This window comes from Bradyrhizobium sp. 137, assembly GCF_023074095.1.
GTDB lineage: Bacteria > Pseudomonadota > Alphaproteobacteria > Rhizobiales > Xanthobacteraceae > Bradyrhizobium.
This window is the reverse complement of record NZ_JADPKU010000044.1, coordinates 276,529-390,423: the sequence shown is the minus strand read 5'-3', so window position 1 is coordinate 390,423 and position 113,895 is coordinate 276,529. Positions and strand designations below refer to the sequence as shown.

Annotated in this window: 99 protein-coding genes, 3 tRNA genes and 3 pseudogenes (2 of these 105 cut by a window edge); 53 read left to right on the top strand and 52 right to left on the bottom strand. The window is 64.8% G+C overall.

Annotated elements, in window-relative coordinates; all coding sequences use genetic code 11:
* A protein-coding gene (locus tag IVA78_RS11075) for a MaoC family dehydratase N-terminal domain-containing protein (protein WP_247277408.1) crosses the window boundary here: on the top strand, positions 1 to 717 show its 3' portion. It extends 129 nt beyond the left edge of the window; only the last 717 of its 846 coding nucleotides appear in the window; the start codon falls outside the window, past its left edge; the stop codon is at positions 715 to 717.
* 175 nt (positions 718 to 892) lie between these two features.
* The gene (gene mdlC, locus IVA78_RS11070) at positions 893 to 2,515 is read left to right on the top strand and encodes a benzoylformate decarboxylase (protein WP_247465215.1); all 1,623 of its coding nucleotides are present in this window, start codon (positions 893 to 895) and stop codon (positions 2,513 to 2,515) included.
* Positions 2,516 to 2,595: 80 nt separating this feature from the next.
* Here mdlC and IVA78_RS11065 read toward each other — a convergent pair whose 3' ends face one another.
* Both IVA78_RS11065 and IVA78_RS11060 read right to left on the bottom strand, forming a co-directional pair.
* Positions 2,596 to 3,390 carry an SDR family oxidoreductase gene (locus tag IVA78_RS11065; protein WP_247277410.1) on the bottom strand — a complete coding sequence of 265 codons (795 nt, stop codon included), beginning with the start codon at positions 3,388 to 3,390 and terminating at the stop codon, positions 2,596 to 2,598.
* A 53-nt stretch (positions 3,391 to 3,443) separates the two neighbouring features.
* Positions 3,444 to 4,139, bottom strand: coding sequence for a hemolysin III family protein (locus IVA78_RS11060; RefSeq protein ID WP_247277411.1), 696 nt, complete (start codon positions 4,137 to 4,139; stop codon positions 3,444 to 3,446).
* 178 nt (positions 4,140 to 4,317) lie between these two features.
* Between IVA78_RS11060 and IVA78_RS11055 the strand changes: the two genes are divergently transcribed.
* Both IVA78_RS11055 and IVA78_RS11050 read left to right on the top strand, forming a co-directional pair.
* Positions 4,318 to 5,787, top strand: coding sequence for a YcjX family protein (locus tag IVA78_RS11055; protein ID WP_247277412.1), 1,470 nt, complete (start codon positions 4,318 to 4,320; stop codon positions 5,785 to 5,787).
* Positions 5,784 to 6,812, top strand: a complete 1,029-nt coding sequence (locus IVA78_RS11050) for a TIGR01620 family protein (protein WP_247277413.1) — start codon at positions 5,784 to 5,786, stop codon at positions 6,810 to 6,812. Before IVA78_RS11055 ends, IVA78_RS11050 begins: the two co-directional genes overlap by 4 nt.
* Positions 6,813 to 6,988: 176 nt before the next feature.
* Here the strand turns inward: IVA78_RS11050 and IVA78_RS11045 are convergent, their stop codons facing one another.
* Positions 6,989 to 8,518, bottom strand: coding sequence for a glycosyltransferase family 39 protein (locus IVA78_RS11045; RefSeq protein WP_247277746.1), 1,530 nt, complete (start codon positions 8,516 to 8,518; stop codon positions 6,989 to 6,991).
* 260 nt (positions 8,519 to 8,778) lie between these two features.
* On the opposite strand from IVA78_RS11045, the pseudogene IVA78_RS11040 reads away from it, so the two are divergent.
* The 4 genes and pseudogenes from IVA78_RS11040 (at position 8,779) to IVA78_RS11025 (ending at position 12,987) form a co-directional block, all read left to right on the top strand.
* Positions 8,779 to 10,508: pseudogene (locus IVA78_RS11040) on the top strand (adenylate/guanylate cyclase domain-containing protein).
* A 331-nt stretch (positions 10,509 to 10,839) separates the two neighbouring features.
* On the top strand, positions 10,840 to 12,039 hold the full coding sequence (locus tag IVA78_RS11035; protein WP_247465212.1) for a molybdopterin-dependent oxidoreductase: 1,200 nt from the start codon (positions 10,840 to 10,842) through the stop codon (positions 12,037 to 12,039).
* Between the two features lie 12 nt (positions 12,040 to 12,051).
* Positions 12,052 to 12,360, top strand: a complete 309-nt coding sequence (locus IVA78_RS11030) for a cytochrome c (protein WP_247277416.1) — start codon at positions 12,052 to 12,054, stop codon at positions 12,358 to 12,360.
* 426 nt (positions 12,361 to 12,786) lie between these two features.
* Positions 12,787 to 12,987, top strand: a complete 201-nt coding sequence (locus IVA78_RS11025; protein ID WP_008563500.1) for a cold-shock protein — start codon at positions 12,787 to 12,789, stop codon at positions 12,985 to 12,987.
* Between the two features lie 173 nt (positions 12,988 to 13,160).
* Here the strand turns inward: IVA78_RS11025 and IVA78_RS11020 are convergent, their stop codons facing one another.
* Entirely contained in the window at positions 13,161 to 13,622 is a 462-nt protein-coding gene (locus IVA78_RS11020) for an Lrp/AsnC ligand binding domain-containing protein (RefSeq protein ID WP_247277417.1), read from the bottom strand.
* Positions 13,623 to 13,736: 114 nt separating this feature from the next.
* Between IVA78_RS11020 and putA the strand changes: the two genes are divergently transcribed.
* The 3 genes from putA to IVA78_RS11005 all read left to right on the top strand — a co-directional run bounded on the left by putA (position 13,737) and on the right by IVA78_RS11005 (position 18,864).
* Positions 13,737 to 16,736, top strand: coding sequence for a bifunctional proline dehydrogenase/L-glutamate gamma-semialdehyde dehydrogenase PutA (putA, locus tag IVA78_RS11015; protein WP_247465210.1), 3,000 nt, complete (start codon positions 13,737 to 13,739; stop codon positions 16,734 to 16,736).
* A gap of 115 nt (positions 16,737 to 16,851) precedes the next feature.
* On the top strand, positions 16,852 to 18,057 hold the full coding sequence (locus tag IVA78_RS11010) for a CoA transferase (RefSeq protein ID WP_247277419.1): 1,206 nt from the start codon (positions 16,852 to 16,854) through the stop codon (positions 18,055 to 18,057).
* A gap of 159 nt (positions 18,058 to 18,216) precedes the next feature.
* Positions 18,217 to 18,864: a glutathione S-transferase family protein gene (locus IVA78_RS11005; protein ID WP_247277420.1), complete on the top strand. Its 648-nt coding sequence runs from the start codon at positions 18,217 to 18,219 to the stop codon at positions 18,862 to 18,864.
* 9 nt (positions 18,865 to 18,873) lie between these two features.
* On the opposite strand, the gene IVA78_RS11000 is transcribed toward IVA78_RS11005, so the two are convergent.
* The 6 genes from IVA78_RS11000 to IVA78_RS10975 all read right to left on the bottom strand — a co-directional run bounded on the left by IVA78_RS11000 (position 18,874) and on the right by IVA78_RS10975 (position 24,198).
* On the bottom strand, positions 18,874 to 19,038 hold the full coding sequence (locus IVA78_RS11000; RefSeq protein ID WP_247277421.1) for a hypothetical protein: 165 nt from the start codon (positions 19,036 to 19,038) through the stop codon (positions 18,874 to 18,876).
* Between the two features lie 17 nt (positions 19,039 to 19,055).
* Complete coding sequence (locus tag IVA78_RS10995; protein ID WP_247277422.1) at positions 19,056 to 20,603, bottom strand: hypothetical protein; 1,548 nt, start codon at positions 20,601 to 20,603, stop codon at positions 19,056 to 19,058.
* Positions 20,604 to 20,695: 92 nt separating this feature from the next.
* Positions 20,696 to 21,703, bottom strand: a complete 1,008-nt coding sequence (locus IVA78_RS10990) for a hypothetical protein (protein ID WP_247277747.1) — start codon at positions 21,701 to 21,703, stop codon at positions 20,696 to 20,698.
* 265 nt (positions 21,704 to 21,968) lie between these two features.
* Positions 21,969 to 22,466 (bottom strand): TPM domain-containing protein, encoded by a 498-nt coding sequence (locus IVA78_RS10985; protein WP_247277423.1) that lies wholly within the window; start codon positions 22,464 to 22,466, stop codon positions 21,969 to 21,971.
* Between the two features lie 3 nt (positions 22,467 to 22,469).
* Positions 22,470 to 23,390: a YgcG family protein gene (locus tag IVA78_RS10980; RefSeq protein ID WP_247277424.1), complete on the bottom strand. Its 921-nt coding sequence runs from the start codon at positions 23,388 to 23,390 to the stop codon at positions 22,470 to 22,472.
* Positions 23,391 to 23,589: 199 nt separating this feature from the next.
* Positions 23,590 to 24,198, bottom strand: a complete 609-nt coding sequence (locus IVA78_RS10975) for a LemA family protein (RefSeq protein ID WP_247277425.1) — start codon at positions 24,196 to 24,198, stop codon at positions 23,590 to 23,592.
* 143 nt (positions 24,199 to 24,341) lie between these two features.
* Between IVA78_RS10975 and IVA78_RS10970 the strand changes: the two genes are divergently transcribed.
* The 3 genes from IVA78_RS10970 to IVA78_RS10960 are packed head-to-tail and all read left to right on the top strand — an operon-like array spanning position 24,342 to position 27,558.
* The gene (locus IVA78_RS10970; RefSeq protein ID WP_247277426.1) at positions 24,342 to 25,193 is read left to right on the top strand and encodes an enoyl-CoA hydratase; all 852 of its coding nucleotides are present in this window, start codon (positions 24,342 to 24,344) and stop codon (positions 25,191 to 25,193) included.
* A 4-nt stretch (positions 25,194 to 25,197) separates the two neighbouring features.
* Positions 25,198 to 26,346 carry an acyl-CoA dehydrogenase gene (locus tag IVA78_RS10965; protein WP_247277427.1) on the top strand — a complete coding sequence of 383 codons (1,149 nt, stop codon included), beginning with the start codon at positions 25,198 to 25,200 and terminating at the stop codon, positions 26,344 to 26,346.
* 15 nt (positions 26,347 to 26,361) lie between these two features.
* Entirely contained in the window at positions 26,362 to 27,558 is a 1,197-nt protein-coding gene (locus IVA78_RS10960) for an acyl-CoA dehydrogenase family protein (protein WP_247277428.1), read from the top strand.
* Between the two features lie 152 nt (positions 27,559 to 27,710).
* Here IVA78_RS10960 and IVA78_RS10955 read toward each other — a convergent pair whose 3' ends face one another.
* The 4 genes from IVA78_RS10955 to IVA78_RS10940 all read right to left on the bottom strand — a co-directional run bounded on the left by IVA78_RS10955 (position 27,711) and on the right by IVA78_RS10940 (position 33,325).
* Positions 27,711 to 30,035, bottom strand: coding sequence for a xanthine dehydrogenase family protein molybdopterin-binding subunit (locus IVA78_RS10955; RefSeq protein WP_247277429.1), 2,325 nt, complete (start codon positions 30,033 to 30,035; stop codon positions 27,711 to 27,713).
* 126 nt (positions 30,036 to 30,161) lie between these two features.
* Complete coding sequence (locus IVA78_RS10950) at positions 30,162 to 31,247, bottom strand: trypsin-like peptidase domain-containing protein (RefSeq protein ID WP_247459108.1); 1,086 nt, start codon at positions 31,245 to 31,247, stop codon at positions 30,162 to 30,164.
* 171 nt (positions 31,248 to 31,418) lie between these two features.
* The gene (locus tag IVA78_RS10945) at positions 31,419 to 32,294 is read right to left on the bottom strand and encodes a dihydrodipicolinate synthase family protein (RefSeq protein WP_247277431.1); all 876 of its coding nucleotides are present in this window, start codon (positions 32,292 to 32,294) and stop codon (positions 31,419 to 31,421) included.
* A 65-nt stretch (positions 32,295 to 32,359) separates the two neighbouring features.
* Positions 32,360 to 33,325, bottom strand: a complete 966-nt coding sequence (locus tag IVA78_RS10940) for a VOC family protein (RefSeq protein WP_247465207.1) — start codon at positions 33,323 to 33,325, stop codon at positions 32,360 to 32,362.
* Positions 33,326 to 33,509: 184 nt separating this feature from the next.
* Here IVA78_RS10940 and IVA78_RS10935 point away from each other — a divergent pair, with 184 nt between their 5' ends.
* Together IVA78_RS10935 and IVA78_RS10930 are read left to right on the top strand one after the other, a co-directional pair.
* Positions 33,510 to 34,376, top strand: coding sequence for a S1C family serine protease (locus IVA78_RS10935; protein ID WP_247277433.1), 867 nt, complete (start codon positions 33,510 to 33,512; stop codon positions 34,374 to 34,376).
* Entirely contained in the window at positions 34,373 to 34,744 is a 372-nt protein-coding gene (locus IVA78_RS10930; RefSeq protein ID WP_247277434.1) for a helix-turn-helix transcriptional regulator, read from the top strand. Before IVA78_RS10935 ends, IVA78_RS10930 begins: the two co-directional genes overlap by 4 nt.
* Before the next feature lie 10 nt (positions 34,745 to 34,754).
* Here the strand turns inward: IVA78_RS10930 and IVA78_RS10925 are convergent, their stop codons facing one another.
* From IVA78_RS10925 to IVA78_RS10910, 4 genes are all read right to left on the bottom strand, one after another.
* Positions 34,755 to 35,831, bottom strand: a complete 1,077-nt coding sequence (locus IVA78_RS10925; protein WP_247465204.1) for a HAMP domain-containing sensor histidine kinase — start codon at positions 35,829 to 35,831, stop codon at positions 34,755 to 34,757.
* On the bottom strand, positions 35,818 to 36,510 hold the full coding sequence (locus IVA78_RS10920) for a response regulator transcription factor (protein WP_247277436.1): 693 nt from the start codon (positions 36,508 to 36,510) through the stop codon (positions 35,818 to 35,820). The genes IVA78_RS10925 and IVA78_RS10920 overlap by 14 nt, the downstream gene beginning before the upstream one ends.
* Before the next feature lie 97 nt (positions 36,511 to 36,607).
* Complete coding sequence (locus tag IVA78_RS10915) at positions 36,608 to 37,114, bottom strand: hypothetical protein (protein ID WP_247277437.1); 507 nt, start codon at positions 37,112 to 37,114, stop codon at positions 36,608 to 36,610.
* A 287-nt stretch (positions 37,115 to 37,401) separates the two neighbouring features.
* On the bottom strand, positions 37,402 to 39,738 hold the full coding sequence (locus tag IVA78_RS10910) for a Tex family protein (protein ID WP_247277438.1): 2,337 nt from the start codon (positions 39,736 to 39,738) through the stop codon (positions 37,402 to 37,404).
* 380 nt (positions 39,739 to 40,118) lie between these two features.
* Between IVA78_RS10910 and IVA78_RS10905 the strand changes: the two genes are divergently transcribed.
* Together IVA78_RS10905 and IVA78_RS10900 are read left to right on the top strand one after the other, a co-directional pair.
* Positions 40,119 to 41,231 carry a ring-opening amidohydrolase gene (locus IVA78_RS10905; RefSeq protein WP_247277439.1) on the top strand — a complete coding sequence of 371 codons (1,113 nt, stop codon included), beginning with the start codon at positions 40,119 to 40,121 and terminating at the stop codon, positions 41,229 to 41,231.
* 127 nt (positions 41,232 to 41,358) lie between these two features.
* Positions 41,359 to 42,828 (top strand): amidase, encoded by a 1,470-nt coding sequence (locus IVA78_RS10900; RefSeq protein WP_247277440.1) that lies wholly within the window; start codon positions 41,359 to 41,361, stop codon positions 42,826 to 42,828.
* A gap of 190 nt (positions 42,829 to 43,018) precedes the next feature.
* Here IVA78_RS10900 and IVA78_RS10895 read toward each other — a convergent pair whose 3' ends face one another.
* The gene (locus IVA78_RS10895) at positions 43,019 to 43,336 is read right to left on the bottom strand and encodes a hypothetical protein (protein ID WP_247277441.1); all 318 of its coding nucleotides are present in this window, start codon (positions 43,334 to 43,336) and stop codon (positions 43,019 to 43,021) included.
* Positions 43,337 to 43,485: 149 nt separating this feature from the next.
* On the opposite strand from IVA78_RS10895, the gene IVA78_RS10890 reads away from it, so the two are divergent.
* Both IVA78_RS10890 and IVA78_RS10885 read left to right on the top strand, forming a co-directional pair.
* Positions 43,486 to 44,394, top strand: a complete 909-nt coding sequence (locus IVA78_RS10890) for a PaaI family thioesterase (RefSeq protein ID WP_247465203.1) — start codon at positions 43,486 to 43,488, stop codon at positions 44,392 to 44,394.
* Positions 44,395 to 44,460: 66 nt separating this feature from the next.
* The gene (locus tag IVA78_RS10885) at positions 44,461 to 44,826 is read left to right on the top strand and encodes a hypothetical protein (protein WP_247277443.1); all 366 of its coding nucleotides are present in this window, start codon (positions 44,461 to 44,463) and stop codon (positions 44,824 to 44,826) included.
* Here IVA78_RS10885 and poxB read toward each other — a convergent pair.
* The 3 genes from poxB to IVA78_RS10870 form a co-directional block, all read right to left on the bottom strand.
* Entirely contained in the window at positions 44,823 to 46,559 is a 1,737-nt protein-coding gene (gene poxB / locus IVA78_RS10880) for a ubiquinone-dependent pyruvate dehydrogenase (RefSeq protein ID WP_247277444.1), read from the bottom strand. The genes IVA78_RS10885 and poxB overlap by 4 nt on opposite strands.
* 80 nt (positions 46,560 to 46,639) lie before the next feature.
* Positions 46,640 to 47,272, bottom strand: coding sequence for a 2-dehydro-3-deoxy-6-phosphogalactonate aldolase (locus IVA78_RS10875; protein WP_247277445.1), 633 nt, complete (start codon positions 47,270 to 47,272; stop codon positions 46,640 to 46,642).
* 13 nt (positions 47,273 to 47,285) lie between these two features.
* Positions 47,286 to 48,200: a 2-dehydro-3-deoxygalactonokinase gene (locus tag IVA78_RS10870; RefSeq protein ID WP_247277446.1), complete on the bottom strand. Its 915-nt coding sequence runs from the start codon at positions 48,198 to 48,200 to the stop codon at positions 47,286 to 47,288.
* A 214-nt stretch (positions 48,201 to 48,414) separates the two neighbouring features.
* Here IVA78_RS10870 and IVA78_RS10865 point away from each other — a divergent pair, with 214 nt between their 5' ends.
* The gene (locus IVA78_RS10865; protein ID WP_247414941.1) at positions 48,415 to 49,512 is read left to right on the top strand and encodes an LLM class flavin-dependent oxidoreductase; all 1,098 of its coding nucleotides are present in this window, start codon (positions 48,415 to 48,417) and stop codon (positions 49,510 to 49,512) included.
* 56 nt (positions 49,513 to 49,568) lie between these two features.
* On the top strand, positions 49,569 to 50,123 hold the full coding sequence (locus IVA78_RS10860; protein WP_247414943.1) for a flavin reductase family protein: 555 nt from the start codon (positions 49,569 to 49,571) through the stop codon (positions 50,121 to 50,123).
* 60 nt (positions 50,124 to 50,183) lie between these two features.
* On the opposite strand, the gene IVA78_RS10855 is transcribed toward IVA78_RS10860, so the two are convergent.
* The 3 genes from IVA78_RS10855 to IVA78_RS10845 form a co-directional block, all read right to left on the bottom strand.
* The gene (locus IVA78_RS10855) at positions 50,184 to 52,040 is read right to left on the bottom strand and encodes a sigma-54-dependent Fis family transcriptional regulator (RefSeq protein ID WP_247414945.1); all 1,857 of its coding nucleotides are present in this window, start codon (positions 52,038 to 52,040) and stop codon (positions 50,184 to 50,186) included.
* Positions 52,041 to 52,148: 108 nt separating this feature from the next.
* The gene (locus IVA78_RS10850; protein ID WP_247277450.1) at positions 52,149 to 55,454 is read right to left on the bottom strand and encodes a carboxyl transferase domain-containing protein; all 3,306 of its coding nucleotides are present in this window, start codon (positions 55,452 to 55,454) and stop codon (positions 52,149 to 52,151) included.
* A 194-nt stretch (positions 55,455 to 55,648) separates the two neighbouring features.
* Positions 55,649 to 57,331: a cache domain-containing protein gene (locus IVA78_RS10845; RefSeq protein WP_247277451.1), complete on the bottom strand. Its 1,683-nt coding sequence runs from the start codon at positions 57,329 to 57,331 to the stop codon at positions 55,649 to 55,651.
* A 297-nt stretch (positions 57,332 to 57,628) separates the two neighbouring features.
* Between IVA78_RS10845 and IVA78_RS10840 the strand changes: the two genes are divergently transcribed.
* A complete protein-coding gene (locus IVA78_RS10840; protein WP_247277452.1) occupies positions 57,629 to 58,129 on the top strand; it encodes a hypothetical protein in 501 nt (166 codons plus the stop codon).
* Positions 58,130 to 58,283: 154 nt separating this feature from the next.
* On the opposite strand, the gene IVA78_RS10835 is transcribed toward IVA78_RS10840, so the two are convergent.
* Positions 58,284 to 58,883 (bottom strand): TetR/AcrR family transcriptional regulator, encoded by a 600-nt coding sequence (locus IVA78_RS10835; protein WP_247277453.1) that lies wholly within the window; start codon positions 58,881 to 58,883, stop codon positions 58,284 to 58,286.
* 166 nt (positions 58,884 to 59,049) lie between these two features.
* On the opposite strand from IVA78_RS10835, the gene IVA78_RS10830 reads away from it, so the two are divergent.
* Positions 59,050 to 59,427 (top strand): tautomerase family protein, encoded by a 378-nt coding sequence (locus tag IVA78_RS10830; RefSeq protein ID WP_247277454.1) that lies wholly within the window; start codon positions 59,050 to 59,052, stop codon positions 59,425 to 59,427.
* An 18-nt stretch (positions 59,428 to 59,445) separates the two neighbouring features.
* Here the strand turns inward: IVA78_RS10830 and IVA78_RS10825 are convergent, their stop codons facing one another.
* Together IVA78_RS10825 and IVA78_RS10820 are read right to left on the bottom strand one after the other, a co-directional pair.
* On the bottom strand, positions 59,446 to 60,372 hold the full coding sequence (locus IVA78_RS10825; RefSeq protein WP_247465198.1) for a GTP-binding protein: 927 nt from the start codon (positions 60,370 to 60,372) through the stop codon (positions 59,446 to 59,448).
* A gap of 3 nt (positions 60,373 to 60,375) precedes the next feature.
* Positions 60,376 to 61,866, bottom strand: a complete 1,491-nt coding sequence (locus IVA78_RS10820) for an amidohydrolase family protein (protein ID WP_247277456.1) — start codon at positions 61,864 to 61,866, stop codon at positions 60,376 to 60,378.
* Positions 61,867 to 62,890: 1,024 nt separating this feature from the next.
* Between IVA78_RS10820 and IVA78_RS10815 the strand changes: the two genes are divergently transcribed.
* Positions 62,891 to 63,916 carry an alpha/beta fold hydrolase gene (locus IVA78_RS10815; protein WP_247277457.1) on the top strand — a complete coding sequence of 342 codons (1,026 nt, stop codon included), beginning with the start codon at positions 62,891 to 62,893 and terminating at the stop codon, positions 63,914 to 63,916.
* A gap of 100 nt (positions 63,917 to 64,016) precedes the next feature.
* Here the strand turns inward: IVA78_RS10815 and IVA78_RS10810 are convergent.
* Together IVA78_RS10810 and IVA78_RS10805 are read right to left on the bottom strand one after the other, a co-directional pair.
* Positions 64,017 to 64,091, bottom strand: a tRNA-Glu gene (locus IVA78_RS10810).
* Positions 64,092 to 64,147: 56 nt separating this feature from the next.
* On the bottom strand, positions 64,148 to 64,489 hold the full coding sequence (locus tag IVA78_RS10805; RefSeq protein WP_247277458.1) for a hypothetical protein: 342 nt from the start codon (positions 64,487 to 64,489) through the stop codon (positions 64,148 to 64,150).
* Here IVA78_RS10805 and IVA78_RS10800 point away from each other — a divergent pair.
* From IVA78_RS10800 to IVA78_RS10785, 4 genes are all read left to right on the top strand, one after another.
* The gene (locus IVA78_RS10800; protein ID WP_247277459.1) at positions 64,488 to 65,495 is read left to right on the top strand and encodes an RluA family pseudouridine synthase; all 1,008 of its coding nucleotides are present in this window, start codon (positions 64,488 to 64,490) and stop codon (positions 65,493 to 65,495) included. The two genes, IVA78_RS10805 and IVA78_RS10800, sit on opposite strands and share 2 nt — an antisense overlap.
* 218 nt (positions 65,496 to 65,713) lie before the next feature.
* Entirely contained in the window at positions 65,714 to 66,613 is a 900-nt protein-coding gene (gene rpoH / locus IVA78_RS10795) for an RNA polymerase sigma factor RpoH (RefSeq protein WP_157328162.1), read from the top strand.
* A gap of 21 nt (positions 66,614 to 66,634) precedes the next feature.
* The gene (locus IVA78_RS10790; protein WP_247277460.1) at positions 66,635 to 66,985 is read left to right on the top strand and encodes a hypothetical protein; all 351 of its coding nucleotides are present in this window, start codon (positions 66,635 to 66,637) and stop codon (positions 66,983 to 66,985) included.
* Between the two features lie 127 nt (positions 66,986 to 67,112).
* Entirely contained in the window at positions 67,113 to 67,454 is a 342-nt protein-coding gene (locus IVA78_RS10785) for a hypothetical protein (RefSeq protein WP_247277461.1), read from the top strand.
* Between the two features lie 55 nt (positions 67,455 to 67,509).
* On the opposite strand, the gene IVA78_RS10780 is transcribed toward IVA78_RS10785, so the two are convergent.
* From IVA78_RS10780 to IVA78_RS10765, 4 genes are all read right to left on the bottom strand, one after another.
* Entirely contained in the window at positions 67,510 to 68,136 is a 627-nt protein-coding gene (locus tag IVA78_RS10780) for a peptidoglycan recognition family protein (RefSeq protein WP_247277748.1), read from the bottom strand.
* A gap of 34 nt (positions 68,137 to 68,170) precedes the next feature.
* Positions 68,171 to 69,379, bottom strand: a complete 1,209-nt coding sequence (locus IVA78_RS10775; protein WP_247465321.1) for a GGDEF domain-containing protein — start codon at positions 69,377 to 69,379, stop codon at positions 68,171 to 68,173.
* A gap of 589 nt (positions 69,380 to 69,968) precedes the next feature.
* The gene (locus tag IVA78_RS10770) at positions 69,969 to 70,580 is read right to left on the bottom strand and encodes a LysE family translocator (protein ID WP_247277462.1); all 612 of its coding nucleotides are present in this window, start codon (positions 70,578 to 70,580) and stop codon (positions 69,969 to 69,971) included.
* A 55-nt stretch (positions 70,581 to 70,635) separates the two neighbouring features.
* A complete protein-coding gene (locus IVA78_RS10765; protein ID WP_247277463.1) occupies positions 70,636 to 71,010 on the bottom strand; it encodes a response regulator in 375 nt (124 codons plus the stop codon).
* Positions 71,011 to 71,164: 154 nt separating this feature from the next.
* Between IVA78_RS10765 and IVA78_RS10760 the strand changes: the two are divergent.
* Positions 71,165 to 71,290 (top strand): annotated as a pseudogene (locus tag IVA78_RS10760) (acetoin dehydrogenase); the annotation flags it as partial.
* Positions 71,291 to 71,354: 64 nt separating this feature from the next.
* Here IVA78_RS10760 and IVA78_RS10755 read toward each other — a convergent pair.
* Entirely contained in the window at positions 71,355 to 72,161 is an 807-nt protein-coding gene (locus tag IVA78_RS10755) for a lytic murein transglycosylase (RefSeq protein ID WP_247465195.1), read from the bottom strand.
* 740 nt (positions 72,162 to 72,901) lie between these two features.
* Here IVA78_RS10755 and IVA78_RS10750 point away from each other — a divergent pair.
* Positions 72,902 to 73,138, top strand: a complete 237-nt coding sequence (locus IVA78_RS10750) for a hypothetical protein (RefSeq protein WP_247277465.1) — start codon at positions 72,902 to 72,904, stop codon at positions 73,136 to 73,138.
* A gap of 177 nt (positions 73,139 to 73,315) precedes the next feature.
* Here IVA78_RS10750 and rpoD read toward each other — a convergent pair whose 3' ends face one another.
* Together rpoD and dnaG are read right to left on the bottom strand one after the other, a co-directional pair.
* A complete protein-coding gene (rpoD, locus tag IVA78_RS10745) occupies positions 73,316 to 75,448 on the bottom strand; it encodes an RNA polymerase sigma factor RpoD (protein ID WP_247277466.1) in 2,133 nt (710 codons plus the stop codon).
* Positions 75,449 to 75,824: 376 nt separating this feature from the next.
* Positions 75,825 to 77,837, bottom strand: coding sequence for a DNA primase (dnaG, locus tag IVA78_RS10740; protein ID WP_247277467.1), 2,013 nt, complete (start codon positions 77,835 to 77,837; stop codon positions 75,825 to 75,827).
* Between the two features lie 263 nt (positions 77,838 to 78,100).
* Between dnaG and IVA78_RS10735 the strand changes: the two genes are divergently transcribed.
* The gene (locus IVA78_RS10735) at positions 78,101 to 78,664 is read left to right on the top strand and encodes a chlorite dismutase family protein (RefSeq protein ID WP_247277468.1); all 564 of its coding nucleotides are present in this window, start codon (positions 78,101 to 78,103) and stop codon (positions 78,662 to 78,664) included.
* On the opposite strand, the gene IVA78_RS10730 is transcribed toward IVA78_RS10735, so the two are convergent.
* On the bottom strand, positions 78,661 to 79,059 hold the full coding sequence (locus tag IVA78_RS10730) for a gamma-glutamylcyclotransferase family protein (RefSeq protein ID WP_247277750.1): 399 nt from the start codon (positions 79,057 to 79,059) through the stop codon (positions 78,661 to 78,663). The two genes, IVA78_RS10735 and IVA78_RS10730, sit on opposite strands and share 4 nt — an antisense overlap.
* Before the next feature lie 197 nt (positions 79,060 to 79,256).
* Here IVA78_RS10730 and IVA78_RS10725 point away from each other — a divergent pair, with 197 nt between their 5' ends.
* On the top strand, positions 79,257 to 80,060 hold the full coding sequence (locus IVA78_RS10725) for an N-formylglutamate amidohydrolase (RefSeq protein WP_247414967.1): 804 nt from the start codon (positions 79,257 to 79,259) through the stop codon (positions 80,058 to 80,060).
* Between the two features lie 3 nt (positions 80,061 to 80,063).
* On the opposite strand, the gene IVA78_RS10720 is transcribed toward IVA78_RS10725, so the two are convergent.
* Positions 80,064 to 80,684 (bottom strand): LysE family translocator, encoded by a 621-nt coding sequence (locus IVA78_RS10720; RefSeq protein WP_247277469.1) that lies wholly within the window; start codon positions 80,682 to 80,684, stop codon positions 80,064 to 80,066.
* Positions 80,685 to 80,875: 191 nt separating this feature from the next.
* On the opposite strand from IVA78_RS10720, the gene IVA78_RS10715 reads away from it, so the two are divergent.
* Genes IVA78_RS10715 through IVA78_RS10705 form a run of 3 tightly spaced genes read left to right on the top strand, consistent with a single transcriptional unit; the run spans position 80,876 to position 82,162 of the window.
* Positions 80,876 to 81,190 (top strand): helix-turn-helix domain-containing protein, encoded by a 315-nt coding sequence (locus IVA78_RS10715; protein WP_247277470.1) that lies wholly within the window; start codon positions 80,876 to 80,878, stop codon positions 81,188 to 81,190.
* Entirely contained in the window at positions 81,183 to 81,653 is a 471-nt protein-coding gene (locus IVA78_RS10710; protein WP_247277471.1) for an SRPBCC family protein, read from the top strand. Before IVA78_RS10715 ends, IVA78_RS10710 begins: the two co-directional genes overlap by 8 nt.
* A complete protein-coding gene (locus tag IVA78_RS10705) occupies positions 81,650 to 82,162 on the top strand; it encodes an SRPBCC family protein (RefSeq protein ID WP_247277472.1) in 513 nt (170 codons plus the stop codon). Before IVA78_RS10710 ends, IVA78_RS10705 begins: the two co-directional genes overlap by 4 nt.
* Before the next feature lie 176 nt (positions 82,163 to 82,338).
* Here IVA78_RS10705 and IVA78_RS10700 read toward each other — a convergent pair whose 3' ends face one another.
* From IVA78_RS10700 to IVA78_RS10690, 3 genes are all read right to left on the bottom strand, one after another.
* The gene (locus IVA78_RS10700; protein WP_247277473.1) at positions 82,339 to 83,949 is read right to left on the bottom strand and encodes an acyl-CoA synthetase; all 1,611 of its coding nucleotides are present in this window, start codon (positions 83,947 to 83,949) and stop codon (positions 82,339 to 82,341) included.
* A gap of 214 nt (positions 83,950 to 84,163) precedes the next feature.
* Positions 84,164 to 85,303, bottom strand: a complete 1,140-nt coding sequence (locus IVA78_RS10695; RefSeq protein WP_247277751.1) for an epoxide hydrolase family protein — start codon at positions 85,301 to 85,303, stop codon at positions 84,164 to 84,166.
* 93 nt (positions 85,304 to 85,396) lie between these two features.
* Positions 85,397 to 85,852, bottom strand: coding sequence for a GatB/YqeY domain-containing protein (locus IVA78_RS10690; RefSeq protein ID WP_247277474.1), 456 nt, complete (start codon positions 85,850 to 85,852; stop codon positions 85,397 to 85,399).
* A 227-nt stretch (positions 85,853 to 86,079) separates the two neighbouring features.
* Here IVA78_RS10690 and carA point away from each other — a divergent pair, with 227 nt between their 5' ends.
* A complete protein-coding gene (gene carA / locus IVA78_RS10685) occupies positions 86,080 to 87,270 on the top strand; it encodes a glutamine-hydrolyzing carbamoyl-phosphate synthase small subunit (RefSeq protein WP_247277475.1) in 1,191 nt (396 codons plus the stop codon).
* A gap of 184 nt (positions 87,271 to 87,454) precedes the next feature.
* Complete coding sequence (locus IVA78_RS10680; RefSeq protein ID WP_247448708.1) at positions 87,455 to 87,979, top strand: cupin domain-containing protein; 525 nt, start codon at positions 87,455 to 87,457, stop codon at positions 87,977 to 87,979.
* Positions 87,980 to 88,168: 189 nt separating this feature from the next.
* On the opposite strand, the gene IVA78_RS10675 is transcribed toward IVA78_RS10680, so the two are convergent.
* Entirely contained in the window at positions 88,169 to 88,693 is a 525-nt protein-coding gene (locus IVA78_RS10675) for a DNA starvation/stationary phase protection protein (protein WP_247277477.1), read from the bottom strand.
* Positions 88,694 to 88,807: 114 nt separating this feature from the next.
* Here IVA78_RS10675 and IVA78_RS10670 point away from each other — a divergent pair, with 114 nt between their 5' ends.
* Complete coding sequence (locus tag IVA78_RS10670) at positions 88,808 to 89,509, top strand: class I SAM-dependent methyltransferase (protein ID WP_247277478.1); 702 nt, start codon at positions 88,808 to 88,810, stop codon at positions 89,507 to 89,509.
* Between the two features lie 55 nt (positions 89,510 to 89,564).
* Positions 89,565 to 89,640: transfer RNA gene (locus IVA78_RS10665), tRNA-OTHER, on the top strand.
* 118 nt (positions 89,641 to 89,758) lie between these two features.
* On the opposite strand, the gene IVA78_RS10660 is transcribed toward IVA78_RS10665, so the two are convergent.
* A complete protein-coding gene (locus IVA78_RS10660; protein ID WP_247277479.1) occupies positions 89,759 to 90,136 on the bottom strand; it encodes a transcriptional regulator in 378 nt (125 codons plus the stop codon).
* Between the two features lie 109 nt (positions 90,137 to 90,245).
* Between IVA78_RS10660 and IVA78_RS10655 the strand changes: the two genes are divergently transcribed.
* From IVA78_RS10655 to greA, 3 genes are all read left to right on the top strand, one after another.
* Positions 90,246 to 91,415 (top strand): MFS transporter, encoded by a 1,170-nt coding sequence (locus tag IVA78_RS10655; protein ID WP_247448709.1) that lies wholly within the window; start codon positions 90,246 to 90,248, stop codon positions 91,413 to 91,415.
* Between the two features lie 141 nt (positions 91,416 to 91,556).
* The gene (gene carB, locus IVA78_RS10650) at positions 91,557 to 95,021 is read left to right on the top strand and encodes a carbamoyl-phosphate synthase large subunit (protein ID WP_247277481.1); all 3,465 of its coding nucleotides are present in this window, start codon (positions 91,557 to 91,559) and stop codon (positions 95,019 to 95,021) included.
* A gap of 219 nt (positions 95,022 to 95,240) precedes the next feature.
* Positions 95,241 to 95,714, top strand: a complete 474-nt coding sequence (greA, locus tag IVA78_RS10645) for a transcription elongation factor GreA (RefSeq protein WP_247277482.1) — start codon at positions 95,241 to 95,243, stop codon at positions 95,712 to 95,714.
* 115 nt (positions 95,715 to 95,829) lie between these two features.
* Here greA and IVA78_RS10640 read toward each other — a convergent pair whose 3' ends face one another.
* Positions 95,830 to 96,309 (bottom strand): Lrp/AsnC family transcriptional regulator, encoded by a 480-nt coding sequence (locus tag IVA78_RS10640; protein ID WP_183246374.1) that lies wholly within the window; start codon positions 96,307 to 96,309, stop codon positions 95,830 to 95,832.
* Positions 96,310 to 96,574: 265 nt separating this feature from the next.
* On the opposite strand from IVA78_RS10640, the gene trxB reads away from it, so the two are divergent.
* The 5 genes from trxB (at position 96,575) to IVA78_RS34375 (ending at position 100,397) form a co-directional block, all read left to right on the top strand.
* Positions 96,575 to 97,540: a thioredoxin-disulfide reductase gene (gene trxB / locus IVA78_RS10635; RefSeq protein WP_247277483.1), complete on the top strand. Its 966-nt coding sequence runs from the start codon at positions 96,575 to 96,577 to the stop codon at positions 97,538 to 97,540.
* A gap of 4 nt (positions 97,541 to 97,544) precedes the next feature.
* Positions 97,545 to 98,468, top strand: coding sequence for a LysR family transcriptional regulator (locus IVA78_RS10630; protein ID WP_247277484.1), 924 nt, complete (start codon positions 97,545 to 97,547; stop codon positions 98,466 to 98,468).
* A gap of 447 nt (positions 98,469 to 98,915) precedes the next feature.
* Entirely contained in the window at positions 98,916 to 99,824 is a 909-nt protein-coding gene (locus tag IVA78_RS10625; RefSeq protein WP_247277485.1) for a 4-hydroxy-tetrahydrodipicolinate synthase, read from the top strand.
* A 151-nt stretch (positions 99,825 to 99,975) separates the two neighbouring features.
* The gene (locus IVA78_RS10620; protein ID WP_247277486.1) at positions 99,976 to 100,125 is read left to right on the top strand and encodes a hypothetical protein; all 150 of its coding nucleotides are present in this window, start codon (positions 99,976 to 99,978) and stop codon (positions 100,123 to 100,125) included.
* A gap of 146 nt (positions 100,126 to 100,271) precedes the next feature.
* Positions 100,272 to 100,397 carry a hypothetical protein gene (locus IVA78_RS34375; RefSeq protein WP_256464544.1) on the top strand — a complete coding sequence of 42 codons (126 nt, stop codon included), beginning with the start codon at positions 100,272 to 100,274 and terminating at the stop codon, positions 100,395 to 100,397.
* Between the two features lie 158 nt (positions 100,398 to 100,555).
* Here IVA78_RS34375 and IVA78_RS10615 read toward each other — a convergent pair whose 3' ends face one another.
* Positions 100,556 to 101,233 (bottom strand): ParA family protein, encoded by a 678-nt coding sequence (locus IVA78_RS10615; RefSeq protein WP_247465191.1) that lies wholly within the window; start codon positions 101,231 to 101,233, stop codon positions 100,556 to 100,558.
* Between the two features lie 370 nt (positions 101,234 to 101,603).
* Positions 101,604 to 101,966, bottom strand: a complete 363-nt coding sequence (locus IVA78_RS10610; RefSeq protein ID WP_247277488.1) for a hypothetical protein — start codon at positions 101,964 to 101,966, stop codon at positions 101,604 to 101,606.
* 368 nt (positions 101,967 to 102,334) lie between these two features.
* On the opposite strand from IVA78_RS10610, the gene IVA78_RS10605 reads away from it, so the two are divergent.
* From IVA78_RS10605 to IVA78_RS10590, 4 genes are all read left to right on the top strand, one after another.
* A complete protein-coding gene (locus tag IVA78_RS10605) occupies positions 102,335 to 103,501 on the top strand; it encodes a CaiB/BaiF CoA-transferase family protein (RefSeq protein WP_247277489.1) in 1,167 nt (388 codons plus the stop codon).
* Between the two features lie 2 nt (positions 103,502 to 103,503).
* Positions 103,504 to 104,427, top strand: a complete 924-nt coding sequence (locus IVA78_RS10600; protein WP_247277490.1) for a CoA ester lyase — start codon at positions 103,504 to 103,506, stop codon at positions 104,425 to 104,427.
* 187 nt (positions 104,428 to 104,614) lie between these two features.
* Positions 104,615 to 104,878, top strand: a complete 264-nt coding sequence (locus IVA78_RS10595) for a hypothetical protein (protein WP_247277491.1) — start codon at positions 104,615 to 104,617, stop codon at positions 104,876 to 104,878.
* A gap of 295 nt (positions 104,879 to 105,173) precedes the next feature.
* Positions 105,174 to 106,391 carry an FAD-binding oxidoreductase gene (locus IVA78_RS10590; RefSeq protein ID WP_247277492.1) on the top strand — a complete coding sequence of 406 codons (1,218 nt, stop codon included), beginning with the start codon at positions 105,174 to 105,176 and terminating at the stop codon, positions 106,389 to 106,391.
* A 173-nt stretch (positions 106,392 to 106,564) separates the two neighbouring features.
* On the opposite strand, the gene IVA78_RS10585 is transcribed toward IVA78_RS10590, so the two are convergent.
* Positions 106,565 to 106,641 (bottom strand) — tRNA-His (locus IVA78_RS10585).
* Positions 106,642 to 107,066: 425 nt separating this feature from the next.
* The gene (locus IVA78_RS10580; protein WP_247277493.1) at positions 107,067 to 107,501 is read right to left on the bottom strand and encodes a phasin; all 435 of its coding nucleotides are present in this window, start codon (positions 107,499 to 107,501) and stop codon (positions 107,067 to 107,069) included.
* Positions 107,502 to 108,187: 686 nt separating this feature from the next.
* Between IVA78_RS10580 and IVA78_RS10575 the strand changes: the two genes are divergently transcribed.
* The gene (locus tag IVA78_RS10575; protein ID WP_247277494.1) at positions 108,188 to 111,550 is read left to right on the top strand and encodes a PAS domain S-box protein; all 3,363 of its coding nucleotides are present in this window, start codon (positions 108,188 to 108,190) and stop codon (positions 111,548 to 111,550) included.
* A gap of 55 nt (positions 111,551 to 111,605) precedes the next feature.
* On the opposite strand, the pseudogene IVA78_RS10570 reads toward IVA78_RS10575, so the two are convergent.
* The 3 genes and pseudogenes from IVA78_RS10570 to serA form a co-directional block, all read right to left on the bottom strand.
* Positions 111,606 to 111,788: pseudogene (locus IVA78_RS10570) on the bottom strand (hypothetical protein); the annotation flags it as partial.
* A 397-nt stretch (positions 111,789 to 112,185) separates the two neighbouring features.
* The gene (locus IVA78_RS10565; protein ID WP_247277495.1) at positions 112,186 to 113,358 is read right to left on the bottom strand and encodes a thiolase family protein; all 1,173 of its coding nucleotides are present in this window, start codon (positions 113,356 to 113,358) and stop codon (positions 112,186 to 112,188) included.
* A 347-nt stretch (positions 113,359 to 113,705) separates the two neighbouring features.
* Positions 113,706 to 113,895, bottom strand: partial view of a phosphoglycerate dehydrogenase gene (gene serA / locus IVA78_RS10560; protein WP_247277496.1) — the 3' end only. Its footprint extends 1,400 nt past the window's final position; only the last 190 of its 1,590 coding nucleotides appear in the window; its start codon lies beyond the right edge, outside the window; it ends in the stop codon at positions 113,706 to 113,708.

Here is a 113,895-nt window from a genome sequence, read left to right as displayed (position 1 = left end):
AGGAACGGCGATGCCGCACCGTTCACGGTGCATTGGTGCCTGGCACAACCGGTGTTTCCAATGTCGATGTTAGGGCCCGACGGCCACCCGACCCGCGGCGGCTTCCTGCCGCCGGTGCCGCTGCCGCGCCGGATGTGGGCCGGCGGTGAGATCGAGTTCCTTGAGCCGCTGCGCGTTGGCGATGAATCGACGCGCACCTCACGCATCGCCGACGTGCAGGTGAAATCGGGCTCGACCGGCACGCTGTGCTTCGTCTCGGTCGAGCACAGCATTTCCTCGCCACGCGGGCTCGCCATTCGCGAGCGGCAGGACATCGTCTATCGCGAGATGACGAGCAGCGCGCCCGCAAAGGCTCCGCCCCCGCTACCGAAGGCGCAGCATCGCGAGACTCATGTCTCCGATCCCGTGCTGCTGTTCCGCTACTCCGCACTAACCTTCAACGGCCACCGCATCCACTACGACCGCGACTATGTCACCAAGGTCGAGGGCTATCCGGGCCTGATCTTCCACGGCCCGTTGCAGGCGGCGCTGATCATCGAAATGGCGGCCCGCTTGCATGGCGGCAAGGCGCCGAAGAAATTTACCTATCGTGGCGTGCAGCCGCTGTTCGAGGGCACGGAGTTCTCGATCAATGCGAATGAGACCGAGGCGAGCATGGAGCTGTGGACCGCGAATGCGGAAGGGCAGCCGACGATGAAGGGCACGGCGGTGTGGTGAGGCTCTCTCCTCGTCATTGCGAGGAGCGAAGCGACGAAGCGGGAATTTAGACCCTCACCCTGAGGAGCGCGCCCTTCGCGCGCGTCTCGAAGGGCGAGGCCACCAGCCGGGCCTTCATCCTTCGAGACGCGCGAAGACGCGCTCCTCAGGATGAGGTCGAGAAGGGACGGAAACCATGGCAAAGAACGGCAAGACCGGCAGCAAGTCCGTCACCGTGAAGCAGGCCACGCTCGACCTGCTGCGCTCTTTCGGCATCGACAGGGTGTTCGGCAATCCCGGCTCGACCGAGCTGCCGTTCCTCAGCGACTGGCCTGACGACATCGACTATGTGCTGGCGCTGCAGGAAGCCAGCGCGGTCGGCATGGCCGACGGCTACGCCCAGGCCACGCGCAATGCCGGCTTCATCAATTTGCATTCGGCGGCCGGCGTCGGCAACGCGCTCGGCAACATCTACACCGCGCATCGCAACCAGACCCCGCTCGTGATCACCGCTGGCCAGCAGGCGCGCTCGATCCTTCCCTTGCAGGCGTTTCTCTACGCCGAGCGCGCGTCGGAGTTTCCGCGGCCTTACGTCAAATACAGCGTCGAGCCGGCACGGGCCGAGGACGTGCCGGCCGCCATTGCGCGCGCCTATTACACCGCAATGCAGGCCCCGTGCGGGCCGACCTTCGTGTCGATCCCGATCGACGATTGGGCGCATGCGGCATCTCCCATCGAGGCGCGCAAGGTCAGCCGGGAGATCGGGCCCGAACCAGATGCGATGCAGGCGCTGGTGAAAGCGCTGACGTCGTGCAAGCACCCTGCACTCGTCATCGGCCCCGGCGTCGATCGCGCCGGCGCAGTCGATCTGATGGTGCGCGTGGCCGAGAAGGCCAAGGCCAGCGTCTGGGTCAGCCCGTTCTCGGCGCGCTGCTCGTTCCCCGAGCGCCATCCGCAATTCGCGGGCTTCCTGCATGCTTCGCCCGCGCAGCTGTCCGATGCACTACGCGATCACGACCTCATCGTCGTGATCGGCGCGCCGGTGTTCACCTTTCATGTCGAAGGCCATGCCGCGATCTTCGACGGCAGTGCGACGATCTTCCAGATCACCGATGATCCGGATGCAGCGGCCGTGACGCCGGTCGGCACCAGCATCATCGCGACGATGAAGCCTGCACTGAGCCTGCTGCTCGACCTTCTGCCGGAGAGCAAACGCGCCGCGCCAAAGGGCCGCACGCTGCCGCCGGCGCCGCAGGCCGCCGATCCGCTGCCCGTGGAGTTCCTGCTGCACTCGCTGTCGCAGGCAATGCCGGATGGCACCTCGCTGGTCGAGGAAGTCCCCTCGCACCGGCCAGCGATGCAAAAGTTCATGCCGATGCGCGGCCAGGACAGCTTTTACACGATGTCCAGCGGCGGCCTCGGCTACTCCTTGCCCGCCGCAGTCGGCATGGCGCTCGGCAAGCCGAAGCAGCGCACGGTCTGCCTGATCGGCGACGGCTCGGCGATGTATTCGATCCAGGCGCTTTGGACCGCTGCGCAGCGCAAGCTGCCGCTCACCGTCGTCGTCATCAACAATTCCGGCTATGGCGCGATGCGCTCGTTCAGCCAGGTAATGCAGGTGAGGAACGTGCCGGGGCTGGAGCTGCCAGGGATCGATTTCGTGCGGCTCGCCGAAGGCATGGGGTGCGAAGCGGTACGGGTGACGAAGGCTGCGGAGCTGGGCGAGGCGCTGAAGCGCGGAATGACGTTTGCGGGCACGAGCCTGATCGAGGTCGTCGTGGATTCGACGGTGCCGGTGCTTTACGGGCAGAAGCACTAGGGGCGAATTCCGTCACACATTCAACTGTCATCGTCCGCGAAGGCGGGCGATGACAGCGTCAACTGCGGGAACAGCGTCCCTTACTTCCCGAACTCCTCCCGCATCTTCGCCTGGATCTTGGCCATGCCGCCGATCCAGCGGTCGTAATTCTCGGTCTTCTTGCGCATGTAGCCGAGCACCTGGGGGTGCGGCAGGATCAGGAACGTCTCCTGTTCGAGGCCGGCGAGCACGTCCTTTGCCACCTGCTCCGGCGTCAGGTCGCCGTCGCCGGATTGCGGGCCTTTCGGGATCGAGCGCAGCATGTTGGTGTCGACGCCCTGCGGACAGAGGATCGAGACCTTGATGTTGTGCGCCTTGTGCGAGATCGCGAGATTCTCGGCAAAGCCGACCGCGGCGTGCTTCGTCGTCGAATAAGCTGGGCTGCCGACCTGCGACAACAGGCCTGCGGCCGAGATCGTGTTGAGGAAATAGCCGCCGCCACGCGCCCTCATGCGCGGAACGAGATGCCGCGCGGCATAGACGTGGGCCATGACGTGGATCGCCCAGCTCCGCTGCCACGGCTCATCGGAGTCGCCGCCGGCATTTTCCGACATCGGATCGAAGCCGCCGCCGATGCCGGCGTTGGAGCAGAACAGCTCGATCGGGCCGAACTGCCGCTCGGTCTGCTCGATAACGTGGGCGATGTCCTTTTCCTGCGCGACGTCGCATTTGAAGGCGTCACCATCCACCATGGCTGCGACCGCCCTTGCGTTGGTGGCATCCATGTCCGCGACGACGACTTTGGCTGCACCCGCCCTGTGAAAAGCCTCGCACAACGCCTTGCCGATGCCGTTGGCGCCGCCCGTGACGACCACGACCTTGCCGGTCACCTGCATGCGACGTCTCCTCTTGTCTTGGCCCGCGTCTCTTCTACCGCTTCGCGGCTTGCTCAGCTCAACACGAGGTCGAGCACCGCGGTATAATGACACGCCGCGCCGGCCAAGACAAAGCCGTGCCAGATTGCATTCTGGAAGCGGAGCCGCCGCCAGGCGTGGAAGATCACGCCGAAGCTGTAAAGCAGGCCGCCCGCAAGGATGAAGCCCAGCGCCAGCGCAGGCAGCGCCCTGACCACGGCGTCGTAGAGCATGACGCCGCTCCAGCCCATCGCGAGATAGATGCCGACTGAGATGCGGTCGAACCGGCCGGGATAGAACAGCTTCAGCACGATGCCGAGGATCGCGACGCACCAGACGCCGGTGAGCAGTAGCAGCGCGAACACGCTGTCCTTCAGCTCCAGGATGAAGGGGGTGTAGGTCGCCGCGATCAGGAGATAGATCGCCGCATGGTCGAACCGCCGCAGCACCCATTTGGCCGGCGACACCGGCCATAGATTATAGGTCGCCGACAGCACCAGCATCGAAAGCAGGCCGGCGACATAGATCGAGACGCCAACGATGTCGGTGGCGTCGGCATAGACCGCCGCCAGCACCACCAGCACGGTCGCGGCGATGAGCCCGGCGAGCACGCCGATGGCGTGAATGACACCGTCGGCGATCAGCTCGGCGCGGTCATAATCCCAGCCGATCGCGTCGGCCGCAGCATGGACGGAGGAGGATGCGAAGTGTTTCAGTTGGAAGACGGTCATGGCAATCCGCAACGTGAGGCAATGCCCTCTTGCATGGGTGTTTCGCGACCGGCGCGTCGTTCAAACGGCTGATTTGCCGACAAAGGCGGTGGAAGTATGAAACTTGATTTTCCTCACGCAATTGCCACTTTTGTGAACGGTCGCACATTCCTCCCGCCCGAGATCACTCAGCGTTCATATGGCATTCAGTTTCCAGGATATGGTCGAGGAGGCGCGGCTGTCGGCGAGGGCGCTGATCGACTATGGCGAGCATTTCTTCAATCCGACGGTGCGGCTCGGGGTCACCGGCCTCTCGCGGGCCGGCAAGACGGTGTTCATCACCGCCTTGATCCACGGCCTTACCCGCGGCGGCCGGTTTCCGGTGTTCGACGCCTATGCCTCGGGCCGGATCGCGAGGGCGCATCTGGCGCCGCAGCCGGACGATGCCGTGCCGCGCTTTGCCTATGAGGCCCATCTGCGCGCGCTGATCGAGGAGCGGCGCTGGCCGAACTCGACCGTCGACATCAGCGAGCTCCGCCTCGTCATCGATTATCAGCGCCGGAACGGCGCGGACCGCACGCTCACGCTCGACATCGTTGACTATCCCGGCGAATGGCTGCTCGACTTGCCGCTGCTGCAGAAGAGCTACGAACAATGGTCGGCCGAAAGTCTGGCCCTGTCGCGCGAGGCGCCGCGCGCGCATCTTGCCGCAGACTGGCACGCGCATCTTGCAACGCTCAAGCCCGAGGCACGTGAGGACGAGCAGGCGACGCTCACGGCCGCCAAGCTCTTCACCAATTACTTACGCGCCTGCCGCGACGAACGGTTTGCGATGAGCCTCTTGCCGCCCGGCCGCTTCCTGATGCCCGGCAATCTCGCAGATACGCCGGCGCTGACCTTCGCGCCGCTCGACCTGCCCGCTGGCGGGCAGGCGCCGGAAGGATCGCTGTGGGCCATGATGGTACGCCGCTATGAGGCCTACAAGGACATGGTGGTGCGGCCGTTCTTTCGCGATCATTTCGCCCGGCTCGACCGCCAGATCGTGCTGGCCGATGCGCTCACGGCATTCAACTCCGGACCCGAAGCGCTGCACGATCTCGAAGCCGCGCTCGCCGGCATTCTCGATTGTTTCAACATCGGCCGCAGCACCTTCCTCTCCAGCCTGTTTCGGCCGCGCATCGACCGCATCCTGTTCGCGGCAACCAAGGCGGACCATCTGCATCATTCCAGCCACGACCGGCTCGAGGCCGTGCTGCGCCGTGCGGTCACCCGCGCGGTTATGCGCGCCGAAAATACCGGCGCGGAGATCGACGTCGTCGCGCTCGCCGCCGTCCGCGCCACGCGCGAGGCGCAGGTGGCGCATGGCCGCGACAAATTGCCGTCGATTTTGGGAACACCGGCCGCAGGCGAAAGCGCTGGCGGCGAGTTCTTCGACGGCAACATCGAGGTTGCGACCTTTCCAGGCGATCTACCGCTGGATCCCGAGCCGCTGTTCAATGGTACGGATGCGTTCCGCGGACTCGCGACGCAAGCTGCCGAGAAGAGTGATTTCCGCTTCCTGCGCTTCCGGCCGCCAAAGCTCGAGCACGAAGGCACAGAAGAGCCGGCGCTGCCACATATTCGCCTCGACCGTGCCTTGCAGTTCCTGATCGGAGACAAGCTCTCATGAACGAGCGATCCCAGCAACGGCGGCCGGCGACGTTCCGGCTGGATGATCCCGGCGTCGTCGTCACCGAGGCCGACGAGACAGGGCGGATCGGTCGCGGCACGATCCAGATTACGCCGGAGCCCGATCCGCTGGCGCTGCCGGTACCAGTTCAAACCACGCTTCCGGCGCGGCGCGGCTTTCCCTGGGGCACGCTGTTCTGGTCCGGCCTCGCCGGGCTGACGCTGCTCGGTACCGGGCTCGGTGTCGTCCGTCTGATCGAGGATCTGTTTGCGCGCAGCGACAGCCTCGGCATGGTTGGCCTTGCCTTCGCGTTCGTCACCGCACTTGCGCTCGCGGTCGTGATCGGGCGCGAGGCGTTCGGGCTGGCGCGGCTCGCGACGATCGAGAAACTGCATCAGCGCGCCGCCGCCGTCCTTGCCAATGATGATCGCAAGGAAAGCCGCGTCATCGTGCACGACCTCCTGAAGATCGCGCACCAGAACCCGCAGCTCGCACGCGCCCGCGCGACGCTTGAGAGCCATGCTGGCGAGATCATCGACGGCGCCGATATGATCCGCCTCGCCGAGCGCGAGTTGATGTCGCCGCTGGACGCGGAGGCGCGGCGGCTGGTGTCGTCAGCCGCGCAAAAGGTCTCGATCGTCACGGCAGTCTCGCCGCGCGCGGCGATCGACGTGCTGTTCGTGTTCGTCGCCGCGCTGCGCCTGATCCGCCAGCTCGCCTATCTCTACGGCGGCCGCCCCGGCGCGCTCGGCATGGTCCGCCTGCTCCGCCAAGTCATCGCCCACCTCGCCATCACGGGCGGCATGGCCGCGAGCGACAGCCTGGTTCAGCAGATGCTGGGCCACGGCATCGCGGCGAAGCTGTCGCAGCGGCTCGGCGAAGGCGTGCTCAATGGGTTGCTGACGGCGCGGCTGGGGCTGGCTGCGATCGACGTGACAAGGCCGCTGCCGTTCGCGGCGCTGCCGCCGCCGAAGCTGTCAGATTTGGCGACGGATCTGTTGCAGCGGAAAGACGACGAGGAGTAGCGCGTTTCTTCCCCTCTCCCCTTGTGGGAGAGGGTGGCTCGCTGCGTAGCGGCGAGACGGGTGAGGGGTATCTCTCCGCGCCCTCTCTCTCGCAGTAGCGTTCGCCGAAGCAAACCCCTCATCCGGCGCTTCGCGCCACCTTCTCCCACAGGGGGAGAAGGAAGAGGAGCTTGCCTCTAGGCGAGCTCTCGCTTCTCGAGTTCCCCCGCCAGCACCCGCCACTGGAACAGCGGCGAGTCCTTCGGCGGTGAGAGCTCCGGGGTCCATCCGGTGAGCTCTTCCAGCACATAGGTGTCCATCACGAGCCCGCGCCAGCGGCGCTCGACTTGGCCAAGCTGCTTGCGTTTCGCCGGGATGCTCTCCCACAGCAATGATCGATTATCCGGCTCCCGCCCGACATAGATGCCGGCGTGGTCCCTGATCCGGTCCATGCCGGGATCGCGGAAATTCTGGAAGCGGCCGCGCTCGTTGATCTCGACGACGGGCACGCGGCCCCTGAACAGCCAGCGCATCATGGCGTAGGTGCGGTAGTCGGTCGTCGCGATCCAGGTCGCGCCGGTCTCGTCGAGTGCGGCCTGCGCGCGCGCGGCGACTTGCTCGTAGCCGGCTTCGGCGCCGATCGGATCGATCTTGCCGAGCAGATTCCAGGACGCGGCGACGTAATAGAGGAACACGATGACGACGAAGGCGATGCCCGTCGTGATGGATGTCCTGGCCCAGAACGCCGACGATCTGTGCATGCGAGCCGACCATCCCTCCTTCGTCATCGTTGCGAGGTTCACTGCCGCAGCGGCAAAGCCAACCGGCCACATGAACATCGGCCAGGTGTCGCCGACCCGCAGCGTCATCGACTTGACCAGGAAATAGAGAAACGGCACCAGCACCGCGGTCGACAACAGGATCGCGACCGGCTCGCGCGTGCGATAGCCGCGCCACGCCGTCAGCACCAGGCCCGTTAGCACCACCGGCAGCATCACGAAGCCGACCAGGCCGAATTGCAGGCCGATGTAGTCACCGATGGTGCGCAGCGAAATGCCGTAATTGGCAGTGGCGCGCACCCCCTGGAAGCGGAACGAGGCCCAGTCGTGCTGCGCATTCCAGATCAGCACCGGCGAGAACACGAGGGTCGCGACCAGCACTGCGAGATAGGGATAGGGGCTACGTAGCCAACGCCAGCGCCAATCCGGCACGAGCAGAAAGGCGGCAACGGCCGGCGCGAACATGATCGCGGTGAATTTCGACAGCATCGACAGGCCAGCGAACAGCCCGGCCGCAAGCCACCAGCGTTCATCGCCGCCCTGCGCCAGCCGCACCAGCGACCACATCATCGCCGTTGCGAACGGGATCATGGCGACATCGGGCGCGATCTTGGCCATCAGCAGGCCGTAATAGAGCGCGGCCTCCGGCATCAGCACCGCGATCATGATTGCCCGTGCGTTATGGGTGAGACGACGGACGATGTCGGCGAGCAGCAGCTGCGTCATCAGCATCGCAACGATGCCGCCGAAGCGGACGCCGAGCGCGGTATCGCCGAAGATCGCGGTGCCGAAGCGAATGAGCCAGGCAACGCCAGGCGGATGATCGAGGAAGCTGAGCGCCGTTTCCTTTGACCAGGTCCAGTAATAGGCCTCGTCGGTCCGCAACTCGATCTCCGAGGCGTAGACGATGCGCAGCACGGTCATCGCGGCGATGATCGCCGCGGCCATGACGAGGGGCCGGCGCGCGGCGCCGCGAAGGGAAACGGTGATGTCAGGGGCTGTCGTCACGGCCGCGCTTTTCGCCAACCTGCGACGGGGAGTCAATGCGGGAGCTCCATTCTCCCTGTCGTCGCGGATCGACGCGCGCTCGCCCCGGACGACGGCGGAGTGTGTGGCTCCTTGCCGCGCATGTGATCTCCAAAGCTGTCCACCTCCGGAATTAAACGCTACGCTGGCTGTTCTCTCTCATGAACTGATACAATCGAATCATGGCCACCGCTCCCATCCAGATGTCTGCCGTCCGTGCCACCAGCGTGCGGCAGGTGCGCCTCGTCTGCGGCGTCATCCTGTTCTCCTACGTGGTCAGCCACTTCCTCAACCATGCGCTCGGCAACATCTCGGTCGATGCCATGGAGGTCGGGGTCTATTACCACACCGTATTCTGGCAGTTCCTCCCAATCGCGATCGTCTTCTACACGGCCGCACTTACCCATATGGGGCTTGGCCTCTACGCGCTGTACCAGCGCCGGCAGTTCCGCTGGCGGACGATCGAGCCGCTACAGCTGGTGCTGGGCTTGAGCATCCCCGTCCTGATCATGGCACACGTGATCGGAGTGCGGCTCGGCCAGACGCTGTATGGACACCAGAAACTCTATCCGCAGGAGCTCTATCTGTTCTTCGTCGCCTCGCCCGGCCGGCTCTGGCAGATGACGATCCTGCTTCTGATTGCGTGGGTGCACGGCTGCATCGGGATCTTCTTCTGGCTTCGCCTCAAACCGTTCTTCGCGCGGGCGGCACCCTATCTGCTCGCGGCTGCCGTGCTGATTCCGACGCTGTCGCTGCTCGGCACCTACCAGGGCGGACGCAGCGTCGCCGTCGAGAGCGACGATGGAGAATGGCGTACGCACAATCTCAGCCGCCGCCAGATCGGCACGGCTGCCGAAGGCAATACGCTCGACCGCATCACCGGCAGCCTCACCATCGGTTATTTCGGCCTGCTCGGACTGGCGCTGGCGGCGCGCGGCGTGCGCGCGTTGCGCGAACGGCGCGGCGGCATGATCGCGCTGTCCTACGGCAATGGGAAAACGGTGCGGGTCCCCAAGGGGCTGTCGGTGCTGGAAGCAAGCCTGCGCCACAATGTGCCGCATGCCAGCGTCTGTGGCGGCCGCGCCCGCTGCTCGACCTGCCGCATCCGCATCATCGGCGATCATGGCGCCCTGCCCGAGCCGTCGCCGCGCGAGGCTTTCGTGCTGACCCGCGTCGGCGCAGCGACCCCTCGATCAGGCTCGCCTGCCAGCTGCGGCCGACGTCCGACCTCTCCTTCTTTCAGCTCTTCACACCGCACACACTCTCCGCGAATGCGCAAGCCTCGACGCCCGCCAGAATCGGCCAGGAGCGTTATCTGGTCAGCCTGTTCGTGGACATGCGCGGCTCGACCCAGCTCGCGGAAAAGCGGCTGCCGTTCGACACCGTCTTCATCGTCAACCGCTTCCTCGGCGCGGTGTCGCAGGCCGTGATCGAGAACGGCGGTCAACCGAACCAGTTCGTCGGCGACGGCATGCTGGCGCTGTTCGGGCTGTCGGCCGATCCGCAAGCGGCCTGCCGGCAGGCGCTGAAGGCGGCCTCCGGCATCGCGACGCGTATCGACGAGCTCAACGAGCTCCTGAGCCACGATCTGCGCCAGCCGATCCGCTTCGGCATCGGCATCCATGGCGGCGAGGTCATCATCGGCGACATCGGCTATCGCGATCACATCGTCTTCACTGCGCTCGGCGATGCTGTCAACGTCGCTGCCCGGCTTCAGGACATGACCAAGACGCTCGCTTGCGAGGCTATTGTCTCGGAGGAAGTCCGCCGCACCGCGGGCCTTGCCGACGACGCCCTGCCGCAGCAGGAGGTCGCGATCCGCGGCCGCGACGAGCCGCTTGCCGTGCGTGTCGTCGCGGATGCGAGGGACTTGACGGCGCTCGTCGACCGAGGCGAGCGCGTTGCCGCGTAGCGCGTAGGCCACACGAAAGGTGCGCTTCCCCCGCTTGCGGGGGAGGGTTGGGGAGAGGGTGTTTCCGCAACGCGACAATCCCCCAGAGGGGAAAGCCCTCACCCGCGTCTTCGGCGCGACCTCTCCCGCAAGCGGGAGAGTCGAGCGAGTTCTGCGGCACCATTGATCCACCCCGCTGGAATCATCGCGGCGTAACACCGGCCTGCTGCAACGCAGCGGCATGGGCTTGCTGCGAAAGCACGAATTGACTTCGTCCAAATCGTTGCAACAGATGAGTGCGGGATCGCGGTGATGACCGCGATCCGACGAAAAGCTCCGGGAGGGGATGAGAATGTTCGATCGACGCGACCTGCTCAAAGGAGCGGGCCTTTCCGCCCTTGCGGCCACACTGAACTCAACCAGAGCGCTGGCGCTCGACACCGTCACCCTGCCCTTTGCAAATGGCGAACGGCCGCTGGTGAAATATCCACAGAAGCGGCCGATGATCGGCCTGACCAGCCGGCCGCCGCAGCTCGAGACGCCGTTCGCGGTGTTCAACGAGGGCCCGATCACGCCCAACAACGCATTCTTCGTGCGCTATCATCTCTCCGACCTGCCCTACAATCTCGACCCCGACAAGTTCACGCTCGAGGTCAAGGGCAAGGTCGACAAACCGCTGAAGCTGTCGCTGAAGGACATCAAGAAGATGAAGGCGACCGAGATCGTCGCCGTCAACCAGTGTTCGGGCAACAGCCGCGGCTTCTTCGAGCCACGTGTTGCCGGCGGCCAGCTCGCCAACGGCGCCATGGGCAATGCGCGCTGGCGCGGCGTGCCACTGAAGGCGGTGCTGGAAATGGCGGGCGTGCAGGCCGGCGCCAAACAGGTCACCTTCAACGGCATGGACGGCCCGGTCAGCGACAAGACGCCGGATTTCGTCAAGGCGCTCGATCTCGATCACGCTACCGACGGCGAGGTGATGCTGGCGTATGGCATGAACGGCGGGGACCTGCCGTTCCTCAACGGTTTCCCGCTGCGCCTGATCGTACCGGGCTATTACGGCACCTACTGGGTCAAGCACCTCAACGAGATCACGGTGATCGACAACGTCTATGACGGCTTCTGGATGAAGTCGGCGTATCGCATCCCTGACACGCCGAACAACGCGGTCGAGCCGGGCACCGCGCCGAAGGCGACGATCCCGATCAACCGATTCACCATCCGCTCCTTCATCACCAGCATCCCCGACGGCGCCAAGCTGAAGGCGGGAACTGCGATGCTGCGCGGCATCGCCTTCGACGGCGGCAAGGGCATCAAGGAGGTCCAGGTCTCGACCGACGGCGGCAAGACCTGGACCAGCGCCAAGCTCGGCAAGGATCTAGGCAAGTACTCGTTCCGCGAATGGAAGCTGCCGGTGAAGCTCGCGGCCGGCAGCCACGAGCTCAAAGTCCGCGCCACCGGCAATGGCGGCGAGACCCAGCCGGATACGCCGCGCTGGAACCCGGCGGGTTATCTGCGCAACGTCGTCGAAACCGTCCGCGTGACCGTGGCCTGAAGGAGAATGATCATGCAACGCACCGTTCTCCTCGCCATCTCGCTCGCTCTCGCCGCCGTGATCGGTTCGGCACTTGCGGCACCGGTCAATTACAAGACCCCAGACGAGGTCGCGGCATTAAAGCCCGGGCCCAATCTCGAGGTCGTGCAGGGCAATTGCAGCGCCTGCCACTCGTCCGACTACATCGCCACGCAGCCGCCGATGAAGGACAAGAAGGGCTTCTGGCAGGCCGAGGTGACCAAGATGATCAAGGTCTATGGCGCACCGATCGACGATGCCGATGTCGGCAAGATCGTCGATTATCTGGCCGCGACGTACTGAAGGACCGCGTCAACGCGTTTTCTCTTACCCTCCCCTGGAGGGGGAGGGTCGCTATGCATGAAGCGCAGCGCAATGCGTAGCGGGGTGGGGTGACAGTCTCTCATCTCGCACACTGCCCGAGTGGAAGGATCACCCCACCCCGCTCGCGCTTCGCGCAATCGACCCTCCCCCTCCAGGGGAGGGTTAAGGAAGAACGGCTATGCGATGATCCCTCGCGATATTAGATCCGTCGCGCTCCTGCCATTTGACCGCGAAACGGGCAAAACCGGCAAAATCGCTGCGAAGTTGAGCGGAATTCGGCGAAATGCCGATGTGGTTTGAGCTACCAAGCCTGCCACATTCCGCGTATCCTGTTAGGACCGAACCGGCCGGTTGGCGGGGACTGGCGATTCGAGATCTCGGAGGAAGACCCGCGGAGAAGTCGTGATGGCTAAAGGTACGGTCAAGTGGTTCAACCCGACGAAGGGTTATGGATTTATCCAGCCTGCGTCGGGTGGCAAGGATGTGTTCGTGCATATCTCGGCAGTGCAGAAGGCCGGTCTGTCCACCCTCAACGAAGGACAGACGGTGGAATACGAAGAGATCGCAAACCGGGGCAAGACCTCCGCAGAGAACCTCAAAGTATAAGCCCGCGTCAGCCTTTGCTGCCTCCCGGATCCGTCCGGGAGCTGGGCTAAGAAAAATTTCAGAAGACGGCCAGTGCATTCGACGACAGGCGTTGCGATTGCACAGGATAGCTATTTTTCCCGTGAAGACCGCGCATCCAACGCCACAGCAATGACAATCGCGACGGCATTTCGTCAGCCCATCGGCAACGGTGCGTCGCGCTTGATCTCCTCCATCACCGCATAGGTCCGCGTCTCGCGCACGCCCGGCATCGACAGCAGGGTCTCACCGAGGAAGCGTCGATAGGCGGTCATGTCTGCCAGCCGGGCCTTGAGAAGATAGTCGAAACCGCCGGCAACCATGTGACATTCCAGCACCTCGGGCGCCAGCTTCACTGCGCGCGCAAAACGCTCGAAATTATCGGGCGTGGTCTTGTCGAGCAGCACCTCGACGAACACCAAGAGACCGAGGCCAAGCCGGTGCGGGTTGAGGCGGGCGCCGTAGCCTTCGACAAACCCCTCGCGCTGCAAGCGCTTCAGTCGCTCGCCGATCGAGGTCGGCGACAGGCCGATGCGCTCGGCGAGCTCGACATTGGCGATGCGCCCATCCTCCTGCAAGATCGAGAGGATTTTCCGGTCGATTCGGTCAAGTTCCATATCTTACGGTGCCAAATAGCCAATGATCTTCATTTTCTAAGGCAACCTGGCTAAATTGTCTATCGAGCTACGGTAACGCGGGCCTTATCCTGGATTTCAGCCACAGGACACGCCATGCCGAACATCCCACCGCCCTTCTCCGCGCCCTACACGGCCGATGATAGCGAGATCGCCGCCCGCCTCTTGCCGGCGTCGCATCTCAGCCCGCCGCAGGAGGCGCGGATCGACCGCACCGCGACGCGGCTGATCGAGGCGATCCGCAAGCGCGACGACCGGCTCGGCGGGGTCGAGGACATGCTGCGGGAATTCGCGCTCTCGACCAAGGAGGGGCTCGCTTTGATGGTGCTGGCCGAGGCGCTGCTGCGCGTGCCGGACGCGCGCACCGCCGACCAGTTCATCGAGGACAAGCTCGGCGAGGGCGACTTCATCCATCACGAAACCAAGTCCACCGCCTTCCTGGTCAATGCCTCGGCCTGGGCGCTCGGCCTCTCGGCACGGGTAATCCAGCCCGGCGAGACGCCTGACGGCACCATCGGCCGGCTGGTGAAGCGGCTGGGGGCGCCCGCCGTGCGCACCGCCACGCGCCAGGCGATGCGGCTGATGGGCAATCATTTCGTGCTGGGGGAGACGATCGAGCAGGCCCTCGAGCGCGGCCGGCCGCGCTCCGGCCAGAAGCCGCGCTATTCCTTCGACATGCTCGGCGAAGGCGCACGCACGGCGGCGGACGCCAAGCGCTATTTCGACGCCTATGCGCGCGCGATCGAGACCATCGGCAAGACCGCGGGCAACCATCCCCTGCCCGATCGGCCCGGCATCTCGGTCAAGCTCTCGGCATTGCATCCGCGCTTCGAGGCGACCAGCCGCGAACGCGTGATGCGCGAACTGGTGCCGCTGCTGCTGGACCTCGCGCAGCGCGCCAAAGCCCATGATTTGAACTTCACCGTCGATGCCGAGGAAGCCGACCGGCTGGAGCTGTCGCTCGACGTGATCGCGGCAACACTCGCCGATGGCTCGCTGAGCGGCTGGGACGGATTTGGCCTGGCGATCCAGGCCTATCAGAAGCGCGCGAGCGCGGTGATCGACTATGTCGATGCGCTGGCCCGCGCGCACGACCGCAAGCTGATGGTGCGGCTGGTGAAGGGCGCCTATTGGGACACCGAGATCAAGCGTGCACAGGAGCGCGGGCTCGACGGTTATCCCGTGTTCACGCGCAAGGCGATGACGGACCTGAACTACATCGCCTGCGCTTCGAAGCTGCTGGCTTTGAGGCCGCGCATCTTCCCGCAATTCGCCACCCACAACGCGCTAACCGTCGCGACTGTGCTCGAGCTTGCGCAAGGCAGTGGCGGCTTCGAATTCCAGCGCCTGCATGGCATGGGCGAAGCGCTGTACGAGCAGCTTGCCAAGGACCATGCTGACATCGCCTACCGCACCTATGCGCCCGTCGGCAGCCATCGCGACCTGCTCGCTTATCTGGTGCGGCGGCTGCTCGAGAACGGCGCCAATTCCTCCTTCGTGGCGCAGGCCGCTGATTATCGCGTGCCGGTGTCGGCGCTGTTGCAGCGTCCGGCCGACGCCATCGAACGTCCGCAACAGGCGATTCATCCCAGGATTCCGCTGCCCCGCGATCTCTTTGCACCGGAGCGCCGCAATTCGCGCGGGGTCGAATTCGGTGAGCGTGCCGCACTCGACCAGCTGCTGGCCGACGTCAGGGCTGAGGCGATCGATCTCAAGCCCAGCCCAGATGCGACACCGGATCGGGCCAACGCAGCGGTGACTGCTACGCGCGCCGGCTTTGTCGCCTGGAGCCGGACGCCGGCGGCTGCGCGCGCGGCGGCGCTGGAGCAGGCTGCGCATCTTTTGGAGAGCCGCAGGGCCCATTTCATCGCGCTGCTACAAGCGGAGGGCGGCAAGACGCTGGACGACGCGCTGTCGGAGCTGCGCGAGGCCGCCGATTTCTGCCGCTATTATGCCGCGCAGGGCCGCAAATTGTTCGGCGTTGACGCGGCCATGCCCGGTCCGACCGGCGAGAGCAATGCGCTCGCCATGCGCGGCCGCGGCGTCTTCGTCGCGATCTCGCCGTGGAATTTTCCGCTCGCGATCTTCCTCGGCCAGGTCACAGCGGCGCTGATGGCCGGCAACAGCGTTGTCGCAAAGCCTGCCGAGCAGACGCCGCGCATCGCGCGCGAGGCCGTAGCCCTGCTGCACGAGGCTGGCATCCCCAAGAGCGCGCTGCATCTCGTCACTGGCGACGGCCGCATCGGTGCCGCGCTGACCGCGCATGCCGACATCGCGGGAATTGTCTTTACCGGCTCGACCGAGGTTGCTCGCAGCATCAACCGCGCGCTCGCCGCCAAGGACGGACCGATCGTGCCGCTGATCGCGGAGACCGGCGGCATCAACGCCATGATTGCGGACGCGACCGCGCTGCCCGAACAGGTCGCCGACGATGTCGTGACCTCTGCCTTCCGTTCCGCCGGCCAGCGCTGTTCGGCGCTGCGGCTCTTGTTCGTGCAGGAGGACGTCGCCGACCGCATGATCGAGATGATCGCGGGCGCGGCGCGCGAGCTCAGAATCGGCGACCCAAGCGATGTCGCGACCCATGTCGGGCCGGTGATCGATCGCGAGGCCAAGCAGCGTCTCGATGCACACATCGCGCGAATGAAGGGCGAGGCGCGGCTGCACTTTGCAGGGCACGCACCGGAGGGCTGCTTCGTCGCGCCGCACATCTTCGAGCTCAAAGAAGCCAGCCAGCTCACCGAGGAGGTGTTTGGGCCGATCCTGCATGTCGTACGCTACCGCGCCGAGAATCTGGGACGTGTCCTGCAAGCGATCGAGCGCACCGGCTACGGCCTCACCCTCGGCGTCCACTCCCGCATCGACGACACCATCGAGGCCATTATCGATCGAGTCCAGGTCGGCAACATCTACGTCAACCGCAACATGATCGGCGCCGTTGTCGGCGTGCAGCCGTTTGGCGGCAATGGCCTGTCCGGAACTGGCCCCAAGGCCGGCGGCCCGCACTATCTCGCGCGCTTTGCCACCGAGCAGACCGTGACCATCAACACCGCGGCGGCCGGCGGCAATGCTGCGTTGCTTGCGGGGGAGGAGTGAGGCCCTGCAGCGGGCGCCGTTGCATCCTGCCGAAACATCGGTCTAATGCTCCCACGAGGCGCCCGCGCCAATTCCAGCGCGCGGGAAACGACAAGAGCGAGGGAGCAACGCCGCGATGGAAAAGGGCATCTTTGCTGGGCTGAAGGTTCTGGACTGCGCGAGCTTCATCGCAGCGCCCGCGGCCGCGACCGTGTTGTCGGATTTCGGCGCCGACGTCGTCAAGATCGAGCCGCCCGGCACCGGGGATCCCTACCGCAATCTGCCGAACCTTCCGGGCTATCCGACCGGTGAGCACAATTTCGCCTGGCTGCTGGAAGCCCGCAACAAGAAGAGCATCGCGCTCGACCTCTCCAAGCCGGAAGCGCAGGCCGTGCTCTATAAGCTGGTGGCGGAGGCCGACGTCTTCATCACCAATATGCCGCCGCCGGTGCGCGCCAAGCTCGGCATCACCTATGACCACCTCGCCCATCTCAACGACCGGCTGATCTACGCCTCCTTCACCGGCTATGGCGAGAAGGGCGAGGAAGCCAACAAGCCCGGCTTCGACAGCAATGCCTATTGGGCGCGCTCCGGCCTGATGGACCTCGTCCGCGCCGATACCGACACGACACCGGCCCGCTCCGTCGCCGGCATGGGCGACCATCCCTGCGCCATGGCCTTCTACGGCGCCATCGTCACCGCGCTCTATCAGCGCGAGAAGACCGGCAAGGGATCGCATGTCGCTTCCAATCTGATGGCCAATGGCGTCTGGGCCGCCAGCGTGCTGGCACAGGCAAAACTCTGCGGCGCCAAGTTCGGCGAGCGGCGCCCGCGCGAGCGCGCGCTGAACGCGGTGGCCAACCACTACCAGTGCAAGGACGGCCGCTGGCTGATCCTGTCCCTGCTCAACGAGGAGCGGCAGTGGCCGACGCTGGCGCGCTGCCTCGGGCGCGAGGACTTGATCGACGATCCGCGCTTCGTCACCAAGGCCGACCGCCACGCCCGCTCGGTCGAGCTGATCAAGATTCTGGACGACACCTTCGCCACCAAGGATCTCGGCGAATGGCGCAGGATCCTCGACGGCAACGGCCTCGTGTTCGGCGTCGTTGCCATTCTCGACGACATCCCCAACGACAAGCAAATGCTCGACAATGAGGTTCTGGTGCCGTTCGAGAACGACACCATGCTCACCATCAACAGCCCGATCTGGATCGACGGCGCCAGGAAGGTGCAGCCGCGCAAGCCGCCCGCTGTTGGCGAGCACAGCGACGAGATTTTGCGTGGGGCGGGATACGACGAGGCGGCGATCAAGCAGCTGCGGGGTACGGGGGCGGTGGGTTAGGAGCCGCGCTCGCACGGCATCGTCATCGCGAGCGCAGCGAAGCAATCCAGAATCCCTCCGCGGATGCATTGCTGGATTGCTTCGCTATGCTCGCAATGACGGCGTGAGACCGTCTCGGTATAATGATCGGCAGCGCATCCCGTCCGCCTGCGAGGTCCCATGCCCAGCTACCGCCTGCACTACTTCCCCGAATCCGGCAACAGCTACAAGCTGGCGCTGATGCTGACGCTTTGCGGCGAAAAATTCGAGCCGGTCTGGACCGATTTCGGCGGCGGCGTCACGCGCACCGCGGAATGGCGCAGGGCGGTGAACCCGATGGGTGAGATCCCCGTGCTCGAAATCGACGGCGTGAAGATGACGCAGACCGCGCCGCTCCTGCTCAAGCTTGCCGATCAGTACGGGCGCTTTGGCGCTGATACGGACGAGGAAAAATTCGAGCTGTTGCGCTGGCTGTTCTGGGACAACCACAAGCTCACCGGCTACATGGCGACCTATCGCTTCATGCGCGCCTTCACCGCGAAAAACGATCCGCAGGTACTGAAGCATTTTCGCCGACGGCTCGAGGACTTCCTCGGCATCCTCGATGGACACCTCCAGCACAATGAATTCGCGATCGGCGCAAAGCCGACGGTCGCCGATATCTCGATGATGGCCTATCTGCATTATCCGAGTGACGAGCACGGCTTCGACTTCGCGGCGAGCCATCCGGCGATCCACGCCTGGCTCGGCCGCATGGCCGCACTGCCCGGCTGGAAGCCGGCCTATGAACTGCTGCCAGGAAAACGGATGACGAATTACGCCAAGTGAGGGCGCCGACTACCGCAAGGCCAGCCAGCCGAGCGTAAACAGGATCCCGCCGATGATGACCACCATCGCGACCGCCCAGGTGCTAACGCGGATGCTGCCGGTGACCTGCTTGGCTTCCTCGTTGTGCGCAATCTTGCGATTGCGCTCCTTGTTGGCTTCGCTCGGGTCCGTCATGGGTCATCCAAATCGGTTTAGCGCGTCTTGATGAAGCACATGCCGATGCGGCGCGAGGCCGCGGCAGCCTGACAGGTGAGGCCTTTAGCACAGCTCCATGACGTAAAACTCTTGTCCGTCGTTCCTGATCCCGCATTTTGCAGGGAACAATGCGCCCCCCAGCCGTCCTGATATTCGGTCCCGGCCAGCTCGCGGCCACCGCGGGTCTGTGGCCGGCTGGCAAATCCGCGTGAGAAATCGGGACGTTTGCCCGCGGCGAATGCGGTCAGGATGTCGCGGCGGCGGAGCTGGTCACCGAAGAAATGCGGCGATGCCGGCACGTTGGCGGAGTTCGAGGACTTGTCCACAAGCCAATCCACGCCCGGGAAATGGAAGCCGCCGATGCCGCGGGTCTGGTGGCAGCCGGCACAAGTGACGTCGTTGAGACGGCGCTGAAAGCCAGCGACCGAGCGGACGTTCTGCAGATCGATGCCGCGCGCGGCAGCCTGGTTCAAGGCACCGACCACGTCGTCATCGCCGAAGACGGGAACGTCGCTGCCCTCCCCTTTTCCTTCTCCTTGCATCATGCCGAACTCTGGCTGCAACGCCGAGGCATCGAGCCCGGCAGGTGTCGGCACCACCGCAGACGTCGCCAGGAATCTTTCCGGGATCAGCACCGTGCCGCGATCGAATTCGCGCAGATTTTCGGGCGCGAGCAACCAATCCCTAAAGTCGCGCCGAAGCGCATCGTCGGCAAGGATTCGGTCACGGTCGATTTGGTTCTCCAGCGTCGCTTCCTCGAACGTTTTCCTCGCAGCGTCGTACTTGAACACCTTGAGTAGATAGTCCGAGCGAAAATCGTGCAGCGCCGATTTCGGCGCGACGGAGACCTGGATGTTGGTCTCGATGCGGTCGAGCATGGCATCGTGAGGCGAAGAGCGACTGCCGATCAACTCCTGCCAGTCGCCATCGTCGAGCCAGCGCCGCGCGATCGCGGCGCAGGTGACGGGATTATTCCCGTCCGTCTGGCGCGCGTCGCGCGCCTTCATCACCAGATTGAGCGTCATCGGCAGGCGCGTTGCGGTCTTGCCGCCCTCCGGCCTGCTCTCGTAACGCGCGAGACGGTAGATCAGCCGGATCTCACCGCAGGACTCTTCCGAGACATAGGCGCGGTCCATACGGTTGACGATGCCGGCCAGCACGAAACGCGTGTCGCGCGATCTCAGATTGGCTCGGTCGAACAATTGCACGTCAAAGCCTTCGCCGACGCCGATGGTCTCGCCCGGATATGTCGCCTTGTACCGAGAAATGTAGCGGTCAAGTTCCGCATTGATCGCCGGCGGAATCGCTTTGAGCTGCGGCAACGACGAGAACAGCAGGTCGGTCGTGAGCGGGATGTCGGCGTTCCGCTCCGGCCTTAGCAGGCTCGCGATCGTGAGAGCATCGCTCTGATCGAGCCGGCGCAACAGATCAGGATCGGTGATCGCCGTGCCGCGCGCCAATTGCACGTTCTCCGCCGCAGAAAGCGAGACGACACCGCCAAACAATGCGGCGGCAGCAACGACAATTCGCAAGGCGCGGCTCATGCCCCAAGTAACACCGCGGCGACCAGCCTATTCAAGCAAAAAGGCGCCTCACGCAGTGGTGAAGCGCCTTTTCGAAGGCCGGATATGAGGGCTCAACGCGCGACGATCAGGCCCTTGCTGGTGACAACCACCCAGCGGCCGTCCTGGCGGCGGATCGCATCGACGCGGCCGACGCCGGGGATGGGATCGCCGGGATATACCTCGTAGAGGCCGTCGCGGCCTTCGATCAGCGCGCCGCCATTGGCGGCGTTGCGCAGCCTCCAGCCTTCGATCGTCGGCAGGCGGCCGACCTCGGTCTTGGGCGCGGCGGGTGCGGGCGCAGCCGCGGCGGTGGCAACCTGGGTCGGCGCGATCGAGCCGGTGGTCTCCTTGGCGGACGCGGCGGCTGCGGCCGGCGCGAGGGCCGCCGGCGGCGCGGCGCGGAGTTTGTCGACGGCCTCCGACAGTTTTGCGATCTTGGCCAACGGCTCGGCCTGCGCCTTCTCGAGCTTGTCGAGGCGGTCGTTGGTCCGGTTGAACTGGCTCACGTCGGTCTTGGAGGAGCGCTCGACATTGGCCTTCAGCGCGACGAGGTCGGCATCGATCCGCGCGACGGAAGCGTCCAGCGCGCTGGTATCGGCGACCTGTACCGGCGCCGGGGCCGTGGCGGCAAAGTGCATCATCCCTGCGGTCGCGAGCGTGCCGCTGATCGCGCCGACGCAAGCAGCGATCGCCACCACCGCAGCCATCGCCGACAGGCGGCGCTTGCCGCCGGCTTCGCGCGGCTCCTCCGCCTTCACATGCGGGGCAAAGTCCTCGCGATCCCAGGAGCGTTCCGATGGCGCCATCACAATCAGCTTGCCGGGCTCCGGCTCGGGCTTGGATTCAGCCCTGGACTCCGCCTTGGACTGAGCCTTGGGTTCAGTCTTGGATTCGAACTTCGGCACCTCGATCCTTGATGTCTCGATTTTTGGCGGCTCGATCTTGACCGGGTCGGGCTTCGGCGGCGCCTCGTGGTCAGGGGCGATCGAGGGGGCGTCGATCCCGGCAGCCTCGACCGTCTGCGAGGCGCTTGCTGCGGCTTCGACGGCGCCATGATCCAGGGAGGCCTGCTCGGGCATTGGTTCGCTCACGGCTCAAATACTCCAGTCTAGGTTGACCTTTTGGTAACTTTCATTGCTTGCGAAATCCTTACCTCGGGACCCGCTTACCGAAATTTTAGGAACTCGTCCGAGGCCGAATTTGGCCGGGAAAGTGGAACCGGCGTGGCGACGTGCAACAAATTGTCAGCGGAGGCGGCATTGGGGCGCATTGCGCCCGTAGAATTCACTCGCGAGGCAGGGCGCCTCTCCGACGTGGTTCTGGCCTTGGCCAGTACCGGCGAGATCACATCACCACGGGCGCATCCGGCAGCTCGTTCGAATGCGGTCTTTGCGGCGGGAAATGCCGCGCCAGTTCGCGCGACACGGCCTCGATGCCAGCGATCACGCCGCGCTCGAACTGGCCCGCCCTGAACTCGGTTTCCATCGCGTGGCAGATGCTCTCCCAGCGCTCGGCTCCAACCTTCGCGTCGATGCCACGGTCGGCGACGATCTCGACGTCGCGGTCGGCGAGCAGGAGATAGATGAGAACGCCGTTGTTGTGCTCGGTGTCCCAGATGCGCAGATGCGAGAACATGTCGAGCGCGCGCGCGCGCGCCGGCTGGTTGTGGAACAGCGGCGCACCGTCGAGCGCGCCTTCGACGACGAAGCGGACCTGGCCGGAATGGGTGGCTTCGCCCCGCTTGATCGCCTGCTCGATGCGGTCGAGCACGGCCTGCGGAAAAATCCGCTTCGCCCGCCAATGATGCTGCACGAGGTGCCTGGTGATGCGCTTGATGCTCATGACCTACCAACTCCCCGAGGCGCCGCCGCCGCCAAAACTGCCCCCGCCGCCGCTAAAGCTGCCGCTATCGCTGTCGCTCGATGAGCCGCCGCTCCAGCCGCCCGATGGGGAGCCACTCGACCAAGAGCCGCCACGCGACCACCCTGTGCTTGGTCCCATCGCCGAAAACAGATCGGCGATGAACCCGATGATGAAGCCGAGAACGCCGACCGCCACGGCGAGGGTGAAAGAGCCGAGAATGAGCCAGGTCAGTGCTGCGATGATGCCGCCGGTCGCCAGCGATCCGAGCAGCCGGCCCAGCATGGCCCGGAAGACCCCGCCGACCCCGATCGAGGCGAACAGCGTCACAAGGAAGACCGGCGCGAGGTCGTCCAGATGGCCGAAGCTGACAGTCGGCGAGGGAACCGGCAGCGGTTCGCCATCGATGACCCGCATCATGCGATCGACACCGTCCGAGATGCCACCGCTGAAATTGCCGGTCCTGAATTTCGGCGTGATGACTTCATCGATGATCCGCCTCGACGTGACGTCGGTGAGCGCGCCTTCGAGGCCATAGCCGACTTCGATGCGCAAATGCCGGTCGTTCTTGGCGACGATGAGGATGGCGCCGTCGTCGACCTTCTTGCGTCCGATCTTCCAGGCCTCGGCAACGCGGATCGAGAACTGCTCGATCGTCTCCGGCTGTGTGGTCGGCACGATCAGGACAGCGAGCTGGCTGCCCTTCCGATTCTCGAAGTCGCGCAGCTTTTGCGACAGCGTAGCGATCTCGGCGCTCGAGAGCGTGCCGGTCTGGTCAACCACGCGGCCGGTGAGTTGGGGCACGGCGACGTCGGCGTGGACGGGGAGCGCGAAGGCGAAGAGAAGTGCGACGGCGAGAACAAACGAGGAGAAGACCGAAAGGGCCCACCACACCCTCGCTGTCATCGCCCGGCTTTGCGTCTTCGCTGACGCTTCGCCGGCCCAATACCGAGGTGCCCGGCGAAGCCCTTGGAGCCGGGACCGGGCGATCCAGTATTCCAGAGATGGCGGCGAGATACGGAGAGGCCGCGGCGAGCTGGATTCCCCGATTTCGCGGGGAATGACGGCGGTGATTGGGGCTTGGCGCATTCGCGAATCGACGCGCCTACTTCGACGGCGCTGGAGCCGGGTTGAAGTCCACCTTCGGCGCGGTCGAGATCTCTTTCTCGTTCTCGACCGAGAAATTCGGCTTCTCCTTGTAGCCGAATGCCATCGCGGTGAGGTTGGTCGGGAACGATCGGACCGTGATGTTGTACTCCTGCACGGCCTTGATGTAGCGGTTTCGCGCCACCGTGATGCGGTTCTCGGTGCCTTCGAGCTGCGACATCAGATCCTTGAACAGGGCATCCGATTTGAGCTGCGGATAGTTCTCTGTGACGACGAGGAGCCGCGACAGCGCGCTGGAGAGCTCGCTTTGGGCGGCCTGGAATTTCTGGAAGGCGGCGGGATCGTTCAGCACCTCCGGCGTTGCCTGGATGCTGCCGACCTTGGCGCGCGCATTGGTGACGCCGAGCAGCACGTCCTTTTCCTGCTGGGCAAAACCCTTCACCGAATTGACCAGATTGGGGACGAGATCGGCGCGGCGCTGATACTGGTTCACGACTTCGGACCAATTGGCCTTGATCTGCTGGTCCTCGCTCTGGATCGCGTTGTAGCCGCAATTGGCCAGGCTCAGCGAGGCCAGCGCTGCCAGCACGGTCAGGATCTTGCGCATCAAATTTCTCCCGGTGGAATCTGGCGCAAACTACCAGATTGGGCGCGTGAGAAAAGCAGCCGACTGACGCAAGCCTCTTGCCTATGCCCCGACGACATAGTCAACTCGGATAAAACAAGAACGGAAACGGCAAGGGGAAAGCGATGAGCTCGTTCGAGACCATCCTCGTGGAGCGACCGGAGCCGCCGATTGCCCGGATCGTGATGAACCGGCCCGACGCGCGCAACGCGCAAAACCTGCAAATGACCTACGACCTCAACGCCGCCTTCGATGCGGCCGTGCAGGACGACGCGGTCAAGGTGATCATCCTCGCCGGCAACGGTCCGCACTTTTCGTCCGGGCATGATCTGCGTCCCGGGGCTAAGAATGCCGCGGGCGTCGATTTTCCGCCGATCGGAAATTGGGGTGGCTTTGCCGAGCCGAATGCTCACGGCCGCTTCGCTCGCGAGCAGGAAATCTATCTCCAGATCACGCGGCGCTGGCGCAACCTCGCCAAGCCGACTATCGCCGAAGTGCACGGAAAGTGCATCGCCGGCGGGCTGATGCTGGCCTGGGCCTGCGACCTCATTATCGCCAGCGACGATGCGCAGTTCTGCGACCCTGTCGTCACCATGGGCGTCTGCGGCGTCGAATGGTTCGTCCATCCCTGGGAGCTCGGCCCACGCAAGGCCAAGGAGTTCCTGTTCACCGCCGATAGCTGGAGCGCCCAGGAGGCGCATCAGCTCGGTATGGTCAATCAGGTCGTGTCGCGCGCGGAGCTGTCATCAAGCGTGCTGGCGCTGGCGCGCCGGATCGCGACGAAACCGTCCTTCGCGCTGAAGCTGACCAAGGAGGCCGTCAACCGCTCGGTGGACGTGATGGGCCAGCCCGCCGCGATCGACCAGGCCTTTGCGCTGCATCAGCTCTGCCATGCCCACAATCTCCAGGAGTACGGCATGATCGTCGATCCCTCCGGCCTGCATCCCTCGGTACGCAAGCCGCCGGCGTCGGAGTAGACACATGGACCTCAATCTCAGCGACGAGCAGCGCCTGCTGCGCGAGAGCGCGGAACGCTTCGTAGCCGAAAGCTACGATGCCGCTCACCGCCGCACGATGGCAAGCGATCCGCTCGGCTTCAGCCTGGCCGTCTGGAGGCAGTTCGCCGAGCTCGGCTGGCTGGCGTTGCCGCTTCCTGAAGAGTTCGGTGGGCTTGGCGGCGGCGCGATCGATGTCGGCATCCTGATGGAAGCTTTTGGCCGCGGGCTGGTGTCGGAGCCCTATGTCGCAACCGTGGTGCTAGGGGCCGCGCTGATCGCTAGATGCGGCACCACGGCGCAAAAGCAGGCGAGCCTGCCCAAGGTCGGGGACGGATCACTGAAGCTCACCTTGGCGCATTCCGAGCGCACGGCGCGGTTCGATCTCGCTAAGGTCGCAACCAGCGCCAACAAGACGTCGCAGGGCTGGCATCTGGCCGGCAAAAAGATCGCGGTGCTCGACGGGCATGCTGCCGACGAGATCATCGTCTCCGCACTCATGCATGACCATCACGGACCTTCGGAACGGATCGGCCTGTTCGTGGTGCCGGCGGCGGCACCGGGCCTCACAATCTCCGACTACGCTCGCCTCGGCGGCGGACGCGCCTGCAACATCGAGCTGTCGGACGTGCAGCTGCCTGCGGACGCCCTGCTCGGCGACGGCAGCGATGCTCTGCCCGCGATCGAATGGGCCGTCGACCGCGCCATGGCCGCGCTAGGTGCGGAAGCCATCGGCATCATGCAGACGCTGCTCGACACCACGCTGGAATACACCAAGATCCGAAAGCAGTTCGGCCGTCCACTCTCCGCCAACCAGGTGATCCGCCACCGCCTCGCCGACATGGCGATGCAGGTCGACGAGGCGCGCTCGATGGCGCTGCGCGCCGCACTGAAAGCCGACGCCGAACCCGTTGAGCGCGCGCGGGCTGCGTCGGGCGCGAAGGCCAAGATCGGCAAGTGTGCGCGCTTCGTCGGCGAGCAGTCGATCCAGCTCCATGGCGGCATGGGCGTCACCGAGGAGCTCGAGGTCGGCGCCTATTTCAAGCGGCTGGTCGCCTTCGACACGCTGTTCGGCGGCAGCTCGTACCACTATGCCCGCCACGCCCAGCTTGGCCGTACCAAAGTGCCGGCCTGATACGAGGAGCGCATCATGGACCTGTCGTTCAATGCCGAGGAGCGCGCCTTCCAGGACGAGGTGCGCGGCTTCATTGCGAAAAACCTCACAGAGGAGATGAAGCGCGCAACCGCGCTGACGCCCTCGGTGTTCTCCGATCCTGACATCGGCAAGGCCTGGCAGCGCGCGCTGCACCGGCAGGGCTGGGGCGCGCCGGGCTGGCCGGTCGAATATGGCGGGCCGGACTGGACCCCGGCGCAGCGCTGGATCTTCGAGACCGAATGCGCACGCGCCGGCGTGCCGAACGTCAACGTGATGGGCGTGAAGATGGTCGGCCCCGTCATCATCGGCTTCGGCAGCCCCGAGCAGAAGAATTTTTATCTGCCGCGTATTCTCTCAGGTGACGATTATTGGTGCCAGGGCTATTCCGAGCCAGGCTCGGGCTCCGATCTGTCGTCACTGAAGACGCGCGCGGTGCGCGACGGCGACGACTACATCATCAACGGCACGAAAATCTGGACCACGCATGCCCACCACGCCAACCGCATGTTCGCGCTGGTGCGCACCAGCGACGGGCCGCGGCAGCAGGACGGCATCAGCTTCATCCTGATCGACATGAACACGCCGGGCATCACCACGCGCCCGATCCTCACCATCGGCGGCGACCACGAGGTCAACCAGGTGTTCTTCGACGACGTGCGCGTGCCCGTCGCCAACCGCGTCGGCGAGGAAGGCAAGGGCTGGACCTATGGCAAATATCTGCTCGAGTTCGAGCGCGGCTCCGGCATCGCCTCGGCGAAGCTGCGCGAGGGATTGAAGGCGATCGCGGACCTTGCCGAGTCCGATCTCACGGGCCGCGCGATCGACAGCCCTGACATCGCAACGCGCATCTCCGAGGTCGAGGTCGACATTGATGCGCTTGAAATGACCGAGCTGCGCGTGCTCTCGGCGCTGCAGACCGGACAAAATCCCGGCGCGGTGTCGTCGATCCTGAAGCTGCGCAACAGCGAAATCCGGCAAGCCGTGACGCGGTTAGGGGCCGACGTGATCGGTCACGACGCCCTCGCGGTGGAGCCGATGCGGCCGCTCTACAGGCTCAACCACGAGCCGCCGATCCCGGAGGAGATGCTGACGGTGATCCCGGAATATCTCAACGGGCGAGCGTATACGATCTTCGGCGGCACGTCGGAGATCCAGCGCGATATCATCGCGAAGATGATGCTGGGGATTTGAGGCCTGTAGCCCGGACGGAGCGAAGCGCAATAGGAGTTACGGCTCGCTCATCCGTCATTGCGAGGAGCGCTTGCGACGAAGCAATCCAGAATTTTCCGCGGAGAGAATCTGGATTACTTCGCTGCGCTCGCAAAGACGGTGCACCTGAAATATTAACCACCCGCCTTCGCGTCCCGGATCGCCTGCCAGATCTTCTGCGGCGTCAGCGGCGTGTTGAGCTGGGTGATGCCAAGCTCGGCGAGCGCATCCATCACGCCATTGGCGACGCAGGGCGGGCCGCCGATGGCGCCGGATTCGCCGCAGCCCTTGGCCCCGAGCGGATTGGTGCGGCAGGGCGCGGAATCGTCGAGCGTCACCACAATCGGCGGCACGTCGTCGGCGCGCGGGATGCAGTAGTCCTGGTAGCTCGCGGTGAGGAGCTGACCGTCGGCATCGTAGGACACGCCCTCATACAACGCCTGACCAATGCCTTGCACAACGCCGCCATGGATCTGCCCGGTGACCAGCATCGGGTTCACGGCAACGCCGACGTCGTCGACGGTGGTGTAGCGCACGACGCGGGAGACGCCGGTCTCGGGATCGATCTCGACCTCGCAGATATGCGTGCCGTTCGGCCAGCTCGGTCCGTCCACCTCGCCTTCGGAATCGACGCTGAGCTTGGCGCCGCTCTCCTTCTCGGCGAGATCGAACAGGCTGATGCGGCGGTCGGTGCCGACCACGGTGAGCATGCCGCCCTGATACTCGATGTCCTCGACCGAGGTCTCCAGCACGTTCGCGGCCTTCTCGCGCGCCTTCTGGATGAGGTCATTGGAGGAGACGGCCACGGCCGTGCCGCCGACGAACAGCGAACGGGAGCCGACGCTGCCAAAGCCCATGGCGAGATCAGTGTCGCCTTGGACGACGTCGATCTTGTCCATGGGAATGCCGAGGGTGTCGGAGATCATCTGGGTGTAGGTGGTCTGCAAGCCCTGCCCCATCGCCATGGTGCCGGAATGCAGCACGACGCGGCCTTGCGAGGTCGCGTGCAGGCTGACCTTCTCGGTATGCGCGCGCCCGCCAGTCCATTCGATATAGGAGGTGAGACCGCGACCGTAGAGCAGGCCCTTCTTCCTGGCCGCCTTCTTGCGCGCGGCAAAGCCGTCCCAGTCGGCGAGCTTCACGGCGCGGTCGAGCATGTGCGCAAAGGCGCCGGAGTCATAAATCTGGCCCGCGGCGTTCGTATAAGGCAGCTGCGCCGGCTTGATGTAGTTGGCCTTGCGGATCGCGCGCGGATCCATGCCGATCTTTCGCGCAGCCGCGTCGAACAGGCGCTCGACGATGAAGACGGCTTCGGGACGGCCCGCACCGCGATAGGCGCCGACGGGTGCGGTGTGGGTCATCACCGACTTCACCTCGAAATGCACCAGCGGCAGATCGTAGACGCCGGTCTGCACGAACGGCCCGAGCACCAGCGGGATGATGTTGGCCGCACCCGAGGAATAGGCGCCGGTGCAGCCGATCGACTTGACGCGATAGGCCAGCACCTTGCCCTTCTCATCCAGCGCGAAGGAAGCGGTCGAGGTGAGATCGCGGCCATGGGTGCCGCCGACGAACTCGTCGGTGCGGTCGCCGCGCCAGCGGATCTTCTTGTTCAGCTTGGTCGCGGCATAGGCGACGATGCCGTCCTCGGGATAGAGGTTGGTCTTCTGGCCGAAGCCGCCGCCGATGTCGCCGACCAGCACCCGCACGCTGTCCTTGGGACGCTTGAGCACGGCCTCCGCCAGCACGTCGCGAGTCGAGGCCGGTGTCTGCGACTGCACGTGCAGCAGGAGCCGTCCCGTCTTCTTGTCGACTTCGGCGATGGTCGAGCGCGGCTCCATTGCGGATGGAACGAGGCGTTGGCTGACGAGATCGAGCTCGACCGTGTGCGCCGCTTTGGCAAAAGCCTCGTCCACCTTGGCGGCATCGCCATAGCTCATCGCGCCGACGATGTTATCGGGCGCTTCCGGCCACACCACGGGCGCACCGGGCTTTACGGCCTCCACCGGGTCGACCACCGCAGGCAGCACGTCGTATTCGACCACGATCGCTTCGGCCGCGCTCTGCGCCTCCACGCGCGAGGCGGCCACGACGGCGGCAACCGCTTCGCCGGCGTAGCGCACGACTTCATGGGCCAGCAGCCGGCGCGGGGGCACCGTCATCGGCTTGCCGTCGGGACGTTTGAAAATGTTCAGCGTCGGAATGCTGCCGATGTCGTCCTTGACGAGCTCGGCGCCGGTATAGATCGCGGTGACGCCAGGCATCGACGCCGCGGCGCTGGTGTCAATCGAGACGATCTTCGCGTGCGCATGCGGCGAGCGCAGCACGTGCAACCACAACGCGCCGTCTGCCGGTTTGTCGTCGATGAATTGCCCCTTCCCGGTGAGCAGCCTAAGGTCTTCCAAACGCTTGACGGGCTGTCCCGCTCCGAAACGCAAATTGCCGGGAAGAATGTTCATTCCGTTATGTCCTTGAAATCCGGAAAACGACCGCGGCGGTTTTAGCCGATTTTGCAGTGGATACAACCGAGCCGCAGCACATCAGCATTGCGTGCCACGCCCCCATTGGCCGCGCAGATTGCCACGTCAGGAACGCTCGATGTCGATGATGCCTACATTCACGTCGCGGCTGTCCGAGCCCCGCTTGACAGTGAGGCGAATGGTCTTCCCGGCGCCGGCCTGCTCCAGCGCATCGGTCAAGTCGGAGAGGCGCCTCACCGGCTTGCCTTCGACCGCAGTGATGATGTCTCCGACCGCGCCAGTCGACAAGTTGACCCCGCGAATCCCCGCCCGCTCCGCAGGGCTGCCGGGGGCCGTCCGCACCACGATCACGCCTTGGACGCCAAGCCGCGTCGAAACATCCTCGCTGGCGGCCACGATGCCGATGCCGGGGGTCGGCACGCGACCGTTGCGGATGAGTTCGGGGACAATCCGGTTCACGACATCGACCGGCACCGCGAAGCCGATGCCGGCGTTCGAGCCGGACGGCGATATGATCGCCGTCGTGACGCCAATCAGGCGGCCTGCGGAATCCAGCAGCGGCCCGCCTGAATTGCCCGGGTTGATCGCGGCGTCAGTCTGGATGACGTTGGCAATCTCCCGGCCGCCATGGGTCGGAAGCCTGCGCTTGAGAGCACTGATGATGCCGCTGGTCATGGATTGATCCAGCCCGAAGGGATTGCCGATCGCAAAGGCGGATTGCCCGACCTTCAGATCGTTCGAACTGCCGAGAGCGACCGGCGGAGGGAGTTCGCGCACACTCCGGATTCGCAGGACCGCAAGATCGTAATTGGGAGCCGTACCGACCAGGTCAACCTGGGCCACCTCTCCCGACGCAAAGCGCACCGCCATCTCGCCGCCATTGGCCACGACATGATTGTTCGTCACAAGGTGCCCCTCGGCGTCCCAAACGAATCCCGTGCCGGAAGCGCCGCCCTGGCCCTCCTCACCCATGAGAGGACTAGCCGCCGATCTCACCGCTACCTGGACAACCGAAGGCGACACGCGCTCGAAGATGTCGATCGTGGCCTTTTCGGCCTCCGACAGCGGCCCGCGCTGCTCGACGGCTCGCGCGGCGGGAGTGGTCCACGGCGCATGCTGGATTTTCGCGGCAGTGACCACGAGCAGCAGAGCGGCCAGGGCTGCCGCGGCAATTCCGTAGCGACGATTCATGGGTGATCACCGCGGTGTACTGAAGACAATGCTCAGAATGCTCATGCCTGAGGTGGCGGATCTCGCTCACGCAGCAACGTCGCAAGCGCCTGGAAGTTTCCTGATCGAAGCAGATAGGAATAGGTCGGCTTGCGGCAGCATCTGGGGGCATATTGCCGCGTGACAATCGGGCTATGCCAGCTCCCGCAACGCCGCTTCCACGATCCTGCGCTGCTCGGCCGTCAGCGCGGCCTGCGGCGGCACAGGGTCGGCGACGTCGTAGCCCTGGATCGAAAGCCCCGCCTTGATGCAGGCGGCGAGATTAAAGCGGGCAAAGGCCTCGTTGATGCGCCACAGCCTGCGCTGAAGCTTCATGGCCTCCTCCCAGCGACCAGCCCTGCACAGTTCGTACAGCGCAACGCTCTGGCGCGGGATGATGCAGGCCGGGCCTGCCATCCAGCCGAGACCGCCGATCAGCATCACCGCGACCGGGATATGGGCGGAGGCCGAGAACACCCGCAAGCCATCGCCGCAGCGGTTGATGATGGAGAGCAGCCGGCCGGTGTTGGTCGAGGCGTCCTTGATGTAGCCGATGCGCGGATGCTCGGCGAGGCGCGCGATGACATCGAGGGTAAGGTCGGAGCGTTGGAATTGCGGATTGGTGTAGATCACGATGGGGATGTCCACGGCATCGGCGATGGCGCGGAAGTAGGATTCGACCTGGGCATCGGCGAGCGGGAAATACGCCTCCAAAATCGCCAGGATGCCGTCGGCACCGAGCTTCTGGTACGCTTTCGCCTGCGCCACCGCGTCCGCGATCGAGGTTGAAGCGACGCCCGCGACCACCGGCACGCGGCCCTTGGCCGCCTCGATCGTGGTCTGCACGATCGCCATGCGCTGCGCGGCATTGAGATAGGCGAACTCGCCGGTCGAGCCCAGCGGCGTCAGCCCGTGCACGCCGGCGGCGATTAGATCGTCGCAGAGCTTGCCGAGGACTTCGGTGCGCACCGTGCCACCGGCATCGACGGGCGAGACGAGATAGGGAAAGACACCGTGGAATTCGGACATGTCGGGCGTGGACCCCGGTCAATTGGTTTGCGCCTGAGGCGTATTACCAACGCCTGCGCCGGCGATCAAACCCTGAGAAGGCGCACCCGCGTGCCCCAGGGATCGACAGCCTCCAGGCCGTCCGCAAGCGCCCTGACCCGTGCGCCAACCTTGCGTAGGCGCTCCTCCTGGGCTGCGAGGATGTCGTGCTTCTCGGTCACCAGCGAGAACCAGGCAAGACCGGTCATTTGATCGTCGCGTTGGCCGGCACCCTGGCTCTGCCAGACATTCATGCCGAGGTGATGATGATAGCGGCCCGAAGACAGGAACGCGACACCGCTGCGGCGGCGGGTCGGGTCGAGGCCGATGCTGGCGTGATAGAAGCTCTCGGCCTGCGCGAGATCGCCGACGCGCAGATGCATGTGGCCGATGCGCAACCCTTCCGGCGCACCGGCATAGTCGGCCACGCGTGTATTGGTCAGCGACAGCAAGTCGGGGATGTTGAGCTCGTCGGTTGCCATCTTCACGCCGCCCTCGCTCCACTGCCATTGCGATGGATTGCGGTCGGCATAGACCTCGATGCCGTTACCTTCGGGATCGTCGAGATAGATGGATTCGCTGACAAGGTGATCGGCAAATCCCGACAGCGGCACGCGATGTGCGGCGGCATGCACCAGCCAACGCGCGAGATCCTTGCGCGTCGGCATCAGGAAGGCGGTGTGATAGAGGCCGGCGGCGTTGCGCGGCTCGATTGCGGCATTGGGACGGGCTTCCAGCACCAGCAGCGCGAGGCCGGCCGTGCCGAGCTTCGCGCCAGTCGCCGAGCGCTCCATCACGGTGAGCCCGATCACGTCGCGGTAGTAATCGGCGAGCTTGTCGAGGTTCTTCACCCGGAGCGTCACCATGCCGACCCGCATCGGCGTTCGGCTGGCATAGGTCGGGCCACCGCCCTGCGCATTGCCTTCGGCGCGCGCCGCGGCAGCCGCCGCCATTGCGAGAGAGGCCGCGCCGGCGAGCTGAAGCAGGGTGCGGCGGGTGAGATCGATGCTCATTCAGTCAGGGCTCGCGGAAATGGTTTGACGCCGTACAGCGCAATGTCGGGCCGGTTGCTACACGTTTCCGTGAGTGGGTCCCAATCACATGTTCGTCGGCCGGCACTGACGCTGCCCTGGCCACCCGGCCAGTTTCCGGATTGCCTGCGACATCCCAGATTGAGCACAGCTACAGGAGCCTGCCATGACCGACCCAACTCCTCTGTCTTCACTGTCGTCCGCGCTCGCGGACATGGTGGCGCGCACCGCACCGTCCGTCGTCTCCGTCTACTCGCATCGCTCCCGCGCGAGCGGCTTCGTGTGGAAGCCAGGCCTGATCGTCACGGCCGACGAGGCCCTCGCCGACGAGGGTGCGGTCGAGATCGGCCTTCCCGACGGCAGCCGAGTGGCCGCCGCTATCGCCGGTCGCGACCATACGACCGATATCGCGCTGCTGCGCACTGAGGCCGCGATTGCCCCGGTCAAGCTGACCACATCGGTCCCTGCGCTAGGCACGCTGTCGATCGTTGTCGCCACCAATCGCGATGCGCCGAGTGCGGCGCTCGGGATGGTATCGGCGTCCGGCAAGAGCTGGCGCTCCTTACGCGGCGGCGACATCGATGCACGGATCGAGCTCGACGTCCGCCTGCGCGGTAGCCAGCAGGGCGGCCTTGCGCTCGATGCATCGGGTGAAGCCTTCGGCATGGCCGTGCTCGGACCGCGGCGGGTGCTGGTGATCCCGACGGCGACGATCGAGCGCGTCGCGCCGCAGCTCGAGGCGCGCGGCCGCATCGCGCGCGGTTATCTCGGCGTCGGGCTGCAGCCGGTGCGGCTCGACGACGGTATCGGTGCGATGGTGATGAATGTCGATAAGACCGGGCCTTCGGCCGCGGCCGGCATCCGCCAGGGCGACGTGATCGTGGCGGTCAACGACCAGAAACTGTCCGGCGTGCGCGCGCTGTCGCGGACGCTGGGACCTTCCAGCGTCGGCGCGGTGGTCGATGTCGCAGTTCGCCGCGGCGGCGAGCCGGTCAGCTTCAAGGTCACGGTCGGCGAGAGGCCGGAGGCGTGAGCGAGGACAACGCGCCGGAGATCGTGCTCGCGCTGGAGATCGACGACCCAGCCCTCGCCGATCGGCTGGCCAAGCTGCTCGGCAACGTCGCCGGACTTCGCCTCGTCGCGCCTGGCGAAGCCGCCGCGGCGACGATTGTTGCCCGCGATCCGCGCATCATGCCCGGCGACATCGCGCTGACCCAGCGCGAGCTCGACGTGCTGGCGCTGATGGCCGAGGGCGCCTCCAACAAGATGATCGCGCGCCAGCTCGGCATCTCCGTGCACACCGTGAAATTCCATGTCGGCTCGCTGCTCGACAAGCTGGATGCCACCGGCCGCACCGACGCGGTCGCGCATGCGGCGCGCCGCGGCGTGATCGAGCTGTGACACCACCAATTCACGTCGCTAGTGCCGCCTTGAAGCTGAGCTGGACGGTGAGGCCCGGCGCATTGTCATGCAGCGCGATCTCGGCGCCATGGAGGCGCGCGACTGCGGCAACGAGACTGAGACCGAGGCCATTGCCCGGCGTATAGCGGCTCTGCTCGAGCCGGTAGAAGCGCTTGAACACGTAATCGCGTTCCTCCGCGGGAATGCCCGGGCCGTCGTCGGCGATCGCGATCACCGCGCCGCCATCGGCGCTGCGGCAGGTGACGGTCACCTGCCCGCCTTTGCGGCCGTGCTTGATCGCGTTGTCGACGAGATTGGCGATGGCATCGAACAAGAGGTCGCGGTCGCCGGTCACCGGCACCTCGCGGTCGCTGGCGAGACTGAGCTTTGTGGCGACCTGCTCGGCGGCGGCATCGTAGAGCTCGACGACCTCGCCGGCGATCTCGGCGAGGTCGAGCCCGCGGAAGGCGCCGGTGCGGGCCCGGGTCTCGATCTCCGATATCCGGGTGATGGAAGCGAACATGCCGAGCACGGCGTCGAGATCGGCGATGGTGTCGCCGATCAGCGCCGCATCCGCCTCGCTGTTGCGCGGGGTGTGATAGGCCTTTTCCAGCCGTCCGCGCATGCGCGTCAGCGGGGTGCGCAGATCGTGGGCGACGTTGTCGCTGACCTGTTTGACCTCCCCCATCAGCGTCTCGATGCGGTCGAGCATTTGGTTGAGGTTTTCCGCGACGCGGTCCCATTCGTCGTTGCTGCCGCGCAGGGGAATGCGCTGGTCGAGGCCGGCGAGCATGATGGCGCGGCTGGTGGCGTTGATTTGCTCGATCCGCCCGACCGTGCGCCGCGTCACCAGCACGGCCGCGAGCCCGGCGAGCACCAGAAGCAGCACGGCGACCGCAGCGATCGCGAGCTTGATCATGCGCGCGAAGGCATCGTGATCGCCGGCCTCGCCGAGCCGGCTCTGCACATAGGCGAGCGTGCCGAAATAGACGTAAGCCATGATCGCCGCGACGATCAGCCCGAACGCCGCGATCGCGATCAGCGCGAGGCGGAAGGTCGAGGAGCGGAGCGTCTTAGCCAGGAGCACGGAGGCAATATCCGATGCCGCGGATGGTGTGGATCAGCGGATAGGCTTGGGCATCGTCGACCTTGCGGCGAACGCGCCCGACATAGACGTCGATGATGTTGGTGGAGGGATCGAAATGCAGGTCCCAGACGTGCTGGAGCAGCATTGCGCGGGAGACGACGCGGCCCTCGTTACGAACGAGATATTCAAGCAGCTGGAATTCGCGCGGCAGCAGCGGGATCTTGCGGCCGCGGCGACTGGCGCTGCGTGCGATCAGGTCGACGGCGAGATCGCCGACCCGCAGCAGCGTCTCCTTGGCGATGGTCTCGCTGCGGCGGCCAAGCGCCTCCAGCCGTGCGAGTAGCTCGACGAACGAGAACGGCTTGACGAGATAATCGTCGCCGCCGGCGCGCAGGCCGCGCACGCGATCATCCACCTCGCCAAGCGCGGAAATGATCAGGAACGGCGCAGCGATGCCGTCGTCGCGCAATTGGCGCATCACGGTGATGCCGTCGATATCGGGCAGCATGCGGTCGATAGTGATCACGGCATAGTCGCGCGCGCCGCCCTGGTGAAGCGCTTCGCGGCCCGTGCCGGCAAGATCGACCTCGTAACCGGAGGTCGTCAGTTCCTCGACGAGCTGGCCTGCAGTCTCCGGATCGTCCTCGACGACCAGGATGCGGCGGTGACCTCCGGTCATGACGAACTCCGCGCGACGATCGCCACCAGACTATCCCGTTCCGGGGCTGAGCGGAACTGCCCGGTGGCGACCGCGACAATGGTGCGGTCCGGCGATGCTAGTACCAATAGTCTCCGCACACATTGACCCATCGCCAGCCATAGGGCGTCCAGCTCCTGCGCCAGCAGCCGTCGTCGTAATAGCTGGCGTAGATGAAGGGCGCGCCAAAGAAGGCGAACCGGTGGAAGCGATGATGATGATGGAAGAACGCATGCCGGCCGATGAAAGGCCTGCCGTGCCAGCCCGTGCCGGCAAACCGCGGTCCAAAGGCGGCACGGGTCGCGAGCGGAGCAGCGGCAAAGCGCGGCCCGATGGCGGCGCGGGCGGCCATTGGCGAACCGGCGAAGCGCGCGCCACCGAAATGAGCGCCGCCCATGCCGCCCACTCGCATGCCCCCGCCACCCATGCCGCCACCACCGACATGCATGCCGCCACCCCCGAAGTGGCCACCGCCGCCAAACCCGCCATGTCCGCCACCGCCGGCGCGGGCAAGAACGGGCGACGCGACCGCCAGCGTCGCGGCAACTGCCGCTGCGGCGAGGCCTGTGAGAAGCCTGTGTTTCATCGGAAAATCCTCCCTACAGTGCGGTGGTCACACAGCCGCACTCGAAGGTTCAGAAGAGGAGAACGCGCCGTCTCCTTCAACTTACAAATGCGCCAGATTCTGACGCGCGTGTTAGGGAGGCGGGCCACCGCTCTCTCCTCGTCAGTTGCAAGCAGCTCTTGCGACGAAGCAAATCCAGACTGTCCAGTGGAGGCAGTCTGGATTGCTTCGCTACGCTCGCAATGACGACGCGATAGAACTCGCTATCCGCGGAGCAGATCGCCTCTCCCCGATGGGCGAGGAGAGACTCACACCCGCTTGCCGCCGTTCTTCTCGGCTGCACGTCGCAACGCCTCCGCAAGCGCGCCGCCGCCGGAGGATTCCTGCTTGCGCGGCGCCGACGAGGTCATGCGCGCGCTGTTGCGCGAATTGTTGTCGCGCTGCATGCCGGGCGCGTCCTTCTTGGCGCCGATCTCGTCATCCAGCCGCAGCGTCAGCGAGATGCGCTTGCGGGCGACCTCGAAGTCCAGCACCTTCACCTTGACGATGTCGCCGGGCTTCACCACCTCGCGCGGATCCTTGATGTAGGTCTTGGACATCGCCGAGATGTGCACGAGGCCATCCTGGTGCACGCCGATGTCGACGAAGGCCCCGAAGGCGGCGACGTTGGTCACTGTGCCCTCGAGGATCATGCCCTTCTTGAGATCCTTGATCTCCTCGACGCCTTCCTTGAACACCGCGGCCTTGAACGCCGGGCGCGGGTCGCGACCGGGCTTTTCGAGCTCGCGCAGAATGTCGGTGACGGTCGGCAGACCGAAGGTCTCGTCGACGAAATCCTTCGGCTTCAGCGTGCGCACGATCTCGCTGCTGCCGATCAGCGCCTTGATGTCGCTCTTGGTCGCCGCGAGAATCCGGCGCACCACCGGATAGGCTTCCGGATGCACGCCAGAGGCGTCGAGCGGATCCTCGCCGCCGACGATGCGCAGGAAGCCCGCACACTGCTCGAATGCCTTCGGCCCGAGCCGCGGCACGTCCTTGAGCGCCTTGCGCGATTTGAACGGGCCGTTGACGTCACGGTGCGCCACGATGCTCTGCGCAAGACCTGTGCCGACGCCCGACACGCGGGCCAGTAGCGGTGCGGACGCAGTGTTGACATCGACGCCGACGGCGTTCACGCAATCTTCGACCACGGCATCGAGCGATTTGGCGAGCTTGGCCTGGCCGAGGTCGTGCTGGTACTGGCCAACGCCGATCGCCTTGGGCTCGATCTTGACAAGCTCGGCGAGCGGGTCCTGGAGCCGCCGCGCGATCGAGACCGCACCGCGTAAGGTGACGTCGAGATCAGGCAATTCCTCCGAGGCGAAAGCCGAGGCCGAATAGACCGACGCGCCCGCTTCGGACACGACGATCTTGGTCATCTTCAGTTCGGGCAGGCCTTTGACGAGGTCTGCCGCGAGCTTGTCGGTCTCGCGCGAGGCGGTGCCGTTGCCGATCGCGATCAGCTCGACGCGATGCTTCAGCGCGAGCCTGCCGAGGGTCGCCAGCGACTCGTTCCATTGCCGCTGCGGCTCGTGCGGGTAGATTGCGGTGGTGTCGACCACCTTGCCGGTCGCATCGACCACCGCGACCTTGACGCCGGTGCGGTAGCCGGGATCGAGCCCCATGGTGACGCGGGTGCCGGCGGGCGCGGCGAGCAGGAGGTCGCGCAGGTTCGAGGCGAACACCCGGACGGCCTCGGTCTCGGCCGAATTCCACAACCGCATGCGCAGATCGATGTTGAGATGCACCTGGATCTTGGTGCGCCAAGCCCAGCGCACGGTGTCGATCAGCCAGCGGTCGCCGGGGCGCTTCAGGTCGGCGATGCCGAACCGCTTCATGATCTTCAGCTCATAGGCGCTCGGCACGCCCGGCGGCGGCGCCTCGGCCTCGGCCTGGATCTGGAGGTCGAGGATCTCTTCCTTCTCGCCGCGGAACATCGCCAGGATGCGGTGCGACGGCAGCTTCGTCAGCGGCTCGGAGAAATCGAAATAATCGGCGAACTTCTCGCCCTCGGTCTTCTTGCCGTTGCGCACCTTGGAGACCATGCGCGCATTGGTCCACATCTCCTCGCGCAGAGCGCCGATCAGATCGGCGTCCTCGTCGAAACGTTCGACCAGGATGGCGCGGGCGCCGTCGAGCGCGGCAGCGGCATCGGCAACGCCCTTCTCGGCGTCGACAAAGGCTTCGGCCACGGCCTTGGGATCATTGCCAGGCTCTGCCATCAGCTGATTGGCGAGCGGCTCGAGGCCGGCTTCCTTGGCGATCTCGGCCTTGGTGCGGCGCTTCGGCTTGAACGGCAGATAGATGTCTTCGAGGCGCGCCTTGCTGTCGGCGGCAAGAATGCTGGCTTCGAGAGCCGCGTCGAGCTTGCCCTGCTCGCGGACCGATTCGAGGATGGCCTTGCGGCGGTCTTCAAGTTCACGCAGGTAAACCAGGCGCTCCTCCAGGGTGCGCAATTGCGCGTCGTCGAGCGCACCGGTCGCTTCCTTGCGGTAGCGGGCGATGAAGGGAACCGTGGCGCCGCCGTCGAGCAGCGTCACCGCTGACTCGACCTGCTCGGCACGAACCCCAAGCTCCTGCGCAATTTTCTGGTTGATATTTGCCACGCGAGAATTCCTCTATCCTAGCACACGGCGGCGAACCACCGGCCACGGGACGCCGCTTATGAACCAACCGGGGTTGATTGATCAAGGTGCAGCGGACGGCCGTCGACAGAGGATTTTTTATTGAACCGATGCGATCTCGCCACATTCGTGGAGATGGCGAAGACGGCGCACAAATTCCGCTGTCGTCCTGGCAGAGACCAGGACTCACCGCTAGTCTGTCGATCACGGCCGGAAGCAATACCGAACGACGAATCTTCGCCAAATTGCTCCCTGGGGTAATGGGTCCTGGCTTTCGCCAGGACGACGACGGGGATTGACAGGCGCCAAGCTTGGACGACTGTTTTGTCTGCCGGACCACCGAACCCCCAAAGAGAAGTGCAATGCAGACGACATCGGTCGACGCCATCAGGATCGCCACCAAGGGCCCCGGCGACGTGTCCGGCCTCATCAGTATGATCAGCTCAGGCGCGATCGATCCAAGCGAAATCCTCGCAATCCTCGGCAAGACCGAGGGCAATGGCGGAGTCAACGATTTCACGCGGGAATATGCTGTGGCCGCGTTGTGCGCGGCGCTTGCGCCGCGGCTCGGCCTGTCTCCAGAGGAGGTCGAGCAGCGCATCGCCTTCGTGATGTCGGGCGGCACCGAAGGCGTGCTCAGCCCGCATATCACGGTGTTTACGCGGCGCGACGTCGAGGGGCGGCCGGCGGGCATGTCCGGCAAGCGCCTGAGCATCGGCATGGCACACACCCGTGATTTCCTCCCCGAGGAGTTCGGCCACTCGGCACAGATCACCGAGACGGCGAAAGCCGTGAAGGCGGCAATGGCGGATGCCGGCATCACTGACTCTGCCGACGTTCATTTCGTGCAGATCAAGTGTCCACTGCTCACCAGCGATCGCGTCGAAGCGGCCAACGCTCGCGGCAGCAAGACGGCGACGACCAGCGCCTATGGCTCGATGGCCTATTCGCGCGGCGCCTCCGCGCTCGGCGTCGCAGTCGCGCTCGGCGAGATAGCGCCTGACGTCGGCGACGAGGACGTGCTGCGGCGCGATGATCTGTTCTCGTCCGTTGCCTCCACTTCGGCCGGAATCGAGTTGATGCACAACGTCGTCATCGTGCTCGGCAACTCCTTGTCTTCAGCAAGCGCGTTCGAGATCGGGCATGCCGTGATGACCGACGCGATCGATGCCCCGGCGGTGGTATCGGCGCTGAACAGCGTCGGGCTCGGCGTGGCGCCGCAGGCAAAGACGGGTCGCGAACTGGTCAATATCTTCGCCAAGGCGGAGGCTTCACCGAGCGGCAGCGTGCGCGGCTTTCGCCACACCATGCTGGAAGACACCGACATCAGCGCCACCCGCCACGCCCGCGCTGCGGTCGGCGGCCTGATTGCGGGACTTGCCGGCACCGGCGCCATCTACATCTCCGGCGGGGCCGAGCATCAGGGACCGCCGGGCGGCGGGCCGGTTGCAGTGATCGCGCGACTGTCGGATTGAGACGATCGGCAGCTCTGCGCCTCCACCTCTCCGCCCCATGCAACCCTGCCCCCCGCGCCGGCTCAGTTGATTCACGAAGATCCTTGCGAAAGGAAAGGTAGCGCCGCATCAAGAGGATTTTGCCGACATGACTTTGCCGATGAGCTGGAATGAATGGGCGCAGCACGACGGCGTGGCGCTGGCCGCGCGCGTCCGCAACGGCGAGCTGACGGCGAAGGAACTGGCGCGGCAGGCCGCGGCGGGCGTCGCCAAGGTCAATCCGGCGCTGTCGGGCGTGGTCGAGCTGTTCGAGGACGTGATCGCCGATCCCGCCAAGGACGGCGCCAACCTCTCCGGCCCGTTCGCCGGCCTGCCTTTCCTGATGAAGGATCTGGGACCGACCATGAAGGGCCGCCTCCAGGAGATGGGTTCGCTCCTGATGCGCGGCAATCGCGCGGACGCCGATACCTTCCTGACCGGCAAATTCCGCCAGGCTGGCCTCAACCTGATCGGACGTACCACGACGCCGGAATTCGGCGTCTGCAGCTCGGCCGACAATCCCGCCGTCTATGTCACGCGCAATCCCTGGAATACCGACTACACCACTTGCGGCTCGTCGGCCGGCAGCGCCGCGATGGTCGCGGCCGGCGTGGTGCCGATCGCGCATGCAACCGACGGCGGCGGCTCGATCCGCATTCCCGCGGGCGTCAACGGCAATATCGGGCTCAAAGTATCGCGTGGCGTGTTCTCGCTCGCACCGCACATGTCCGATCTCACCGGCCTCGTCTCGATCCAGGGCTGCCAGTCGCGCAGTGTGCGCGACACTGCCACCTTTGTCGATCATGCAAGGGGACCTGCCCCCGGCGAGTTCATGCCGTTCTGGACCACGGCGCAGCCTTATTCCGAGATGATCAAGCGCGATCCCGGCAAGCTCCGGATCGCGCTATCGCACACCTGGGGCGATTACACCGCAACGTCGCACATCGCCACCGAGCTGGAGAAGACCGGCCGCTTCCTCGAAGGGCTCGGCCATCACGTCGACTATGCGCTGCCCGAGCTCGATTTCCGCGCTGCGTTCGCGGCGCAGACCACCTGCTACATCTCGAACTTTGCGGTGGTGATCTCCAACATGCTCGCCGCGCGCGGGCTGGAGAAGCCGCCGGAAGATCTGATCGAACCCATGAACATCCGCATCTGGGAAGCCGGCCGACACACGAGCTTCGCCGAGCGCGCGAAGATGCAAGGCGTATTCAACACGGCCTCCCGCGGCTTCGGCGCTTTCTTCGAGCAGTGGGACGTGATCCTGACGCCGGTCACCGCGCTGCCGACGCCGAAGGTCGGCACAAAGGAATATCTCACGATCTCCGACAATCCCGACGTGCTCGACTGGTTCGGCAATCTCTGGCGCAATTTCGCCTTCACGCCGCTCGCCAATCTCTGCGGCATCCCGGCGATCTCGCTGCCAATGGCGACCCACGAGCACGGCCTGCCGCTCGGCATCCAGGCGATCGCCAAGCAGGCCAATGACGGGCTCTTGCTGCAACTCGCCGCCCAGATCGAGCGCGCGCTCGACGGCAAGTGGAACGGCGGCAAGAAGCCGAAGGTGCATGTGGGCTGAGTGCCGCCGCAAGGAAGCTGGCGACGGATTCCTCGCGGCCCATCCTTCGAGACGCCTGCCTTTGGCGGGCCCTCAAGATGAGGTCATCCTCGCAGCGCGATCTTTGACCCTCATTTTGACCCTCATGGTGAGGAGCGCCGCCTTACGGCGCGTCTCGAACCATGAAGGCCCTGCAATGGCGCGACTGCCATCAATTCTTCACTGCCGGAATCTCCTCCGTCGGCTGCTGCTGGCCCTGCTTGTACATCGTCAGCGCCTTGTCGAGCGCCTCGCGCAGGGCAAGCGCCGCGGCCACGCTGCAACGCAGGTGCGCGGTCTGGACCACGTCGACCCTGACTGCGGCGCCGACCGGCATCAGGAGATTCGCGGCAAGCTCGATCTGGATCGCGCCGTTATGATGGCCGAAGCATGAGGCGCCGTCGAAATAGATGATCGGCGCCCGCTCCGAGCTGGAGGTCGAAATGGTGACGGGCCCCTGGGCGGTCGAGGGTGTTTCGGGGTCGGTCATGGGCGCTCCTTGCGGATAGGTCGAACGAACGAAGCACCCACCATCGTCGCTTCGGCCGCCTCTGTCGAGACCAAACCGGCCTTGCAGGACCGTGCGAAGGTTACATGCGGGGTTTTGCGCAATGCGCGGCACTGGTCTAGAACGTCGCTATGTCTTGCTCATCGACCACGCTTCCCTTCGAGGAACTCGCCGAGGCCATCAAGGGCCGGCGCTCCGATTACGGCCATATCAGCGGGCTCCAGCTCGACCGCTTCGCGCCCGGTGAGGCCTGGTCCAGCCTGCCTTACCGTCCCGTCTTCGTCGGCGACACCGAGACCGGCGTTCTGCATGGCGGTGTCGTCACCGCGATGCTGGACGAGAGCTGCGGCATGGCGGTGCAGCTCGCGCTCGACGGCACGCGCGCGATCGCAACGCTCGACCTGCGGATCGACTATCAGAAGCCGGCAACGCCGGGCCTCGATATCAAGGCGCATTCCGTCTGCTACCGCACCACACGCTCGATCGCCTTCGTCCGCTCCACCGCCTATCAGGAGTCCGAAGACGATCCGGTCGCGACCGCGACCGCCTGCTTCATGATCGGCGCCAACCGCACCAACATGCTCGCGGACCGGAGAATGGATTCGCGCAGCATTCCGACGCTGGAGGCGCCCGAGGATCCGGATGGCCCGTTCGCGAATAGCCCGTTCGCGCGCTGCCTCGGCATTCGCGTCAACGGAGACGCCACGCTGACGATGCCGTTCTCGCCGAAGATCATCGGCAATCCGATCCTGCCCGCGATCCATGGCGGCATGACCGGCGCTTTTCTCGAAACCACCGCGATCGTCGGCGTGGCGCGCGAGCTCGGCACTGCGGCGCCACCCAAACCGATCGGCCTCACCGTCAACTATCTGCGCTCCGGCCGGGCGCTCGACACCTTCGCCGACGTATCAATTGTGAAGCAGGGGCGGCGCATCGTCGCCTTCGAGGCGCGGGCCTGGCAGGACGATCCGGACAAGCCGATCGCCACGGCCTTAGGTCATTTCATGTTGCGGCCAACGCCCGGAAGTGACGAGGAATAGGCGTATTTCACTTGACGGGCGGGGCGCAGGACACAACGATAGCGCGTTCCCGCGAGAGGTATTGGGTTGCGGCATCCGCTCGACATCGTCGCCATGTTCGCCGCACTCTGGCTGCTGGCATCGATGGTGCTCGACGCGCTGACGCCGAAGGAGCTGACGGCGGTGATGATCGCCATTGCGATCGGGCCTGCCATCGTTATCACTGCCGTGTTCTATTATCTGCGCTGCCCACGGACGGATTTCGCGGTGATGTTCGCGGCGCTCTGGCTGATTTCAGACGTTGCCATTGCCTTCATCTCGCCGAAGGCGCTGCCGCATTTGCTGATCGTGCTCGGCTTCGTGCCGGCGCTGCTGATCGGCACCGTGCTGCACTGGCAGCGCTTCCAGCACCGCCACGAGCGGCTACCGGTGCCGTCAGCCAAGCGCAGTTAACGCGGCAGCAGATTCGTCTTCGCAAGGTCCAGCACCTCGTCGCCACGACCGTTCATCACGGCGCGCAGCACCCAGAGGCTGAAGCCCTTGAGCTGCTCGGGCGTGATGGTCGGCGGCATCGACAGCTCCTGCTTGGCGGTGACTACGTCGAGCAGTGCCGGCCCGTTATGAGCCAGCATCTCCTTCATCGCGCCGGGCAGCTCGCCGGGGTCTTCGACGCGTTGGGCAAAGATACCCATCGCGCGCGCCATCGCCGCGAAATCCGGGTTCTCCAGATCGACATTGGTATCGACGAACCCCGCGGCCTTCATCTCCAGCGCGACGAAGCCGAGCACGCCGTTGTTGAAGACGACTACCTTCACCGGCAGCTTCATCTGCGTCAGGGTGATCAGATCGCCCATCAGCATGGTGAAGCCGCCGTCGCCCGACAGTGAGATCACCTGGCGGCCGGGTTGGGAAGCCTGCGCGCCGATCGCCTGCGGCATGGCATTGGCCATCGAGCCGTGCACGAAGGAGCCGATCAGCCGACGGCGGCCGTTCATGTCGAGATAGCGCGCGGCCCACACCGTGGGCGTGCCGACGTCGGCGGTGAACACGGCATCGTCGGACGCATGGTCGCTGATGACTTTTGCCAGATATTGCGGATGGATCGGCTTGGCTCCCGGCGTCCCCCTGGCGAGCTGGTCGAGACCCTCGCGCGCCTTCTTGTAGTGCGCGAGGGCATCGTCGAGATGCCTGCGCTGCGTCTTGGTCTTCAAGAGCGGCAGCAGCGCCTCGATGGTCAGCCGGACATCGCCGACGAGGCCGAGATCGATCTTGCAGCGCCGGCCGAGATTTTCGGGGCGGATGTCGATCTGCGCGACCTGGCAGTCGGTCGGGAAGAACTGCTTGTAGGGGAAATCGGTGCCGAGCATCACCAGCGCGTCGCAGGCGTGCATGGCCGCGTAGCCCGAGGAAAAGCCGATGAAGCCGGTCATTCCGACGTCGTAGGGATTGTCGTATTCGACATGCTCCTTACCACCGAGCGCGTGCACGATCGGGCTCTTGAGCGTTTCGGCAAACTGCATCAGCGGCGCATGCGCGCCGGCGCAGCCACGACCGCAGAACAAGGTGATGCGTTCGGCACCGTTCAAGAGATCCGCGAGCGCTTGCAACTCACCCGTCTGTGGCACGACCTTCGGCGCTGCCGGCGTAAGCCCGCGCGTCGTCGACTGCGCGCGCTTCGGCGGGCTGCGAAAAGCGACATCGCCGGGCATGGCGACGACGGCGACACCGCGCAGGCCGACCGCCGCACGGATCGCATTCTCCAGCACGTAAGGAAGCTGGCTAGGGTCGGAGACCAGCTCGCAATAATGGCTGCATTCGCGGAACAGGCTTTGCGGATGCGTTTCCTGGAAATAGCCGCCGCCGATCTCGGCCGAGGGGATCTGCGCCGCGATTGCCAGCACCGGAACGCGACTGCGATGCGCGTCGAACAGGCCGTTGATCAGATGCAGATTGCCGGGGCCGCAGGAGCCGGCGCACACCGCAAGGCTTCCCGTCATCTCGGCTTCGCCGGCGGCGGCAAACGCCGCGACCTCTTCGTGCCGGACATGGATCCAGTCGATGGTGCCGCGGCGGCGCAGCGCCTCGGTGAGGCCGTTCAGGCTATCGCCGACGATGCCATAGATGCGCTTGACGCCGGCCTGTTCGAGCGTCGCCACGAACAGATCGGCTATGTTGTTGATCGCCATGTCGGTCTCCTGAACTCGCTGGTGCAGCAAGATAGGATAACGCAGGACCGTGACGGCATCACGGCTTGTTTATTGGCGGCTCAGGCTTGCGCAATCGCCCGATCGTACGCCGCGATCGTCAACTTTGCGCGAGCGGCAACGTCCGTCGCCGTCATGCCGGGCTTGTAGAGGCTTGAGCCGAGCCCGAACGCCGTCACGCCGCCCTTGATGTATTCGGCAAAATTCTGGTCGGAGACACCGCCGACAGCGGCGATCATCACGCCGGCCGGCAGCACGGCGCGGATCGCGGCGATGCCGGACGCGCCGAGCACGCTCGCCGGAAAGAACTTCAGGCTCGATGCGTCGGCGCGCGCCGCCAGAAGCGCTTCGGTCGGCGAGAACACGCCGGGCATCGTCACCATGCCGTGCTGATGCGCGCGCGCCAGCACTCCGGTATCGACATTCGGCGAGACCATCAGCTTGCCGCCGACGTCGTTGAGACGATCGACGTCTGCGGCCGTCAGCACAGTGCCGGCGCCGATCAACACGCCGGCGGGCGCGAGCTTCGCGGCGGTCCCGATCGAGCGGAACGGATCTGGCGAGTTCAGCGGGATCTCGATCGCGGTCATGCCAGCCTCGATCAGCACGCCGACGATCGCCTCGGTTTCCTCCGGTTTGACGCCGCGCAGGATCGCGACCAGCGGACGCTTCATCGGCGGAAAGGCAACGCTCATTTCAAGATTCCTCTCATTTCATCCAGATCGCGGCGGCCGCCATCGAAAGACCGCGGCGAACGGCTTCATCGGCGTCAATCGGCTGCACGGTGACTGCTAACGCCTCGAAGGCGAGCCGATACAGCGTCGCGAGCCGGCCGGAGGCAATCAGCGTGACGCCGGCTTTCGGGACGGCGCCCGAAAGGCCCGCTGCGAGCTCAACGCCAATGAGGGTACCCGATACCGTTTCGCGCGCCGCGGCCGGCGTGCCGCCGAACAGGAGCTGCCGCGAGCGCGCGGTGAACAGAAGATTGGCGGCGAAGGCCGGCGCCTTGAATGCAGCAACCACCGCCGCCTTGAAGCTTGCGACGTCCTCGGCGTCATCGGCTCCGACGACCGCGAGCGACAGGATCGTCTCGCGCGAGACGACACTGAAGAGCTCGCCGGTCATGAAGGTCGAGAAGTGCTCGACAATGCCACCCTTCACGCGGACCCATTTCGAATGCGTGCCGGGCATGCAGACCAGCGCCTCGCCGGCGGCATCGAGTCCGAGCGCGCCGAGCAATTGCGTCTCCTCGCCGCGCATCACGTCCGGCGTGTTTGCATCGCGCTGCGCGATGCCCGGCAGGATGCGGATGTCGCGCAGCTCGCCCGGTACGAGCGCAGCCTGCTTCAGGATGGCGGCAAGTGGCGCCGGCGTGTCGACATAGCCGGTCTCGACCCAGCCCGTCTTGGCGCCGGCCATGCCGCAGACGAGAACCGGCAGATGATCCGGCGCTTCGACGGCTGCAAGATGCGATTGCAGCACGGCAGGGAAGCCGGTCTTGGCCGCAGCCAGCATGCCCTCGCCGCTGCGGCGTTCCGCCAGCACCTGACCGGCACGATCGATCAGCCAGAGCCGAAAGCTGCTGGTGCCCCAGTCCACCGCGGCGTAGGCGGGTTCGGTCATTCGAAACTGTCCTCGTCTTGCAGCTAAGACGTCGTCTCGCGACAATGAGACGACATGTTGCAAGTCTGTGCCGAGATACCGGCGATTGCGAGGGCAAACCAGCCCTTTCTCATCGATTTGAAGCCCCGCCGCGCTGGCACACCGCTTGCTGAAGCTTCGCCACTCAACTCCGTCAACGCGCAACAAGACGCGTCAACATCAGATGAGGAAACCCATGGAGATCGGCTATTTCACGATGCCCTCGCATCCGCCGGAGTGCGGCCTGAAGGAAGGGAACGACTGGGACCTGCAGGTCATGCGCTGGCTCGACGAGCTCGGTTATCAGGAGGCCTGGGTCGGCGAGCACCACACCGCGCCCTGGGAACCCAACCCGACGCCGGATCTTCTAATCGCACAGGCGCTGATGCAGACCAAGAATCTTCGCATCGGACCGGGCGGCTTCCTGCTGCCCTACCATCACCCGGCCGAGCTCGCCAATCGCGTCGCGATGCTCGATCATCTCTCCGAGGGCCGTCTCAATTTCGGCGTCGCGGCGAGCGGCCTGCCGAGCGACTGGGCGATGTTCAACGTCGACGGCATGAGCGGGCAGAACCGCGACATGACCCGCGAGGCGCTGGAGATCATCCTGAAGCTGTGGACCGAGCCGGCGCCCTTCACCCACAAGGGCAAGTTCTGGACGGTGACCAAGCCTGACACGATGTTCGACTTCCTCAAGCCTCACATCAAGCCGTTCCAGGCGCCGCATCCGCCGATCGGCGTCGCCGGGCTTTCCAAGAATTCGGACACGCTAAAACTGGCGGGCGAGCGCGGATTCATTCCGATGAGCCTCAACCTCAACCCGGCCTATGTCTCGAGCCATTGGGATTCGGTCGAGATCGGCGCCGCCAAGACCGGACGCAAACCGAACCGACAGGACTGGCGGCTGGTGCGAGAAGTGTTCGTTGCCGATACCGACGAGGAAGCCTGGAAGCTCTCGACCGGCGACATGATGGGCCGGATGATGAGCGAATACTTCCTGCCGCTGCTCGGCCATTTCGGCTTCAAGGACTACCTCAAGCACGCGCCTGACGTGCCCGACAGCGACGTCACCGTCGAATATTGCGCCAAGCGGAACTGGATCGTCGGCTCGCCGGCGACCGTCGCCGAGAAGATCGAGAAGATCTACGACGAGGTCGGCGGCTTCGGCGTCCTCCTGGTGTTCGGCTTCGACTACAAGCACAAGGCCGAAGCCTGGCATCATTCGCTGTCGCTGCTGAAAAACGAGGTGATGCCGCGCCTGACGCATCTCGGCTCGGCGCGCAAGGCGGCTTGACCCGGTATGGGTGCGGCGCGATCGTGCCGCACCCACCCAATCTCGGAGATTTCCGCGTGACGGTCGACGCCAAGGATTTCAAGCAGGCGATGCGCCAATGCGCCGGCGCGGTTGCGCTGGTGACGGTCGGCGCCCAGCACGGCAAACGCACCGGACTGACCGTGACGTCGGCCTGCTCGCTCTCTGACAATCCGCCGTCGCTGATCGTCTGCGTCAACCGTAGCGCCAGCGCACACGGGCGCATCCGCGAGGAAGGCGCATTTGCAATCAACTTCCTGCACGAGGATCACGCCCTGCTGGCGCTGACTTTCAGCGGCCAGAAAGGCGTCAACGGCGACGACCGCTTCGCTTTCGGACAATGGACGCGAGGCAAGACCGGCGCGCCGGTGCTGACGGACGCGGTCGCGGCTTTCGACTGCGTGCTGGCGCAGGAGTTCGAGACGAAGACGCATTCGATCTTCATCGGCGAGGTGCGCGGCGTGTCGCATGCGGATGCCGCCAAGCCGCTGGTCTATCTGCGCGGTAATTTTCACAGGCCGCAGGAGATCCGCGAGGGCGTGACGATTGGCGACATCGATGCACGGCATCTGAGCTGGACGGATTTTTCGTGACGGCGGCAGTGGCGGTGTGCTCTCTCGCCCCGCTCGCGGGAGCGGCTCGTTTTCTCGACACTACTGCGTCGTCTCGATCTTCAGCAGCTTGATCTTGCGATAGAGCGTCGCGCGGCTGAGCTTCAGCGCGCGTGCTGCCTCGGTGACGCGACCACCCTGCCTGCGCAGCGCCTCGACGATCGTGGCGCGCTCGGCCGCTTCGAGATCCGGCTCCGCCTTTCCGAACCGCGGCAAATCGAGATCGGCATCGGTGATGACACCGTCCTCCGCGGTGCAGCCGGCAAGCCGCAGCACGTGGCGGAGTTGGCGCATGTTGCCGGGGAACGGATAGGCCACGAGCTGCGACCAGGCTTCATCCGAGACTCGGCAGTTCGGCGCCTCCTCGCGTGCGATCTGCCGAATGACGTCGTCGCGGTCGGCGCGCTCACGCAACGCCGGCAATCGCACCTCCATGCCGCGCAGGCGGAAATAGAGGTCGGCGCGGAAGGCGCCCTCCTCGGCCATGCGGCCGAGATCGCGGTGGGTGGCGCTGATCAGGCGGATGTCGACGGCGACAGGCTTGAGCGCGCCGAGCGGCCAGACCTCGCGGTTTTCCAGCACGCGCAGCAAGCGGGTCTGGAGCGCGATCGGCATGTCGCCGATCTCGTCCAGGAACAGCGTGCCGCCATCGGCCTGCACGATCAGGCCTTTCGAGCCGTCGCGCCGCGCGCCGGTGAAGGCGCCGGCCTCGTAGCCGAACAGCTCGGCGTCGATCAGGCTCTCCGGCATCGCCGCGCAGTTCAGCGCGACATAATTGTTGCGCGCGCGGTTGCTGGCCGCATGAATGGCGCGCGCGAACACGTCCTTGCCGACGCCGGTCTCGCCATGCAGCAGCACCGGCAGATTGTGGTCACTGACGCGCTTGAGCCGTTTCACGCTTCTGATCAGTCCGGGGTCGCCACCGGCGAGCCGGTGCAGCGCGACGAAGCGATCGACGGAGCCGTCGCCGCGCGGGGCCGGCCGACGCGCCCTCGCACGCAACGGCGGCGCGACACGGCCCCGGCCTAACGGACTGCCGTCGGCCCGGCGCAGCTCGACGATCTCGTCCGCGCCGCGCGCTGCGTGACGAACGAACCTGACATAGCGTGATAGATCGATGCCGGACGCGATCATGCCGTCGGTCAGGCCCAGCAGCGCACGCGCCGAACGGCAGGCGCCGACGATGCGCCGATCATCGTCATAGGCGAGCAGGCCGCGGCCGCCGTCTCCAGGCACGGTCGCAACCCAGGCGTCGCGGAAATGACCGCGGAAGATCGCGTCCTCCATTCGCCGCGCCGCAGCCATCGTCACCGCGAGCGCAAGCTGATGCGCGGCGCGGCTGAGGTCATCACGACACGACGTGATGTTGACGGCGCCAGCAATGCGACCCGCTTGGTCGAACAAGGGCGTCACCGCGCAGGAGAAGATGCTCCACTGCTCGCGAAAATGCTCGTCCCGATGCACCAGGATCGGTTTCTGCTCCGCAAGGCAGGTGCCGAGTCCGTTGGTGCCTTCGAAGGCCTCCGAAAAATTGGAGCCGGTGTAGACCTTCCAGCGCAGGAAGATGTCGGCGTCGGCCTCGCCCGGCAACCGGCTTAACAGCATGGTCGCGCTCGCGTCCGCGAGATTGACGCAATAGCCGGCCTCGCGCAGCACCGTGGCGAGATCGTCGAGCTCGGGCGTTGCGAGCCTGATCGTCTCCTCCATCGGCTCGGCAACGTGACGGATCTCGGCTTCGGTCAGCGTCTGCGGCGGCCCGCGGCGGGCGGGATCGAGCTTGTGATTGACCAGGCAGCGCCGCCAGGAATTGGCAATCCGCGAAGAGGCATCGACGTCGGCCACGTGATTGGCGACGGACAAGACACGGGCGACATGGTTCGAGGCCGAAAGGCTGGCCATCGCGGACGTCTCCACCCTGTATTATTGTGCAAAGTCTGGCACTGCGGGCGGGGATGTCAATCGGGAACCGGGAACGTACGCGGCGCGGTCAAAATTGCTGCACCGCGCTCACCACGTATCGATGCACGGCCGCTTCTTGCCCGTCCGCGCGGGCGGCTTCGGCACTGAGCGCAGGCCCGCCATGATCCAGCGCCGCGTCTCGGCGGGGTCGATGACGTTGTCGATCTCGAACACGGAGGCAATCGAAACTGCCTTGCCGTTGGCATAGAGCTCGGCGACCTTGTTGCGGTAGTAGGTCTCGCGCTCTGCGGGATCGGCGATCGCCTCCATCTCCTTGCGGAAGCCGAGACGGACATAGCCCTCCAGCCCCATGCCGCCAAACTCGCCGGTCGGCCAAGCCGCGGTGAAGAACGAGGCGTGGAAGCCGCCGCCGATCATCGACTGCGCGCCGAGCCCGTAGCCCTTGCGCAGCACGACGCCGAATAAAGGCACGGTGAGGCTGGCGCCGGTCACGAACATGCGCGAGACGTGGCGCACGATCGCGGTCTTCTCCGCTTCCGGGCCGACCATGAAGCCGGGTGTGTCGCAGAGCGAGACGATGGGCAGATCGAAAGCGTCGCAGAGCTGGAGGAAACGCGCGGCCTTGTCGCCGGCATCGGCATCGATCGCGCCGCCGAGATGGCGCGGATTGTTGGCAATCAGGCCGAACGGCTTGCCCTCGATGCGGATCAGCGCGGTGATCATGCCGACGCCGTAGTCGCGGCGCAGCTCCAGCACGGAGCCCTTGTCCGCGACGAGCTCGATCACGCGGCGGATGTCGTAGACGCGAAGACGGTTTTCGGGGATGGCGCGGCGGAGCAGGCGCTGGTCGGCGGCCTCCCAATTCGACACCGCGCCCTGGAAATAGGACAGGTATTTCTGCGCAACGCGCGTTGCCTCCTCTTCGTCTTCGACGAGGATGTCGATGACTCCGTTCGGCGCCTGGAACGAGACCGGCCCGACCTCGGCCGGATGATAGACGCCGAGCCCGCCGCCCTCGATCATTGCCGGGCCGCCCATGCCGATCGAGGCGCTCTTGGTCGCGATGATGACGTCGCAGCAGCCGAGCATCGCAGCATTGCCGGCGAAGCAATAGCCGGAGACGACACCGACTACGGGCACGAGGCCGGACAACCTTGCGAACTGCACGAAGGACGGCCCGTCCAGGCCGGTCATGCCGAGCCGGTCGGTGTCGCCGGGCCGGCCCCCGCCGCCTTCGGCGTAGAACACCAGCGGCACGCGCCAATCCTCCGCCAGCGTCAGCATGCGGTCGATCTTCTTGTGGTTCATGTGGCCCTGCGTACCCGCGAGCACGGTGTAGTCATAAGCCACGACGATGCAGCGCCCGCCTTGCGGGCCGAACTTCTCGGCGTTGACGGTGGCAATGCCCATGACGAGGCCGTCGGCCGGCGTGTTCTTGATGAGATCGTCGAGCTTGCGCCGGCGGCGCTGGGCCGCAATCGCGAGGCTGCCATACTCCATGAACGAGCCGGCGTCGACGAGCTGGGCAACGTTCTCGCGCGCGGTGCGCTGGTTGGTGTTGCGGCGGCGTTCGACCGCGGCGGGGCGGTTCTCGTCGAGCGTATTGGCCTGACGGGCGATCAGCTCCGCGAGGTCGGGACGGATGTGATCGAGATCGATGTCGGCTTCCGCCGCCGTGCTATCCGCCGCGACGTCGAGCGGTTCCAGAAAAAGAATCGGCTCGCCATGCATCAGCGTGACGCCGTCGGCGGCAGCGAGCTTCATGACCCGGCCACCCTGCTCGGCCATGACGAGGTGCTCCATCTTCATGGATTCGATCACGGCGAGCTGCTGGCCGGGGCGGACGATCTCGCCTTCCTTCACTTGGACGGTGACGATGGTTCCCTGCAAGGGGGCCGCGACCATCACCGCCCCTTCGGGCACGACTTGCGCGACGTTCGCCTCGGTGCCGTGAGCGCTGCTTCGCTCGCTCGCGGCAAAGTACAGCGGCTTTGCAGCACCGTCGGATGCGTCCACGAGCTTGCCGATATTGCGGTCGATGAAATCGGTCGCGATGCGGTTGATCCTGAAATCGGGATGCGCAAGCACGGCCTGAAGGAAGGCGATGTTGGTGACGACGCCGTCGATCCGGAACTCGCGCAAGGCGCGCGAGGCCTTCGCGACAACGTCGTGCCAGGCATCGACTGGCGTATGCACGATGACCTTCGCCAGCAGCGAGTCGAATGCCGCGCTGGTCTTATAGCCGGCATAGCCAAAGCTATCGACGCGAACGCCGGGCCCTGACGGCGGCTCGAACACGGCAAGCACGCCGCCGGTCGGGTGCGTCGCCCCCGTTTCGTCCAGCGTCTCCATGTTGACGCGAAGCTGCATGGCATAGCCGCGCGGCTTCGGAATATCCACTTGCGCAAAGCCGATCGAGGCGAGCGTCGCACCTGCGGTGACCGCGAGCTGAGCGCGGACGAGGTCGAGGCCGAGCACCTCTTCCGTCACGGTGTGCTCGACCTGGAGCCGCGGATTGGCCTCGATGAAGGCAAAGCTGTCGTCGGCGCTGCCATCGACCAGGAACTCGAACGTGCCGAGGTTGTCGTAAGAGGCCGCCGCGGCGAGGTGCTTTGCCGCCTCGATGATGCGGCCGCGCAAGCCATCGCTCAGCGAGGGACTCGGCGCGACCTCGATCAGCTTCTGGTGCCGGCGCTGGATGGTGCATTCGCGCTCCCAGAGGTGAGAGATCGCGCCAAAGCGGTCGCCGATGATCTGCACCTCGATATGGCGGGCCTGCCGGATCAGCCGCTCGGCATAGACACCGTCGAAGCCGAACGCCGCCTTGGCTTCGGACTGGCAGCGCGCATAGGCTTCCGCGAGATCGGTGGCATTGTCCACGACGCGCATGCCGCGACCGCCACCGCCGGCCATCGCCTTGATCACAATCGCGGCGCTGCTGCCGAGCGAGGCGAAGAAGGCTGTGATCTCCTCCAGTGAGGACGGCCCGCTGGTGCCCGCGATGATCGGCACACCGCAGCGCTTCGCCAATTGCCGTGCCGCAACCTTGTCGCCGAACAGCTCGAGCGCTGCCGGCTTCGGCCCGACGAAAGCGACGCCCGCGTCAGCGCAGGCTCTTGCGAATGCCGCGTTCTCGCTGAGAAAGCCGTAGCCGGGATGCACGGCATCGCAACCGGCCGCTTTCGCTGCCGTCACCACCGCATCGATGTCGAGATAGGCCCGCGCACCACGGCCGGCGATCTCGATCGCATCGTCGGCAACACGCACATGCAGCGACAGCGCATCGTCGGCGGGGTGGATCGCAACGGTCATGATGCCGGCCTCGGCCGCGGCGCGCGCGATGCGGATGGCGATCTCGCCGCGGTTGGCGATCAGGAGCTTCTTGAACGACATGCAACGGTCTCCTTGCCCGCGAGGCCCGGCGCGGGTCGGCAGGTTCGATGATCCTGCTTCTTCACTTTAACCGCAGCGGTCAAGAGCGAGAAGGACGGTCGCAATGACCGCTCCCGCAGGCCGGAATTTCGATCCAGTCGCATGCGCCGTGACGAGGCCAATAGTCCACGTCACGGCAGACGGATCGGCGACGATCAGGCCGCCCGCACGCCCGCAACGAAGACGCTGACCTCGTTCTCCAGCGATTGCAGCTTCTGCGTCAGCCGGCCGCTCGATTGCAGCACGAGACCGGCGGCCTGGCCTGTCGCCGCCGTGGCATCGGTGACGCCGGAGATATTTTGCGAGACCTGGTCGGTACCGGCGGCCGCCTCCTGCACGCTGTGGGCGATCGCCTGGGTCGCAGCGCCCTGCTCCTCGACCGCCGCTGCGATCGACGAGGAGATCTCGTTGACCTCCATGATGGTTTTGCGAATGCTCTCGATGTTGCCAACCACCTGGTTGGTCTCGGCCTGGATCGCGGTGATCTGCGCCCCGATCTCGTCGGTCGCCTTGGCGGTCTGGCTCGCCAGCGATTTCACTTCGCTCGCGACCACCGCAAAGCCCTTGCCGGCTTCGCCGGCGCGCGCTGCCTCGATGGTGGCGTTGAGCGCGAGCAGATTGGTCTGCGAGGCGATCTGATTGATGAGGTCGATGACCTCGCCGATCTTGTGCGCGGCGGCGGCCAGTCCCTGCACGGTGTCGTTGGTGCGCTGACCATCGGCGGCGGCCTTGTCGGCCACGCTGGCGGCCTGCGCGACGCGCTGGCTGATTTCGGCGATCGAGGACGACAGCTCGCCGGCGGCCGAGGCCACCGTCTGCACGTTGCTCGAGGCCTGCTGGCAGGCGGTGGCGACGAAGCTCGCGCGGTCGGTCGCCTTGTTCGCGGTCTCCGCCATGCCCTGCGCGGCCTGCTGCATCGCGCGCGCCTCGTTGAAGACATCGCGCACGACAGCCTGAACGCTTGCCTCGAACTTGCCGGCAAGATCGGCCATCGCCCTGCGCTTCTCGTCGTCGGCCTTCTGCTTCAACTCCTGCTGCTCGTCATGCATCCGGCTGACCGCCGACGCATTGTCCTTGAATATGGCGAGCGCCTTGGCGAGCCCGCCAACCTCGTCGCGGCGGTCGGTGTAGGGCACATCGAACGCGCTATCGCCGGCGGCGAGCCGCTCGGTCAGCCCGGTGATCCTGGCCAGCGGCCGGGTGACGCTTCGCCCAATCAGGAAGGAGGCGCCGAGGACCAGGACCAGCACGGCGAGGCATAAATAGCCGAACGTCATCGCATTCTGGCGGAAGACGGCGTCGACATCATCGAGATAGATGCCGGTACCGATGATCCAGCCCCAGGGCGCAAAGCCCTTCACATAGGAGATTTTCCCGACCGGCTGGTCGAACCCGGGCTTCGGCCAGAGATAGCCGTAGAAGCCCGCGCCCTGCTTGTTGACGACGTCTACGAAGCCCATGAACAGCGCGTTGCCCGCGGGATCCTTCATCCCGGAGAGGTCCTTGCCGTCGAGCTCGGGCTTGATCGGGTGCATGACCATCTTGGGGGCCATGTCATTGATCCAGAAATACTCGACCTTGTCATAGCGCAGGCTCTTGATTTCGGCCATTGCCCCGGCCTGGGCCTGCTCGCGCGAGAGTTTTCCTTCGCTCTCGAGCTTCTGGTAATGCGCCAGGATGCCGTAGCCGACATCCACCATGTGCTGCGTCTTGGCCTGACGGTCGGCGATCATCTGCGCGCGCAGGGTGGATAGCGCGAGCGGCACCAGCGCGACCATGCCGAGGAGGCTGATGCCGACAATCAGGACCAGCTTGAAACTGATGCGGGAGAAAATCATCGGTGCTCGCAGGAATTGGAAGGGCAGATATGTCAGTTTTATCCTGCGCTCCTTAGCAAAGCTTTAAGCATTGGCTTTCCCAAGTCTCCGCAAAATTGCGTGGGGACGAGTGCAGGTGCACCGCCCGGCTTCGCGGGCCTGCAAAGCTGGCTTGCATCCGAGATTGAAGCTTCTCAAATCTAGAAGACCTCGATATCGCCCCTGCGAACGTTGACTTGCAGAGGGCTCTGGCAGAAGCATCGGCGCAGATGATCAACGCCAGCCGTGGCGTGAGCACAGCCGAAGGCCGGAGCCTCAATGCATCAATCGACATATACCGGGTCTCTCAACCTTCCCGCGCTGAGCGCGGCGGAGCGGCTCTTCATCTGGGGATTTCGGGCGAAAGCACGCAGCGGAAGCGCCGTCCCGACGGCCGCCGAGATCAAGCAGGTGTACGACCATTTTCGCGTCGGCGATGCCGTGCCCTCGCTGGAATCCATCATCGAGATCTTTGCGTGCACGGCGCATACGGCGATCGAAGTGCACTGCCCCACCTGCCCGCGCATGTCCGATAGTGAGCACGGAGTCCTGCGGGCGATTGCCGCGGCCCAGCAGGAGCGCATCGGCGTCGCGCGCGAGCAGTTCGAGTGCTGGCTGCTGCCGGAGGGAGCCGATTGGGCGCTGGCGCCGGTGCGCGGGCTTGCAACGATCTTCCGCGTGGCAGGTCTCATCCTGCCCGACCGGCACGTCCGCTCACTCGCACATGATCGGACGATGGCCGTGAAAAGTTGGTTTGTGGGCAGTCCCACGCTGCACTGACGTTGTGCTGACATTTTGACGGCTTCTAGTCGCATCCGGCGCGGCCTTGCGCTATCAACGTCGCCATGGAGAGGCGGAGCTCGACGCCTTCCATAAAACCTCCAGACGATCCCGGCGCGACCACCGCTGGGATCGTCGTTTCTCGCATATCCACCTAGCCACCCTTCTTACCCAGCACGAGGTCGATTGTGTGGGCGGCGATCTTGCGCAATTGCGGCTCGTCGCCGAATGCACGTTCGAGCACGGCGAGACCGCGCGTCACCGCAACGATGTGCAGGGCTGCGGCGGCGGGGTTGCCGCTGAACTCGCCACGTTCGGCGCCCGCTGACAACGTATCCTGGACCAGAGCAGTGATGCGCGAGACGAGGCTTGCAAAAGCCTGCCGTGCCTCTTCATCCAGCCCTTCGCCTTTGGCCGCGCCGAGCTCCATCAAGCCACGCGTGGTCGGACATCCCCGCGGGGGAGAGCCGGAGCGGAAGTTGCTGATGGTCAAGTCGAAGAACGCGGTGAGGCGTTTGCGCAATGAGCCCGCGCCGAGCGCCTTTTGCAGGACGAGGAGATAATCGCCTGCGTAGCGTTCATAGGCTTGCAAGAACAGCGCCTCCTTGCTGCCGAACGCATTGTAGAGGCTGCCGCGCTGGACGCCGGCATCACGCGCGATGTCCGACAGCGACGTGCCGCGCACACCCTTGCGCCAGAACTGCTCGAACGCGATGCGCAGGACGTCGTCGTGGTCGAACTCGCGCGGTCTCAATGGCGATCCTCTTTAACTGCCGGTCCTGACTTGGCCGATGGTATTTGACAAGGTGTCAAGAACGTGATTTCTTGACAACTACGTCAAAAACAAATTGATCGCCAGCATCGTCTATGCGCCGGCCCGCTAGCAGGCGGTCGCGCCGAAAACCAAAAGGGCAATCCCGATGCCTCTGCTCCACATCTCGATGCGCGCCGGCAAGCCGGAAGCCTATCGGCAGGCGATCCTCGACGGTCTCTACGGCGCCATGCGCGAGACGCTGAACGTGCCCGAGGGCGACCAATTCATGACTATCAGCGAGCTCGCGCCCGCGAATTTCCGCTGCGGCAACGCCTACGGCGTCCAGCGCAGCGATGACGCCGTGCTGATCCAGATCACGGTGTTCGCCTCGCGCACCGCAGAGCAGAAGATGGCGCTGTATCGCCGGATCGCGGACCTGCTCGGCGAAAGCCCGGGCATCCGGCCCGCGGACGTGTTCGTGAACGTGCTCGATGCGCCCAAGGAGAACTGGTCCGTCGGAAACGGCATCGCGCAATTCGCCTGATTGGTACGAGTTGCAGCTTCAGCCTGCAACGCACGCCTCCATGATTCCATCCAGCTCCGCCTTCGAGAGCACCCCGAGCTCGGCGATGAAAACGATGCGTGCTCGCGGCACGCCTGGTGCCGGCGCTTCACCCGGCACCAGCGTGGCGCGGCCGGAGGCGAATTGAAACACCATCAGGCGGCCGGGCTGCTCGATAGTCTCGAACAGACCTTTGGCGCGCGCCAGCTTTGGCGCAAGGCGGCTGATGGCCTGCTGCAAACGCGGCAGCGAGATGGGCTGCTCCGAGGTCCAGCTCAGCGTCTCGAAGCGCTCCTCGGCGGGACGTTTCGGCCCGGGCTCGCGCAGCGCGGGCGCGCGGTCGACATTCGCAGGAAACAGCAGCGCGGCAGGAATCTCGCCATGGTTCGCATCGACGACCGCGGCAGGGACGCGCTGTGCCCGGATGGCCTCGCGCATGCGCAGCCCTGCGCTGGCATCCGCCAGATCCAGCTTGGTCAACGCCACGATATCAGCAACGCGCAATTGCGACCGCTGGAGCGCATCCTCCAGGGAGGCCGTCGGTGCCGTCGCATCCATCACGCAGAGCACTGTCTCTAGCGGCGCCTCGCGCAGGATCACCGGATCCATCAGATTGCGCACGATGTCGACGGGATCCGCGACGCCGCTGGTCTCGATGACGATATATTCGGGCTTAGGATCACGCCGCAGCAACGTCGACAGCGTGCGCAAGAGATCTCCTTCGAGCGAGCAGCAGATGCAGCCGTTGGCGAGGCTAACCACGCCGTCGCTCGCACCGGCGATCAACTCGGCATCGATGTTGATCGCGGCGAAATCGTTGACCACGGCGGCAATACGTCGCCCGTCCGCATGCGCCAGCAGATGGTTCACGACCGTGGTCTTGCCCGCCCCCAGAAAGCCCGTCACCAGGAGGATGGGGACCGGCATGAATCAGCTCCCGATGACGGGCCGGCGCACGGGGCGGCCGGGCCGCGCCGCCACGTCCAGCACGCCGTCACTAATCAGCGGCTCGCCGCTGACGATCAGATGCCGCACGCCTTCAGAGGGACGGTTCATCGCCGTGAATGTCGCGCGGTCCGAGAGCTTCTCGTAGTCGAACACGACGATGTCGGCATCCGCGCCCCTGTCGAGCCGGCCCTTGGCGCGCATCGCCGGCGTGCTCTGCGACAATATCTCCGCGGGGATCAGCGCGCATTTGCGCACGCCTTCGAGCAGCGACACCGTCTTGCGCTCACGCACCCATTCGCGGATGAATTTCGTGAAGCAGCCGGCCGAGCGTGGATGCGAGGTGGCATCATCCGGCAGCGGCCAGGCATCGCCGGTGTAGGTCGAGCCGTCAGGCAGCGTCCACGGCATCGCGTCGGAAGCGATCGCGCCGCCGGGATACAGCACCGACAGGTCGAGCAGGTCGCGGTGATGCGCATTGTTCTCGGTGTCGAGAATGTGCCAGAGCACCAGCGAGGACGGCTCTTCGGTTTGCGCCTTGAGCAGCTCCTCGCGGTCGCGAAAGCGATGGCCGTCAGTCACCCGCTGCACCGAATCATAGCCGGTGCCGTTGCGCTCGACGAACTCGGGATCGCTGAAGAAGGCGGCGGCGAGCACGGTCGAGCCCGTGCCGTAAGGATAGGCCTCGACCGTGATCGGCAGGCCCTGCGCCTGCGCCTTCTCGACCAGCACGCGGCAGCGCTCGATGTCGGTCTTGCTCGATGAATTGAAATGGCAGATGTGCATGTGCGCGCCGGTGGCGCCGGCATAGCCGATCAGGCGGATATAGGCTTCCGCCGCGCTCTCAGGGTCGATGCGCGACATGAAGGCGACGTGGGTGAAGGTCGGCACGTCCTTGGCGGCCGCGAGCTGGCAGACCGCGGTCAACTCCTGCACCCCGGCGCCGGGCGCGTAGGCGTTCAAAATGCCGATGCCGATGCCGCCCTCGTTGAGGCCGCGCGAAAGGCGATCGAGGATGCCGGCGACCTCCGCATCGGTCGCGACGTTCTCGATCCAGCGGCGGTCGCGCATGGCATTGCCGAAAGCCTCCAGCGAACTCTCCGCATTAGAGCCCGTCATCGCGCCGATGCGCGCAAATGCCCAGTTGGCGGCGGCGCCGTAATTCAGCACGCGCCCCTTCCTGGCCTGGCGTTCATACCAGGATGCGACCGGCAGCACGCCGGCCTCGAGATCGAGCGTCGTCGTCACGCCGTCGAAGGCCTGCATGCGGTCGGCCGGGACCGACTGGCCATGCGCGTGCAGATCGATGAAGCCGGGCGCGACCACGAGGCCGGTCGCGTCGATCACCCGCTCGGCGCTGCCGAGCGAGGCGCCGACCGCGGCGATCTTGCCGTCCACCACCGCAACGTCGCCGATGGCGTCCATTCCGCTGGCGGGATCCACTACCCGACCGCCAGAGATCACCAAGCCGCTCATGTCGAAACTCCTCCGCGCTGATATCGCATCAAGGCAGATTCCGCGGGCAACGACCACCTCCACCGAGGCCGACGCATCATGCTTCCCCGGAAGGTCGTTTGGCAGCAGATCACGGAGGCGCGCTTGCAGCCCCGCGGCATGTTGTGCCCGAGCTGTGCTCTCCTCTTAACACCCTCTCGAAAGAAAGGGCGCCGGGAAGACCGGGCGCCGGCTGGCACCCATAGGACCCCTGCGCTGAACGAATGCACACGCAATGCACAGGGGAGACACAGGGCAGCCGAAACCAGGCCTTCCCTGCGCGATGGTTTGACGGCCTATGCCGCGCTCTCCCGGGAGCCGAATTCGTTCTGGCCTCCCTCGCCCTCGCAGAAGTCACGGACACCGCGCCGGTTGACGCCAATGCCGCATCCGCAAGAGCTTGACCGTAGCAACGACGGCCAGGACCACACGGTTTCGCCGCACGCGAGCCATCCGGCTCCGCCAAAAGGCCTCGCCGGACATGGGCGCCGTCCGCCTTCGCGGGACGTGCCATGCTCACGAGGTTCATCTCGCCCTGCACGCAACAAGCCCGCCTTTAACGCCGCCCGCGTCCACCGCAACTCCAGCCCGCGTTCGTGACGACGTACGACCGCCCCTTTGGAGGGCTGGAATGGGCGACACATACGACAAATCCGAATTTCGGTAAAGTGGAATATTTTTGCAAGGAAGGCTTGACGCCAATTTAGCTGTTTTGCCCGACGTCGGTGGGTCCCATCCGAGCCGCCGCCGATACCGCGCGACGGCGCGGCAATTTTTACGACCGGGGCTAGGTTGCTATGCCGCAAGGGTGTCGGAGGGTCATCATTGAAACGACGCCAGCCGGTTCCAGAACTTCACCGGACGCTCGCACGTCCTGCGGCAGCGGACGCGGACGCCATGATCATGCAACCAATCGCGAAGCGGCTCCGCCGTCTTCTCGCCTCCATTGTCATTCAGGGAGCTAGCCGGGGCGGCGTTACGGTGGGCAAAGTTCCCAAAGGTTCCTGTGATCATCCGACGTCTCCTGCAACGCGACTCCCGTCATGCCGTTTCCCGCCGCGCTCTGCTCGGCGGATTTGTGTCGGCAGGGAGTGCCCTCGCGCTCGGCGGATGCGCCGGCTTGGGTGCGACCGGCGCGCGCTTCGACGCCTCGTCCCTCTCGATCGACCCCACATTGCTTGTCACCACCACGCGCAAGCCCGTGAGCGGCGGTCGCACCAAACCCTGGTTCGGGCCGGAGCGCGCGACCAGCATGACGGTCGCGCGGGCGAAGCTGGTGGCGCCGGACGAAAGCCGTCTTTCTCTCGCCTCTGTTGGACTTGGCGATTGGCGCCTGGATCGGGTCGAGCCGGTGTCGGCCGACGTTGCCGATCTCGTTGCGCAGGCTGGCGGAGGAGACGTGCTGATCTATGTGCACGGCTTCAAGCAGACATTCGAGACGGCGGTGCTGGACGGTGCCCATCTCTCCGATGGGATCAAGTTCCGCGGCCGGACCATGGTGTTCTCCTGGCCCTCCAAGGCGGGATTGTTCGACTATGCCTATGACCGCGACAGCGCGATGTGGTCTCGCGACGATTTCGAACGCGTGCTCTCTGCGCTGGTGTCGGCCCCAAGCGCCGGTCGCGTGCACATCGTTGCGCACAGCATGGGAACCATGCTGACGCTCGAAAGCCTGCGTCAGCTCTATGCCCGCTACGGCGACACCGTTGCGAGCAAGATCGGCTCGGTCGTGTTTGCCGCGCCCGATATCGACATGGACGTATTCTCGTCGGCGATCCAGCGCATCGGCCCGCTCGCCGGCAAGATCACCGTGATTGCCGCGACGAACGATCGCGCATTGGCGCTGTCGGGACAAATCGCAGGTGGAATGACGAGGGTCGGCGCCGCCGAGAAGGCTGCGATCTCGCGGCTCGGTGTGCGGGTGATCGATGCGTCCCAGGAAGGCTGGGGCATCGTCAACCACGATCTGTTTCTGTCGAATGCGGAAGTGCAGCGGGTGATCCGCCGCTCGATCGACGGCACGACGGCGTAAGGGAGCGCGGTGCCAAGCCACGCCAAGAGCTTGCTCAAGCGCTCGTTGCGGCTTCGAGCAGTAAAACGGCCAATTTTGGAGTGCCCAGCTCGCAGGCAAATGGCGCTCCCTAGGGGAATCGAACCCCTGTTTCAGCCTTGAGAGGGCCGCGTCCTAACCGCTAGACGAAGGGAGCGTGAGGGTTAGCCAATAACCTCGAAATTTGTCCGCCGCAAGGACCCAGCAGCCGTTTTAGGGCTCATTGGCAAATTTCAACATTCCGGCCGGTTTCAAGGTGCGGGCATCGAAGGTGCGGAGCTCGGTGGCGCCGCCGATGTCCAGTGTGACCACCAGGCGATCGCCCGCGACGCCGGTGGAGACGATCCTGGCGCCCTTCGGCAGGGTGGCGATGACGTCGCCGGCCACCTCGACCGCCCTTCCCTCCGACTTGAAAAGACGGTAGCCCACCGCGATCAGGACGGCGCAGATCGCCAGCGCCGTGGTCAACCCCGCGATCAGCATCATCCGCCGCACCCGCGCGAACAGCGCGGCCTGCTCGGGGGTCGGTTCGGGAACAGCGGTTTCGGTCGTCATGGAAAGCTCGGGCTCTGCGCAAAGGTTGGAGGTTGTCGTCGCCGGCGACGAGGGCTCGGCCCGGCTCGACCGCGTGCTGGCGGCGCACCTTACCGAACTGTCGCGATCGAGGCTGAAAGCCCTGATCCTGGCGGGCGCAGTACACCTGAAGGCCTCCGCGGTCCGCGACCCCGCTTATCACGTCAGTCCCGGCGATACGATCACAATCGACGTGCCGGAGGCGGCGCCGGCGGAGCCGAAGGGCGAGGATATCGCCCTCGACATCGTGTTCGAGGACAACGACATCGTCGTCATCAACAAGCCGAAGGGCCTCGTCGTGCACCCCGCGGCCGGGCACGAGACCGGCACGCTGGTGAACGCGCTGATCGCCCATTGCGGCGCCTCCCTCTCCGGCATCGGCGGGGTGCGCAGGCCCGGCATCGTGCACCGGCTCGACAAGGACACGACAGGGCTGATGGTGGTCGCCAAGAACGACCTCGCCCATGCCTCGCTGTCCACGCAATTCGCCGACCACGGCCGCACGGGCGAGATGCGGCGCGGCTACATGGCCTTCGCTTGGGGTGTGCCGAACCGGCATCGCGGCACGGTGGACGCGCCGATCGACCGCCATCCGCATGCGCGCGAGAAGATGGCGGTTCGCCAAGGCGGCCGCGAGGCGGTGACACATTGGCAAATTCTGGAGAGCTTTGCTGGCCGCGATGGCAAACCCGTCGCTGCCCTGCTCGCCTGCGAGCTCGAGACCGGGCGCACCCACCAGATCCGTGTCCACCTCGCCCATATCGGCCACCCCCTGCTGGGCGACGCGGTCTATGGCCCGCATTTCAAGACCAAGGCGAACCAGCTCGGGCCTGGGTCGCAGGCAGCCCTGACGGCGCTGGGGCGACAGGCCTTACATGCTTACCTGCTCGTATTTGAGCACCCAAGAACCGGAGAATTACTGCACTGGGAGGTGCCGCTGCCGGAGGATTTGCTTCTCCTTCGAAGCTGCCTCAAAGCGGCGCTATGACGCAGCCCCTTTCAGAAAGCCTTTACATTACAAAAAGTTATAGCTGCCACACGGGGACGTGACGTCAGCAATCCTTCCCTTTTCGACCCCCGATAGGATATATTGCGCCTGCGTTGAAATTGACCAACGCGGAACATCGCAGCCCGACCGGCTTTGACACAGCGGTCGTCTGCCTGGCCCGCCGCTATCGGGGGCCTGAACCTTTTGGAGGGCGCACTATGGCCCGTACCGCTGCTTTGCCGGTCCTCAATGGAGAATCCGGCCTTTCTCGCTACCTCGCCGAGATCCGCAAGTTTCCGATGCTCGAACCCCAGCAGGAATACATGCTCGCCAAGCGTTGGCGCGAGCATGACGATCGCGACGCGGCGCACCAACTCGTCACCAGCCATCTCCGCCTCGTGGCCAAGATTGCCATGGGCTATCGCGGCTACGGCCTGCCGATCTCCGAGGTCGTCTCGGAAGGCAATGTCGGCCTGATGCAGGCGGTGAAGCGATTCGAACCCGAGAAGGGGTTCCGTCTCGCCACCTACGCGATGTGGTGGATCAAGGCGTCGATTCAAGAGTACATCCTGCGTTCCTGGTCGCTCGTGAAGATGGGCACCACCGCGAACCAGAAGAAGCTGTTCTTCAACCTGCGCAAGGCGAAGAGCAAGATCAACGCGCTGGACGAAGGCGATCTCCGCCCCGACCAGGTCGCGACCATTGCCAAGCGGCTGGGCGTGACGGATCAGGACGTGATCGACATGAACCGCCGTCTCGGCGGCGACGCCTCGCTCAACGCGCCGATCCGCGACGACGGCGAAGCCGGCGAATGGCAGGACTGGCTGGTCGACAATACGCCCAACCAGGAAGCCATGATGGCGGAGCACGAGGAGTATGATCACCGCCGTGACGCGCTGAACGGCGCCATGGGCGTGCTCAACCCGCGCGAACGCCGCATCTTCGAGGCCCGCCGCCTCGCCGATGAGCCGATGACGCTGGAAGACCTTGCTGCCGAGTTCGGCGTGTCGCGCGAGCGCGTCCGCCAGATCGAGGTCCGCGCCTTCGAGAAGGTGCAGTCCGCGGTCAAGGGCACGATCGCAAGACAGGAACAGGCTGCGCTGGAAGCTGCGCATTAAGCGGGCTTGCGCGCTAAAGGATTGGCGGATCGAAAGAGACGAAAAGCCGGCGGCAACGCCGGCTTTTTTGTTTGGGTGGTGAAGCGCAGTACTGCGGGATCGCCGGATGTGGTGTTAGTGGCCTGCCCTTTTGAGCGGCGGGTTGACTATCGCGGACGCTGTGCAACCTCTATCGCTGCCATTAACAGGTTTGCGGCGACGTCTTTGCCGAAAGTGTTGACCCGTGATCGGACCTTCGTCCGGCTCGCTGACCTCGAAGATCACATTCCCTCCGCTCGAAAGGACTTCCAGTCGGACACCGTCGAAAGAAATGTCGCTGGCCCACTGATATTCCACAGCGCGTTCTTCGAACGTCAGTATTCCCATGCCTGATGCCTATGCTGGATTGAGTGATCAACCTCACCCAACGTGGGTCGAAACCGAGCTTGCCTTGAACCCGCGCGTCCGGTCAACCGACCCAAAATGACCGGGCGACAACAATCAAGCCAATGGACGCACCGTGTCGATCATCCTGCAATCCACCGTCGGCGGCTTCGAAGCCCAGTTCCTGCGCAAGCTGCCGCTGGTCGAGCAGGCGATGCGCGAGCACGGGCTCGAGCCGTCGGAATTCGTGATCTCGAAGGATTATGCCGGCACGGCGACGATCCCGCTGATGGGCCCGTTCTTCTACAGCTACAGCGTGTTCTTCGGCGAGGAGCAATTCACCGTCACCGAACCGAACGACGTGGTGTTCCTGGATTATTTCTTCAAACGCGTGCTGGCCGCAGACGGCCCGCCGGTGGTGCCGCGGCGGCCGGGATTGATCCAGCGGCTTTTCGGCTGGATGTCGCCGGCGGTTTAGCTCGTCCCGGCCGCTGGTCATTCACCTTCCGCAAGCGGGGCGAGGAGCGCACTTGCTACTCCCCCCAAACCCTCGCCAGCGTCGCGAGCCAGCAGCCTTCGCAATAGCGGGCATCCTTGTAGTCGATCCAATTGTGCGCGTAGACGCGATCGGCCGGGATGCCGTAGCGCATGCGCAGCACCTTAACGAGGATCTTCCAGGCCGCGACCTGCGCCTCGGTCGGCCCGGCCGCGACGTCAGGATAATTTCCGGCGAACTCGACGCCGATCGAATTGTCGCGCACGACCTGGCGATAGGTCGACCTGTTGTCGATGTATTTGTTGTCGTTGCGGTTGGCGCCGTCGCCATGGGTCGGCACCAAATTCTCCGCCGCCGCCCAATAGACCGTGCCGTCGGTCTCGACCCACACCGTGACCCCGCGCCGGGTCGGGTTCTTCGCCTGCGCCAGCGCGCCGCCCCGCGCCGAACCGGCCGGCCCCTCGGTCTGGTGCACGATGATGTTGCGCCAACGGTTTGCGCTGTCGACGTCGCGCCATGGTGCCAGCCACACGATCTTCAGGCCGGGAATCTCGGGCGTGCCGGAGGCGCGCGCGAGTTTTTCGAGCTCGGCATCCTCAGCGGCGGCGGGGATGGTCAGATACAGAGCGGCGAGAACGGCCGCGAGCAGGCGGGACATCGTGATGCGGGTCCAATGCGACCCCTGATGTAGCACGCCCTTACGCGAAGTTGTGCGCGGCCTCACCTCGACCGATCGGCTCGGGCGAGAGCGGCGGGGCCGGATCGTAGACGGCAAGATCGTTCTTGCCGTTCTTCTTGGCAGCGTAGAGGGCGTGGTCGGCACGCGCGATCAGGCGGTCCGGGAATTGACCGATGCCGCGGTCCCACTGCGCAACCCCAATCGAGATCGCGATCGGAATGTCGCGGCTGGTGCAGGCCGCGGCGTCCTGACGGCAGACCTCGAGCACGCGGCGGGCGATCGCGGCAGCCTCGCGCAGCGACGACGACGGCAGCACGATGCAGAACTCGTCGCCGCCGGTACGAGCCAGCATGTCGCCGGGCCTTAGGCGCGTCTGCGCCATCAGCGTGAAGTGCTTCAGGCAGGCGTCGCCCGCGGCATGGCCATGGGTATCGTTGATGGTCTTGAAGCCGTCGAGATCGATCACCAGCAGCGAGAACGGCGCGCCGCCGCGCTCCGAGCGCGCGCATTCCTCGGTCAGGCGCTGCAGCAGATGCCGCCTGTTGGCGACGCCGGTGAGATCGTCGAGCAGCGCGAGGTCGGCAACCTCGTTGCGCAAGCTGTCCATTGCCAGCAGCAGGAAACCGAAATTCAGCGTCATCGACAGGAACAGCAGCCCCAGCACCATGATGGCATGGGTCTGGCCGCCGGCCCGCGCCGAGAGATCGTGGCCAAGCAGATTGCCCACCATACGGGCGGACAGGATCGCGATGATGCTGAGGATGACGATGCCGGACAGCCGCGCGCCGGGGCTGACACGCCCCTCCGGCGACAGCAGGAGGCGCAGCGCCAGCGCCAACGGCAAGGCTTGGCCGAGCGTGTAGCTGAGCATGCGCAGCTGCATGTGCTCGAAGCCGACCGTAAAGACCACGACGCCGGTGAGGCTCAAGCCTCCCGTTGCGGTCATGAGACGCCACGAGACCGGCCGGTCATAGAAGCGCTGAATGCCCATGGCGGCGAGGCAGCTCGCGGCAATGACGCCGGCTGCGCCGAGCAGAAGCGGCAGGGGCGAGGCGACGAACAGACGGATCAGGGCCGTCATGGCGCCGGCCGCGCCGACGAAGGACGAGGCCATCCACAATCGCGCGGCTGCGAATTTCGGATAGGAGCGCGTCACGTAGGCCCAGATCACACCGAGCGCCAGGAAGTTGACGACGAAGACCGTCCACAATGTCGGTACGTTCAGCATGGCGCGTGCAGCACGCGCAGCGTCGCGCCCCCCGTCCCTGGCAGCCGTCCGTCCATCACCCATCCCCGTTTTCTTCCGGCGACAATGCGCGAGTTGCGCTTAATGGAGTCTCACTGCGACTCTTGAAAACGCGCCTTTGGTTTTGGATTCATGAACGGCGCCTGGCTGTTGTCGATCGTTAAGCCTGTCGCAAGCGACGGTGCGCCGACGCGGCGATGCGGATTCGCGCAGCAAAATCACCTGAAAATGCATCTGAGCTGTGGATAACACGATGACACAGATATGACGACGCGGGGCAGAGGAGCGCGAATCTGCTGAGTTTGTCGTCGAGGATGTTGCGAGGCTGGCCCTCCGCCGAGCATCCCTCGTGTCGCGTTCCCACCATTAAACCCTAAGAGGATACTATGGCTAAGAAAGCGAAGAAGGCGGCGAAGAAGAAGGCGAAGAAGGCCAAGAAGGCGAAGAAGAAGTAACGCGGCTTCTTTTTCTTTGCCCGGGTGGAGCCTCGCTCCGCCCGGGCGTCGGGCAAGATCGAGAGTTTGAAGGGTGGCGGGCGCAAGGCCCGCTTTTTTATTGGGAGAAAGAAAGACTACCGCTCCGCGAACGCCAGCTTGGCGCCGAGTGCGGCAAAGCCGGCGGCGAAGCTGCGGCGCAGCCAGGCCATGACGCGGGGCCGGGAGATGACGCGCTCGCGCACCGAGGCAGCGCAGAGGCCATAGACGACGAACACCGCAAAGGTCATCGCCATGAAGGCGCCGCTCAATTCCAGCATCCGCGCCAGCACATGGGCCTCGTCGAGCGCGATGAACTGCGGCAGGAAGGCGAGGAAGAAGATCGACAGTTTGGGATTGAGGATGTTGATCAGGAAGCCGGTGACGATGACGCGGCCGCTCGACCGCTCCTTGATCTTGCCCTCGACCGCGAGCGCACCTCGCTCGCGCAGCGCCTGCCAGGACATGTAGAGCAGATAGGCGACGCCGCACCATTTCAGCGCGGCGAAGGCGAGCGCGCTGGTGTGGAGCACCGCGGCAAGGCCGAGCATCGCCGCCATCATGTGCGGCACAATCCCCAGCGTGCAGCCCAAGGCGGCCGCGATGCTGGCGCGCGAGCCTCGGGTGAGCGCCGCCGCCAGCGTGTAGAGCACGCCGGTGCCGGGCGAGGCGACCACGATGAGCGAGGTGAGCAGGAACGACCAGGTCATGATTGGACGTTATCACCGCGCCTTGCGTCGGAAAAGCGATGGTCGGCAACGGCCCTCAGGACAGCTGCGCGATCTCGGCCTCGCGCAACACATCGAGCGGCGCCCACGGCTTGGCCCAGAACTTGGCACCGTCAGGCAGCGCCTGCATCAGAGGCCGCCCGGAGGTGACGACGACGTCGAGCTTCGGATTACGGTCCTTGGCGAGATGAGCGAGTTCGACCCCGTTCATGCGGCCAGCGAGCTGAACGTCAGTCAGCATCAGGCAGAGTGCGCCCGCATTCTTCTCCAGCACGCGTTCGGCCGCCTCCGCGCTCTCGCACTGGATCACGTCGTACCCACTTTCCTCGAGGAGAACGCAAAGCATCTCCCGCTGCATGTGGTCGTCTTCGACGATCAGCGCTGTTGCACGAAAAGGCTGTGCCTGTCCCATGAGCGGCTCCCAATGCTTGCTTCGTATCGTATGTTAAAGGCCCAAATCGGTCGTGGTTCAGTTCCATTCTGAAAAAATGTAAATCATAGTTCCCGCTTTCCGGACTTGGCGAGGAGATCCATGACTGCGATTCGCGGCGCCGCCGCCATGACCGGAGAACGCGGCGAAGACCACGCCGAAGGATGCCGCCCTGCGCATCATCAGAGGCATCGAGAGGAACGAGCCTCGCATCCTGATCGGCAACGACGCCCGTTTCATGGATCTGCTCCAGCGCTTGCGCCTGGGCGCGGCGCGACAGCAGCGCGACGCCCCGTCATTTGCGAGCCTAGTTAGCCATGGCCCCCTCACTGCCCCATCAGCCGATCCGCGAAATACCCGATCGTCTTGCGATAGACCACCGCCCTGTTCCACTCGCGCATTGCTTCGAAATTCGGCGTGCCTTCGCCGTAAGGCTGGCCCATCTTGAAGCCGCTGGTGTGGAGCAGGTTCGCAGTCGAGGCGAGCACGTCGGGAACGCTGTGGCGGAGGTCGACATGGCCGTCGCCGTCGAAATCGACGCCGTATTTGATGTAGGACGACGGCAGGAACTGGGTCTGGCCGATCTCGCCGGCATAGGCGCCGATGAGATCGCGCAGCGGCAGGTCGCCGCGCTGCACGATCTTGAGCGCGGCGAGCAGTTCGCCCTGGAACAGATCGGTACGGCGGCAGTCATGCGCCAGGGTTGCCAGCGTGCGGATCACCGGCAGCTTGCCGGTATCGCCCTTGCCGAAATCGCTCTCCAGCCCCCAGATCGCGACCAGGATGTAGCGGGGCACGCCGAACTTCTGCTCGATCCGCGAGAGCAGCGCGGCATGGCGCTGGAGCAGCGCCCGCCCGCCATTGATGCGGCCGGGGCCGACGCGGGTCGAGACGTACTGTTCGAAGCTCTTATTGAAGGTGTGGCGCTGGCGCCGATCGAAGGCGAGCACGGCGCCATCCTGGGTCACACCACTGAGCGCCGCATTGGTCACGCTCGCCGAAACGCCGGCGGCTTGCGCCTCCGCGGCCATGCTGGCGACGAAAGCTTTGAAGTCGCCGCCGCAGCGCGCGGCCTGCGCCGACCCACCGGCCAGACAGACGATGGAGGCGATGGCCAAAGCGTGTCTCAACATGCCGGAAAATCCTCTGAAGAATGAGCGCGCAAAGTAGCGCGCGATCATGCCCGGGAACCGAATTGGCGTCAAAGCAGCAAAGCCTCGCCGTGAAGGCGCGCGAGCTTGATCCGCGTCGACATCGTATCCAAGCGACGCGAGATGGACGATTGTCCGACACTCTCCTCTCGTCGTTCCGGGCGGCGTTTAACGAGTCGCGCGCAGCGGCCCGGTGGCCGCAAGCCCGAATCATGCATGACGCAACAACGTCGCAGCTCCATGGATTCTCAGATGCGCAGGGCGCAGCCCTTGGGACATGCACCGCGATAGTGGACCTCGATTCAGTTGCGCTGCATTGCGACGGCCCGAACAATGAACAAAGTGATTTGGTGATCCAAACTATTGTTGCGACGCGCATCAAGTCGGCATGCCGCGGCCAACGCATATCTGATCCGCCCGCTGCGACATCAACGCCGCCACGATTTGCCTTGCCATCGCACGGCGCCTTCGATAGTCTTCTATTTTAGGTTGTCACCCCCGCCAGCCCCGGGCGACACTGAAGACCAAAGATAACTGACGGCCAAAGATAAACGGCGGGCTTTGGCCCGCCGCCTACTGGGGTTCACATCGACGCCTGTCACTCCGAGGCAACGACATCTGATCCGGCAGCCGCGCCGGGCATCCTTGCCTTCAATGCATTGCCGACGTCGATAACCGCCGAAGTCATTTGACTGCGGCGCCCTGATCGACGACAAGCCGCCATGGCCAAGAAACCCGGAACCAATCCCAAAGGCGAGTTCGCCTTCTTCAACGTCGTCTATGAGGACGATACCCAGCGCTCCAACCGCCGCGTGCCCACCGAGCTGCTCGGCGGCCTCGACGGCGACGAGCCCGCCCGCGGCTTCATCATGGAGCAGGACCGCGAGATCGCCGAAAAGAGCGGTCGGCCGCCGCTCGAGATCAAGCGGATTGAGCGGGTCGGGGTGAAGAAGAAGTAGGCAGACATCGGCAGCGCTCACCAGCGCCGCATATTGCAGACAAGCAGCCGATAGAAAGCAGATGAAGCTTCTTGGCTGAACGCTACTGGTAGACAGGCACGAACAAAAACGGCGGGCTTGCGCCTGCCGTTTCGTCCGGATGGATGCCCGGGTCAGGCCGGGGCCTGACGATCGGAATTAATTATCCAAGAAGCTGCGCAGCTTCCGCGACCTTGACGGATGCTTCAGCTTGCGCAGCGCCTTGGCTTCGATCTGGCGAATGCGTTCGCGCGTCACGCTGAACTGCTGGCCGACTTCTTCCAACGTGTGGTCGGTATTCATGCCGATGCCGAAGCGCATGCGCAGGACACGCTCTTCGCGCGGCGTCAGAGATGCCAGCACGCGCGTCGTGGTCTCGCGCAGGTTGGACTGGATCGCGGCGTCGATGGGGAGGATCGCGTTCTTGTCCTCGATGAAATCGCCGAGGTGCGAATCCTCTTCGTCACCGACCGGCGTCTCCAGCGACAGCGGCTCCTTGGCGATCTTGAGGACCTTGCGGACCTTTTCGAGCGGCATGCCGAGCTTCTCGGCGAGCTCTTCCGGAGTCGGCTCGCGGCCGATCTCATTGAGCATCTGGCGCGAGGTGCGCACGATCTTGTTGATCGTCTCGATCATGTGCACGGGGATGCGGATGGTGCGCGCCTGGTCGGCGATCGAGCGGGTGATCGCCTGCCGAATCCACCACGTGGCGTAGGTCGAGAACTTGTAGCCGCGGCGATACTCGAACTTGTCGACCGCCTTCATCAGGCCGATGTTGCCTTCCTGGATCAGGTCGAGGAATTGCAGGCCGCGGTTGGTGTACTTTTTGGCGATCGAGATCACCAGACGGAGGTTGGCTTCCACCATCTCCTTCTTGGCCTGGCGTGCCTCGCGCTCGCCCTTCTGTACGGAGTGCACGATCTTGCGGAACTCGACGATCTCGAGGCCGGTCAGGGCGGCGAGCTGATGCACTTCGTGACGAAGGTCCTTGATGCGGTCCTTCTCGTGATGAACGAAATTCTTCCAGCCCTTGGCCGAGAGTTTCGAGACGCGGTTGAGCCAACGCGGATCGAGCTCCGAGCCGGTGTAGTTGCGCAAAAAGTCCTCGCGCGCGACGCCGTGGCTGTCGGCAAGACGCATCAAGCGGCCCTCGTAGGAGACGAGGCGCTTGTTGATGTCGTAGAGCTGCTCGACCAGCGAGTCGATACGGGCTTGGTTGAGGCGGAGCGACTTCACCTCGACGATGATCTCGTCCTTCAGCTTCTTGTACTTGCGCTCCTGGTGCGGCGAGAGCGACTCGTTCTGGAGCTGGTTCTGGATGTCCTGCTCCTGAAGCTTGCGCAGCTTCTTATAGCTGTCGGCGATCTTGTCGAAGATCTCGACCACCTTCGGCTTGAGCTCGGCCTCGATTGCCGCGAGCGACATCTGGTTCTCGAACTCGTCGTCGTCCATGTCGGACTCGGCGGCGGACTCGGCTGGATCCTTGTCTTCGCCGGCTTCAGTGCCACCGGGCGCAGGCGCGGCGCGGAACGGGGTGGGCGACGGCGGCGCGGCGGGCGGCGCGACATGCGCGGGGGCAGCGGCGGACGCGGTGGCTTCGCCACCCTCGGCCGGCGCTTCGCCGTTCGGGCCGGCGATCATCGCGGTGTTCATGCCGCCCTTGGCGTCAGGGCCGGCATAGGTCGCTTCGAGATCGATGATGTCGCGGAGGAAGATCTTGCCTTCGTTGAGCTCGTCCCGCCAGATGATGATGGCCTGGAACGTCAGCGGGCTTTCGCACAGACCCGCGATCATCGCCTCGCGGCCGGCCTCGATGCGCTTTGCAATGGCGATTTCGCCCTCGCGGGACAGCAGCTCGACCGTGCCCATCTCGCGCAGATACATGCGCACCGGATCGTCGGTGCGCTCGCCCGGCTCGCTCTTCTTGACCTCGGTGACGGCCTTCTGGGTGACCTCGACGAGCTCGTTGTCGGTCTCGTCCTCGCCCTCGTCCTTGTCTTCCTCGCCTTCGGTGTCGTCGGCTTCGGTGACGTTGATGCCCATGTCCGAGAGCATCGACATGATGTCCTCGATCTGTTCGGGCGAGGTCTGGTCGGACGGCAAGACTTCGTTGAGCTGATCAAAGGTCACGAAGCCGCGCTTCTTGGCCTGCTTGATCATCTTCTTCACGGCGGCGTCGGACAGGTCGAGCAAGGGCGAGGGCGCGTCCTGGGAGTCCTTCTCCGGCGCATCCGCTGCCTTGTCGTCCTTTTCCTTGTCCTTCGCCTGCAGCGTCTTTGCCTTGGTGGCCATCCATTGCTCCTCAACGCGCTTCAATGCAGACGGCGCGCCCCGCCTGCCTGAATTCACATGAACCTGTTGCTCGACGCTCTCGCTTCGGCAGCTCTCGACACGGAAAGGGCGGCGCACAAACTTCTCGCCACCCCCAACTTTCTCTCGCCGGATTTGCCTAACGCTTCGTGAGCCTCTTTGTCGCAGCGGATGCAGGTGTAGTGCCAACAGCGGTTGCGCGGATTCATTCCTGACGCGTCTGTTCTGCCTGCGGCCGCCTTCGGGCCAAAGTGCTACAAGACCGTTAAGCCTCGATTAACCCTGTTTCTGCCGCCAAACCAAGGATTTGGCGAGTCTTTTAGCGGTTCCGACCCCGGCCGTCCGCATGATTCTTTCATTACATGCTCTTCTGGAGCCGACCCGACAGTTCGCCAAAACCCTCGATCAGGGCCTCGGTACCGTCGACTTCGCCCATCCGAGCCTTGACGTCACGCAGCCACGCTAAATTGGCCTCGCTGGGGTCCTCCCCCAGGGCCAGCTCAGCGTCCTTCAGCTCTCTAAGTAGTGAATGCCATTGCCGATGCAAGGCAACCAGCTGATGCCAGGTGGCAAGAACGTCATCCCGCGCCGCGCCCTCCCGGGCGCCCCACACCGCCGCGGTCGTGATGCCGTTCTCAACCCTTTGAAGAACTTGCGAAAATCCGCCCTTCTCGAGGTCGCCCCGCATCTTCTCGGCCTGCTCGCCCGGGTCCGGTGAGTGGTGATGATCGTTGGCGAAGGCGGCGATGATGCCGGCCCTGAGTTTATGGGCTTCGGGATGGGCCAGCTCCAGGGCGGCCACCTCCTCCAAGTGCTCATGCAGCAGCCAGGGGTGGTTGATCAGGCATTGCAGGATCAGGGCCTCCCGGCGGGAGATGGCACTGCGCTGGCCGCGCATGATCGGGCTTGCCGCCAGCTGAGGGCTCGCCGCCTGGTATGGACCGGACGGCAGCGGGACGGGACCGGGCGGGCCGCGGCGGGCGCCACCAAATCCCTGGCCACCGAATCGATTCGCGCCTCCCCCACCCCTGGGCTGGAACGGCCGGCCGCCGCCACCTTGGCGGAAACTGCCCCGGCCGCCAAAGCCGCCGCGCCCGCCTTCGGGGGCAAAGGCGCGCTGGAGCCGATTGGCAAAGTCGTCGCGGTAATAGCGCCGCACCACCTCGTCGCGGATGCCGTTGGAGAGCTCCTTGATGCGCGCCTCCAGAGCGGCGCGGCGCTCGGGCGTGGCAAAATTGCCGCCTTCGAGCTCGCGCGACCAGATCATCTCCGCGAGCGGTCGCGCCGCCGCGATCACGTCCTCGATCGCGCCGCGGCCACCCGAGCGAACGAGATCGTCGGGGTCCTGCCCCTCCGGCAGCAGCGCAAAGCGCAGGCTCTTGCCCGGCGCGAGGAACGGCAAGGCAAGGTCCGCGGCGCGGTAAGCCGCCTTCTGGCCGGCGCGGTCGCCGTCGAAGCAGAGGATCGGCTCGTCCGCCATCTTCCACAGCAGCGCGAGCTGGCTTTCGGTGAGCGCAGTGCCGAGCGGCGCGACGGTGCCTGCGAAGCCCGCGGTGACCATGGCGATGACGTCGACATAGCCTTCGACCACGATCAGGGCGCCGCCGTCATGGGTGGCTTTGCGCGCGGTCTGGTGGTTGTAGAGATTGTCGCCCTTGTGGAAGAGCGGCGTCTCCGGCGAGTTCAGATATTTGGCCGGAACGTCCTTCTCCAGCGCGCGCCCGCCGAAGGCGATGACGCGGCCGCGCAAATCCGTGATCGGAAACATCACGCGGTCGCGGAAGCGGTCGTACGGCACCGGAATGTCGTCGCCGGCGACGAGCAGGCCGGTCTCGACCATGTCGTCAACGGACACGCCAAGCTTGCCAAGATGCTCCTTCAGCGCGAAGCGGTCGGGCGGCGCATAGCCGAGGCGGAACTGCAATTGCGTCGCCGGCGAGATGGCGCGATCGGCCAGATAGCCGCGCGCTTTGGCACCTAAGCGCGACGCCAGCGTCTCGGCGAAGAATTTTGCTGCAAGATCCATGACGTCATGCAGCGATTTGCGCCGCTGCTCATGCCGGGCCGCATCCGGCGTCACCGCCGGCAGCGGCAGTCCCGCCATATTGGCGAGCCGCTCGACGGCCTCGGCGAACGGCACGCCGTCGGTCTCCATCACGAAGTTGATGATGTCGCCGTGCTTGCCGGAGGAGAAATCGTGGTAAAAGCCCTTCTGGTCGTTGACGTAGAAGGACGGCGTCTTCTCCTGCTGGAACGGCGATAACCCCTTCCACTCCCGCCCCGCCTTCTTCAGCTTGACGCGCTTGCCGACGACTTCGGAGACCGAAAGCCGGGCACGAAGCTCGTCGAGGAATTGGGGCGTGAAGCGCATGAGATCCAGTCTTGCCCGAGCGAGATGAGCCGGGCCAAGATCAGGCATATAGGTGCCGCCTGCGCAAAAGTCAGGTTTGTCGGGATTATACGCGCTGTTCACAGCCCCGCGTTATTCCGGGGCGCGCAGAGCACGAGCCTGGAATCAATGGCGCCACCGGACCGCTGGCAGAAATGGATTTCCGGGCTCGCGCTTCGGGCGCCCCGCAAATGACGGTGGAGAGAGGCCTTGAACCGCGCCCGGTTCCACGCTTCCATACCCCCATGTTCAGGACCTTTCGAGGCGGCCAGAGCGGGGGCTGGCGCGTGACGTCAATCTCGCCCGTGAGGGGCGAGCCCCTGCCCTTCGTGCCGGCGCTGTCGGTGACCGACAGCGAGGCCGTCTCGTTGCCGCTGGTGCCCTCGCGCAACGCCTGGCGGCTGGTCGGCGTCGCGAGCAGCTTGCGTTACACCGAGCGGCCTGAGAAGCAGCAGCTCGTCGCCGTGCAGGCCGGCCTCGGCCGGTTAGAGGCGACCAGCGCAGCGCTGATCCCGATCCGCAAGTCGCAGGCCTGGTGGGAGCTGACGCAGGAAGAGCGCCGCAAGATCTTCGAGGACAGATCGCACCACATCGCGAGCAGCCTGCGCTACCTGCCCGCCATCGCGCGCCAGCTCTATCATTGCCGCGACCTCGGCAGCCCCTTCGACTTTCTGACCTGGTTCGAATTCGCACCGGTTGATGCTGCGCTGTTCGAAGAGCTGGTGGCGATGCTGCGGCAGACCGAGGAGTGGACCTATGTCGAGCGCGAGGTCGACGTGCGCATGGTGAAGGAGGTGCTGTCGGCCTAATGCTTCAGGAAGCGGCCGGACACGATGCGCGGAAGATCGGTGACGGGCCAGTTGTAGACATAGGTCCAGGCCTTGCTGCTGGTGCCGTCCGGCAGCGACACGTCGATCAGCTGGCGCAGATATTCGGTCGGCTCCGGAAAGCCTTCGCCGCAGGCCTCGTACATGTCGAGCTCGCGCAGCAGCTCGTCGCCCGCGCGCAAGTGAAAGAGCTCACCATGGACGATGTCGGACGGCGCGTCCGACAGCAATAGCCCCGGATAATGCTTCACCAGGACGAGCCGACCGCGGCAGGTCGCATCGGCAAGGAAATCCGCATGAGCCGCGAGCAGCCGCGCCATCGGATGATCGAAGCCGCGCATCAGGGTGCCGTAGACGAAGAGACGATCGCAGGTCATCCGGTGTGTATAGCTGGCAATGGCGCGGAACGACAACGCCGCATATTCGCTGTCGTCCTGGCGAAAGCCAGGACCACGATGTACAGGCAATGACGCTCTCAGCGGCATCCTCGGTCGAGCATGGTGATTTGAAGCGAACCGATCTATACCGATTTTCTTCGAACTTCAGGGCGGCAGTTTTTCCATAGGCAATCAGGATGGCTCTAGATACGGCCGACGCGACCGATCAACTCCTCGGCGAGGGCGACATTGCGCCAGTGCATGAGGTGAATACGGCAGGCCAATCGCCCTTCCTGCTCACCGCGGATCATTACGGGCGGGTGCTGCCGCGCGCGCTCGGCAATCTCGGTGTCGCGGAAAGCGAGCTTGTGAGGCACATCGCCTGGGACATCGGCATCGCCGGCGTCGCCGAGCGGCTCGCAAAAATGCTCGACGCGCATCTGATCGCGCAGCGCTATTCGCGGCTCGTGATCGACTGCAACCGCCCGCCCGCCGCTGTGAGCTCGATCCCCGTGATCTCTGAAGCCACCGCGATTCCGCGCAACGAGGGTATTTCGGAGTGGGAGCGCGAGGCGCGGCGGCGCGAGATTTTCGCGCCCTATCATCATCGCATCGACGCCGCCCTCAACCGCCGCCTGCGCGACAAGCGGCCGACAGCACTGGTGTCGCTGCACAGCTTTACGCCGGTCTATGCCGGCGTCGCGCGGCCCTGGCACGTCGGCGCCCTGTATAACCGCGACACCGTGCTGCCGCAGCTTCTCTTGAAACATCTCCGCGCTGAAAGCGATCTCGTCGTCGGCGACAACGAGCCCTATGCGGTGAACGACCTCACCGACTACACCATCCCCGTGCACGGCGAGGCGCGGGGCCTCGTCAACACCGGCATCGAGATCCGCCAGGATCTGATCGCCGACCAGTCCGGCCAGCAGCAATGGGCGGAACGGCTGGCGCGGATCCTTGCCGAGATCGAGGTTGAGCTGAAGGCGGAGCTGTTGGTGTAAGCCTCACTTCGCCCTGGTCAGCGCCAGCCAGATGCCGCCGCCGATCATGAAGCCGCCGGAAATGCGCGACATCATCCGCGTGCGGCGGGCCGAGAAGAATTTTCGGGCGCGGCCGGCGGCGATGGCGTAGAGCGCGTCGGTCATGACCGCCGTGACCATGAAGGTGGCACCAAGCAGCGCGACTTGCGGAAAGTGCGGGTGGTTCATGTCCATGAACTGCGGAATGAAGGCGCCGAAGAACACCAGCACTTTAGGGTTCGACAGCAGCACCAGGAATCCTTGCAGGAAGAAGCCGCCGCGCGGCGGCGGAGGCGGCGCGTCGACGTCAACGCCGTCGACCGGCGTCCAGATCAACTTGATGCCGAGCCACACCAGATAGGCGGCGCCAGCAAAGCGTACCCAGTCAAACCAGTACCCCATGGTCGCCATCAGCGAGGTCAGACCGACCGCGACGATGCCAATCACGATGGCAAGACCCGCTTGCGCGCCGGCAACGTTGGTGAGCGCCGCGCGGGTGCCGTGCCGCAGGCCGTTGGCAATGACGAGCGTGACGATCGGCCCCGGCAGCAACGCCAGCGCGATGCAGGCAGCGACGAAGGCGAGATAGGCTTGCATGGACATCATGGGGAGGACTCGCTGCGGTTTGTACGCATTAATGCATGGCGGAGGCCGGAACGGAAGCTCGCAGATCTCGTGTTCCCGCTTGCGGGGAGCTCTTCGCCTCGTCCCGCAGCGGAGAGATTGCACGCGACCAAAAACATGATTTCTCAAGCGCCGCTTGACATGCAACCATTTGGTTGCCTATCATCATAACCATGGATGAGGTCTTCAAAGCGCTCGCCGATGCGTCACGACGGTCGCTGCTGGACAGGCTTCACACCCGGAACGGCCAGACCCTGAACGAGCTCTGCGAAGGCCTTGCCATGACGCGTCAGGCGGTGACCAAGCACCTTGGCATTCTGGAGGAGGCCAATCTCGTCACCACCATCAGGCATGGCCGCGAGAAGCTGCACTATCTCAACCCCGTGCCGATCCATCAGATCGGCGAACGCTGGATCAGGAAATTCGAGCGCGGCAAGCTCGCCGCACTTAGCGAGTTGAAACGTCAGCTGGAGAAACGCGATGAGTAAGCCGGAATTCGTCTACGTCACCTACATCGAGACCACACCGGAAAAGGCTTGGGAGGCGCTAACCAACAGCGCGTTTACGCGGCAGTACTGGTTCGGCGCCGAGGTCAGATCCGACTGGAAGGTAGGCTCTTCCTTCGCCCTCACGCTCGACGGCGAGATCACCGATTCCGGCGAAATCCTCGAGGCCGATCCGCCGCGGCGATTGTCCTACAGTTTCAAGCACCAGAAATACGAGGAGCTGCGCGGCGAGCCGATATCGCGTGTCGTCTTCACCATCGAACCGTTCGGCTCGCTGGTGCGTTTGACCGTGCTGCATGACGGTTTTGTCGAGGGCGGCAAGTATCTCGGCGCCGTCTCCAATGGCTGGCCGGCGATCCTGTCCGGGCTCAAGAGCCTGCTGGAGAGAGGCAAAGTACTCGCCATCCCGCGCACGGCGCTCAACAAGGGATTCGACGCAAAATGAAGCTCGAGCAGTTCACGCCGCTGACTGTCTACACCATCTACATCGCCTCCACGCCCGAGAAGGTGTGGGAGGCGCTGACTTCGGCAGAGTTCAGCCGACAGTATTTCTTCGGCAATGCCGTCGAGGTCGAGCCACGGCTCGGCGGCGCCTTCATCGTGCGCACGCCCGACGGCGCCGTGCACATCAGCGGCGAGGTCCTCGCCTACGATCCGCCGCGAAAGCTCGCGGTCACGTTCAACGTGAACTGGCCCGATCTGATCGAGAAGCTCGGCCCGACCCTCGTCACCTACGAGATCGCACAGGCCGGCGATGCCGTCCGGCTCACCATGAGCGAAGGCCACGACCGCCCGCTCAGCGATGACATTCTTGCAGGCGGGCGCTCCGGCTGGCCGGCGATCCTGTCGAGCCTCAAGAGCCTGCTCGAGACCGGCAAGCCGCTGGTCGTCAAGCCGGGCCCGCCGCAGCGGATGCTCGATGCGCTGAAGGCGATGGGGATCAAGACGCCGTAGGGCGACGGCCTCCGTGTCGTCGTCCCGGACAAAGCGCGCCTCAAGCGCGCGCCGATCCGGGCGCCATAGCGAAAGGGTGAAGTTTTTGGCGAAGACTCGTGGTTACGGCTTCGCGCCAACAACATCCCATACGGCTATGGGCCCGCGGCTTGAGGCGTCTTTGCCATTGTCAGAGGCTAACCTTTCGCCCGCAGCTCGCGCCGCAGCACCTTGCCGGTGGCGGTCATCGGCAGCGTCTCCGCGAAGGCGACGAAGCGCGGATATTCGTGCGCGGCGAGCTGCACCTTGACGAACTCCTGGATCTCGTGCGCGAGTGCGTCGCTGCCGGTGAAGCCGGGGCGCAGCACGATCCAAGCCTTGATCGATTCGGTCCGGATCGGATCGGGAATGCCGACCACCGCGGCCATCGCCACGGACGGATGCTTCATCAGCGTGTGCTCGATCTCGGACGGGCCGACGCGATAGCCGGCGGTGGTGATGACGTCGTCCTCGCGGCTGACATACCAGAAATAGCCGTCCTCATCCTGCACGCCGAGATCGCCGGTGAGCAGGAATTCGCCGGCATATTTCTTCGCCGTCGCCTCCGGATTGCGCCAATATTCGAGCATGGTGACGGGACATGGCTGGCGCACGCCGATGATGCCGCGCTGACCGCGCGCCAATTCCTCGCCCTTGTCGTTGACGATGCGAACGTCGAAGCCTGGCGTCGCCTTGCCCATCGCGCCGGGGCGGATCGGAAACAGGTTGGAATTGCTGCCAATCACCAGGTTGCATTCGGTCTGGCCGAACACTTCGTGCGCATCGATGCCGAAGGTCTCGCGCACCCAGCCGAGCAATTCGCCACCCAGAGATTCACCCCCGGTAAAAATGCTGCGCAGCTTGACGCCGGGGTGCTTCACACCGGCCTGTCGCATCAGCTTCAGTGCCGTCGGCGGCAGAAAGACATTGCGCACGCCGAGATCGGCCATCATCTGCATCGCTGCCTGCGGCTCGAATTTGCGCGCGCGATGACCGACCAGGGGAATGCCGTGATACCAGAACGCCAAGAGGCCGTTGACGAGGCCGCCGATCCAGGCCCAGTCCGCCGGCGTCCACATAAGATCGCCGGCGCGCGGCAGGAAGTTGTGGCACATCTCCACATTCGGCAGATGGCCGAGCACGACGCGGTGCGCATGCAGGGCGCCTTTGGGATTGCCGGTCGTGCCAGAGGTATAGATGATCAGTGCGGGATCATCGGCGGAGGTGTCGACCCGCACGAAATCGGGTGAGGCCGCTTTCACCGAATCCCAGAACGATTTCGCGCCTGCCGGAACGCGCTCGCCGACAACATAGACGTTCGTCAGCTCCGGCAGGCGATCGCGGATCCTCGACAGCTTCTCCCAGCCTCCTTCGTCAGTCACGATCGCCTTGGCCTCGGAATTCGACAGGCGGAATTCCAGCGCGTCCTCGCCGAACAGCGCGAATAGCGGAATCGAGATCAGGCCTGTCCGGAACGCAGCCATGTGTACGATCGGCAGCTCCAATGACTGCGACAGGAACACCGCGACGCGGTCACCGCGCGACAGCCCATCCGCCTTCAGCACGTTGGCGAAGCGGCGCGACATCTCGGCGACCTCGTCAAAGGACGTGCGCGTGGTCACGCGGTTCTCGTCGACATAGATCAGCGCGAGCCGGCCGCTGCCGTCGGCATGGCGATCGCAGCACGCCTCCGCGATGTTGAATCGCGCCGGAATGTCCCAGCGGAAATTGCGATAGAGCTCGTCGTAAGTTGCGGCTTCGGTCAGCATGGCAGCACGTTTCCAGAGTAGTTGTCGCCCAGTTTAGAGCCGTGGATGCTCGGGACAAGCCCCGCCGCGGTCATTGCGGCCGACGCACCAGCTTCGAACCCGGAATCCATCATGCGGCATTTCCCGTGGCGCGATAGATTCCGGGCTCGCCCTTCTGCCTTCGCTCATCAAGCTTCGGCGAACAAGCCGGGGCGCCCCGGCATGACGGTGAGAGTTAGCGCACCGTCGCAAAAAACGTCCGGACATCGCGCACGAACAGCTCCGGCTGCTCGAAAGCGGCGAAATGGCCGCCCTTCTCCATCTCGCTCCAATGCGTGATGTTGGGGAAGTTGGGCTCCATCCAGCGTCGCACCGGCGTGATGATCTCCTTGGGAAACACCGCGACGCCCGTCGGCACCTTCACGACAGGCGTGGTGCGGCGCTTGCCGAAACTTTCCCAATAGAGCCGCGCAGAGGAGGTCGCGGTCTCCGTCGCCCAGTACAGCATGACGTTGTCAAGCAGCTCGTCCTTGGTGAAGATGTTCTCGGGATGGCCGTTGCAATCGGTCCAGGCCCAGAATTTTTCCAAGATCCAGGCCGCCTGCCCGCTCGGCGAATCCGTCAGGCCATAGCCGAGCGTCTGCGGCCGCGTCGATTGCTGCTTGGAATAGCCGGAATCGAGATCGACATAATGCTTGAGCCCGGCGAGCGCGCGCTTCTCTTCCGCCGTCGGCTCGCCCTCGATCCGTGGCGGCGAATTGAAGGACAACGTGATGTGGATGCCAGCGCAATGCTCGGCGTCCTGCGCGCCGAGCGAGCTCGTCACCGCCGAGCCCCAGTCGCCGCCCTGCGCGCCGTATCGCGCGTAGCCCAGCCGGTCCATCAGCTTCGCCCAGGTCGCCGCGATGCGGTCGACGCCCCAGCCCGTGGTCTTCGGCTTGGCCGAGAAGCCGAAGCCCGGCAGCGAGGGACAGACGACATGAAACGCATCAGCCGGATTGCCGCCATGCGCGGCAGGATCGACCAGCGGCGCGATCACTTTCTGGAATTCGACGATCGAGCCGGGCCAGCCATGGGTGATGATCAGCGGCAGCGCGGACGGCTGCGTCGACCGCACATGCAGGAAATGGAGGTCGAGCCCGTCGATCTCGGTGGTGAACTGCTCGAAGCGGTTCAGCTCTGCTTCGCGGGCGCGCCAGTCATAGCCATCAGCCCAATAGGTGCAGATCTCCCGGATCCATTGCAGCGGCGCGCCCTGGCTCCAATCATCGACCAGCTCCGCCTCCGGCCAGCGGGTGCGGGCGAGGCGCGACTTGAGGTCGGCGAGGACGTCGTCGCTGATGGCGATGCGGAACGGTTTGATGGCGCCGGTCATCATGCCTCCCCATTTTCCTTAAAGAGAGAATAGACCGAACTGACGCGGCATCAAAGCGAGCCACCCTCACCCGCAAGGGGAGAGAGGAAAAGCCTAGCCCGACAGTGCGGCCTTCACCAAGCCGCTGGCTTTACCGAAGTCCATCTGTCCCGCGTACTTCGCCCGCAACGCTGCGATCACCTTGCCCATGTCTTTCATGCCGGCCGCGCCGGTTTCAGTGACCGCATCCGAGATCGCTTTCTTCACCTCGTCGTCCGACATCTGCTTCGGCAAATACGCCGAGATCACCACGATCTCCTCGCGCTCCTGGGTGGCGAGCTCGGCGCGACCGCCCTTGTCGTAGAGCTCAACCGCCTCCTGGCGCTGCTTGATCATTTTCTGCAGCACCGCGAGGATGTCGGCGTCCGACAGCGGCGGCTTGCCACTGCCGCGAGCGTCGATGTCGGCATTCTTGATGGTCGAATTGACCATGCGCAGCGTGGACAGCTTGCGCTCGTCCTTGGCCTTCATGGCCTCCTTGACCGCATTGTTGATGTTGTCGCGCAGCATGGTCGGGTCCTCTCAATCTGTCGCGCCTGATCTAAGCCGTTCGCGGGCAAGAGGCCATACCGGACCGGCCCGCCGGTGCATTGTTTCCTTGCCGGGGCTCGAAATGGCTCAAAGTTGCCAGTTCCGGCTTAAGTGCCCGAAGCCGCCCGTCAAATATGCAAAAACGCATGTGAATCCGGCCTGTCCCGCTTTGACGGCGGGGCCAGCGCAGACTATGAAACGCGCTCATGACACAACATGACAACGATCCCGCTTGGCCGGACCACAAACCGACCGCGCTCCTCGTGCTTGCCGACGGCACGGTGCTCGAAGGCTTCGGTCTCGGCGCCGAAGGCCACGCCGTCGGCGAGGTCTGCTTCAACACCGCGATGACCGGCTATGAGGAGATCCTGACCGATCCCTCCTATGCCGGCCAGCTCATCACCTTCACGTTCCCGCATATCGGCAATGTCGGAACCAACGAGGAAGATATCGAGACGGTGAACATGGCGGCAACGCCCGGGGCGCGCGGCGTGATCCTGCGCACCGCGATCACCGATCCCTCGAACTACCGCGCCACCAAGCACCTCGACCAGTGGCTGAGGGCTCGCGGCATCATCGGCCTCTCCGGCATCGACACCCGCGCGCTGACCGCGCTGATCCGCTCCAACGGCATGCCCAACGCCGTGATCGCGCATTCCAAGAAGGGTGAGTTCGATCTGCACGGTCTCAAGGAAGAGGCGCGCGAGTGGCCGGGCCTCGAAGGCATGGACCTCGTGCCGATGGTCACGTCCGGCCAGCGCTTCACCTGGGACGAGACTCCCTGGCTGTGGGACAAGGGTTTCGGCCGCCAGGACAAGCCCGAGTTCAACGTGGTGGCGATCGATTACGGCATCAAGCGCAACATCTTGCGCCTGCTCGCCGGCGTCGGCTGCAAGGTGACGGTGGTGCCGGCAACGACTTCATCTGAGGATATCCTTGCGATGAAGCCGGACGGCGTGTTTCTGTCGAACGGCCCGGGCGATCCGGCGGCGACCGGCAAATATGCCGTACCTGTGATCCGGGACGTGATCAAGTCGGGCACGCCGACCTTCGGCATTTGCCTCGGTCACCAGATGCTCGGTCTCGCCGTCGGCGCCAAGACCAAGAAGATGCACCAGGGCCATCACGGCGCCAACCATCCCGTCAAGGACGAGACCACCGGCAAGGTCGAGATCACCTCGATGAACCACGGCTTTGCCGTGGACGAGACGACTTTGCCGAAGGGTGCGACGCAGACCCACATCTCGCTGTTCGACGGCTCCAATTGCGGCATCCAGCTCGACGGCAAGCCGGTGTTCTCGGTGCAGTACCACCCCGAGGCTTCGCCCGGCCCGCGCGACTCGCACTATCTGTTCCAGCGCTTTGCCGATCTGATGCGGCAGAAGAAGAGCGCGTAAGGGCGCTATCGCCTTTGCGGCGTGATGCACTGCTGAACCGGGGGCCATAGACACGGCGTTCCGGGTCCGGGCTCAGCGACGCATCGCTTCGCGCGGCTTCGCGTCCGGGACACGACACCTGTCCAGGAACGCCTGCACAGGATGAAATGTTGTCCGGGCACTCTCGTGTAGCAGGAGCCCCGCCATGTCCGTCGTCCGCGACAAGGCCGAGCCGCTCGCCATCGTGTTCGAAGATGACGGGCTCGTGCCAAACAACATCCTCCCGTTCCTGGTTTACCAGGGCGCGGTGAAGCTCGATCCGGAGCAGCCGGAAGAGACTATCGAAGAGCTGTTCGAAGCGAACGGCTGGGGCGGCACGTGGCGCAACGGCGTCTACGATTATCTGCACTATCATTCGACCGTGCATGAGGTGCTCGGCGTTGCGCGCGGCAGCGCTCGCGTCCGCTTCGGCGGCGACCATGGCCAGGAGCTTCAGATCAAGGCGGGCGACGTTGCGATCCTGCCGGCCGGTACCGGCCACCAATGCATCAAGGCGAGCGACGATTTCTGCGTGATCGGCGCTTATCCGCCAGGCGCCAAGATGGAGATCACGCGGGCGACGGCTGAAAATCACGCCAAGGCGCTGAAGACGATTCCGCAAGTCGCGATGCCGCCGGCCGATCCGGTGACGGGCAAGGAAGGCGCGCTGATGAGGTTGTGGCGGTCGTGAGTCGAGAACGCCGGCCAAACACGCGGTCGTCGTCCCGGCGCCGGCCGCACCCATACCCTCAGGAAGACGTTTTGGCGGGAAATGGCGGCCGCGAGTCTTCGCCAAACTCAAGCCTGTGGCGACGGGTCCCGGATCTGCGCGCGCTTGGGGCGCGCTTGTCCGGGACGACGTTGCGGAAGAATTAGCGCCCTACCCCGCGTTGCTGCCCTCCTGCCTTGTGGCTTCGAACAGGAACCAGGTGCGGCGCTCGGTCTCATCGATGAAGTTTTCGAGGATGCTGGCGCTGGCGACATCGCCAGCTTCGTCGCAGACCTCATGCGCCTTACGCATCGCAGCCGCGACGTGCTTGTTGTCCTGCATCAACTCGCGCAGCATCTCGCGCGGCGGAACGTAGTCCTCGTTGTTGTCCTTGATGGTCTGGAGTTTTGCAACCTGGCCGATCGACCTCAGCGTGGTGCCGCCGATCTTGCGGACGCGCTCGGCGAGCTGGTCGGTGGTGGCGAAGATCTGGTCGGACTGCTCGTCGAGCAGCAAATGATAATCGCGGAAATGCCGGCCGCTGATGTGCCAGTGGAAATTCTTGGTTTTCAGATACAGCGCGAATGCGTCGGCCAGAAGCACGTTGAGCGCCTCCGAGACCTTCTTGACCCCATCGGGCGGCAGATCGGTGGGGGTGTCGAGATCGGGCGAGACCTTGTTGTTGGTTTTGCTCACGGGAGACCTTCCTGTTAGGACGCGGACATTGACGGCGCGCCGTCGCACCCCTAACGCAAGGCGGGCAGCGCCGGTTCCGTTGGCGGAACCGTTTGGCCGGGATGTTCAAATACCATGGACGATTGGATCGATTATTACGACTCCACGCATACGATCTATGTCAGCAAGCTGCATCGCGACTTGCACTTCCAGATCATTGCGCGGGACATCATCGGCTATATCCCCTCGTCCGACGCCGTGGTGCTGGACTATGCCTGCGGCGAGGCGCTGTCGGCGAACCAGGTGGCCGCCGCGTGTGGCAAGCTGATCCTGGCCGAGCCCGCGCCGGGAGTGCGCGGCCGGCTGATCGCGCGGTTCGCTCCGAACACCAAGATCCGCGTCCGTTCGCTCGATGACGTCCGCAAGATGCAGGACCGGTCGATCGATCTCGTCGTGATGAACTCGGTCGCGCAATACATGACGCCGGAGGAGCTGGATGGCGCTCTCCTCAACATCCGCCGGATCCTAAAACCCTCCGGCAAGCTGGTGCTCGGGGATATCCTCCAGCCCAATGTCGGCATGGTCAGGGACGTGATGGCGCTGCTCAGCTTCGGCGTGCGGCACGGCTTCCTGAAGGACGCGCTGGTCGGGCTGATCAGCACCGCGCTCTCGGACTATCGCCAGCTGCGCTCACGCATCGGGCTCCAGCGCTACAGCGAGGCGGAGATCACCGCGAAGCTGACGGCGGCCGGGTTCGTCGTCCAGCGCGCGCACACCAATATCGGCCACAATCACTGGCGCATGACCTTCATCGCGCGGCCACCTCTGATCCGTTAAGTATAACAACCAGCCGAGGTGGCCTGCCGCGCCTCCGATCGGTAATGATCGATGCGGCCCGGTGGCGGAAGCGTCTACGCGAGGGCGGTGCAACGCTCTTCATCCTGGTTCAAATCCAGGCCGGGTCTCCACGCTTCGCCCCTGCGGGGCTACGCGTGGCGCAGCCATGCTAGACCGGCAGGGGCGAAGCGTGTCCGGCGTAGCTTCAGCGAAGCGAAAGCGAAGACGGACTGCTCGCGCGCAATCGTCTCATTTTCGGTCGGCGTCGACCATCTCGCACTCGGACAGCAGCTGAAGCCGGTCGGCGTCCTTGGCCGCTGACTTGATCACGGCATCGAGCACGCCCGGGAAGCGCGCATCCAGATCCTCGCGGCGCAGCCGCATGAAGCGGTTGGTGCCGGCCACGCGGGTCTGCATCAGGCCGCATTCGCGCAGTTTGGCAAAGTGATAGGCGAGGTTGGACTTGCCGCCGAGGCCGCTGAAATCGCCACAGCAGAGCTCGCTGCTGACACGTTCTTGCTGCGCGAGCTGGTAGACGATCGCCAACCGGATCGGATCGCTCAGGCAATCCAGGACCATCGGCAGCTCGATCTGCTCGCGGGTCGGGTGAAATGGCATTCGGCTCATGGGTCCATCATAGCGACGAGACCGAAATGTTCAACAGTTCTTGAACCAATTGACTTCTAGGCCGGTTCAACCAATAGTTCAATAAACGTTGAACATAAGGATTTCTCCCATGAGCGTGTTCTGGCTGGCCCTGGCGGCCTTCGCGATCGGCACTGAAGGATTTGTCATTGCAGGACTTTTACCGGCGATCGCCACTGACCTCTCGATTTCGGTCTCGGCCGCCGGCCAGCTGGTCACCGCTTACGCCCTCACCTATGCCGTGGGCTCGCCGATCCTGGCGGTCACGCTCAACAACATCGACCGCCGCACCGTGTTGGCTCTGGCGTTGACGACCTTCGTCGCCGGCAACCTCGCCGCAATGGCGGCCTCAAGCTACGCCCTGCTGCTGGCCTCGCGTATGCTGATGGCGCTGGGCTCGGGACTGTGCATGCCGACGGCACTGGCAGTGTCCGTGGCGGTCGCCTCGCCCGAACGGCGCGGACGTGCGGTGGCCCTCGTCACCTCGGGCCTTACGGTCGCAACCGTCATCGGCGTCCCCCTTGGCAATCTCGTCGGCAGCCTGCTCGGCTGGCGCGCCACGTTTGCCATGGTCGCCCTGATCGGCACGGTGGCACTCGCCGGCCTTCTGCTTGGGCTACCCAAAGGCCTGCCGCGCAACACCGCCTCGCTGAGCGAGCGGCTGGCGGTGGCGCGTCACAGCAATGTCTTGATCGCGCTTGTGATCACAATTTTATGGGCGCTCGGCGGCTTCACCGTGTTCACCTATTTCGCCGTTCCTCTGCGCAGCCTCGGCTTTGACGCCTCGCAGATCAGTCTGGCACTGCTGGTGTTCGGCGGCGCCGCCGCGATCGGCAACATGCTCGGCGGCGTCCTGGCCGACCGGCTCGGCACGCTCGCCACCGCCGCGCTCGGGCTCGCCGGCATGGCGAGTGCGCTGATCCTGCATTCGCTGGTGCTGAAGCTGATGCCCGGACAGGCGCATTATACGGTGCTGGGCGCGATCTTCCTCTGGGGCGTCTCGGGCTGGGCGTTTTATCCGGCCCAGATCGCCAGCATCATCCGGATCGAGCCGCAGGCCTCGATGATCGCGCTCTCGCTCAACGCCTCGGCGATGTATCTCGGCTTCGCCATCGGCGGCGCCCTGGGCGGCGCGGTGCTGGCCACACTCTCGCCCAATGACCTCGGCTGGATCGGCGGAACGAGCGTTGCCGCCTCGCTTCTGGTGCATCTCGCCCGCGGCTGGCAGGCGCGGCCAAAACCGGTCAAAATTGCCGGTTGATGGGCGTTTTTCGGGGTTTCGCCGCCCTGAAAACTGGTCTAAGACCCACCCGCGCGCGAGGGAGACCACCGCGCTCTCGGCCACAGGGACGCGCGGTAGCGCGCCCTTTTTTTTGCCCAAATCCCAGTCCGGCGAGAGTTGATGCCCAAACGTACAGACATCACCACCATCCTGATCATCGGCGCCGGTCCCATCGTGATCGGCCAGGCCTGCGAGTTCGACTATTCGGGCACGCAGGCGGTGAAGACGCTGAAGGAAGAGGGCTATCGCATCGTCCTCGTCAATTCCAACCCGGCCACCATCATGACCGATCCGGAATTGGCCGATGCGACCTATATCGAGCCGATCACGCCCGAGATCGTCGCCAAGATCATCGAGAAGGAGCGCCACGTCATTCCCGGCGGCTTCGCGCTGCTGCCGACCATGGGCGGTCAAACAGCCCTGAACTGCGCGCTGTCGCTGCGCCGGCAGGGCACGCTGGAAAAGTTCGACGTCGAGATGATCGGCGCGACCGCGGATGCGATCGACAAGGCCGAGGACCGCCAGTTGTTCCGCAACGCCATGGAGAAGATCGGTCTGCAGACGCCGAAGTCGCGGCTCGCCAACGCGTCCGAGCTGAAGAAGTCGTTCCGCGACAAATACCATGCCGAACGCGAGAAGCTGTCGGGCGCGGCCCTCGAAGAGCTCGACCGGCAATGGACGCTCGGCGAAGGCGACCGCCGCAAGCGCTATCAGGAATATGCGCTGGGCCAGGCGATGATGGCGCTCTCCGAGATCGGCCTGCCCGCAATCATCCGGCCCTCCTTCACGATGGGCGGCACCGGCGGCGGCATCGCCTACAACAAGGAAGAGTTCCTCGACATCATCGAGCGCGGCCTTGATGCATCGCCCACCAACGAAGTGCTGATCGAAGAATCCGTGCTCGGCTGGAAAGAGTACGAGATGGAGGTCGTGCGCGACAAGAAGGACAATTGCATCATCGTCTGCTCGATCGAGAACCTCGATCCGATGGGCGTGCATACCGGCGATTCCATCACCGTGGCGCCCGCCCTGACGTTGACCGACAAGGAATACCAGATCATGCGCGACGCCTCGCTGGCGGTGCTGCGCGAGATCGGGGTCGAGACCGGCGGCTCCAACGTGCAGTTCGGCGTCAATCCCGAAGACGGCCGCATGGTCGTCATCGAGATGAATCCGCGCGTGTCGCGCTCGTCCGCACTGGCCTCCAAGGCCACCGGCTTTCCGATCGCCAAGGTCGCTGCCAAGCTCGCGGTCGGCTACACCCTCGACGAGATCGCCAACGACATCACCGGCGGCGCCACGCCGGCCTCGTTCGAGCCGACGATCGATTACGTCGTCACCAAGGTGCCGCGCTTCGCCTTCGAGAAATTTCCGGGTGCCTCGACCACGCTGACGACCTCGATGAAGTCGGTCGGCGAAGTCATGGCGATCGGCCGCACCTTCCAGGAAAGTCTTCAGAAGGCCTTGCGCGGGCTCGAGACCGGATTGACCGGCCTCGACGAGATCGAGATCGAGGGACTCGGCCGCGACGACGACAAGAATGCGATCCGCGCCGCGCTCGGCACGCCGACGCCGAACCGGCTGCTCCAGGTCGCCCAGGCGATGCGGCTCGGCTGGTCCAACGAGGACATCTTCAACTCCTGCAAGATCGATCCGTGGTTCCTCGGCGAGATGCGCGGCATCGTGGACATGGAGGAGAAGGTTCGCAAGAACGGCCTGCCGGGCAATGCCTTCGGCATGCGCACGCTCAAGTCCATGGGCTTCTCCGATGCGCGCCTCGCAGTGCTCGCCGGGACGACGGAAGCCGACGTCACGGCGAAGCGCCACGCGCTCGGCGTCCGTCCCGTCTACAAGCGCATCGACACCTGTGCGGCCGAGTTCGCCTCTCCCACCGCCTATATGTATTCGACCTATGAGGCGCCGTTTGCGGGTGCGCCTGCGGACGAGAGCACTCCGTCCGACAAGAAGAAGGTCATCATCCTCGGCGGCGGACCGAACCGCATCGGCCAGGGCATCGAGTTCGACTATTGCTGCTGTCACGCCTGCTTCGCGCTGCACGATGCCGGCTACGAATCCATCATGGTCAACTGCAATCCGGAGACCGTGTCGACCGATTACGACACTGCCGACCGGCTCTATTTCGAGCCGCTCACCGCCGAGGACGTGCTGGAGATCATCGCCAAGGAGCGCAGCAAAGGCACGCTGCACGGCGTGATCGTGCAGTTCGGCGGCCAGACCCCGCTGAAGCTGGCGCGCGCGCTGGAAGCAGCCGAAGTGCCGATCCTCGGCACCTCGCCCGATGCCATCGATCTTGCCGAGGATCGCGACCGCTTCAAGCGCGTGCTCGACAAGCTGCGGCTCAAGCAGCCGAAGAACGGTATCGCTTATTCGGTCGAGCAGGCGAGGCTCGTCTCCGCCGATCTCGGCCTGCCGCTGGTGGTGCGTCCGTCCTATGTGCTCGGCGGCCGCGCCATGCAGATCATCCGCGAGGAGAACCAGCTCAACGACTATCTGCTCGGCACACTGCCGGAGCTGGTGCCGGCCGACGTCAAGGCGCGCTATCCCAACGACAAGACCGGGCAGATCAACACCGTGCTCGGCAAGAACCCGCTGCTGTTCGACCGCTATCTCTCGGACGCGACCGAAATCGACGTCGACTGCCTCTGCGACGGCAAGGACACTTTCATCGTCGGCATCATGGAGCACATCGAGGAAGCCGGCATCCATTCCGGCGATAGCGCCTGCTCGCTGCCGCCGCATTCGCTCGATGCCGGGATGATCGAGGAGCTGGAGCGGCAGACCCGCGAGCTCGCGCTCGGCCTCGACGTGGTCGGCCTGATGAACGTGCAATACGCCATCAAGGACAGCGAGATCTACGTGCTCGAAGTCAATCCGCGCGCTTCGCGCACAGTGCCGTTCGTCGCCAAGGTGATCGGCACGCCGGTCGCGAAGATCGCCGCGCGCATCATGGCCGGCGAGAAGCTCGCCGATTTCAAGCTAAAGAAGGCGGAGCTCAAGCACGTTGGCGTCAAGGAATCGGTATTCCCGTTCGCGCGCTTCCCCGGCGTCGACACGGTGCTCGGCCCGGAGATGCGCTCGACGGGCGAGGTCATGGGCATCGACCGCTCGTTTGCGGTGGCGTTCGCCAAGAGCCAGCTCGGCGGCGGCACGCGGGTGCCGCGCAAGGGCACGGTGTTCGTCTCGGTGCGCGAGAGCGACAAGACGCGCATCGCCGAGGCTGTGCGCGAACTGCATTCGCTCGGCTTCAAGGTGCTGGCGACCTCGGGCACCCAGCGCTTCCTGACCGATCAGGGCATCCCGACCGAGAAGGTGAACAAGGTGCTGGAGGGCCGGCCGCACATCGTCGACGCCATCACCAATGGCGACGTCCAGCTCGTCTTCAACACCACCGAAGGCCCGCAGGCGCTCGCCGACAGCCGTTCGCTGCGGCGCGCGGCCCTCTTGCATAAAGTGCCGTATTACACCACTCTTTCCGGGGCCGTGGCGGCCGCGCAGGGCATCCGCGCCTATCTGGGCGGGGACCTTGAGGTTCGGACCCTGCAGAGCTACTTTTCGGAAACCTGATTGCTAGCGGGGCTGGGCCTTGGGCTCAGCCTTTCGCTAAGTGATTGGCAAGGAAGCCACAATGGCGGGAGGAACTGTCCGGCCATGTGAGTGTTCTGTTCCGGCGCCAGACCCGAATAATAATCCCGGTGGGCGCATTTTGAGCCCCGGGAACACCGACGCATCAAGGTTGCCGCGCCACCCTTTATATGGGCGCGCAGCTGAAGGACGAGAGAAGAGATGGAAAAGGTTCCGATGACCCAGGCCGGCTTTGTCGCGCTCGGGGAAGAATTGAAGCAGCGCCAGTCTGTAGACCGTCCGCGGATCATCGAGCATATCGCGGAGGCGCGCTCGCACGGAGACCTGTCGGAGAACGCGGAATATCATGCCGCGAAGGAAGAGCAGTCCCACAATGAGGGCCGCATCGCCGAACTCGAGGACAAGCTCGCGCGCGCCGACATCATCGACATCTCGAAGCTCTCCGGCGACACCATCAAGTTCGGCGCCACCGTGACGCTGGTCGACGAGGACACCGACAAGAAGACGGTGTGGCAGATCGTCGGCGAGGTCGAGGCCGACGCCAAGAAGGGCCGCATCTCCATCACCTCGCCGCTCGCCCGCGCCCTGATCGGCAAGAAGAAGGGCGCCTCCGTCGAGGTCAACACGCCGGGCGGCGCCAAGGCGTATGAGATCACCAAGGTGGAGTGGCGGTAGAGATTTGCCGCTGCCCGTGACGCCGTTCCGAAAAGGCGGCGCAATGCGCGGCGCGGCTCTGCAGCGCATCGCTGAAGATGCGCTGCGCTCCGGCCGGGGCAGGCGATCACCCGAGCTACCTTCGTCCCTTCACGTCGAGCGGCACCGCCGCCTCATATTTCGAATTGTGCAGCACCAGCGAGGTCCGCACGTTGCGCACATGGGGCGCGGCGGTCAGGTGCGTGACGAAATCCTGGAAGGTCGCCATGTCGGGGGCGACGCATTTCAGGATGAAATCGACCTCGCCCGACAGCATCCAGCATTCCCGCACCAAGGGCTCGGCGCGGACGAATTCCTCGAAGGCGCGCAAATCCGCTTCGGCCTGGCTGGACAGGTGCACGGCGGCGAATACGGTGACGTCGAAGCCGAGCTTGCGGGCGTCCAGCAGGCCGCGATAGCCATGGATATAGCCCTCCTCCTCCAGCGCCCGGACGCGGCGCAGGCAGGGCGGCGGCGAGATGCCGACGCGCTTGGCCAGCTCGACATTCGTGATTCGACCGTCGGCCTGAATCTCGGTGAGAATTTTCAGGTCGATCTCGTCTAGGCTCCGCGACACGTGATTGGAACTCCTGGCCTCGGCGGCGGTATTGGGTGGCTTGTCGCAATCCTCATACCCAGTCCATACGCCCAGCGCAATTTTATTGCGCGTGCAGCGCAATTGACTTTTGTTCCTTGTTGGAAAAATCCGCCGATAGGGAATGCAATTCTTGCATAGCTCACCAGAAGGCTTAGATTAGCTCTGATATTTCAGCGCCTCCGCGAGGCCTCCCGGCACGTTCCGCGCGCGCGCTGCAAATCCCCCGTGAAAGGCGTCCACCGAAATGTCCGCTCCTGTTCATGCAAAGGTCGTCATCATCGGCTCCGGCCCCGCCGGTTACACGGCGGCGATCTACGCCGCGCGTGCGATGCTCGAGCCGATCCTGATTCAGGGCATCCAGCCGGGCGGTCAGCTCACCATCACCACCGACGTCGAGAACTATCCGGGCTTCGCCGACGTGATCCAGGGCCCTTGGCTGATGGAGCAGATGGAGAAGCAGGCGGTCCACGTCGGCACCAAGATCGTCTCTGACCTGGTCACCAAGCTGGAAACTGCGCAGCGGCCGTTCCGCCTCACCTGCGACAGCGGTGACGTCTATCTTGCCGACAGCGTCATCCTCGCCACAGGCGCGCAGGCGCGCTGGCTCGGGCTGCCGTCGGAAACAAAATTCCAGGGCGGCGGCGTGTCGGCCTGTGCCACGTGCGACGGCTTCTTCTACCGCAACAAGGAGGTCGTGGTGGTCGGCGGCGGCAATACCGCGGTCGAGGAAGCCCTGTACCTCACCAACCATGCCTCTCAGGTCACCATCGTGCATCGTCGCGATCACTTCCGTGCCGAGCGCATCCTGCAGGAGCGTCTGTTCAAGCACCCCAAAATCAAGGTGATCTGGGACTCAGCCGTCGACGAGATCTGCGGCACCGAGAACCCGAACAAGGTCACCCATGTGCGCCTCAAGAACGTCAAGACCGGCGCGCTCACGAACGTGAAGACCGACGGCATCTTCATCGCCATCGGCCACGCCCCGGCGACCGAGCTCGTCAAAGGCCAGGTCAAGCTCAAGCCGTCGGGCTACGTCGAGGTCGCCCCGAACTCGACCGCCACCTCGGTGCCCGGCCTGTTCGCCGCCGGCGACGTGGCCGACGAGACTTATCGCCAGGCCGTGACGGCCGCCGGCCTCGGCTGCATGGCCGCACTCGAGGCCGAACGTTTCTTGGCCCTTCGCGCCAGCGAGCGCGCGGCAGCGGAATAGAATCATGCCCCGAACACGCGACGGATTTACGGATATGGACTGGGACAAGCTGAAGGTGTTTCACGCGGCGGCGGAAGCGGGCAGCTTCACGCATGCGGGCGAGCAGCTCGGCCTGTCGCAATCGGCGGTGTCGCGCCAGGTCTCGGCGCTGGAGCAGGAGCTCTCGGTCTCGCTGTTCCACCGCCACGCCCGCGGCCTGATCCTGACCGAGCAGGGCGACCTGCTGTTCCGCACCGCGCATGACGTGTTCATGCAGCTCCAGGCCGCGCGTGCCAAGCTGACCGACAGCCGCGAGCGGCCGAGCGGCGACCTCAAGATCACCACCACGCCTGGCGTCGGCATCAACTGGCTGATCCCGCGGCTCGGCGAGTTCACCGCGCTCTATCCGGAGATCCGGATCTCCTTGATCGTCACCGACGAGGAGCTCGACCTGTCCATGCGCGAGGCGGACGTCGCGATCCGGACCCGCAAGCCGACCCAGCCGGATCTCATCCAGCGCAAGCTGTTCGCGATGGGCTTCCACGCATATTGCTCGCCGGAATACATCAAGCGCTTCGGCACGCCACGCACGCTGGAGGAGCTCGACTCTCACCGCATCATCACGCTGTCGGACGGCAACTTCGCCCCGCATCTTCAGAACCGCAACTGGCTGATCGAGGCTGGTCGCAACGGCTCGGGTCCGCGCGAAGCCTATTTCAAGGTCAACAACATCCTCGGCCTCGTGCGCGCCTGTCAGCAGGGCCTCGGAATCGCCGCCCTGCCCGACTACCTCGTCGAGGAACAGAACAAACTCGTGCAGCTGTTCGGTGAATCGGATTCGATCCAGCTCGACACCTATTTCGTCTATCCCGAGGAGTTGAAGACGGTCGCACGCGTGCAGGTGTTCCGCGACTTCGTGGTCAGCAAGGCGCAGCGCTGGCCGTCCTGATTTCCGCATGACTGACATGCGGCCTCGGCTGTTGCTGGACGGCGCTCGTCAAGCCCATACTGTTTGCACGCTGAGCCTTCGCGTTGCGCATTTGTCCCCCTCCTCCAGTGGCGCGGGAGTTCAGTAATCCCTCTTGGAAGGTGATTGTGTCGGCCTCACGTGGCCAATACCTAAGCCGGGCCTTCGGGTCCGGCTTTTTTTCGTCAAAATTGCCTTTCGCCTTCCGCGTGTATTGACAGGCTTGGGTATACCCCGCATCATTTGTCGATGATCACGAAGTCGTGCGCAGTCATCTCGAAAAAAGGTCCCCATCCGGGGACCTCGGATTTTTGCGTGCGCTAATACCGGCTTCGTCATCGCAGCAAATCCCGAAAACCCCGCCGCCTGGACGGGGTTTTTTCATGTGCCCTCCGTCTCAGGCCTTTTTCCCGAGAAGGAGATGGAAACATGACCGGACTACGAGACCAATTGCACGGGCTGTGGCTGCCGCTGGTGACGCCGTTTCGCGACGGCCGTCTCGACGAGACGTCATTGCGGCGGCTGGCGCGGCACTACGGCGCACAGGCCATCGACGGCTTCATCCTGGGGGCGACTTCGGGTGAAGGCATGACGCTGCGCGACACTGAACTCGAGCGCCTCGTCGCCGTCGTCCGCGACGAGATGGCGGCGGGCCGCCGCACCTTGCCGATCTGCCTCGGGCTGTCGGGCGCGGACACCTCGCGGCTGAAGGATCGCCTCGACGAGACCGCGGACTGGCCGATCGACGGTTATCTGATCGCAAGCCCATACTATGTGCGGCCGTCGCAGCGCGGGCTGCTGGCGCATTTCGAGGCGCTCGCCGATCACGCCGCCTGGCCGATTGCGCTCTACAACATTCCCTACCGCTGCGCGGTCAATGTCACCAACCAGACCATGCTGCGGCTCGCCGAACACAGGAACATCGTCGGCCTGAAGGATTGCGGTGCGAGCCGCGAACAATCGATCGCGCTGCTGCGCGACAGGCCGAAGGATTTTCGCGTGCTCACCGGCGAGGACGCGAATTATTTCGAGGCGCTCACCGACGGCGCCGACGGCGGCATCGTGCTGTCAGCCCATGTCGAGACCGCGACATTTGCGGCGGTGTATGCGGAACTCAAGCGCGGCAATCACGATGCCGCGAGGGCGCGCTGGCAGGAGGTCGCCGAGCTGACACGGCTGCTGTTCGCCGAGCCGAGCCCTGCGCCGGCGAAGTACTGGCTGTGGCGCAGCGGCCTCATCGACAGCCCAGAAGTGCGCCTGCCGATGGTGGAAGTGAGCAGCGAGTTCGCCGCCACGATCGATCGCGAGATCGAGCGACGGATGAAAGCCGCGGCCTAGCGCTTACCCTCCCCTGGAGGGGGAGGGTAAGAACGCCTCCATAGTTAACCGCGCGCCAACCGCCTTCGCGTCGGCCGCATGGTGCATCCACGCCTCGTTTACGCAATCGCGCCTATCGTTTCCGCCAAGACTTTCAAACGGGGGAATGACCATGGGACATCGCACCCGGCCGATGGCCGCGAGCCAATTCGCGCCGGCCGATCTCGTGCAGGGAATTCTGGTGGTGTCGTCATTCGGGTTCTGGGCGGTGATGCTCGGCCTGATGCCGGTGCTGCTGTTTCGCGTCTGGCTGGCAGGCTGACAGCGCCACGCGGATGGTTAACCCGTGGTAGCACCTGTGTTCAAAATGCACGGCCAGCTGCGACCCGGAATTTTAAAACATCCCGCGTATCACTGGCGCCCATAAGCGAAGAAATCGCGGGGGCGTTTGTGAATAGTCAGCATGAAATGGCGTCGCATTACGACGCCGGGCAGAGCTTTACCACCGAGGACATTCTCTGGGCCGTCGGCATCTGGTCGGTGATCCTCACCCTGTCGCCGGTCATCGTGTTCTACATGCTGATGGTCGCGTAGCTCAGCTCGTCATTCCGGATCGACCGAAGGGCGAATCCGGAATCTCGAGATTCCGGGCCTGGCGCGCTTGCGCGCCATCCCGGAAAGACAGGTGAAGCAGAAACGCAAAACGCGCGGCTCGTCCGCGCGTTTTTCGTCGGGGAAAATGAATAATGAAATTATGCCGCCTGCTTGTGCATTGCGCCGGAAGCCGAAGCCGTGCCGCGAATAGCCTTCACTGAACGCTCGATCGCCGCCCACAGCCGTGCAATTTCCTGAGCCGCGCGGCTCTCGGCCTGATACTCGCGCGCGCCTTCGCCGTGGCTGAGCGCCATCAGGAGATCCGAACGGTTGGTGATCTGGCCGCCCCACATCGGAGCGCGGAATTTCGCCAGCGCCTCGCGGGCGATGGTGACGATCGGGCTTTCGGTCTCGTCGCGGCGCGCCGGCGCACCGTTGAGCACGACCGCGTAGGGCTTGCGCGCGGCGCGGCACATCTGAATGGTTTCCTGCACCGCGTTGACGTCGAACACGCCGGGACGCGCCGGAATGATCACCATCGTCGCGTTCCTGATCGCGTCGTCGACGACCGCCGACAGGTTGGGCGGCGTATCGATCAACACCCATTCATAACCGTCGCGCCTGGCCGCGGAGACGATGCCGCTGACGGAGTTCACGGCCGCCTTGATCGACGGCTCGTTGGTGCCGCGCAGCTTGTGCCAGAGCGTGAGCGAGCCTTGCGGATCGGCGTCCACCAGCATGACCTGCTTGCTCGCCTTGATCTGCGCGGCGAGATGGGCAGCGAGGGTACTCTTGCCCGAACCGCCTTTACGTGATGCAAAAACAATAACGTTCATACCTTCGGCCTCCAGATTGACCCCGTGGCTCGAAAATGAATCAGCGCGCTGATTCGTGAAAGAAAAATTTATCGGGAGTTGCGTTGCCGCCACGAAATAACAAGGCGTGTTGGCTTTTGAGTCACACTGCCTGGTGCGACGCCCGATACAATCGCAATGAAATGCGGCCTGCGCGAGCGATCATGCGCTTTTTGAGCAGCGAAGCCGGACAAAGCGAAATGCAACCTTGCCGCGCAAACCGCTTTGCGACTCTTTTTTGTCGTGCGCGCTTGCAATTGCCGCAAGCCGGCGCGCCGGTCGCGCGAACAAAACGAGTCCAACGGAGGAAACGCGGCTGCCGAACTTCGAGGAAGAAAGCGCGCTGTCGCGCTCAGCCCTGCTCGGATTTCTTCTTCTTGGCTTTCGGCGCCGGCTTGGTGCTCTTCCTCGCGGCCTTGGGCGCGATGTTGGTCGGCTTGCCGGCACGGACCTCGCCCGGCTCGGGTCCTGGCCGGAAGAACACCCGGCATTGCGGCGAGAGCTGCGACTTCTTCGCGATCATGCAGGCGGTGATGGCATCGACGTTCGGAACGAACTCGCCGCACAGCCGCATCGCGTCGGGCGAGCAGGCCTGCTGCTCTTCCTGGGTATAGGCGAAGCCGGCACGCGGCAGGGCCAGGACGGCCAGGGCAATCCCGAGGCCGGCAACGGCCAACGGTTTTGCAAAGGACTTCTTCGAGCGAAACGCCGGCATCGATCCCCCCACATGTCGAACAGGTGAGATAGTGGGTGAACGGCGGTTGATTGGCAACCGGAGGGGGATGCGAAAGGCGCAACGTGTGCGGTCTCGGCAACAGGCGGTGAAGGCCTGCAGTTCCCCAAGCCGAAGCGGCGTACAGCGTCCCGCTTCGGCAGGCCTCAAACAAAAACCGCGAAAACAACCCCATGCACAGTAGCCAAGCCACGGCAATCCCTCAGCATTTCCGGTATTAGGATTTCACGAATTCGAATTTGACTCGTCGGGCAAAACAGGGGCATCATGTCATCATCAAAAGGATGCGCGTGGGATGGATCGGCCAGTCTCCTGCGCTGATCAAAAGCGCACGGGAGTGGAGCGATCGCATGGATGGGAATGAGACGGAGCTGCCGCTGTCGGGCGTGACGGTGGTCTCGCTCGAGCAGGCGATTGCGGCGCCGCTTGCGAGCCGGCACCTGGCGGACTGGGGCGCGCGGATCATCAAGATCGAGCGGCCGGGCGACGGCGATTTCTGCCGGGACTACGATCACGTGATGAACGGCATGTCGAGCCAGTTCGTCTGGACCAATCGTTCGAAGGAAAGCCTCGCGATCGACATCAAGAGTCCCGATGGCCGCAAGGTGCTCGACGCCCTGCTGCCGCGGGCCGACGTCTTCATCCAAAATCTCGCGCCCGGCGCGGCGGAGCGGCTCGGCCTCGATGCCGCATCTCTCTTGCGGAAATTCCCGCGGATCATCGCCTGCGACGTTTCAGGCTATGGGGCCGGCGGCCCCTTCAGCAACAAGAAGGCCTACGATCTGCTGGTCCAGTGCGAGGCCGGCGTGCTCGCCGTCAACGGCACCGAGGCGGAGCCGGCAAAGGTCGGGCTTTCCGTGGTCGATATCGCCACCGGCATGTACATCCTCAATGGCGTGCTGATGGCGCTGTATCGCCGCGAGCGGACCGGCAAGGGCACCGCCTTCCAGGCCTCGTTATTCGATTCCATCACGGACTGGATGAGCTATCCCGCCTTCTACACGCACAGTACGGGCCGGCCGCTGCCGCGAACCGGCGCGAGGCACGCGACGATTGCGCCGTACGGCCCGTTCCGGGTCGGAGACGGCAACACCATCTTCTTCGGCATCCAGAACGATCGCGAATGGCGGTCGCTGTGCCGCATCGTCCTGGGCGATGCCGGCTTCGCCGACCATCCGAGCTTCCGCACCAATCCGCTGCGCATGCAGAACCGCGACGATCTGCAAGCGCATATCGAGCAGCGCTTTGCATCCATGACCAGCGAAGAGGTGCTGCGGCTGCTCGACGAAGCCTCGATCGCCAACGCCCATCTGAACTCGGTCGACGCCTTCCTGCAGCATGAGCAACTCCACGCGCGCTCGCGGGTGCAGACGGTCGGCTCCCCCAGCGGGCCGGTGATGAGCTTCCTGCCGGCGCTCACCATCCCCGGCCTGTCGCCGCGGATGGATCCGGTGCCTGATATCGGCGAGCACAACGATTCCATCCTCGGCGAACTCGGCCTCGCCAGAGAGACGTGACGATGGTCTCTCTGCGGCCGACGCGGGCGTATCTCGCCGTTCCCGCGCATCGCTCCCGCCTTGTCGCCAAGGCCGCCGCCTCGGCTGCCGATGCGGTGTTCATGGACCTCGAGGACGCGGTGCCGCCGTCCGAGAAGGGTGTTGCGCTGGAGGAAGCTGTCCGGTCGCTGTCATCGCTCGACTGGGGCAACAAACGCGTTGCGATCAGGCTCAACGCTGTCGACAGCCCGTTCATCGGAGAGGAAATCCGCGCGCTGGCGGCGCATCCCCGGCTGGATGCGGTGATCGTGCCGAAGGCGGAGCGCGCCAGCGACATCGTTGCCATTGCCGACCAGTTGCGCGGGGCTGCGCCGGATCGCCCCGCGCCGGTGGCGCTCGAATTGCTGATCGAGACGGCGCTGGGTCTCGTCAATGTCGACGCGCTCGCCGCGTGCCACGACAGCGTCGCCGCGCTTCATCTCGGCGTCGGCGACTTCGCGGCCTCGCTCGGGGCCCGCACCTCCGACATCGGAATTTCGCCGGACGGCTACCGGCATGTAGGATCGGCGCAAAGCGGCTACGCGTCCGCGCCGCTCGATCTGTTCGCCTACCCGATGATGCGCCTGTTGGTGGCGGCACGTGCCTTCGGCCTGCGCGCCATTGACGGCCCGTGCGGCGCCTTTCGCGATGCCAAGCTCACCGAGAGCAGCGCGCAAAAGGCTGCCGCCATGGGCTTTGACGGCAAGCAAATCATCCATCCCGACCAAATCGAACCGACGTTGCGTGCGTTCATGCCATCGGACGAGGAGCTGGCCCAGGCGCGGCGGATCGTCGAGGCCATGGAGAGCGCCGAGGCGCAAGGCCAGGGCGCGGTGACGCTGGATGGCAAGATGATCGACTATGCCAATGTGCGCATGGCACGCAGGATCATCGAGCTCGGGTCATAGGCGCATGGCCACCGCATTGATCGTCGTCGATCTCAAGAAGCAGGCATCAGCTTATGTTGCGCTCAGCGCGAGCGCGGACGGCCGAAGCTCACCTTCGATCATGGACGGCCTTTCCAAGCCCAATTCGACAGGTCCGTAGAGGGCGCTTCGGCGGCAAAGCTGGACATCGGCGCCGCGCTCGTTTGGCTTGACCATCTCTTTCGAGAAGCGGCCGCACGAAGAGATCGACAGGATAGCGCACCTGGCGCTCATGATGTCGTCAGATGAGCGCGCGGCCAAGCTGCTGGAGCTGGAAGCGGAGCTACTGGCTCGCGAGCGCGACGAGGAAGCGCTGATCGAACTCAGCGAAGAGCGAGGCGCAGCCTTTCGCAGGCTGGACGCGGACCGGCGCGCCGTACTCGGCATCGTCATAGCGCGCGTCAAGAAGCCGGAGCGGATCAGAGCGGCTTAGCGCGCGGCCCTCCCGGTTGCGGTGGTCTCGGGAGGGTATTGCTCGGAGCGCACCGACACGCTCCGCGCCAGCGAGCCACCGCTGCTTCGTCCGCATCGGCGGTGGCGGCTCGCCCTTCCTTGGCGCTTGCATCGAGTCCGCTCCGGCTTCGCAAGCAGGCGTGCCGGCACCGTCAATGCATGTCAGTCGCGGGCTATAAGCAGCCCTTGCTGCGCTATTGTCGAGAGCGGGGAATGGTCACCGACCTCCACCGCGTGGTAGGTTCCGCTGCTGATGGATTTCAGGAGGCATTGTCATGATAAGCAAGGCCGATGTTATCGTCATTGGTTCCGGCGGCCTCGGCGCTGCCACAGCATATTACCTAAGCAAGCAAAAAGGTCTCAGGGTCGCGCTTGTCGACAAGCATGACATTGGATCGCAGACCTCGCCGCGCGCTGCAGGCATGGTGAGCTGCGTTCGCAAAAGCGAATTGATGATTAGCCTCATCAAGGACGCTTGCCGCAAGATTGAAGCGTTCACGGAAGAAACCGGGCAGCCTCTCGATTGGGTGCATTCGGGCAGCCTGAAGATCGCGCGTCGGCCGCAAGACGCGGAGGTTCTCAAGACCGATTTTGAACGCGGGCGCCGTATGGGCCTTGATGTCGAGCTGATCTCTCCGGAGCAGGCAAGCGGCCTCAATCCATTTTTGAAGCCAACAGGCGTCGTAGCGGCGATGAGGATCGCTGACGACAGGTATTTCGACCCAGCGCAGGTTGCAGTCGGCTTCGCCAGAGCAGCAGCGGCTGTGGGTGCAACCGTGCTGCCGAAGACGGACGTGCTCACCGTAAACATCAGCGCTGGCAAGGTGACGGGCGTAACGACCGCGAAAGGCATCATTGAAGGCCTGGTCGTCGTCGATGCAGCCGGTGCATGGACGCGACAGGTAGCGGAGGCAAGCGGAATTCGTGTACCGTTGAAACCCACCCGGCAGCAACTGATCGTCACGGAACCTCTGGATGGCGCGCGCGCCGACCTGCCGATGGTTCGGATCATGGATGCCGCCGTGTATACGCGTCCCTACCAGGGCGGCTTCCTTTGGGGTGTCTACGAGGAAACGCCGCGTTTTTTCGATATGCAATCGCTCGGGGCCAATTTCGACATCAAGGACATGCCCCTCGACATTGAGGTGCTTTGTTCAGCCGCTATTGAAGTGAAGGATCAACTCCCGATCCTGCATACTGCCAAGGTGCGGGAATTTCGCGGTGGCATTCCGACCATGACCGCTGACGGCCATCATATCCTTGGCCCGGCTCCTGGAGCGGCGGGCTTCTATTTTGCAAGCGGATGCAATGTCGCCGGGCTTTCAATCTCGCCAGCCGTCGGAGAGGCACTTGCAACTTGGATTGTCGATGGCAGGCCTCCCATCGATCTATCGCCTATGTCTGTCATGCGCTTCAAAGACCAATTGTGGTCTGAAGCTCAATTGGAGGAGCAAGCCGCATGGCAATACAGGCACTTCTACGGCGCGGTCTGACTTCTCCTGGATCGTGAGAGAGGCGAGTAAAGAGAGTCATCGAACCACTTTTGGAATGACGGCTTCGGGTCCAAAGGCCGGCAGCATGCTGGTCGTGCGCACGTTCCGCTCAGCGCCTTTAATAGACCAAGCGAATAGACCGTGGGCGCAGGGGCTCGACTCTTTGAGATCATTGGTACAGTTGGGTGGGCTCGAACCACCGACCTCCTGTTCCACAGACAGGCGCTCTAACCAACTGAGCTACAACTGCATCCTGGCGAGCCGCGCCTTGGGACGCCCTCAGGTAAGGGCCGGTGCCGAGGGGGGCTGGACGGGGCGGAAACTAGGTGCAACCGGCGTTTTTGGCAAGGCCGCAAAACCCGATATTTGGCCCTCTCCGAGGCGAGATCGGCTGGGCGTCCCTCACCGCTCCCCAGCGGGGAGAGGTCGGATTGCTTTGGCGCGCAAGTGCGCGCCCTGAGCAATCCGGGTGAGGGGCCGCGTCCCGCAGTGAGACCTGATCCCCTCGCCCGGATCGCAACTTCGATGCGATCCGACCTCTCCCTTTGGGAGAGGTGGTCCGAATTCTTGGCGCAGGTCGATTAAACCCAGGCCGCATCACCCGCAGCGTCGTTTCCAAAGAAAAACCCGGGACTTTCGGCCCGGGTTTCTCAATCACTTCAAGTCCGGTCCGCCTCAGGCGGCGGGCTTGTAGAACTTCTCGGCGCTGGCCTTGATCGGCTCGGCGGTCTCGGCGGCGACGCGCTGGCTGAGCTCGATCAACTCCTTGGCCTGCGACTGCAAGGTCTCGAACTGCTTGCGGGTATGGCCGGTCCACAGCTCCAGCACTTCGGCCGGCGACTTGAGGCCGAACAGCTGCTGGGCAAAGTCCAGCTGGGCGCTGGTGTTGGCCTTCATGAACTCCACCAGCTTGGCGGTGTACTCGCTCGCGCCCTTGCTGGCGGAGGTGAACACGGCTTCCACGGTGCCGTTGTGGGTTTCGGCGGCGTCCTTGAACTTGGCGTAGTTCTCGCGGACCTGCGACACGCCCTTTTCGGCGAACGCACGCATCTGCTCGGGAACCTCGAACGGAATGATCGAGGCAGAAAACGGATCAGTCGCACCTGTCATGTTGTCCCTCACGCTAAATGAAAAAATGGAGTGAGCCTTCTGGCGCGCCCGCCGGCCCCAATTTGGGCCCTCGCATTCAGCGGGTACGAAGACTGGAAACGCGAAACAAATGAGATGGCTCGCCCAGCGCCTAGGACTATGGCAGCCCATCGTGTCAACATTGTGCATTGCACTGTGCCAGGAGGGTGCGTTGCGAGAATTTAATCCCGCAGGATGAAGTTCCCGATTGGGAAACCGGTGGTTGAGTAGCTGGGTGCGTTGTTGGTTAGCCAGAGAGATCCACTCTCTCGTTCCCTCGCCCTGGAGGGGCAGGAGGAGTCCCATTCGGGGACTTTTCCGGAGGGCATCGGCTTGGGTGCAGCATCAACAGTTGGCACCTTTTCCTGGGCTACCCCCCTCCCTAGCCCTCCCCACAAGGGGGGAGGGAACGGGACTTCGTCGTAGCAACGAGGAGTCTCTTCCGCCAACCGGGATGATGAGGGTCGTGCCGCGAATCCCTTGGATGCAACGGCGTTGCGGCTTGCGGGGTCGGCTGGATTAAGGTTATCGCGGCTTTGGGCCGTGTGCGAAGGGCCGCAGCCGTGGACCTGCCCGCGGGCGCAGGCGATACTAACCCCTTCTTAAGGCTGTCATTCGCGGCAGCCGCCTTAACGCGATGCTGACAAGCGAGACTTAAAGCCGGTCGGATGAAGAGTTCGGATTTCCAGTTGCGAGGCGTGGGCGATCCCCGGCTGGCCGTGCACGCGACCTCTCCGCTGCCCGCCTGGCTCTGGTCGATCGACGGCACGCGCGTGCTCTGGGCCAATCCGGTCGGCGCAAAACTGTTCGGCGCGGCCCATGCCACAGCCCTCGCGGACAGGACGTTCGGCCCGGCGGACAGCCACCGCCGCCAGGTCGCCCGGCTCGCCCGCAGCCTGCCGCCGACCGGCACTGTGCGGCTCGAACGGCTGCGCGGCTTCGGCGCCCGGCTCGGCATGCTGATGACCTGCGCCTGCGCCCGCCTCCACTTCGCCGATGGCAGCCATGGCGTGCTTGTCGCCGCGATGGACCCGTCGCTGAGCAGCATGCCGCTGCTCGAGCGGCTGCTTCGTCTCGTCGACGGCGCCAAGGTGCCGATGGCCGCGTTCGCGCCTGACGGCCTGTTCGTCGGCGCCAGCGAGGCCGCCCGTTCTCTGCTCGGCTTTCGCGATCTCGGCGAAGCGGGCCTCGACCGGGCCCGCAGCGAAGCGCTGACCTGCGGCCGCGCCGCGACGCCGATCGGAATCGGCCAGATGGTGCTGCAACGGGTCGGCACGGGCGCCGATATCGGCCTTATCGCGCTGATCGAGCCCACCGCCGCGCAACAGGCGCCCGCAGCATGGGCGCCGGAGAATACGACGGAAGCCACAGCCGAAGCCCCGGTCGAAGCGGCGCAGCAGGACGCCGAGATGACGAACGAGCCGTCATCGCTGGATGCGGAGGCCGGGATCGCATTGTTCGACGCCTTCGCTGAGCCGATCGAAACATCCGACATAGCCGCGACGACGACGCCCGCGCCCGAACCGGCCGTGAGCGAAGCGGCCGTGGACGCCGTGCAAGAACCGGCGCCCGAGCAGACCGCGGAGGCCGCGGCCAAAACTCCGGTTGAAAACTGCGCCCAGGCCATTGTGTCGCCGCGGCCGGCGCCGATCACTATCGGCATGGTCGAGCCGCCGCCGGGCCACGAGAAGACGCCCGCACCGCGTCAGCATCCGCTGCGCTTCCTCTGGCAGATGGATGCCGAGGGACGCTTTGTGCTTCGCTCCGACGAATTCATCCGTCTCATCGGTCCGCACACCGCCGCCCGCTTCGGCCGCCGCTGGCGCGAGATCGCCGCGGAATTTGCGCTCGATCCCGACGGGCGCATCGCAGAGGCGCTCGAGAGCCACGACACCTGGGCCGGCATCACCGTGAACTGGCCCGCCGATGGCGGCGAGCATCTTCCGGTCGAGCTCGCGGGCCTGCCGATCTACGATCGGGAGCGCAACTTCGCCGGCTTCAAGGGCTTTGGCGTCTGCCGCGATCTCGATGGCCTCAACCGGCTCGAGGCGCTCCGCCGCTTCGAGCTGCTGGCCGAAGCGCCGGCGCAGCACGGCCTGTCCGCCGAAAGCGTCGAGCCGGAGGCCGAGGCAGCGACGCCGCCTCCGCCGATCGCGCCGCCTGCGCCCGAGCCTGAAGCCGAACTGCCGGACCCCACACCCGACGCGAATTCACATCCAACCGATCCGGAAACGCCAGTGGAAACGCCGCCTCCAAACGTCGTGCCGTTCCGCCCGCATGGCGATGCACGCTCGCCGACGCTGACGCCGGTCGAGAACAGCGCGTTCAACGAGCTCGCCCGGCAATTGTCCGAGCGGCTCGAGCGCGACCGCGAGACGATTGCCGCCGACACGTCTGAGCCGCCGGCCGCCGAATTCGCGCCCGAACCACCCGCGCCGGAGCCCGAGGCGCCGCAGGCTGCGGCCGAATGGCTGACCGAGCCGGCGCCGCCGGCACGCGGCGAGCCCGTGCGCGACCGCGCGCTGCTCGACCTATTGCCGACCGGCATCCTGATCTATCGCCTCGACCGCCTGCTCTACGCCAACCCCGCCTTCCTCGCGCGCATGGGCTACGCAAACCTGAGCGCGCTGGAGGATGCCGGCGGGCTGGACGCGCTCTATGTCGAGCCGGGCGTCTCCACGGCCAGCAGCACGTCGCAAGCAGGCACGCCGGTGACGATCAGCGCGGCCATCGCGAACGGCGAAGAGCCGCTTGCGACCACGGAAGCGCATCTGCACACGATCGACTGGGACGGCGAGAGCGCGCATGCGCTGATCTGCGCGCTGCCGCAGGCCGCGCCAATGGTCGCCGCGCCCGATATCGCCGAGACGATTGTCTCCGAATCCTTGCCCTTTGCGCCCGAGCTCGAGCCCGCGGCCGGCGATGCCGACGCCGAGGATCTCGCCGCGATCCTGGACACCACGGCCGAGGGCATCGTGATGTTCGATGCCGAGGGCAACATCCACGCCTGCAACCGCAGCGCCGAGGCGCTGTTCGGCTATGACGGCGAAGCCCTGCTCGAGCAGAATCTGGCGACGCTGTTCGCCCCTGAGAGCCAGCAGATCGTCGCCGACTATCTCGAAAGCCTGAAGAGCCAGAACATTGCGAGCCTGCTCGACCACGGCCGCGAGGTGCTGGGCCGCGAGAAGAAGGGCGGCGTCATTCCGCTCGCGATGATCATGGGCCGCACACGGCCGGACGGCCCGAACTTCTTCGCCGTGTTCCGCGATCTCTCCCAGAGCAAGAAGGGCGAGAGCGAGCTGACGCGGGCCCGCCGTCTCGCCGACGGCGCAGCGACGGCCAAAGCCGACATGCTGGCGCGGATCAGCCACGAGATCCGCACCCCGCTCAACGCCATCATCGGCTTCGCCGAGGTGATGATCTCCGAGCGTTTCGGCGCACTCGGCAACGAGCGCTACGGCGAATACATGAAGGACATCCGCGCCTCCGGCGAGCGCGTCATCGCGATCATCGACGATCTCTTGGAGCTGTCGCGGATCGAGACCGGCAAGCTCGACCTCAACTTCGCCAACCTCAATCTCAACGACCTCGTCGAGGCCTGCGTCGTGGTGATGCAGCCGCAGGCCAATCGCGAGCGCATCATCATCCGCACCTCGCTGGCGCATGCGCTGCCGCAGGTCACGGTGGATGCGCGCGCGATGCGGCAGATCACCGTAAACCTGATCTCGAACTCGATCCGGCTTGCGAGCGCCGGCGGCCAGGTCATCGTCTCGACCGCGCTGACCGATCGCGGCGAGATCGCGCTGCGCATCCGCGACACCGGCCATGGCCTCAGCGAACGCGAAGTCGCCGCCGCGATGGAGCCGTTCCGCACCCCGCCGCCAGGCGACGCCGCGGACAGCTCCGCGCTCAGCCTATCGCTGACCAAGGCGCTGGTCGAAGCCAACCGCGCCCAGTTCAACATCAAGAACGCGGGCAATTCCGGCACGCTGATCGAGGTGGTGTTCGCACCGGCGCTGGCGAAGGCGTGAGTGAGCATTTTGCGGAGGGTCGGTCCCAACGGACCGGCCCTCCTTCACGCCGCTCTCAACGCTTGGCCGGCGGGCCGCTCTTGTTGCCCGGCAAGCCCTTAATGTTCGAGGTATCCTGCTGCTGGACGGTCGGGTTTTGCGAGTTCGAGCCAACCGTTCCGGTGCGAGCGGGAGGACCGTTCTTGTTGCCGGGAGCCCCAGCGATACCCGTCCCCGAGTTCTGCGCGCTGGGGACGTTGGCGACACCGCTGCTGCTGTCCGTGCGCGTGTGATCTCCCGGCGCGGTCGCGGCCGAGCCCGGCTTGTCCTGCGCTCCAACGTAGCCCGAGGCGCCGGAATTCTGCGTCTTGAGGCCTTTGTCCGCTTCGCTCTGCACGTTCTGGTTAGGTGTTGCCTGCTGCGCGATTGCGGGCCCCGCCATCAGCGGGGCCGCGATAAGGATGGCTGCCATTGTCGTTCGCATGAGCGTTTCTCCTCCGCTTGCCCCTTCGCGCGTAAACGCCCGACACCGCGAAGATTTCCAAACCAGCCGGAATAAAGCCTTCGGTTGCAGGAACCAGGTCTGCCGTGCTGTCGCTCAAACGAAAGGGCACGGCGCTTGTCGCGCCGTGCCCTACACAATCCTTGCGGTGGTCTCAGTGATAGATCTCGAACAGGCCGGCGCCGCCCTGGCCGCCGCCGATGCACATCGTCACCACGCCCCACTTGGCCTTGCGGCGTGCGCCTTCCTGGAGCAGATGGCCGGTGAGCCGCGCGCCGGTCATGCCAAAGGGATGCCCGATCGCGATCGAGCCGCCGTTGACGTTGTACTTGGCGGGATCGATGCCGAGCTTGTCGCGGCAATACAGGCACTGGCTGGCGAAGGCCTCGTTGAGCTCCCATAGATCGATGTCGTCGATCTTGAGCCCGGTGCGCTTCAAGAGCTTCGGAATCGCGAACACGGGGCCGATGCCCATCTCGTCGGGCTCGCAGCCCGCGGTCGCCCAGGCGACGAAGCGCCCGAGCGGCTTGAGGCCGCGCTTCTCGGCGTCCCTGGCTTCCATCAGCACCACGGCGGCGGCGCCGTCGGAGAGCTGGCTGGCATTGCCGGCGGTGACGTATTTGCCGGGGCCCTTCACCGGCTCGAGCTTGGCAAGGCCCTCCATCGTGGTATCGGGCCGGTTGCACTCGTCGCGATCGACGACGTAATCGACGATCGACTCCGCCTTGGTCTGCTTGTCGACGACCTTCATCTTGGTCTTCATCGGGACGATCTCGTCCTTGAACTTGCCGGCCTGCTGCGCCGCGGCCATGCGGCGCTGCGATTCCAGCGAGAACTCGTCCTGGTATTCGCGGCTGAGCTTGTAGCGTTCGGCGACGATATCGGCGGTGTCGATCATCGCCATGAAGATGTCAGGGGCGACCTTGAGCAGTTCCGGATCGATCGATTCCTTCGGCGAGCCGCCGCCGGGAATCGAGATGCTCTCGACGCCGCCGGCGACGATGCAGTCGGCGCCGTCGGAGCGGATCGAGTTGGCAGCCATCGCGATGGTCTGAAGCCCCGAGGAGCAGAAGCGGTTCACAGAAACGCCGGCGGTGGACTTCGGCAGGCCTGCGAGCAGCGCGGCCTGACGGCCGATGTTCGGCGCGCCATGAGCGCAGTTGCCGAGATAACAGTCCTCGACATAGTCCTTGTCGACGCCGGCGCGCTTCACCGCGTGCTGGATGGCGTGGGCGGCGAGCGACATCGGCGGCGTGATGTTGAACCCGCCGCGGCCGGACTTGGCCAGGCCCGTGCGCGCATAGGAAACGATGACGGCTTCACGCATGTGTTTCTCCCTTGTCGAACGATTTTGAACGGAGCGTCCTTACCGCCATTGGTACACAAAGTTTGGCCGAGGCGGGAGAAATAAAAACGCCGCCTCCGGTGACGGAGGCGGCGTTGTTCCGCGGGTCGGAATATATCTGCGCCGGGACGAAGGATCAGACTCATCAGACTCAAATGGCTGGTGCGAGTCACCTCTCCCCAGCGGGGAGAGGTCGGATTGCCATGGCGCGCAATTGCGCGCCTGAGCCATCCGGGTGAGGGGCCGCAGCATTCGGTGAGAGCCTAACCCCTCACCCGGATCGCATCTTGCGATGCGATCCGACCTCTCCCTACGGGAGAGGTGAAGGATCAGAACGTCAGCGCCTTGGCCTGCTTTACCTGCGGCAGCGCCTGCACCTTGGCGAGCAAATCGGCCGGCACGGCGCCGTCGACCTCGACCAGGGCAATGGCATCGCTGCCGGGCGCGACGCGGCCGAGATGGAAGGTGGCGATGTTGATCTTGGCGTCGCCGAGCAGGCTCGCGAATTTGCCGATGAAG

Bases quoted from the DNA above. Each gene is read 5' to 3' on its own strand.
- mdlC (WP_247465215.1), top strand. From the start codon at position 893: ATGGCAAAGAACGGCAAGACCGGCAGCAAGTCCGTCACCGTGAAGCAG.
- IVA78_RS11065 (WP_247277410.1), bottom strand. From the start codon at position 3,390: ATGCAGGTGACCGGCAAGGTCGTGGTCGTCACGGGCGGCGCCAACGGC.
- IVA78_RS11060 (WP_247277411.1), bottom strand. From the start codon at position 4,139: ATGACCGTCTTCCAACTGAAACACTTCGCATCCTCCTCCGTCCATGCT.
- IVA78_RS11055 (WP_247277412.1), top strand. From the start codon at position 4,318: ATGGCATTCAGTTTCCAGGATATGGTCGAGGAGGCGCGGCTGTCGGCG.
- IVA78_RS11050 (WP_247277413.1), top strand. From the start codon at position 5,784: ATGAACGAGCGATCCCAGCAACGGCGGCCGGCGACGTTCCGGCTGGAT.
- IVA78_RS11045 (WP_247277746.1), bottom strand. From the start codon at position 8,518: ATGGCCGCGGCGATCATCGCCGCGATGACCGTGCTGCGCATCGTCTAC.
- IVA78_RS11035 (WP_247465212.1), top strand. From the start codon at position 10,840: ATGTTCGATCGACGCGACCTGCTCAAAGGAGCGGGCCTTTCCGCCCTT.
- IVA78_RS11030 (WP_247277416.1), top strand. From the start codon at position 12,052: ATGCAACGCACCGTTCTCCTCGCCATCTCGCTCGCTCTCGCCGCCGTG.
- IVA78_RS11025 (WP_008563500.1), top strand. From the start codon at position 12,787: ATGGCTAAAGGTACGGTCAAGTGGTTCAACCCGACGAAGGGTTATGGA.
- IVA78_RS11020 (WP_247277417.1), bottom strand. From the start codon at position 13,622: ATGGAACTTGACCGAATCGACCGGAAAATCCTCTCGATCTTGCAGGAG.
- putA (WP_247465210.1), top strand. From the start codon at position 13,737: ATGCCGAACATCCCACCGCCCTTCTCCGCGCCCTACACGGCCGATGAT.
- IVA78_RS11010 (WP_247277419.1), top strand. From the start codon at position 16,852: ATGGAAAAGGGCATCTTTGCTGGGCTGAAGGTTCTGGACTGCGCGAGC.
- IVA78_RS11005 (WP_247277420.1), top strand. From the start codon at position 18,217: ATGCCCAGCTACCGCCTGCACTACTTCCCCGAATCCGGCAACAGCTAC.
- IVA78_RS11000 (WP_247277421.1), bottom strand. From the start codon at position 19,038: ATGACGGACCCGAGCGAAGCCAACAAGGAGCGCAATCGCAAGATTGCG.
- IVA78_RS10995 (WP_247277422.1), bottom strand. From the start codon at position 20,603: ATGAGCCGCGCCTTGCGAATTGTCGTTGCTGCCGCCGCATTGTTTGGC.
- IVA78_RS10990 (WP_247277747.1), bottom strand. From the start codon at position 21,703: ATGCCCGAGCAGGCCTCCCTGGATCATGGCGCCGTCGAAGCCGCAGCA.
- IVA78_RS10985 (WP_247277423.1), bottom strand. From the start codon at position 22,466: ATGAGCATCAAGCGCATCACCAGGCACCTCGTGCAGCATCATTGGCGG.
- IVA78_RS10980 (WP_247277424.1), bottom strand. From the start codon at position 23,390: ATGACAGCGAGGGTGTGGTGGGCCCTTTCGGTCTTCTCCTCGTTTGTT.
- IVA78_RS10975 (WP_247277425.1), bottom strand. From the start codon at position 24,198: ATGCGCAAGATCCTGACCGTGCTGGCAGCGCTGGCCTCGCTGAGCCTG.
- IVA78_RS10970 (WP_247277426.1), top strand. From the start codon at position 24,342: ATGAGCTCGTTCGAGACCATCCTCGTGGAGCGACCGGAGCCGCCGATT.
- IVA78_RS10965 (WP_247277427.1), top strand. From the start codon at position 25,198: ATGGACCTCAATCTCAGCGACGAGCAGCGCCTGCTGCGCGAGAGCGCG.
- IVA78_RS10960 (WP_247277428.1), top strand. From the start codon at position 26,362: ATGGACCTGTCGTTCAATGCCGAGGAGCGCGCCTTCCAGGACGAGGTG.
- IVA78_RS10955 (WP_247277429.1), bottom strand. From the start codon at position 30,035: ATGAACATTCTTCCCGGCAATTTGCGTTTCGGAGCGGGACAGCCCGTC.
- IVA78_RS10950 (WP_247459108.1), bottom strand. From the start codon at position 31,247: ATGAATCGTCGCTACGGAATTGCCGCGGCAGCCCTGGCCGCTCTGCTG.
- IVA78_RS10945 (WP_247277431.1), bottom strand. From the start codon at position 32,294: ATGTCCGAATTCCACGGTGTCTTTCCCTATCTCGTCTCGCCCGTCGAT.
- IVA78_RS10940 (WP_247465207.1), bottom strand. From the start codon at position 33,325: ATGAGCATCGATCTCACCCGCCGCACCCTGCTTCAGCTCGCCGGCGCG.
- IVA78_RS10935 (WP_247277433.1), top strand. From the start codon at position 33,510: ATGACCGACCCAACTCCTCTGTCTTCACTGTCGTCCGCGCTCGCGGAC.
- IVA78_RS10920 (WP_247277436.1), bottom strand. From the start codon at position 36,510: ATGACCGGAGGTCACCGCCGCATCCTGGTCGTCGAGGACGATCCGGAG.
- IVA78_RS10915 (WP_247277437.1), bottom strand. From the start codon at position 37,114: ATGAAACACAGGCTTCTCACAGGCCTCGCCGCAGCGGCAGTTGCCGCG.
- IVA78_RS10905 (WP_247277439.1), top strand. From the start codon at position 40,119: ATGCAGACGACATCGGTCGACGCCATCAGGATCGCCACCAAGGGCCCC.
- IVA78_RS10900 (WP_247277440.1), top strand. From the start codon at position 41,359: ATGACTTTGCCGATGAGCTGGAATGAATGGGCGCAGCACGACGGCGTG.
- IVA78_RS10895 (WP_247277441.1), bottom strand. From the start codon at position 43,336: ATGACCGACCCCGAAACACCCTCGACCGCCCAGGGGCCCGTCACCATT.
- IVA78_RS10890 (WP_247465203.1), top strand. From the start codon at position 43,486: ATGTCTTGCTCATCGACCACGCTTCCCTTCGAGGAACTCGCCGAGGCC.
- poxB (WP_247277444.1), bottom strand. From the start codon at position 46,559: ATGGCGATCAACAACATAGCCGATCTGTTCGTGGCGACGCTCGAACAG.
- IVA78_RS10875 (WP_247277445.1), bottom strand. From the start codon at position 47,272: ATGAGCGTTGCCTTTCCGCCGATGAAGCGTCCGCTGGTCGCGATCCTG.
- IVA78_RS10870 (WP_247277446.1), bottom strand. From the start codon at position 48,200: ATGACCGAACCCGCCTACGCCGCGGTGGACTGGGGCACCAGCAGCTTT.
- IVA78_RS10865 (WP_247414941.1), top strand. From the start codon at position 48,415: ATGGAGATCGGCTATTTCACGATGCCCTCGCATCCGCCGGAGTGCGGC.
- IVA78_RS10855 (WP_247414945.1), bottom strand. From the start codon at position 52,040: ATGGCCAGCCTTTCGGCCTCGAACCATGTCGCCCGTGTCTTGTCCGTC.
- IVA78_RS10850 (WP_247277450.1), bottom strand. From the start codon at position 55,454: ATGTCGTTCAAGAAGCTCCTGATCGCCAACCGCGGCGAGATCGCCATC.
- IVA78_RS10845 (WP_247277451.1), bottom strand. From the start codon at position 57,331: ATGATTTTCTCCCGCATCAGTTTCAAGCTGGTCCTGATTGTCGGCATC.
- IVA78_RS10840 (WP_247277452.1), top strand. From the start codon at position 57,629: ATGCATCAATCGACATATACCGGGTCTCTCAACCTTCCCGCGCTGAGC.
- IVA78_RS10830 (WP_247277454.1), top strand. From the start codon at position 59,050: ATGCCTCTGCTCCACATCTCGATGCGCGCCGGCAAGCCGGAAGCCTAT.
- IVA78_RS10825 (WP_247465198.1), bottom strand. From the start codon at position 60,372: ATGCCGGTCCCCATCCTCCTGGTGACGGGCTTTCTGGGGGCGGGCAAG.
- IVA78_RS10820 (WP_247277456.1), bottom strand. From the start codon at position 61,866: ATGAGCGGCTTGGTGATCTCTGGCGGTCGGGTAGTGGATCCCGCCAGC.
- IVA78_RS10800 (WP_247277459.1), top strand. From the start codon at position 64,488: ATGGAAAGCTCGGGCTCTGCGCAAAGGTTGGAGGTTGTCGTCGCCGGC.
- IVA78_RS10805 (WP_247277458.1), bottom strand. From the start codon at position 64,489: ATGACGACCGAAACCGCTGTTCCCGAACCGACCCCCGAGCAGGCCGCG.
- rpoH (WP_157328162.1), top strand. From the start codon at position 65,714: ATGGCCCGTACCGCTGCTTTGCCGGTCCTCAATGGAGAATCCGGCCTT.
- IVA78_RS10775 (WP_247465321.1), bottom strand. From the start codon at position 69,379: ATGCTGAACGTACCGACATTGTGGACGGTCTTCGTCGTCAACTTCCTG.
- IVA78_RS10770 (WP_247277462.1), bottom strand. From the start codon at position 70,580: ATGACCTGGTCGTTCCTGCTCACCTCGCTCATCGTGGTCGCCTCGCCC.
- IVA78_RS10765 (WP_247277463.1), bottom strand. From the start codon at position 71,010: ATGGGACAGGCACAGCCTTTTCGTGCAACAGCGCTGATCGTCGAAGAC.
- IVA78_RS10755 (WP_247465195.1), bottom strand. From the start codon at position 72,161: ATGTTGAGACACGCTTTGGCCATCGCCTCCATCGTCTGTCTGGCCGGT.
- IVA78_RS10750 (WP_247277465.1), top strand. From the start codon at position 72,902: ATGGCCAAGAAACCCGGAACCAATCCCAAAGGCGAGTTCGCCTTCTTC.
- rpoD (WP_247277466.1), bottom strand. From the start codon at position 75,448: ATGGCCACCAAGGCAAAGACGCTGCAGGCGAAGGACAAGGAAAAGGAC.
- dnaG (WP_247277467.1), bottom strand. From the start codon at position 77,837: ATGCGCTTCACGCCCCAATTCCTCGACGAGCTTCGTGCCCGGCTTTCG.
- IVA78_RS10735 (WP_247277468.1), top strand. From the start codon at position 78,101: ATGTTCAGGACCTTTCGAGGCGGCCAGAGCGGGGGCTGGCGCGTGACG.
- IVA78_RS10730 (WP_247277750.1), bottom strand. From the start codon at position 79,059: ATGACCTGCGATCGTCTCTTCGTCTACGGCACCCTGATGCGCGGCTTC.
- IVA78_RS10725 (WP_247414967.1), top strand. From the start codon at position 79,257: ATGGCTCTAGATACGGCCGACGCGACCGATCAACTCCTCGGCGAGGGC.
- IVA78_RS10720 (WP_247277469.1), bottom strand. From the start codon at position 80,684: ATGATGTCCATGCAAGCCTATCTCGCCTTCGTCGCTGCCTGCATCGCG.
- IVA78_RS10715 (WP_247277470.1), top strand. From the start codon at position 80,876: ATGGATGAGGTCTTCAAAGCGCTCGCCGATGCGTCACGACGGTCGCTG.
- IVA78_RS10710 (WP_247277471.1), top strand. From the start codon at position 81,183: ATGAGTAAGCCGGAATTCGTCTACGTCACCTACATCGAGACCACACCG.
- IVA78_RS10705 (WP_247277472.1), top strand. From the start codon at position 81,650: ATGAAGCTCGAGCAGTTCACGCCGCTGACTGTCTACACCATCTACATC.
- IVA78_RS10700 (WP_247277473.1), bottom strand. From the start codon at position 83,949: ATGCTGACCGAAGCCGCAACTTACGACGAGCTCTATCGCAATTTCCGC.
- IVA78_RS10695 (WP_247277751.1), bottom strand. From the start codon at position 85,303: ATGACCGGCGCCATCAAACCGTTCCGCATCGCCATCAGCGACGACGTC.
- IVA78_RS10690 (WP_247277474.1), bottom strand. From the start codon at position 85,852: ATGCTGCGCGACAACATCAACAATGCGGTCAAGGAGGCCATGAAGGCC.
- carA (WP_247277475.1), top strand. From the start codon at position 86,080: ATGACACAACATGACAACGATCCCGCTTGGCCGGACCACAAACCGACC.
- IVA78_RS10680 (WP_247448708.1), top strand. From the start codon at position 87,455: ATGTCCGTCGTCCGCGACAAGGCCGAGCCGCTCGCCATCGTGTTCGAA.
- IVA78_RS10670 (WP_247277478.1), top strand. From the start codon at position 88,808: ATGGACGATTGGATCGATTATTACGACTCCACGCATACGATCTATGTC.
- IVA78_RS10660 (WP_247277479.1), bottom strand. From the start codon at position 90,136: ATGAGCCGAATGCCATTTCACCCGACCCGCGAGCAGATCGAGCTGCCG.
- IVA78_RS10655 (WP_247448709.1), top strand. From the start codon at position 90,246: ATGAGCGTGTTCTGGCTGGCCCTGGCGGCCTTCGCGATCGGCACTGAA.
- carB (WP_247277481.1), top strand. From the start codon at position 91,557: ATGCCCAAACGTACAGACATCACCACCATCCTGATCATCGGCGCCGGT.
- greA (WP_247277482.1), top strand. From the start codon at position 95,241: ATGGAAAAGGTTCCGATGACCCAGGCCGGCTTTGTCGCGCTCGGGGAA.
- trxB (WP_247277483.1), top strand. From the start codon at position 96,575: ATGTCCGCTCCTGTTCATGCAAAGGTCGTCATCATCGGCTCCGGCCCC.
- IVA78_RS10630 (WP_247277484.1), top strand. From the start codon at position 97,545: ATGCCCCGAACACGCGACGGATTTACGGATATGGACTGGGACAAGCTG.
- IVA78_RS10625 (WP_247277485.1), top strand. From the start codon at position 98,916: ATGACCGGACTACGAGACCAATTGCACGGGCTGTGGCTGCCGCTGGTG.
- IVA78_RS10620 (WP_247277486.1), top strand. From the start codon at position 99,976: ATGGGACATCGCACCCGGCCGATGGCCGCGAGCCAATTCGCGCCGGCC.
- IVA78_RS34375 (WP_256464544.1), top strand. From the start codon at position 100,272: ATGGCGTCGCATTACGACGCCGGGCAGAGCTTTACCACCGAGGACATT.
- IVA78_RS10615 (WP_247465191.1), bottom strand. From the start codon at position 101,233: ATGAACGTTATTGTTTTTGCATCACGTAAAGGCGGTTCGGGCAAGAGT.
- IVA78_RS10610 (WP_247277488.1), bottom strand. From the start codon at position 101,966: ATGCCGGCGTTTCGCTCGAAGAAGTCCTTTGCAAAACCGTTGGCCGTT.
- IVA78_RS10605 (WP_247277489.1), top strand. From the start codon at position 102,335: ATGGATGGGAATGAGACGGAGCTGCCGCTGTCGGGCGTGACGGTGGTC.
- IVA78_RS10600 (WP_247277490.1), top strand. From the start codon at position 103,504: ATGGTCTCTCTGCGGCCGACGCGGGCGTATCTCGCCGTTCCCGCGCAT.
- IVA78_RS10590 (WP_247277492.1), top strand. From the start codon at position 105,174: ATGATAAGCAAGGCCGATGTTATCGTCATTGGTTCCGGCGGCCTCGGC.
- IVA78_RS10580 (WP_247277493.1), bottom strand. From the start codon at position 107,501: ATGACAGGTGCGACTGATCCGTTTTCTGCCTCGATCATTCCGTTCGAG.
- IVA78_RS10575 (WP_247277494.1), top strand. From the start codon at position 108,188: ATGAAGAGTTCGGATTTCCAGTTGCGAGGCGTGGGCGATCCCCGGCTG.
- IVA78_RS10565 (WP_247277495.1), bottom strand. From the start codon at position 113,358: ATGCGTGAAGCCGTCATCGTTTCCTATGCGCGCACGGGCCTGGCCAAG.